This is a genomic window from Helicobacter sp. T3_23-1059 (assembly GCF_053654515.1).
In genome coordinates this window covers 1-86,471 of sequence record NZ_JBSIUV010000006.1, presented here as the reverse complement: position 1 = coordinate 86,471, position 86,471 = coordinate 1, and the positions used below count along the sequence as shown (strand labels likewise).

Here is an 86,471-nt window from a genome sequence, read left to right as displayed (position 1 = left end):
TTTGTTTTTACAGCAAAAATAAGAAAAATATAGCAGGATAATTGGTAATGATTTTTGGGGTTTTTAAGTTTTTTAAGAATCTATGAGCGTGTTGAAGTGTTTAGATTTTGTATTTAGCAAATTTAGATTTTAGAAGTTTAGATTTTAGAAATGAAGTCTTTTGTCAAAGCGCAAAACGCGCAAAAAACAACCAACATAACAAAAATCAATAAAAGCGCAAAATCAAATGAAAAAGTGGCGCAGCGGACGGGGCTCGAACCCGCGACCTCCGCCGTGACAGGGCGGCATTCTAACCAGCTGAACTACCGCTGCAACCATTATGATAGGTGTGTATCTGCCAAAGACAAAGATAAAACACACTAAGAAAATAAAAGAGTCGCTAAATCGTGGTGGTCGCTATAAGGCTCGAACTTATGACATCCACCTTGTAAGGGTGGCGCTCTACCAACTGAGCTAAGCGACCAGCGATTTATAAAGAAAAAAGGAGGAAATGAAAAAGTGGTGACCCCTAGGGGATTTGAACCCCTGTAGCCACCGTGAAAGGGTGGTATCCTAACCACTAGATGAAGGGGCCACAACTTAATCAAATGGTGACCCGCGTTGGATTCGAACCAACGGCCCATTCCTTAAAAGGGAATTGCTCTACCAACTGAGCTAGCGGGTCAGCATAAAATCACTAAAATCTAAAATAAATCAAAGAAACATTTTCCTAAAACAACCCTTACAAACGCTTTCTCGCTTTATGCGCTTTTTTTTGCAAATACCGCAAAAACGCTTGCAAAATCACATTAGAAAAGTTTTTGCTATTTTTTATTGCTACATTTTATTATGATTTATTATGATTGAGATTTTGCAAAAATAGCTAAAAAATCTAAGCAAAACTTAAACCAACTTCAAACAAAACCTCAAAACAAAATAAAAAAATAAAGCAAAATCCAAAAAAGCAAAACGCGATTATATTGTTTTTTGTCTTATTTTGTCAAGGGGTTAGATGATTTTTAGTAGCATTTCTAGGGCTTTTTGACAGGATTGTTCTTGGATTTGGATTCTAGTGCCTACAAAAAAATGTTGCTCTATCAGCGGTTTTTCCCCCATTTTTTGCGCTCCTAAAAACACCGTTCCTACGGGCTTTTGGGCATTGCCACCGCTAGGACCTGCTATGCCAGAGCTAGCTAGTGCGACTTGTGCGCCAAATCGCTCCAATGCCCCGCATAGCATTTGACTTACTACTTGCTCGCTTACTGCGCCAAAATCCTCCAAACTAGATTCTTTGACATCTAAAAAGCGTTGTTTTATCGCATTATCATAGCTTACTACGCCTCCCAAAAAAACTTGAGAAGCCCCTGCATTGCGCGTAAAATGATATGCCAAAAGTCCGCCCGTGCAGCTCTCTGCTGTGGCACACAAAAGCCCTTTTGATTGTAGTCTAGCAATGGCGATAGATTCTAGCGAATCGCCAAAAACGACATTTGCACCAAAAAATCCCTTGCACCACGCGACAAATTTGCCAAAATCTCTCTCATCGCCAAAAATGCTAGCACATATCTCACTATCATACTTAGCGATAAGATTGTTTTTGTTTAGCATATCGCCACATAGCGTCATCGCACTTGCTATATCCATATTTAGAAAATAGATTTTGCCAAGATTTTTTTGATAAATATTGCTGTTATGGGTAGAGTCTTTGTCGTTTTTAGAAGTATTAAAATGTGTTGAGTCTTGCATTATTTTGCTCTTTATTGTTGGATTTTCCATAAAAATACTAGCATTCTCTAAAATCAGCTACAAAATCAAACAAAGCGCATTCAAAAAAGCGTGTGATTTTGTTTATTTTGGTAAAAAACGCGATATTTTAACGAAAAATTTAAAAATTTAAAGTCTATTTTAAGTTATTTTTTTTATCATTTGTTTTGTATCTTAAATTTCACTTCGTGAGGAGAATGCTATGTCTGAAAAAAAAGAGACAAAAAAGGCGATTACCATTCGCCCAGAGACCATAAAGGGGAACGCCAAAGATATTTTTAAGAAAAAAACAGGGCGTCTAAAAAGGGAGTTTTATGAAAACGAAATCCAAAAACTCCAAGTTGAGCTACTTAAACTTCAAAATTGGGTAAAGAAAAACAACAAAAAAATTGTCATTATCCTAGAAGGGCGCGATGCAGCGGGAAAAGGTGGGACGATAAAAGCTCTCACAGAGCATCTAAATCAGCGCGGATTTCGCATTGTCGCGCTTGCTAAGCCCACAGAGGTAGAAAAAACCCAATGGTATTTTACGCGCTACATAGGCTCTCTGCCAAGCGGTGGGGAAATCGTGTTTTTTGATAGGAGCTGGTATAACCGCGCAGGTGTAGAGAGAGTGATGGGATTTTGCACACCTGAAGAATATCGCCAATTTATCTACCAAGTCTCAAGCCTAGAGCAAATGCTTATCGCAAGCGGGACGATGATATTTAAGTATTTCTTAGATGTTTCACGCGATGAGCAAAAATTCCGCATCAAACGGCGCAAAACTGATCCGCTTAGAATGTGGAAACTAAGCCCGATAGATTCTAAATCGCTGGATTTGTGGAATGAATACACTGCCGTGTTTGAAAAGATGTTTTCACGCACTCATACGCCTTATGCGCCGTGGATTATTGTGGATTCTAATGACAAAAAGGCAGCTAGAATCAATCTAGCTCGCGACTTGCTAAGCAAAATCGACTATGAGGGCAAAGACCCATCGGCTGTGTGCTTGCTCCCTGATCCTGCGATACTCCACCCATACTCTCAAGCCCCACAACAAGTATAAAAAATGCTATATCAAAAGCCACATTAAAAGGCTTTTGGTGTGCCACTAGAGTTTTTCTAGTGGCTGTTGTTTTATCATTATTTTTTCTTTGGTTTAATTCCCACTTTAATTTTCTTACATAAAGGAGTCAAAATGACACAAGAAACTTACTTTACCTCGTTTTTCACCTCGCTAGAATCTAGCTCAAACACACTAAAATCTAGCAAAACCAAAATGCAAAAGCCACAGGATTTTGCACAAACTCTCTCTCTCTCTCTCGTAAAAGCCTAGCTTTTTATAGCACCTCTCTAATTTTTTGGCTAGTTTTTTCACTAGCATTATTTCCTCCACTCTACGCTCAAAACACCGATGAGCAAATCAAAGCACTAGAAAAAGAATTGCGACTCTTAGAGCTACAAAAGCAAGTCGAGCAGGCAAAAAAGAATGATTCTACAAATTCTAGCGAAGCAAACAATATAACGACAAATCCTCCCGCACAATCCACAACGCAAAATCAGCAAATCCAATCAACCAAACCCGCTACAACCCCTCCCAAAAAGCATTCATACTATGAGCCTCCTTATGAGCGCAGTGGCTCATTTATAGGCATAGAGCTAGGGGCTGGCGAGATAAAAGCTATTGCCAACATATATCAAGGAAGTGGCGAAGATAAGACAAAAGGATTTAAGTATGGGATATTATGGGGATATAACAAATTTTTTGTCAAATACTTTGGTATCCGCGCTTATCTTAATGCAAGCGTTACACAGCCAAAAGATAAAACAACAGGCGAATACCTCTATCGGCTAAATTATGGTGCAAATGTGGATTTGCTAGCAAATTTTCTCGCTACAAATTATGTTGATTTGGGTGCGTTTGTAGGGCTTGGAGCAGGTGGGCAGACTTGGCTTTTTACAGGGCAGGTCAAAGAATTGTATGACAAACTAGAATCTAATGGCGTAGAAATGAATTACACAGGGTTTGATGTGGGGCTAAATGTAGGATTGCGCTCAAATATCGCACAGCATTTAGGGCTAGAAGTAGCTGCTAGAATCCCGTTTGTAAAAACAAGCATATTTGATGTAAGCTATGGTGGCGCATACTTAAAACTACAAATGCAAGAGACTTACAGCATTACTGCTAGATTGCTGTGGAATTTCTAATGCGCTAAGATTTTGGCATTTTATGGCTTTTTGGTGCGTCTTGCAAGGGTGATTTAGAATGTGCTTAGAAAGATTAAAATGTGTTTAGATAATGTTAGATAAAGATTTTGTGATGATTTTTTACTAGATTTTGCTAGAAAATCTTTTTTAGCAAGACTAGTTAAAATCACTTTGCAAACAAACTAGCAGTTTTTTGAAAGCAAACTAGCAATTTTTAGCGCATTTATCCAAGCACCACGCCATAGCTTTTTAATATCGTTTTTGCCTCTTGCATTGCTTCATTTGTGGGCGTGGGGAGATGTGCTAGCTTGTAGTGCAAGCCTAGTTGCTCGTATTTGTGCGCGCCTAGCTGGTGAAATGGCAGGAGTTGCACTTTTTGCACGCATTGTAGTGGTCGCAGTATCTCGCCTAATGCGTGGATTTTATGCGTTTGCAAAGTGTGCTCTGGCACGCAAACGAAGCGCACCCACACGGGCTTGCCCACCTCCTCGCAGTAGTGAAGCGTCTTTAGCGTATTGTTGCCACTCGCCCCTGTTAATCCCACACAATCGCGCTCATCTACTTCCTTAATATCGAGCAGAAGCATACTTGCCTCATCTATGCACTTTTTGGATTTTTCGATAGCGACACTCCCGCTCGTATCAATCGCAGTGTGAAATCCTAGCCATTTTAGCGCGACTAAAAAATCATATAAAAACTCGCTTTGTAGCAGTGGCTCACCCCCAGAAATGCTAACCCCGCCGTTTTGATAAAACTTTTTATGAGGCAAAATCTTTTTTAAAATATCTTTTAGATTCATCTCAACTCCGCTGTGTAAATCCCAAGTATCAGGGTTATGGCAGTATAAACAGCGCAAGCGACAGCCCTGCAAAAATAGCACGAAGCGCACACCCGGACCATCGCTCCCCCCAAAGCTCTCAAATGAATGCACGCGGGCTTTTATGTCTTTATAACGATTCAAAAAATCCTGCAAAATGATTGTTTTCAACGCTAAAAACCCTAAAGTGTAAAATTTAGACACGATTTTAGCATATCTTTGCATTATGTAAAAACTCAAGGCATTTAGATTCTAGCAAAGGTGCTTGAAGTTTTTTAGCTTAATTTTTGTGTGGATTTTAGAGTGCATTTTATACCAAAAAATCCTCTAAAACTGCCAAAGGGCTACTAGAGAGCCTTTGAGATTTAGCTCGTAATAATTTAGCGCGTAGTTTATGCTAAACCTCCCTTGTAATGCAAAATGGCGATTGTTTAATATATTTAGCCCTATATCGCCTAGTATGCCATTTGAGATTCCATCTTTGTCATACACGATAGAGTTATCCCCTAGCACGCCTATGCCATTGCCAGAGGCATTAAAATCGCTTAAAATCCCAAGATTTACCCACCAATCAAACGCCCTAAAATCTCCGATAAATTTTATGCCTAGTATGCCATTTAGCCCATAATCAAACCTATCTTTGCTAGCTTTTGTATGTGGCAAAAATATATACTGCTCTAGCCGTAAATAAGGATATATCAGCAAGTTTGAAAGCCATAAGTTATTCGCGCTAGCTAGATTTTGTTTGTCAAAAGAATCATTACGCACGCGAGCTACTCTAAATGCGCCTAGTTTTAAAATGTAGCCTATGTCGGCATTTAGTAGCAAAGAGCTTTCATCAAATCCATTATTTGCCTCTTTTGCTATGCCGCTGCCTACTCCCCCCTCTAGCCCTAGCAAAATCCCGCCTTTTTCACTATTTGCAAACCCTATATCAAATGCGCTAAAAAGCCCGATATGCAGGGCTTCTTCAGTGGCATTGTCTGTGTTTTTTGGATTTAATGATGAATAGGCTAGATTTAGGCTATGGATTCCACGATATTTGGGGGTGGAGTGCGTGTATTGTAGCTGTGTGCCGATAGTTTGGATTCTAAGAGACTTTGTTTGCAAAAAACTATGTGCATAGCCAATCCCAAGCGAGCTAGGATATGGCTCTAAATCTGTCCCAAACGAAGTGGCTAGACTTGTGTTTTTGGTGGAGTTGCTATCAAGTGGTATGTTTTGAAATATCGTGGTGGTAGATTTTGGGCTATTTACTTGCGTGCTATGTTGGCTAGATATGGCTAAGTGTGGCGCATTTATCACTAGCATACATAGCCACAAAAAAGTTTTTATATAGCGCATTTATGTCCTTGATATTTGTATAAAATAGAGCAAAAAGCATAACAATCATTTAAAAAGGTGGATTATATCAAAGTTGCATTTAAGTTTTTGAAGTTTTGTGCGTAATTATTGCTTTTAGGCTATAATCACGGGAGTTTATGTGGCTTTTAGTTAGGATACTTGGATAAAAATCTTAGTCGCAAGATTTTTACAAGATTTTGGAAAATTGTTGGCAAGTTGTTGAAAAGTCGTTGGCAAGATTTTTTTACAAGATTTTAAGGAGGCATTGTGGCAAACGATATTGAGGGCAAATACTTGATTTTTGGTAGCTTTGTGTGGATTAAGAATATATTTAACGCTAGATTTGTCCGCTTTGTAGTCAAAATATTTTTTTGTGCTTGCGTGCTACTTGGCATAATTATTTTGCCACTTTTGGGGGAAAATCCTAACGCCACACAAAAAAAGCAAAATCCACTCTCTTTGCAAACTTCACCAAATCCACAAAACTTGCAAAATCCACAAAATAGCCCAAAACCTAGCACCACAAAAGACATAAAAGCAAAACTTGAAGAGATAGAATCTGCTTTAGCAAAAAATGATAGCATTTGGCTAAAAAGATATGCGGATTATGCGGATTATATGCGAATCGCTAGGGAGATAGATTCTCTATCAAGCGAAGTGCTATCTCTCCAAAAAACAAACACAGACAAAGAATCTATAAACCAAAAAAAGCACACCATAGAGACATTGCAAAGGCAACTAGAGCTACTAAAAGATAAAAGCGACCCTTTTGCAGATATTATCCAAAAGCCAGAAATCCCTGAAATCCCAAGCATCACAAACCCCTTTGCAATCATTAGCGGAATCTCTTTTGTCAAATCGCTAAATGCCTCCAAAGCATCACTAGAATCTAGCAAAAAATCCCTTGATGAGCTAATCTTACTCATTTCACAAAAGTATGATTTATTGCTTGAATTGCAAGCAAAATCCCCAGAAAAAAACAAAGCAAAAGAGCTAAACAAAAATATCTACTCTACCCAAATCCAACTTTTAGAATTTCAAAGCGCGCAAAATGTGCTAAAAACAAGCGTAGAAGTCTATGGCAAAAAATACGATGAAATCCACAATGAAATCTATGGCGCAATCAAAAAACAAGTCCTAAAGCTAGGCTATATCGCTTTGGCGATTTTTATTAGTATTTGTATCGCCCTTGTGCTAAAAATCATTGTTCGCAGGTATATCGCGCACAATGAGAGGGCATACACCGCTAGCAAAATCATCAACTTTTTTAATTTCACAATCATCATTTTTATCCTGCTTTTTGGGTATTTAGAAAATGTAACTTATCTTGTAGCGGTGCTAGGTTTTGCATCAGCTGGGCTTGCTATTGCGATGAAAGATTTGTTTATGAGTTTGCTTGGGTGGTTTGTGATTGTGCTTAGCGGGAGCGTGCATGTGGGCGATAGGATAAGAATCCAAAAAGATGGTAGCACCTATGTGGGAGATGTGCTAGATATTTCGGCATTGCGCATCACGATTTATGAAGATGTAACGCTGACATCATACCGAGAAAATCGCAGGGCGGGCAGAATCGTATTTATCCCAAATAATTATGTTTTCACAAATATGATAGCAAACTACACGCACAGCGGTATGCAAACGGTGTGGGATGGGATAGATTTTTGTATCACTTTTGATTCAAATCTGCCAAAAGCTACGCACATAGCGAGCGATATTGTGGTAAAATACTCGCGTGGCTACACTCAAATCAGCAAAAAGAGTGTCAATCAAATGCGTGATAGATATTCATTGCGAAATGCAAATCTTGATGTGCGTGTGTATAGTTTCATCGAGCCAAATGGCGTAAAAATCTCTGTGTGGTATCAGACAAATTCTTATGCCACACTTGCTTTGCGCTCAACGATTTCGCTAGAGATTATCCGCGCACTTTTAGCAGAGCCAGATATTTTTATCGCCTATGATACGACAAAGTTTGTCCAAACAGGAAATGATGGCTTTGGGGATAAGAAAAAAAGTGATTGCGTAGAATCTAAAGAGATTCCAAAAGAGAAAAAATAAAATGGAGTAAAAAAGGAGCTAGATTATGTATGAATTTGGGTTAATTACGACTTTTTCAAAAACACCCGGTGTGGCGATGGATTATCAAGAGTTTAAAACCGCGCTTATAGAGAAATATCCAAATGCGGATTATTGCGAGATTTTAGACAAAATCGTAATCGAATATGATAATAAAAAGATTAAATTTACAGGTGGCTCTAAGGGGAAGTTTAAATACGACCAAAAAATGTGCAAAAGCGGTGCTGCTAGCAAAAATAAAAATGTAGGCGACATAAAAGCAAAGACGAGTGATAAATACAATGACTTGGCAATCGATAAGGGGACAAAGCAAAATCTAAGTGGCGAAAACAAAGCCACCACAGGCGATAAGTATAAAGATTTTGCCATAGACAAAGACACAAAGCAAAATCTAAGAGGAGATACCAAAGCAAAGACTAGCGATAAGTATGATAATTTAAGTATAGATAAAGATACCAAAGCACAGCTAAAAGGCGAAAATCAAGCAAAAATACATAGCAAGTATAATGACATTAGCGTAGCGGATAAAACCAATCTAGGTGGGGATACAAAAGCTAAAATAAATAGCAAATATAACGAGCCTAGCATAGTGGATAAAACCAATCTAAAAGGCGATACGCAAGCAAAAACAAACACCAAGTATAATGACGCACAGCTTGACGCAGAGATGAAAAAAAATCTTAAAAACAATGCCCAAGAAGAGCTAGACTATGATTATTATAAATATCAAAAAGTAGGCGACCCCGGGTATAAAAAACGCAAAGATTATGATTTAGATAAGTTTAATGCTAGCTCGCAAAGATACATACAAGAAGAAAGCAAAAAAGACAAAAAGAAAAGGGAAAAAGAGGAAAAACAAGAAGTAAGCGACAAAGCCACGACTAAAAAATCCAAAAAAGATAAATCATAAATAATAAAGGCTAGGGTATGGATTTTGTTTTTGGCTTGATTGTTGGCGACATAGATTCTCAAATGCCACAAAATCTAGCCCAAAAACTATCAAAATCTAACCACCAAATTTTAGAATTTCACAAAAACGCACAAACACCAAAAACCACAAAAAAATTTAATGCAACGCTAAAGCGATATAGATGATAGTCCAACAACGCCAATGTAAGGGATTGCAAAATATGTATGAATTTGGGCTTATTACGACATTTTCTAAAGCAAAAGGCGCGATAGATATGGACTATCAAGAGTTCAAAACCGCGCTTATGGAAAAATACCCAAAATCTGATTATTGCGATATATTAGACAAAATCGTAATCGAATATGAAAATAAAAAAATCACTTTTTCTAAAGGCTCTAAGGGGAAATTTGACTATGACAAAAAAATGTGTGCAAGCGGGGCTATGAATAAGCAAAAAAATATAGGCGATAATAAAGCAAAAACTAGCGATAAATATAATGATTTACGAATGGATAAAGATACAAAAACACAGCTAAGAGGGGACAATAAAGCAAAAACGAGTGATAAATACAACGACTTGCGAATGGATAAGGACACAAAGCAAAATCTAAAAGGCAATAATCAAGCAAATACCGATAGCAAGTATAATGATTTGCGAATGGATAGCGATACCAAAGCGCAACTAAAAGGCGACAATAAAGCAAAGACTAGCGATAAATATAACGAACTAGGCGTAGCGGATAAAACCCACCTAAAAGGCGATACGCAAGCAAAAAGCAATAGCAAGTATAATGATTTTGGTGTGGCAGATAAAACTCATCTAGGTGGCGATACACAGGCAAAAACTTCAGGCAAGTATAATGAGCTAGGCGTAGCGGATAAAACCTACCTAAAAGGCGACACAAAGGCAAAAACAAGTGATAAATACACCGACTTAAGTATGGATAAAGACACACGCAAAAAACTAAAAGGCGACAATAAAGCAAAGACTAGCGATAAATATAATGATTTAAGTATGGATAAAGACACTAAGAAAAAACTAAAAGGCAATACCAAAGCAAAAACAAGTGATAAGTATAATGATTTAACGATGGATAAGGATACGAGGAAAAAATTGCGTGGCGATAATAAGGCAAAAACAAGCGATAAATACAATGATTTAAGTATGGACAAAGACACAAGAAAACGACTAAAAGGGGATAACAAATCTAAAACAAGTGGCAAGTATAATGATGGGCGATTAGATGAAAACACCAAAAAGAATCTAAAAAACAAAGGCTCTATGAGCGAAGCAACAAAAAACGCAGACAAAAAGACAAAATCTAGCACAAAAAAATCAAAAAAAGAGGGCAAGGCAAAAACCACAAAAAGTCAAAAAAGCAAAAATAAAAAAACACAAAAATCTAGCAAGACAAGCAAAAAATCAAAAAAATCTAAGAAAAAATAGCGTAAAGGAAAAAATATAAATGGATTTTATGGATTCTTTGAGAGATAATCATCAAACAAACAAGCAACATATAAAGATAGATTCTCGCCCAAAAGTGTATTTTAAAACCTTTGGTTGCAGGACAAATCTCTACGACACGCAAGTAATGAGAGAAAATCTAAGCGACTTTGAGGCGACTTTAGAAGAGAGCGAGGCAAGTATCATCGTGGTAAATTCTTGCACCGTTACAAATGGCGCAGATAGTGGCGTGCGCTCATATATCCGCAAAATCCAATCTCAAGGCAAAAAAGTGCTTTTTGCAGGCTGTGGCGTAGGCACGCAGGGAGCGACACTTTTTCATCAAAATCTAGTAAGCGCGGTTTTGGGACATAGCCATAAGGAGCATATAAACCACGCGCTAAAAGAAATCAGCCAAAATAAGCGGTTTTTTTATGCTGATGAGTTGGATAAAAAACATTTAGATTCTACGATGATAGCGGAGTTTGTCGGCAAATCCCGCGCATTTATCAAAATCCAAGAGGGCTGTGATTTTGCGTGTAGTTATTGTGTGATACCGCTTGTGCGTGGCAAAGCTCGTAGCTATGAGATAAGCGCAATCATAAATCAAGTCCAAAATCTACTAGATTCTGGCATTAGCGAAGTGGTGCTTACAGGGACAAATGTAGGGAGCTATGGCAAAGATAAAGGCACAAATATTTCTGCCTTGCTAAAAGATCTTTTTAGGCTAAATGGGCTAAAGCGCATACGAATCGGCTCTTTAGAGCCTAGTCAAATCAATGATGAGTTTTTAGAGATTTTAAGCGAGGATAAATTCTCTAGACATTTACACATCGCCTTGCAGCACACGCACAACACGATGCTAGACATAATGAATCGCATAAATCGCTTTGAGACAGACGCGCTATTGCTAGAAAAAATCGCCTCTTTGGGCTATGCTATTGGCACGGATTTTATCATCGCACACCCCGGGGAGAGTGAAGCGATATGGCAAGAAGCGATGGAAAATCTAAAAATCTTGCCCCTTACGCATATCCACCCTTTTATCTACTCGGTGCGAGATGGCACGGCTTCTGCAAACCTCATCAAAAAATACCCCCTTATTCGTGGCGATGTGGCAAAGGAGCGATTGCACGAGCTAAAATCTACTATCGCTACAAAAAATCGCCTTTTTAGAGAATCCAAAAAAAGAGAGAAAACCCCGCTAAAGATTCTAATTGAAAAACAATTAGGAGGGCATTATTATGGGCTTGATGAATTTTTTAATAAAATCATCATTAAGCACGAAAATATAAAATCTAGCATAGATAAAACCCCGCCTAAAATCTATACCCCAATCAATACTCAAACCCCGCCTACAAACAACAAAAATCAGCATATTTCACAATGGCTAGCAATCAGCGAATATGACATTAAAGAGGAGCATAATTATGCGATTATCTAAACATTTTTATATGGCACTTAGCGCGATATTTGTAGCCCTTATTTGCGTGCTAGTTTTAATCCTAAGGGACAATGCCGAAACGCTATCAGCAAATGCGTTTGAGGGGGCATTGCAGCAAAATCAGTTTGAAAGATTATGGATAGAAGATGACTATCTTTATGGCAGGACAAATAATGCTCTTTATAAAACACTTTTTATGCAAATCCAACCCCAAGTGCTAAAATCTATCCCCTTGCAAAAAGGGCAAAGCAAAATGCTATTTTTTATCGTGCTAGGCATAATCTTTGTTGTTGTGGTTAGTTTTGTCATTTTTTGGCGAAATCTTGGAGGTGGATTTTTGGGGCTTTTTGGAAATGGGCTTAGTAGCAATAATGCAGGGCAAAATAGATTTAATGATTCTAAACTTGTCGGCACAAAGCCTGCAAGTAGCACAAATCCACAAAAGGGCGGTTTTGGAGGTGGTTTTGGCAATGCAAAAAATAATAGGGGATTTGGCAAAGAATCTTTTAGGGATTCTTTGGGGGATTCTTTTTTAGATTCTAGCATTGAGCCTTTGCATTCAAATATCAAATTTAGCGATGTCGCAGGCATTAGCGAAGCAAAAGAAGAGTTATTAGAGATTTTAGATTTTCTAAAACACCCTGCCAAATACAGCTCATTAGGCATTAGCCTACCAAAAGGCGTGCTTTTATCAGGTGCGCCGGGCGTGGGAAAAACTTTGATTGCTAAAGCCCTAGCGGGCGAATCTGGCGTGCCATTTTTTTATCAAAGTGGTGCGAGTTTTGTAGAAATGTATGTAGGAGTTGGTGCAAAGCGCGTGAGAGAGCTTTTTAGCGCGGCAAAAAAAAGTGCGCCCTGCATTGTTTTTATCGATGAGATTGATGCCATTGGCAAAAAGCGCACGAGCGATTCTCACAACTCCGAGCGAGAATCCACGCTAAACCAACTTCTAGTAGAAATGGACGGATTTTCAGATAGTAGCGGAGTAATCGTGCTAGGGGCTACAAACCATATCGAAGCGTTAGATTCTGCTCTGCTTAGAAGTGGGCGATTTGATAGAAAAGTATTTATTGAGTTGCCAAATTTTGCCGAGAGAGCTGAAATCCTAAAAATGTATCTAAAATCCAAAAAATCCCACATAGACCCCGTGCTAATCGCAAAAAAAACCTCTAGCTTTAGCGGGGCAATGCTTGCTACACTTGTCAATGAAGCCGCGCTAAATACGGCACGCAGGGGAGGTAATGAAATAGAAGAGAGGGATTTTGAAGCGGTGTATGGCAAGATAAGCAGTGGCAAAAGACGCCTGCCCCTGCTAGATGAAAAAGCTCAAAAAATCTACGCCCTCTATCAAGCAAGCAAGATTATTTTCGCGCTAAAAACCTCCCTGCCATTGCAAAAAGCAACCCTTTTTGAAGCAAGTTTGCTAGAGCTAAATTCTCACACCATTAGCACAAATGAGTTGCTAAATAGAATCTATTTTTCACTCATTGGCTCTGTGGCGTTGTGGGAATACACTAAAGAGGGGTTTGGAGTGGGAGGGGAGGATTTTAAAAAAGCGGGCGAATTATTGGATTTTGGCAAAAAAAATGGACTTTTTGCTCTGCAAAATCAACATTTAGGTGGGCTTTTTGGTGATTTTAAGTCAAATGAAGCGATACAAAATGTGCAAAATCTGCAAAATTTATCCGCGCAAAATCTGCTAAAAGATAAAATCTTACTAGAATTTTTGCAAAAAAATATGACAGAGATTTTGCTAGCAGGAGGGGCGTTGCTAGCGTATGAAAGGCTTGATTGGCACGGGGTAGAATCTAACAAAAATAAACCAAATAAAAAAGAGTCAAACAATAAAGATAGCAACATAAATCATAGCAAAGATAGCACAAACAAAGAGCAAGAAAGTCCTGCTAAGGATTCTAGTAATGGCGCAGAATTTGTCCTATCAGCGTTTGCACCAACGGTGCTTACGCCATTTAACGCGCTAAGCAAGGATTATTTCAACGAATCAAAACAATCTAATAAGCCACAAGATAGTCAAAATGACGCTAAATCAAATGACAAAGATTCCTTGCAAATATCACAAAATAATCAGCAAGATTCTAGCTTGCAAACAGGGCTAGATTTGCAAAATCCACAAAGTAAAGACGCTAAAAACAAAGAATTGCAAAATCAGGGCTTGCAAAATCCAAATGTCCAAAATCCACAAAACCAAAATAACGAGCACTCAACGCAAGCAGGTGAACACTTCATCGTGCAAAATGCCGAGATTTTGGCAGATTTTATTGGGTTTAAGTTTTAGGATTTTGGCTGTGGTAAATATGGATTGTAAGCAATGTTTGCAAAGATTATTTGCACGCATAAACCCCCTCAAAGCAAAGGATTTGTAATGATGATAGATAAGCGCATTATCACGCATTTTGACTTTTTGTTGCCCTTACTTTTGTTGCCTTTGATTGGGATTTCATATATCCTCATAGGCGAGGTTAGCCCTAGTCAAAATATTCGACAAACTATTTATGTGCTTTTTGGTTTGGCAGCGTTTTGTTTTGTGTTTTTTTTGCCATTTCGGCAGGCAAACAAAATGATAATCGTGTTTTATTGGATTTGCATTATTTTGCTAATCCTCGTGCTTGTTGCAGGGACAAAACAGCTAGGAGCGCAACGATGGCTTACGATTGGGGCTTTTTCTTTGCAGCCTAGCGAGCCTGTCAAAGTGGCTATTATCCTGCTACTAGGGCTACATATATCGACAAATCCTCCCCCGCCAAATGGCTATGGAATCCGTCAATTTTGTATTTTAAGCTTTTATATTTTGCTTCCATTTGTGCTAATTTTATTGCAACCTGATTTGGGGACGGCATTAGTGGTGCTATTTATGGGATTTGGCACGCTGTTTTTAATCGGTGTAAATCCTAGAATTTGGATAAGCCTTGTAATGTCGGTGCTAATCGCCTCGCCTTTTATTTATGGCTCGCTAAAAGATTATCAAAAAAAGAGAATCCACGATTTTATCAGCGAAAAGCCAAGCTACCATGTCCAACAATCTATCATCACCATAGGTTCTGGCGGAGTTTTGGGCAAGAAAAAAGAGGAATCCACCCAAACACAGCTAAAGTTTTTGCCCATTGCTACGAGTGATTTTATATTTGCGTATTTTGTGGAGCGGTGGGGATTTGTAGGGGCGTTGTTTCTTATGGGGCTTTATGGAGTGCTGACTTTGCATATTTTGTCATTTTGCTTTATGGATACCAAAGACTATCGATTGCGCACCACTGCTGCTGCGGTGGCTATGCTATTGTTTTTTTATGTGTCGGTAAATATCGGTATGACGATAGATTTTGCCCCTGTGGTTGGGATACCGCTACCACTTATGAGCTATGGAGGGAGTAGCTTTATCACATTTATGGTGCTTTTTGGGATATTAGAAAATCTACTTGCATTTCGCTTTAGCTATGGCTCAAATCCAAATCCATTCAAAGCATTGCTACATAAACGAAAATGGAATAAAAGGTAGAAAATTTTGCGCTTGCTTTGACATAAATACTAGATTTTATGTCAAATTTTTGGTAAAATCCACATTTTGCTTTTAAGCTAATGATTTTTCTAACTTTTTGTAGTTTAAATACGATTTTGGCTTAATGTTTTAGGCTAAAATCTTAACAAATAATTTGACAAATGGATCTTTAGCTCAGCTGGTCAGAGCACTCGGCTCATAACCGATTGGTCGTAGGTTCAAATCCTACAAGATCCACCATTTTTAGATTTTTCACTCCGCAAATCCCAAAACTACAATACCCCCTAAATCCTCCACCTAAAATCAAATATCTACAAAAAACAAAACTTCTATCCAAAACTACCACAAAAATCCACTTGCAAAAGCCCGTTTGCAAAAAACTACTGCTTGCAAAAACTCGCTTTAAAAAAACCACAAAAACGCGCTTAAAAAACCCACAAAACCTATCCGCAAAACGCATAAAAAGATTCTATGATTTTTTCTTTGTCTAGTCCTTTTATGATAAACACGATTTCGCTTTTGTGCTTGGTATTTGAAGTTTTTGGGATATGTCTTGGCGTATGTAGTATGTGCATCGCCCCATCGATTGCCACTAAATACTGATTTTTTTCATCTTTTGTATCGATAAGCCCTTTTATCCGCAAAATCTGCTCACCATATCGATATAGCAAAAAACTTAACCACACGCCAAATACATTCCACTCCACAGCATTTTCTAGCCTCAAAACAAAGCTAGAAATGCCATCTAGCCCATTTTTTATAGAATCCATATCATAGCTATTTTGTGGGATTTTGGGCAAATTTTTTGACGGGATTTTGGGCGTTTTTTGGTGGCAAAATATATCATTTGGCAAATCCTTTTTGTTGTAGATTTGTAGATACGGATTTATGCTTAGCAAAGTATGTTTTATGGATTTTATATCGCTAGGATTTTCGCACATATCAAGTTTTGTTAATACCGCTATATCGCTAAAAGCGATTTGGTTTTTGCAAATTTCTTCTTGCAAGTGAGATGTGGCATTTGCGCTATCTATACACGATAGGATAGATTCTGCATAAAAATGATTAGACAAAAACACATCACTTTGGATACTAAATAAAATCGGTGTCAAATTTGCAAGCCCTGTGGTTTCTACCACCACCCGCTCCAAATTCTCCCCCCTTGCTTCAAAATCGTGCAAAATCTCTTTTAATCGCCCTATTAAATCCTCTCTTTTATTGCAGCAAATACAGCCAGATTTTAATAGCACCATATTTTCAGCCACAAAAGACACTTGCGAAGCCAAAATCCTATCATCTAGCCCCACTTCGCCCATCTCATTGATGATAATCGCGCTATTTTTATACGCTTCATCTTTTAAGATTTGGGCAAGCAATGTTGTCTTGCCACTGCCTAAAAACCCGCTTACAATCGATATAGGAATCTTAGGCATTGTTTTTTAAATATTGCAGTAGTTTAGAATCTAGCGGATTTAGGCATATATTTGTTAGGTTTTGTGCTTTTTGCCATAAATCTGCTAGATTATTTACAATGGCGGTGTTGCCTTTTTTGTCTCGCACGATAAATTTACTCCCCTGCCAATCATCAATGCTTAGCCCATAAAATCCTAAAATCTTTTGTAAGATTTTCACTCGCTTTATCCGTGCTTTTGCCCTTTTGCCCGCTTCCTGCCCTACTATCATTTCGCTTTTTTTGCTAGATTTTGTTTCAAAGGCTTCTTCGCTCCAATGCAGTGTTTGAGTGAGTTCGCCACATAAGATACACATTTAACTTATCTCCAAATTTGTTTATGTTTTTGCGTTAGATTTTTACTAAACCTATCGCTACACTTTTGATACTTTTTAAAACCCTCTCTCTTGTGGAATGGGTTAAAGTATCTCTTTTATTGTCATATTGAGCGCAAGCGAAATATCTCTATTTGTATTTGTAAATTTAGAGATACTTCGCTCGCTTGCGCCCCATAAGTATGACAAGTTTTTGTCGTGGATAGATTGCCACGCAAAAAGCTTTTCTTAACGCTCGTTTTTACAATGACTTACGATATTTCGCTATTTCTTGCGCGGATTTCGTTTCAAAAAATCATCAGCGATTTGGTTAAAAGTTACCCATTTCACGCCATCGTGCTTGTTGATATGCTCGATTATGCGCTCGTGCATTAGCAGCACTTGCGGACGCCCGCTTACATCAGGGTGAATCGTCATTCCAAACACTGCATAATCCATTTCTCTATAAACCCAATCAAATTGGTCTATCCACATTTGCCCTATATCGTGCGGACTCACAAAACCAAAGCTATTTGGGGATTTTTTGATAAACATCATCGGTGGCAAATCATCTAAATACCAATTTGCAGGGATTTCTACCAAATCCGTTTCAACCCCGCGCACCAAAGGTTTCATCCAATCTTTTGCCTCCCCACTATAATCAATCTTGCTCCATTTATCCCCCACACGCACATAATAGGGCGTAAAATCATTGTGCATAAGTGAGTGGTCATATTTGATTCCGTGCTTTAAAAGTAGCTCGTTGGTAATATTTGAAAACTCCCACCACGGCGCGACATAGCCAGTAGGTGCTTTGCCTGTAAGATTTTTGATTAGCTCGATGCTTTTTAGCAAGACATCTTCTTCTTGCTTTGCAGTCATTGCGATAGGATTTTCGTGCGAATATCCGTGCGCGCCCACTTCGTGCCCAGCATCAACTATCATTTTTAGTTGCTCAGGGAATGTCTCAATGGAGTGCCCCGGCGCAAACCAAGTCGCAGGCAAGTTGTATTTTTTAAATAGCTTTAAAAGGCGTGGGATTCCCACTTCCCCTGCAAAAAGCCCCCGTGATATATCATCGGGCGAATCCTCCCCGCCATAGCTTCCTAGCCACCCAGCCACCGCGTCAATATCTACGCCATAAGCTACTAAAATCTCTTTTGCCATTTTTGCTCCTTTTTTAAGTGAATTTTCCAAACCCCCTTTTGGTGAGTTTGGTATCAAAATCTTTTAAATACGGGATTTTTTCTCTCTGTGCTTTGACTTCGTCTAAATCAATGCGTGCGATTATGACTTCATTTTGCTTTGTTGCTTGTGTGATGATTTTGCCATTTGGAGCGATTATGCGCGAATCGCCTGCAAAATCTAGTCTTTGCTTTAATGTGGGGTTTGATTCTGCTCCGCTATGGTTGCACGCGCACACAAACACGCCATTTTCTAACGCCCTAGCCCTGCTTAGCAAATCCCAATTATAAGCCCTAGCCTTGCCAAACGCGCTAGGATAGATGAGAATCTCTGCGCCTTGCAACGACAAGATATTTGCGCCCACGCCAAAGCCTACTTCATAGCAGATTTGCAAACCCACTTTTGCTTTGAAATTCCCAAAATCTAAGCTAAAAACTTCGTATTTTTTGCCATTGCTAAAACGCGATTTTTCTTCCCCCCAAAGGTAGATTTTGCGGTGCTTGCCGATAAGTTTGCCCTGTGGCGAGATGATATAAGCTGTGTCAAAAAGTTTTTTGCTAGATTTTTCTTTGCTAGATTTCTCAATGCTACACGCGACAATATACGCCCCACTAGATTTTGCAAAATCGCTTAATGCCCTAAATGTCGCATTTTGTTGCGCTTTTTTGTCCCGCTTTATCGCGCTAAAATCTATCCCAAATTCTGCGTCCCTATCGCCCACACAATACCCGCTATCAAATAATTCAGGCAAAATTATAAGATTTGCACCTTTTTTACGCGCTTCTTTTGCTAGATTTAACGCTAGGGCTAGATTTTCACTCAACGCATAAGGTTTAGCACACATTTGGATTAGCGCGACATTTATGTTTCTGCCTTTATTTTGCATTTGCTTCCTTAAAATATTTGTTCTTTTTTTTAGCGATTTTGCTATTTTGTTATTTTGTTATTTTTATCCTAACCACAATTTTTAACAATATCTAAAAGCCGTTATTATAAAATCTTTATTTTTGATACCAAATACCTAAAAAGTAACATTTGATATATTCACAAACGCATACGGAAATTTTATGACAAAAATTTTGTATTTTATAACCAAAGTTTTGTATTATTATCGCTATGACAATGAGAATCTAATAAGCAAAATCAAGCCAAAATTTGCGACAATGACTTAGTCCAATCAAGGCAAAACAAAGGAGATAAAATGCCACAAAATCCCCCAAACACCTCAAATCGTGTGTATTTTTTTGCGACTTGTATCGGCACGGCGGCATATAGCGATACTTGTGTCAATGCCATAAAGCTACTCCAAAACGCAGGCGCGCAAGTGGTGTTTAAAAAAGACCAGACTTGCTGCGGACAGCCTAGCTTTAATTCGGGCTATTATGATGAGACGCGCAAAGTCGCCCTGCATAATATGGAGCTTTTTGCTGAAGAGATTCCTATCATCGTGCCTAGTGGCTCTTGCGCAGGAATGATGAGGGTGGATTATTTGGAGCTTTTTGAGGGGAGCGAGCATTATGAGCGGGCAAAAGGCTTTTGCGCGAGAATCTATGAGCTCAGCGAATACTTGCTAGCAAGAGGCGTAACTTACGAGGATAAGGGCGAGCGCACAAATATCACTTGGCATAGCAACTGCCACGCGCTCCGCACCGCAAAGTGCATAGAATCTGCGAAAAAAATCCTAAAAGGGCTAAAAAATGTCAATCTCATCGAGCTAGAGCGCGAGGAGGAGTGTTGCGGGTTTGGCGGGACATTTAGCGTAAAAGAGCCAGAGGTTAGCAACGCAATGGTTACGCGCAAAGTCCAAGACATACAATCGCGGGGCGTGGAGTATATGATTTCAGGTGATGCGGGTTGTTTGCTTAATATCGCAGGGGCTATGGCAAAGCAGGGCGTGAGTGTGAAGCCCGTGCATCTGTATGATTTTTTGGCACAGCGAATCGGCATAGCCTAAGCGCAAAATATCACGCAAAAGCGAAATAAAGTCGAGATTCTAGAATTTAAATGCTTGTATCAAGCAAACAACAAATGCCACAAACACAACAAAGGGAGGCACAATGAGTAGCACAAACCAAAATCTAAGCACACCACAGCTAAAAGCAAAATACCACAGCGCAGTGGCAAAAGGGCTAAGCAATAAACAACTGCAAGAAAATTTGCTCCGCGCGATGGATACGCTAAGGGGCAATCGCAAAAAACTCGTTACTACGAGGTTTATTGATTGGGAAGGCTTGCGACAAAAGGGCAAGGAACTCAAGCAAAAAAATCTAAAAAACTTAGAAAAAAATCTCTTAACATTTGAGGCAAACGCCACCAAAAATGGTATGAAAGTGCATTGGGCGCGGGACGCAGAGGAAGCAAATGAGATTATTTATGGCATTATGAAGCAAGAAGGCGCGGTAAAAATCCTCAAAGGCAAATCAATGGCGAGTGAGGAAATCGGGCTAAATCACTTCTTAGAATCTAAAGGCATAGAGGCGTTTGAAACGGATTTGGGTGAAGTGATTATCCAGCTTATCGGCGAATCGCCCGTGCATATTGTCGTCCCAGCGATTCATAAAAACCGCTATGAAGTGGGGCAGATTTTCCACGAGAAATTAGGCGCACCGCTAGAAAATGAGATTCCAAAGCTAAACGCCATTGCGCGAAACTTTATGCGCAAAGAGTTTCAAACCTTTACTATGGGAATGAGCGGGGTAAATTTCGCTATCGCAAATGAGGGCGCGATATGGCTAATTGAGAATGAGGGCAACGGGCGTATGAGCACCACCGCGCCAGATGTGCATATCGCAATTTGTGGAATCGAAAAGGTGGTAGAGAGCTTTGAAGATGCGGCGATTTTAGATTCTATGCTTGCTCCTAGTGCGGTGGGGAGCGTCATCACTTGCTACAATAATATCATCACTTCCCCGCGCAAAGAGGGCGAAAAAGACGGACCAAAAGAAGTGCATATCATTTTGCTTGATAATAACCGCTCAAATATGCTAAAAGATAGCCACTACTACCGCTCGATGAGCTGTATCCGCTGTGGGAGCTGTCTAAACCACTGCCCCGTGTATGATAAAATCGGCGGACACGCCTATCTAAGCACTTATCCCGGACCCATTGGCGAAGTGATTAGCCCGCAGATTTTTGGGCTAAATTCCTGCTCGCCGATGCTTGATTTGTGCTCGCTGTGTGGGCGATGTAGCGAAGTGTGTCCTGTGGAGATTCCCTTAGCTGAACTCATACGCGATTTGCGAAGTGAGCGCGTGGGACAGGGGCGCAAGGTAGTCAAGGCAAATGGGGAGTATGGCGCATTTGGAAAGGGTAATTCTAATGCGCGTGAGGGCGGTGCAAAAGGCGCATTGCATACGCAAAATCCAACCGAACAAAGCGCGATGAGAGGCTTTGCAAATCTTGCTACTAGCCCTGCAAAATGGCGATTTGTGATGGGCTTAACAGGGCTAGCCCCGCTTGGCAAGCCTTTTGCTAGTTTTGTGCCATTGCTGAATAAATGGGTAAAATATCGGGCGTTTCCAAAGGTAAGCAGTGGGCTTCATAGCAAGGTGCAAAAAATGCAAGGAGTGATATATGAGTAATGCAAGTTTGAATGGGCAAGGCGGGCAAAATGGCACAAATGGCGGGGCGCAAAATCTAAACGCACAAGCCTTGAATGCAAAGGAGGAGATTTTAGCTCGCATAAAAGAGGCGATTGCGAGCAATACGCATATCCCACATATCGCGGATGGCGAGCCAAAATTCCCCCAGCCATTGCACTTAAGCGGAAGCACAAAAGAGGCACTGCTTAGTGATTTTAAGGAAAATCATACGAATAATAAATCACTTATTATCGAATCTAGCAAGGCTGATTTGCCCACCACAATCGCAACAATCATCGCAGAAAATGACGGCGAAATAAGCCCAAATGAAGCGAGTATCAAAGAGATTTTATGCAACTGTGATTTGGACTGCGAGACAAATGCGCTAGGTGGTGCGCTAAAGAGCGCAGGATTAGAATCTTACGCGCTTTTGCCTTATGCGCAAAGTGTGGATTGTATGCGTGATAGGCTTTTTGGCATTAGTGTGAGCGTGGTGCAGGCGCGCTGTGGTATAGCGGATTTGGGTGTCATCGCGCTTAGCTCAAATGAAAATGCCCCGCGCCTAAGCTCGCTGATTACCAATATTTGTATTTACTTGCTCCCAAAAGAATCTATCGTGCCAAATATGCTTAGTGGCGTGGAGTTTGTCAAAGGATATGAGCGCAAACGAAGTGGCACAGAGATTTTGCCTAGCAATATTATCTTTGTGGCGGGACCATCGCGCACCGCAGACATAGAGCTACAAACCGTCTTTGGCGTGCACGGACCACGAAAGACTTATACGATTTTGTATTAAGATTTTACAAGCATTAGGTTTGTTAGATTTTTGGCTATGTTTTTGAATACATTTAGCAAATGCTAAAATGATATTGAAAGCTGTGCTAGCGTGTTGCTTTTTGCATTTTTTGTGTCGCTTTGTGTGATAGGAAATAGCACCACTGCGCTAGCTAGCAAAAAATCCCACATAGCACAAGCCAAACAAAACTATACACAAACACAACGCTAGCGATAAAACGCAACATAATCAAAGCATTTGACAAAAAAAGTCATCACAAAACAAGAAATAATGCGGGGCATAGCAAGTCCTAGATTTTGCAAATTTTTATGCGTGATTGTAGCAAAAACGCTAGAATATCGGCTTGATAGATTTTGTGGGGCATATTTTTAGGGGCATTGCTTACAAAACGCGTAAAAAATCAAAAAGGCTATCAATGTCATCTATCCACACGCACGATATAAACCCAACTATGCCATATTCTAAGCCATTTCTCAAATGGGCTGGGGGCAAGGCTGGGCTTTTAGAAAATCTTTTGCCTTTTGTGCCAAAAGATTTTAGCGCGTATTTTGAGCCCTTTGTGGGAGGTGGTGCGCTCTTTTTTGCTTTGCAAAATCAAAGGTTTTTTAGCGCAAATGCCCCACATTTAAAACCCATAAAAAAGGTAGTTTTAAGCGATAAAAATACCGAGCTAATAAACGCGTATAAGGCGATTCAAGCAAGTCCTAGCGAAGTTTTGCGCGAATTAAAAACATTGCAAGAAAATCACAACAAAGAATCTTTTTATACAATCCGTAACCTTGATAGAAGCGCGGATTTTGAGCATTTAAGCGCGGATTTTCGCGCCGCTAGGTTTATCTACCTTAATAAAACCTGCTTTAATGGACTATGTCGCTACAACGCCAAAGGGCAGTTTAACACGCCTATGGGGAGTTATAAAAATCCTAAAATCTATGATGAGGACTTGATTTTAAACGCGCATAATGCCTTGCAGGGAGTGGAGATTCTCAATACAGATTTTGCTAGCGCGTGTGCGGATGCACAAAGCGGGGATTTTGTGTATTTTGACCCGCCATATTTTCCGCTAAATAAAACTTCGAGTTTTGTTAGTTATACGGATAATTTTTTGGAAAGCGAACAAATAAGGCTTTGTGAAACATTTAAGATTTTAGAATCTAGGGGCGTGAAAGTCTTGCAAAGCAATTCAAACACAGAATTTATCCGCGAACTCTATAAAGATTTTGAACTCATCGAAATCAAAGCAAGACGCGCAATCAACTGCAAAGGCGACAAAAGGGGCGAAGTAAGTGAGTTGCTAATAAGAAGTGATTACTAAAGCGATAAAACATTTTTATGTTTCTTTTAGCATAAATACGATACACTATTCCTTTTATTTTATAATAAAGGAGATATTATGCTCTGCAATAAGCAACATAGACATTATCCACAATTTTTAGATTTAGCACCAGCCCAAAACAATCAAGCGGGTGGCAGACATAAATGCGCAGGTTGTGCGTATGTTGATGGCTTACTAGATGCCCTAAACAATCAACCGACAAAAACTGATTTAAGCCATTTGCCAGAAAGTCAGGCAGGGGCGGTTAGACATAAAGATGCTATGCAAGCATATTTGGAAGGTTATACCTATGGTATATATCTAACAAACTGAATATGTGTGGCGACTTATTGAATTTTTGTATTGATTTTTCCTAACATTTTTTCTTTTCGTCAGCTTTACTACCCGATGAGGCAGTGGAGCATTCACACAGACAAACAAGTCATCACGCTATTTTTTGAGAGGCGTGGAAGCGAATTTTTATTATGGGAATTTGGATTTAGCGATATTTTGAACTACAATAGCATTTTTTGTAAAAATAGCGCGAAATTTAGGATTGTGTGAAAATTAGGATTGTAGAAATTTAGTATCGCGTATGTATGATTTATAAAAAAATATAAATTAACAAATCGCAAATAAAATGTGGCGCACCAAAAAGCACGAAGCTAGAATCTTACGCGTTGTTGCCTTGCGCACAAAGCGTGGATTTATACGCGGATAAATCATCAAATTAAGCTTTTTATTTCATCATTTTGTAAAAAACAGCTAAAGATATGCTTTCGTCTTGGCATATTTCCCATTTTGATTAACATATCGCCTTTGCCTAGTAGTTTTTCTGCGCCCACTTCATCAAGTATGATTTTAGATTCTGTTTCTTTGCCTACGCGCAGGGCGATTTTGCCATCGATATTATTGCGCAATCCCATTAGAAGTTTGCCATCGGGGCGTTGCGTTCCTAGCACGAGGTGGATTCCCGCCTGCCTAGCCATTTCAGCAAGTCTTGCGATTCTATCTTTTATGCCCTTGTTGTTTTCGACTAAATTATTTAGCTCATCGATGATTAGCACGCGAAATTTTAGCCCTAAATCTTGTATGTTACTTACGCCTGTTTCGCTCATTTTAGCGTTTCGCTCATTCATCTCATCGATGAGATTTTCGATTACATCCCCCGCTTCTTGCATATCCACAATAAGATTGATTTTAGAGCCAAATACCCTAAAATCAATCCCGCCTTTTGGGTCTAGGACGATGATTTGTGTGTTTGGATTTTGGGCTAAACACACTATCATTGTTTGGATAAATTTTGTCTTGCCACTGTTTGTCGTCCCCGCGACAAAGCAATGTGGCGCATCTGCCAAATCAAAACAAAATGGACTTTTATCCACCTCATTCCCCGCATAAATGCCTAGCTTAAAATCGCGCATTTTTAGCTTTGCCAAACCCTCTTTAAATTCTACTAAGCCTAAATTTTGCCATTGCGATTCTGGTTTTGCGATTTGGATATTATATGCCCTTTGCATTCCTTCGCACGATTCTACTAGCACGGGGAATCCAAACTCATCATCAAGGTATTTTGCCTTTGTTTTAAAAGCTGATATTTTATCTGAATCTTCAAGCTCAATCTTGCAAATATGGTAGCGATAAGAATCTGTTTCATTGACAAGCTGTATGTTAATGGCAAATTGTCTAAAATATTTTTGTAAGTGCGTAAAATGGCTATTATCGCTAGATATATTTGTAGATTTAGCTTCGTTTGTAGCATTTTGTGCTGAATGTAGATTTAGATTATCCAAGCACCATTGATAAAAGCAGTCATTGTTTTTCCACGAGTGTCGCAGCTCATACAATCCACGCCGAATGTATTTGCCCAAAATATCTGTATATTTTTTCTCATCGCTAAAAATATCGATATTATCTCTATCTAGCTCCTCTTTGTGCTTGATATATAGCAAAGCGCGAGTGAGGACATCAAAATCATCCTTGTTTTTGCTATCTTTGCCTGTGAGTTGCTCTAAGTGATATTCCTTGCCTTTTTCTCCACCTAGTTTTTTATCATCCCATTGTGGTGATTCTAATGGTATTCTTGGCAGTTGCAATGCCCTAGCCAACGCCACCCTTATCACAAAATATTTAGGAAACTCTCCCTCGCTAAATCCTAGCGATTCGCTATACCCAAACCCCTCTTTACGCACTCCATCTATACACAATTCCTCTTTATCTGTGCTATGAAAATCTGCCATTTTGCGCTCCTTTATGTAAATATAACATCCTCTTTGTTAGCTAGCTTGACAACCGCGTGGCTCCTATCATTATCGTTATGGATTTTATACAATCCTGCTAAGTTTGGTATCACATAGTCGTATTCTCTTACGCCCATTTCTCCACTATGTGGGAGGATTATGACTTGTGTGCCTTTGGCGTAATAATGCTTAATGATACGAGCGCGATTATGCTCATCGATGCGACTTAATGGCGTGTCAATAATTAGCGGAATTTTAGAATTTGATAGCTCGCTTAATGCCCAAAATATGCTAATAGCTAAAATCTGCTTTTGTCCGCTACTTTGGGATTCTACGATGATTGGCTCGCCATATTTATCTTTCAAAACAATCTCAAATTCTTCGCTAATTTCTAGCTCTGCTATATTGTCATTTGGGATAATTTGCTTGTATTTTTCCAAAATCTTATCGTGGAGTTCATCTCGCAACTTGCCTATAAGTTTGTCTTTGTAGATACTCATACTTTCACATAATACCTTAAGCAAATGGAGCTTATGCTCTATGCGCTCGGTGTTGATGCTTTGCTCTAGTGAATCTATTTCTTTTTGCAAGTTTGCTTTTTGGATTTTTAGCTGCTCTAGTTCGCGTTTATTTTCCTCTAGCTTTGGCTGTAATTCATTGTCTTTTTCCTTGCATTTTTGTATTTCGTCGTTAATTTCATCTTGTTTTGTTTTTGCTCTCTCATCGGCGTTTAGTTCATCGATTTGGGCTTTTATGTGATTTAGGGTGGTTTTATTTTTTTTGATTTGTTGAATATTTTGTTGTAGGCTACTAGATTCAGTCCTTATGATATTTTCGTTAATGGTTTTTATACATTCAAGTGGGATTTTTGAGCTTTCTTTGGCGATTTTAGATTCTAGATTTTTTGGCATTTGGCGCATAATATCGCTAAATAAATCTTTAAATTTTAAAATCATATTAGATTCTTGCGTGTCGCCCTCTTGGATAAAATCTTGGATTTTTTCCTCTGCGATTATTTGCATACTTGGGGTAAGTCGCTTTAATGCTTCTATGTCGCTTTTATTGGCGTTAGATTCTATGCTGTCTATTTCCTCTTGCAATCTTTTGATAAGCGTGGCATTACTTGCAAAAACTACGGATTTTATACTGCTAATAAGAGATTGCTTAATATCAAACAAATCTTTATCAACTTGGTTTTTCTCTGTTGTTAATTCTTGTAATTCTGCACTACTATCAGCGATAATTTTTTCTAACTTGCGCTCTAAATTTTTGATTTTTTGTGCATTTTCTTGTAATTGTGTTTGCTCATTGTTTATTGCATTGCTTTTAGCTTGAATCTCGGTTTCTTTTGTGTCTTGTTGCTTTTTTCTAATATCTAGGCTATCTCTTAATTCTTGATTTTTTGATTCGTTTGCGATTAGCTCATCTTTTAATCTTTGAGTTTGTTTTATGATAATTTCAAGCGGGCTAATCTGCAAAATCTCTACGATTTTTTCGCGCAATTTTGTGCGGAGATTATCGCTAATGTTTTCTATTTCCTCGCCATCAAAAAAGAAAAATTCCACGAAATTTTCGGGCAAAATGTTATTTAACCTATGTTGTGCTTCATCATTTTCATAAGTTTGCCCATCTATTTGCAAAAATAATGTTTCTTTGATTTGTGTTTCTTGCACATTTTCCCAAAATCGCTCTATGCAGAATTTATTGCCATCTATTTCGCCATTAAATCGCACAAAAAATTCTCTTTTTCCCTCATTTAGCGCGTTTTTGTTTAAGATTCCATTCCAATTTGTGCTATTTCCCTTGATAAATTTTTTGTAATTTTTTTCATTTGGTGCAAATCGCCCAATTACGCTAGGCAGATTTTCACTCACCCCGCCCGTGCCTAGAAATAACAACTTCGCACAGCGGATAAAGCTCGTCTTGCCAAAGCCATTATCCCCATAAATGCAATAAAGATTTTTGTCCTCTTTGCGCTCAAATTCTACACTTTGCTCCCCATAGTAAGCAAAAAGATTGCATATTGTGATTTTGCTAATAAACATTTATGCCTCCTGCTTTTGTGGCATATATTGTGATTTCGCGCTTTTGTCATTTAGCAATTTTTCTATTTCATCTTTAATCTGTGCGGGCGCGCTATGTCTGCCACGAGAGCCTGCATTGTTACAAATACTCATTGATTGCTTGATGAGATTTTCAATCGTTGTGCTATCAAGCGTATCTTGCCCGTATTTGCCGTTTATATCCCTTATGACTTCATCTAAAATCTCTTTATGCAAAATGTTGCTTTTTTCCATTTTTACTCCTTTTAGTCGGTTAAATTTTTGTGCGATTGTTATGGCGGTGTGGGATAAATCAAAATCCTTGCTCCACTGGGCTTGAATTTCTAGAATCTGCTCATCGCTTATGAGTTTTTGCCTCGCATTTGTCGCATTTTCTGCACCCTTTTTAGAATCCAAAAACTCCCTCTCCGCACTCAAAAGTCGCTCTAGCATCTCTATGCGAATGTGGCTAAGAAATGGTCCTAGCCCACCCACCTTATACACCGCCCGTCCATCGCGCTTATAGTCCGCCCTCGCGTTTGGATTCTCACGCTTTTCTTTAATGTAGTTGCGAAACTCATTTAATGGCTTTAAGTGTGTCTCGCCCGTGCTGATAAAGCCCTGCATTGATTTGTCTTCATTTACCACCGTGCATACCCAGCACCCAAAGCGCGAGCCACCGCAACTACTCTGTGCTAAATCCGTGATAAATTGACACTCTTCCCCACTTGCTTTTGAATAGAGTGCGAAAAGCTCGCTATGGTCTTTGTCCCACAATGGCTTATGGCTAAGCAAGTATCCCCACACAGAGTCCGTGTCCCACTCTGCAATGGGCGAGTATGTCAGCGTGTCGGGGAAATCGTGGTGTTGAGAGTAGCCGTCCTCATTTAAGATTCTCTTTTCAATGGATTTTTTGCGATTGGTTGATTCGGATTTGCGCGAACCTAGCAACAAAATGCACGAGCCAAATTTTTGCGTGATTTTTGCGACTTGCGCTTTGGCTGGGTTGATTTTTAGTCGCTCGGTGCACCAGCGAAATGTGCGCGTGGGGCTTGGGTAGCCTTTGCCGATGAGATTTACCCAAAAGTTATCTTTCAAACTTGGCTCTACGATAATCACTTCAAAAGGGATATTATGCGCTTTAGCGTGGGCGTTTATCGAATCAATCACAGCGCGTAAAAATTTATCAATATGCGGGGCTTCTACAAGCGTATTTGACGCGATAGCAAAGGTAGGACGGCGCAAATGCGCGGGCAGAGAAAAAAGCATTTCATACACTAATTGCAACACGCAAGTAGAATCTTTGCCCCCGCTAAAAGTAACTACCCACGCTTTTTTGCTTGCAAGGTATTTTTCTTCTAGCGTGGCGATAGTTTGGGCGATTAGGGGATTTGATTCTTGGGATTTTTTTGCTGTTTGTTTTGTTTGGGGTGGTAGGCGTTGTGCTATATTATTTTGTGAGGTGTGTTGTGCTAAAGCATTATCATTTCCCTGCAATATCTCTAGCCCCGCATCATAAGCTTCCATAATCCCGCATTCAAGGTAATACAAACGATTATGCCCATAGAGGGCTAAAAAATCGCTATTTTTTGCAAGGCTTTGGGCAAAAGATTTTGCCCTCACACTGCTAAAGCATAGGACTAAAAGCGGTTTATGGAGGTTGTTTTTAGAGGGATTATCGGGGGGCAGATAGTCGGGGGGGGGGGGGGAATAAATATTAGATTCTAATAAGCTAATTACTTGTGATATATCGCTTGCGTTGTGAGAATCTCGCAAATGCGCACCCAAAAACGCCTGCTTACCACGAATATCAATAATGCAAAAATCTTGTGGATTTTGCTTGAAGTCATATATAGATTTTGCAGAAATGATAGACATATAGATTGTCCTTAAAATTTTTAGTAGCGAGCATTATATAATATTTTTAATTTTTTGCACCAAATCTTACAAAACTATCTACAAATCGCACAAAATAGCAATGGTTTTCTTAAAATTTATCAAATTTTAAGGATAAAAAGCCTACGATTGCAAGGTTTAATGTTGCATTAAAGGCTTAGAGGCAATTTCTAAAATTAAGATTCTTGTGTTTATGAAGTTTTGGCAAGTTTGGCATAAGTAAGATTTGACAAAAAGTTTTAGCAAGATTTTGTAATTTTGTGAGTTTGATTTAGGATTTTTAATGAGGCATTTGAATCTTACTTTTGGAGCATTGTGATGAAAAGCATTTATGTAGGGAATCTCCCGTATTCTACGACAAATGAAGAAATGAACGCGTTGTTTTCGCAGTATGGCAAAGTCCATAGCGTAAAGCTGATAAATGATAGGGAAAGCGGCAGACCAAAGGGATTTGGATTTGTAGAAATGGACGATGAGCAAGCCCAAGCTGCAATGAGTGCGCTTGATAATACAAACTTTAATGGCAGGACTATCCGCGTAAATGAAGCAAATGCTAGAAAACAATAACGCGTGCTAAATACTACAAAACTACAAACAATAGGCAAGGGTTTGTGATGTCTAGGCTTGTAAAGCCACCGCAGGTAGAATTGCTACATTATACGCCACTTCCTATCTGCTCAAATGCGATTCGGGCTTGTTGGCAGAGCTTTGATAAAAGCGATAATGGTGGCGAGATAGACAAAAAGCTAATCTATCGCGTAGGTAATATCAACAAACATAAATCCACCCTAGAGCATCTCTACTACAACTTTTACATAAAAGGCATTTCAAGGGCTTGCTTGCAAGAGCTAACAAGACACCGCATCGCCTCTTATAGTGTCAAATCCTCCCGCTACACGCTAAAAGAACTCAAAAAAGCTGATATTAGCTCGCTAGAGAGCGCGAGTAAGTTTATCAAACTAACGGGCAATGAGCTAGTGGATAATGCTAGTCTAAACGCGCTAAAAGCATTGCAAAACCTACTAAATGAACCCGATATGAAAATGGATTTTGCAAAGTTTGCTATGCCAGAATGCTATCTAACCGAGCTAGCGTGGAGTATCAATGCTAGGAGTTTGCAAAATTTTTTGGAGCTTCGTAGCTCGCATTACGCGCTATGGGAGATACAAGATCTTGCAGAATCCATTTTCCAAGCATTGCCAAAAGAGCATAAATATTTGTTTATAGATTCTATGCAAAAAGAATCTAATCAATAACGCAAAAATGCAAAAAGCGCAAGAACCCCATTTTTACTTTTTTTATTTTTTCACTTTTATCCTTTATTACTTGCCTGCTTCTCTGCTTCCACAACCCACATATAAATCGCATAAATACTTTGGCTTCTTGCAAAAACCTAAGCCCCGACAATGGATTTGTCATCATTGCAAGAATCTAGGCTTTTATAAAATTGTAGTCTCATTTAGATATTTTGGATTCTAGCGATGCCAAATATATGACAAAAAGTGGCTTTAGTGGCTATTTTGAGAATTTAGCTTTTTGTAATTATCACAAGCCTTTTGACTTCCCAAATCACAAGCCTTGCCATAATATTGTTTTGCTAATGAAAAATCCTGTTTTACGCCCTGTCCAAAATCATAAGCCACGCCCAAATTATTACACCCTGCAGGCGATTTAAATTCGCAAGATTTTTTGTAATATTCAAATGCTTTAGAATAATCTTGTCTTACGCCCTCGCCATTTACATACATTGTCCCTAACAACGCACAAGAATCGCCCTTGAAACTACTATTTGATTTATCGCATAAAATTTCAAAATTTTTCTTTGCATTGAAAAAATCTCGCTCCTCTATTAAAAAATACGCTAGCCCATAACACGCTTCATATATGCCTTTATCACAGGCGGGCTGGTAATATTTCTTTGCCTTTTCCTTATCATTGTTTTGTTGATACAAAAGCCCTAGATTAAAATATGCCTTATCATATCCTAAAGAAATAGCTCTCTCATAGTATGAGATTGCTTGCTTTGGATACCCTGCTAAATTGTAAATTATTCCTATGTCATTGCAGTTTTGCTTATCATCGCATTTATCCGCACTTGGAAAACCACTATCAATGATTGTTTTGCATACGCTAGCGTTTTTATATTTTGTGCAATCCTCCCATTTTTGCTTTGATTCTTGCAAGGTTGTTTTTAATAAGTTGAAAGATTTGCAAATTTCGCTACCCAAATCACACGCCTTTTTATGGTAATAAGTAGCTTTTTGTGTATCTTGTGGAATACCCTCATTTTTTTCATACATTAGAGCCAACAAGAAACAAGATTCTTTTTCCTTATATTTATCACAAGCGATTTCGTAATTTTTCTTTGCATTAGTAAAATCTTTTTTGAAAGAACCATATAAAATCCCTAAAAAACGATACCCCTCATAATCCCCCAAACTAATCGCCCGCTTATAATACTCCATTGCCTCATCTATTCGCCCAATATTACGCAAAATAGTCCCTATTTTATTGCACGAGTATTTTTCGCATTGCAAAACGCTTGCTAAGCCATTATCTACCAATCTTTGGCACGCGCTAAAATCCTCGTTTAAGCATTTTTCATACGCCTTTTCCCACTCGTTATTGCTCATTGTTGCTTTTGGAGCATTTAGCGATATGGCGATAGATTCTTGTTTTTTAGATTCTTGCAGATATGTTTGCGCTACATTTTTAGGCAGGATTTTAGTGGATTTTGCGATATTGCTCCATACTTCTATGCCTGTGGCTAAATCTGTAAGCCTTAGCAAAATCTCATATTCTAGTCGCACTTCTTTGCCTATGGTTTTTACCCTCTTGCTTACTTTGCCAGATAGTGAATAATCAGGTGCTAGTAAGCCTCCCTCCTCTTTGGTGGTGTATTGATTATATTCGGCACTATTGCGCAATGTGCGAGAATCTTTTATGAGATTATCAGCCGTATTGGCATTGCTAGCAATCGCATTTGTAAAAACAAATTTTTCCGCAACGCTTTGTTTAAAACCAACCATTATAGATTCTATGTCGATAGGTTCTTGTGTGGTGTTTTTTATGTGTGAAATGGCGATGATTTTTTTGGATTGTAGTTTTTGGACAAATTTTTTTGACAAAAGTGAAGTAGCGTGCGCACTCATCATAGAATCTATATCAGCTATATCTTGCATTGCTAGATTTTGGCTATGTGTCAATGTGTGATAAGTCAAATCAATATTAGTAGGTTGTGTGTCTATACTTGTTGATTTAGCACAAAGTAAAGCAGGATAAAAAATAAGCAAGAAAAAGCATAAAAAGCTAAAAAACATACTTGAAAAAAACTTAAAGCAACTAGACATAAAAACCCCCTTATCTATCTCACTTTAAGGCGATTTTGTAAAATTATTCTAAACCCCCTCTGTTAAGCCCTCTAAAATTTTTCATCAAGCATTTAAACCAAAATCCCCCTCCAAATGCAATTTATAATGCGATTTTTTGCTATCGCAAAAAACTTACAAATCCTCTTATAAAGAAATTTGCACTTTTGCTTTTGCGCGGAGAGAATCTATCTTTTTTTGCATTTCTTCAAGCAGTTTTTGCTGTCCTATTTCTTGTTTTAGCCCCTCTTTGATTTTGTCAAAATCATATTTATCAGCCTTGTCGATGACATAGATGATATGGTAGCCAAAATCCGTTTTCACAGGGCTTTTTGAGTAGTTGCCCACACTCATAGCAAACGCCGCATCTGAAAAAGGTTTTACCATTTGCTCTTTAGTAAAGCTACCTAAAAGCCCGCCGTTTTGGACTTGCTTATTTCCCGCATCAATACTTTGCTTATTTGCGATTTCGCTAAATTTTTGCTCTACTTTATTTTTAGGAGTTTTGTTTAGCTCATCGATGACTTTTTTTGCCTCTGATTCGGTTTTTACAAGGATATGTCGCGCAGTTACATTTGGCTTAGAAAATTGCGCGCTATTTTTGTCAAAAAACGCCTTTGCTTCTTGGTCGGTTACAGTGATTTTGCTAGCGATATTTTGCGCTTCTTTTTGTTGCCATATATCTACCAAAAGCCCGTCTTTTATGTTTTTGGTGATTTTGTTGTAGGCTTGGGTAAATTCTGGGGTAGAATCTAGCTTATTTTTTTGCGCTTCTTTAGCTATCAAAATACGAATCACCGCGCTATTTACTAGCTCTTGTTTTTGCTCTTTTGTGAGCTTGTCAAACTCAAAGTTTGGATTTTGCGCTTTTATCTCATCAAAATCCGCATCAGTTATCTGCACTCCTTCGACTGTGGCTAGCACTTTCGCCACTGCGAAATTTACCCCCCCAAATCCCAAAAAGCTAGCCATTAGCACGCCTGCTAGCTTTGCTTTTTTTGTCCTAAAGGCTGTGTTTGTCGCGTTTATCGCGCTATTTTGTTGGTTCATTTAGATACTCCAAAATGTAGATTTTTGTGTAAAACACAAATGTGAAAACACAATTCGCAAGATTTTATCCACTTTTTGTAAATTTTAAGTTTTTGCAATGATAGTTGTGTGGCAATGCTACGCGTAGGCGATTTTTGAGAATATCGCAACTTTAGTAAAAATTTTGGTAAAAATTTGGGCAAGATTTTGTGCTTAGGCTTTGAAAAAACTTTAGAGAATATTGCCTATCAAAATCCAAATAGCATTAGCATAAATATTTATCCCAAAAATCTATGAGCTATGTCGCTAGCGGATTTTCCTAGCTCTAGTTTTGCTAGATTTTGGCTTATTTTTGCACGCTTTTTTTGGCTAAGGCGTGATAATGCTTTGGCTAGATTTTGGTGGAAAATCTTATGATTTTTTGCGTTAGTATGAGTTTTTAGCAAAAACGCCCCTGTTTTTTTGGCAAACGCGCTAGATTGTGCTAGTTGATTACTAGCAGTTGGGATAATGATAAATGGAAGCGCGCTTTGTGCTAGCTCATAGAGGCTCTGCCCCCCAGCACTTATTGCTATGTCGCACTCTCTCATCACTCTAGCAAAATCTTTTGAAGGGATATTTTGGTAGATTTTGTAAGTGATTTTTATGCGTTGGTTTGACACGCTAGATTTTGGATTAGATTTTGCCATACTAGATTTTGGCTTAAAAATATGTGGATAAAACCCGCCCAAAATGATATGTAGGCAAATACTAGAATCTAAAATGCTAGCTAGATTTTTATCTTGCGAGATAATCTTATGTAGCATATTTGATATTTGTTGTGTGTAGTTTTGTTTATCGCACGCACCAAATGTGATTAACATATCTTTGATATGAGGCTTTATAAGTCGCTTTTTTGTTTTATTTTTTGCAAAATCAAAATCTGCATTTTTGATAAAAAACTTTGAGCCATAAAAGACATTATTTGTGAGAAAATCACTCAAAATAGCAAAATCTAAACCAAAATCTAAGCGATTAGGCGTGGCATTTATAGCGCATTTTTTTGTGCGCAAATTATTGATTTTTTTTGCTGTTTTTTTTGCTAGCTTGTTTTCAAAATCCCTCAAAAGATTCTCACTAGATAACCCGCTATTTAGCACAAATATGCCCCTTAGCGCGTTTGTAAAATCTACTATTTTTTGCGGATTTTTTGCACACATTTTTTTTGCAAATCGTTTATATGCAAAATCTAAAAACCTAGCCCTATCATCAAGTATCAAAACTTTATTAGCGTTTTGCCTTTTTAGTAGGGCTTTAAAATGCTTAGATTTTAGCTCATAGCTATCGATGATGATAAATGCGTATTTAGCGATAATAGCGCGAAATTCACTCAAAGAAGTCCATTTTTTTTGTCCTTTTTCCTCGCTATTTAGCATTACAAAATCCACATTTTTATCACAAGAAGCAAGATATTTTTGAAGCATTGTTTTTATTTTTTGCACTCGGTGCAAATGCCCGCCACCTGCTTTCCCCCCAAAGCTAGTTAAGATTGCGCAATGAATTTGTGATGATTGTTTTTTGCTAGTCATTTTTGGTATTTTGTGTATTTTTTGCTTTTGTAGCTTTTTGCAATGCTAAAAATTTCGCCTTTGCTAGATTCCAATCACTAATGGTGTCTATGTCTTGTGCGTGGTTAGAATCTAGCGTGATAGCAAGTGAGTGGCTAGAAAAAATGGGTTTTTGCGCACAAAAAGTGCTAGCCCTACCCCAATAAAGCACGCCCGCATCGACATATACGCGTGGCAAATCCTGCGAGCGCACGCCCTCATATTGCTTAAAAAGCATTTTTGGCTTCCCAATTTTTGTGCTAAAATCCGCAGTCAAATCTTGCCCAAAATCCTCTTCAAACTCCCCCAAAAAATCCTTATCAAAATCATCGCAAAAATCCGCCCTAAAACCCCTCATAAAATCCGCTCCAAAATTATCGCCTAAACCCCCTGCTAAATCCATTTTAGATTCTAGCACAAAGCCACGCAGAGGATTTTTTGCTAGCTCATTTGCAAAAAACACATATTCACACCCCGTTTTCTTGCTAGCATTCAAAAATATCTCAAAACTTCTCACAATATGCCTAAAATCAATAAGCGGCGCGGTAGGATATAGCACGCACACAGGCGTTTGCTCGCAAATCTCCACCCCCAAATCCCCTCCAAAATCGCGCAAAAAATCTAGCGCGTGTGCCACCACAGGAAGTGTCGCGGTGGTGTCGTTTGCTAGATTGCTAGGGCGCATAAAAGGCACGGACGCCCCGTATTGTTTAGCGATTTTAGCGATTTTTTTATCATCGGTGCTAACGATTATAAATGGATTTTGGCTTTGATTTTGGGGGGGATTTTGCGCAAAAGTGGCTTTTTGCAAGGCTTGCAAAGATATGTTTTTGTGTGGTGGATTTTGGTGTGAAAAATGTGGTAAGTGTGAGAAATGCGAACAATGCGAAGAATGTTGGCTAGAAAATAGATTAGATTTTAGAGCATTTTGTATCGAATAAGCGATGATAGGTTTGCCACAAAAGTTTTTGATATTTTTGTGCGGGATTCGCTTGCTACCGCCTCTAGCAGGGATAATGCAAATAGGTTTATGATTTTTAAAAGTATTTTCCAAAATCTTATCCAAAATCTCGCACCATAAACCGCAAAATAAAATCCACAAACCAAAATCTACAAAATAAAACCCCAAAACTACCTAAAAAGGAAACTCATTTTCTACCGCTTGTGAGCCGTCTTTTTTGTGGTTTGTCTGCCCGATAGAGCCCACGCTTAGATATGAGATTTTAGAGTCTGAAATATATTTTGATGAAATCGTATTGTCCCTAGCTATATCATAGGGGCGGATTACGCCACTTATGGTTACTAGCCGTTTTTCGCCATCGATTAGGACTTCATTATGCCCATAGACAAAGTAGTTGCCATTTTCTAGGACTTTTAGGATTCTAGCAGTGATAAAAAATTTTAGCGCGTCATTGCGACTTTGTGCGCCACTGCCGTTAAATGTCGAATTATCCGTAGTTTTTTGCAGTGAATAGTTTGTGGTGTTGTTTAGCTCTTGGGTATCTTTAGCGACTTCCTCATCTGTGCCGTTATAGTTTAGCACGGGGGCGTTTGTTTGTCCATTGCTAGTGGAAGTGTAGTTTTTGGAGCTAGAGAGTGAGGCGGTGGAGTTTTCATCGATATTTATGGTGATTAAATCATTTGGACGCATAGCCCGTCTATCCGCAAACAACGGACGCTCGCCCTGCCCAAAAAGACTTCCTGCTTGAGCAGGAGCGGGCAAAAACTCCTTGCTAGGCATTTCTTCGACATAATCAGGTGGGTTAAAATCAATCTGCGGAGCGTAAGCCACACATAAACTTAGCAAACTACATAGCCCAAAAAATCCCAAAAAAGCAGGGATAAACGCAACAAAAATACCCCATTTTGTGTATGCTTTTGTGCGTAGTTTTTGTTGCGTGTATTTTGTGTATTTTGGATTTGATATGTTTGGGCTTTTTTTCATTGTGAATGCTCCTTTGGGGGATTTTTGGATTTTTTCAAACGACATATTTTTATCACTTATGCTCGCTATACGCTATCGCAAAATTTAGCAAAATTTATTCCTTTTTTACTTGTTTTGTTGCTTATTTTATTTTGTGTTTGGTTTAGATTTTGGCAAATCTATTGTATTTTGCATATTTTTGTATAATGCGTTTTTTTAAGTTTTTTTGATTTTACTTTGACGGAGGACAAATGAATAACCCCGCTAAAATCTCAGTCTGCATTATCGTAAAAAATGCCCAAGCCACGCTAAAAGAGTGCTTAGAATCGCTAAAAGAATTTGATGAAATCATCTTGCTCGATAATGGAAGCACGGACGCTACACTGCAAATCGCGCAGGATTTTAACGCGACTTATGGGCGTTTGCAAATCAAACAAAGCGAGTTTATCGGCTTTGGTGCGCTAAAAAATCTCTGTGTGAGCTATGCCAAAAACGAGTGGATTTTAAGTCTAGATTCTGATGAAGTGCTAGAATCTAGCGCGTTAAACGCAATCAAAGCCCTAAATTTGCAGCCCCAAAATATCTACGCCATCTCGCGCAAAAATCTCTATAAAGGCGAGTGGATAAAGGCGTGCGGGTGGAGTCCGGACTTTGTATGGCGAATCTTTAATAAAAACTTCACGCGCTTTAATGAAAACATTGTGCATGAGAGTGTGATAATCCCGCCAAACGCACAAAAGATTCGCTTGCAAGGGCATATCAAACATTATGCGTGCAGTGGAATCGCGCAAATCTTTGAAAAAGTGCAAAAATACTCCACACTATACGCCAAAGAACACGCAAGCAAGCACTCAACCCCGCTAAAAGCATTTATTCACGGGTTTTTTTGCTTTGTGCGCGATTACTTTTTTCGCAAAGGCATATTTTATGGCTACAAAGGCTTTGTGATAAGCCTATGCAATGCGCTTGGGACTTTTTCTAAATACATAAAAATCTATGAAAATCGCCAAAATGACAAATCTCACCAAAATGCAAAAAACTAAAGAAAAATAAAGTATAATCCATTATGAAAATCATAGAAAGCGCGGAATTTAGCCATTGGTTTGAATCTTTGGCAGATAATGCCACAAAAAAGCAAATCTACCAAAGACTTGCTAGGATACGACTTTATGGACATTTTGGCGATTTTAAAGTGATTGATAATGAGCTAAAAGAATTGCGCTTTTTTAATCGCAGTGGCACAAGAATCTATTACGCTTTACTTGATGGCGTGGTGCTACTGCTAGGTGGCGACAAAGACACGCAAAAGCGCGATATTACCAAAGCAAAGGTGATTTTAGAGGAGTATAAAGATGAAAAAATTTAGAGATTTTGAGGAATGCAATTATTTAAAAAGCGATGAAGAGAGAGTGCTTTTTTTAAGCGCGTTAATCGAAGAAAATGACGCCAAAAGCCTAGAATACGCGCTTATGCAGGTGGCAAAAAGTCAGCTTTTAGAACTATTAAATGCAAACAAAAAAACCCTTGCCCCCGCACTAAAAAGCTTTGAGAAATTAGAATTTTTGCCCCACATATCTGCAAACTAATCCTTTGGCTTTTTACACTTCAAATGAAAATCCTAATCACACTAAAAGACATTACAGAGGGCGGTGGTGGGGAGCGCGTGGGCGCAAATCTCGCAAATGCCTTTGCGCAAAATCTGGGTTATGAAGTGCAAATCATTAGCTTTTTTCGCACACACAAAACGCCCATTTATCCGCTTGATTCGCGCATTTCTTGCGTCTATCTTTGCGACACAAAAGCAAAATCCAAAAATCCGCTTATCACCCTTTTTCACAAAAGCATTTTGCGCGTCCTTTTTTGCCTAAAAACGCACAAAATCGCAAGGCAAACAAACGCCGACATTGTGCTAGCAAATGATGGGTGGTTTATCCCGCTTTTTGCGCCTAAAAAGCGGGATTTTAAGCCGTTATTTGTGCGCCTGTGGCATTTGAGTGCCCCTAAAAAGGCAAGGCGCAAACTGCACTATTTTGACACGCTTGTCGTGCTATCATCGCGTGAGTTGCCCACTTGGCAACGCTATCATAAAAATGTGCGTGTAATCCCAAACTTTATCCCACAAATCCCGCAAAAAAGCACAAACTACGCGCAAAACGCGGTGCTAAGCGTGGGACGAATGGATAATGGCGACCAAAAAGGCTTTTTGCGATTGATTGATATTTGGAAAATAGTGCAAGAGAGGATTGCAAATTCTAATGCGAATCGTGAATCTTCTGATTTGTCATTGCGAGGCGCACGAAGCGAAGCGAGTGCAACGAAGCAATCCAAATCAAGCAACTTAAAAAGACAAAGTGAATCAATGATAGAAAAGCAAATCAATGCAGATTCGTTGCAGGTAAGTGATTCAGCAAAAGTGCAGAGCCTCCCTAATAGATTGTCACGATTCGGCGTTGCCGAATCTCGCAATGACGGCGTAATATCCCCCTCCCTTGCGGAGGGGGATACAGGGGGTGGGTTTGATTCCGCAAACATAGATTGCCACGATTTTACTGCCGTAAAATCTCGCAATGACAAAGAAAATCTAGCCGAGTGGAAACTCGCAATCGTAGGCGATGGCGTCCTAAAAAGCGAAATAGAATCCAAAATCAAATCCCTAAACTTGCAAGATTCTATAATCATAAAGCCATTTACCAAAGAAATCGAGCGCGAATATTTGGGGGCGAGTATCTATGCGATGAGTTCGCACTTTGAGGGATTCCCTATGGTGCTTGTGGAGGCTTCTAGCTACGGCTTGCCTTGTATCGCCTTTGACATCGCCACAGGACCTAACGATATTATCGCGCATAATAAAAGTGGCTATTTGGTGAGCGATAATGACTTGGAGGGTTATGCAAAGCATTTAATTGCGCTAATGAGTGATGAAAATTTGCGCTCTAACTTTGGCGCAGAATCTAAACAGCTTGTAAGTGAAAAATTCTCACAATCTGTGGTAATCCAAAAATGGCAAGAATTGCTTGAAAATAAAGGGTGAGATTTGTAGTAGATTTTACGAAATGAGATTCTGCGAGTTTTGCGCCAAATCACAGAATCTGCGTTTATGTTGTCATTGCGAGATTCTAGGCTTTTGTCAAAAAGGCTAGAATCGTGGCGATATATCGCTACAAAATGTCAAAACACGCTTTTGACAAACACTAATAAAAAGATTACCACGCAAATGCTACTTTTGACAAAGTCGCTTTTGCTAGCAATGACGACAACGCTTGTCATACTAAGCGAGTGAAACGAGCGAAGTATCTAAAAATACGCAATAAATAGAGATATTTCGGTTTTGGCAAAACCTCAATGTAAAATATGACAAATTTTTGCAATTTTTACCGCTCTAATATCTAAAATTCTTGCAAAGCTACGAGCGTAAGCGAAGTAGAAAATAATTTAAGAATCGCTCACAAATTTCGTCTCTAACATTCTTGAACGAATAATATACTTGTTTTTCATCGTGTGCATCATACTCTAAGCCACATTTTAATTACTTAATGTGGATTTGAGTATTGTTTAATATATCATCTTCCTTTGCGTTTATATTATTAAGTAATCTATAAATTTCCTCAAAAACCTTTGTCATTTCGCTTAATTTTTCTCCGCATTATTGCCACAATAAGTGTAAATATGAGTTATTGAAAAATTGCTCTATGTGGTCTTGTTTTGGTGTCATTTCAAACTCCTTAGTTTTCTGCCAAAATCAAAAATTCTAGCATTATACCAACGCCACACAAATCCAATATTATATTAACCCAATCCGCATTCAATGCAAAGCGCGCCACAAAATCGCCCTGCATAGTTCGCGTTTATTGCCATTTTTTGCGTATGGATTCGCATTTGCTAAACCTTAACCGTGCGTAGCACTAAAATCCACAATCCTATCTAGCTCCGCTCCAAAATCACTGCTAAATGGCTCATCTCCGCGCGCTTCCTCCACTATCTCGCCATTTTGCATTATGTAGATTCGCTCACACCACCTCCGCGCTAGCTCCACGCTATGCGTGATAAGCAAAATCCCCAAACCCATTTTACTTTGCCATTCTTGCAAAATCCCCAAAATCTCGCGCTCAAGCGCAAAATCTAGCCCAGAGGTTACCTCATCTAAAAGCACATATTTTGGGCGCACGAGCAACGCCCTAGCAAGGCAAAATCTGCTCGCCTGCCCACCAGAGAGCATAGCGGGGTAATAATCTAGCAGGCGAGATTCTAGACGCAATCGCGCTAGCAGGGGCAAAATCCTCTCTTCTTGCTCGCGCGCTTCATACACGCCTAGCAAGTTTTGCAATGGCTCGCTTAAGCTCTCCCGCAGTGTTAATCGCGGATTTAGCGAGCTTATAGGGTCTTGAAACAAAATTTGGACTTGCTTATAAAACTTCTTTTGCGCGCTAGGATTTGCTAAGACTTTAGATTCTACGCGCTCGCCATTGAGGTAGATTCCCGCGTGCAAATGCGTAGTTGCGTGTGTGTGTGAATCCATATTTCCCCCCTCCCTTGCGGAGGGGGCTAGGGGGTGGGTATATTTTTGATTTATTTTTTTTGCAGTGCTTTGTGTTTCATTTTTTGTGCGAGATTTCGCGCCATATTGCCCCTCGCTATCTTTGCACATTCTAGAATCTACATTATCCACACTCTCTAACACACTTAGCACCCGCGCTAGCGTGGATTTGCCAGAGCCACTAGCTCCAAGCAATGCCACACACTCGCCCGCTCCCACGCGTAACGACACATTGCTAAGCACGCGTTTTTGTCGCTTACCAAAGAGCGTATAGCGGGCGTAAGATTTGCTTACATTATGCGCGATGAGGGCATTTTGTGAGATTTTGGATTTTGTTGTCATTGCGAGATTTTGCGTAGCAAAATCGTGGCAATCTATTTTCTTGTTGTCATATTGAGCGAAGCGAAATATCTCTTTATTGCGAGAAGTTGTCTTGGATACTTCGGCTAAAGCCTCAGTATGACAAAAATCCTTGCCATTTTCGCTAAAATCCTTCGAGTAAGAATCTACAATTCTAGTATTTTTGCTTCGCTCCGCTCGCAACCCGTTGGGTGCGGTGTGGCTGTGTAAGTTTTTTGGATTTTTTGGAATGTTAGCGGACTGCTCGTCCGTGCATTCCGAAAAATCCAAAATCTTATCGCATTGCATACCCAAAGACGAATTGCCTATTTCATAGACTTTATCTGCCATCATCTCCACCACCCGCCTATCGTGGCTTATCAGCAAAATCCCAAGCCCCCTGCTCGCCTGCAAATCCCTCAAAAGTCGCAAAATCTTATCCTCCACCACCATATCCAAATCCGTAGTCGCCTCATCAGCGATGAAGAATCTTGCCCCGCTAAGCAGTGCTATGGCTATCATCACGCGCTGGAGCATTCCCCCGCTTAGCTCAAAGCCGTAGTTGTCTAGCACGCTAGATTGTAGCCCCACTTCGCGCAGTGTCGCCTCTACTTTGTCTTGCAAAAATGGCTTATGAAACGCGCATAGCGACTCAGCAATATGGCTTTTCATCGATAGTAGCGGGTTAAAGCAGGTGCGCGGATTTTGCAAGATAGTGGCGATGAGTTTGCCTCGATTTGCGCGGATTTCGCTTTTGTCTAAGATTTTGCCATTTAGCACCACTTCGCCACTTAAGCGCGTGAGATTGCTAGGGAGCGCGTCTTGGAGGGCAAGCGCGGACAAACTTTTGCCACTGCCACTTTTCCCCATAAGCGCGGTCGTGCGCCCTGCGATGATTTCAAAGCCCACATTTTCAAGCAAAATCTTATCGCCATTGGCAATGGTAAGATTGCGCAACTCAAGTGTGCTTGCGTTAGTCGTGCTTTGTGTCAAATCCTGTATAGCGTAAGATTTTACAGATTCTCTCATTTTTTGCCTTTAAATTTTAAAACTGCTTCACTTGCCACAATACTCAAAATGATTTTGAAAAATCCTAAATAATTTTGCGTAAAGAGGCTTTATGATTGCCGAGCTTTTCCTCTATCACGGATTTATAATGCGGATAGATTTCATAGCCCACAAAGTTGCGTTTTAGCTCTTTTGCGACTTTCAAAGTCGTCCCGCTCCCTGCAAACATTGCATTTATCTTTTCTCTACGCTAATATCATTTGACACATTTTTAGATTCGATAAAGTGCTGATACGAATCTAGTGGCATTATGTCAATGCGATAGACTTTTTCGCCCCGTAAGCTCTCTTGCTTCTCAACCACCACGCTATCAAAGCCTAAATTTTCTAGCTTTTCTAGCGTGGCTAACTCACCTTGTTTTAGTTTCAATCTCATACTGCCAAACTCCCCACCAAATGATATTCTTTGATTGTTTTTTGGTGCAAAATCTTTTCAGTAAATTCTAGCGATTCAAGCGGATTTAGAATGCTTTTAAATTGTGGAGAGTTTTGCAGATTCATAACCGCCACAAGCAAATAGCAATCACTAAATTCTTTTGCCTTTTCAAATTCATTTTGCGTTAGTCTTATACCACCGCTAGATTCTCGTATTCCCTTTACCTCGCACAAAAACTCATTTTTGCTAGTCTCCACAAAAAAGTCATAGCCATCGCCATAGAGCCTAGCGTCTGTGATTTTGCCATTTTGTAAAATCTCAATTTCATTAAAATTATGCAAAAAATATAGCTCCGCTTCAAGCCCTGTGCTTTGCATTTTTTTAAATTTAGATTCAAGCAACGGGCTTACTTTGTGGGCTAATTCAATGCGATATTCCTTTTTTAACATAAGTTTTATGATATTTGCAAATCCAGCGACATTTTCATCGCCAAAAAGAGAATCAATCAAATGTTTGCGGTGGATATAGGCATCACCCTTTTGCCACCAGCCTTTGCGCGGATTTTGCGGGAAAAAATAATCAAACAAATCCATTCGATTTTTTACCACACTTGCGGTTTTTACAATGCCATTATCCACGAAAAAATTAAAAAATTCTGTCTTTGTTTTGCACCCAAATTCTTTGATAAAATCATTATCAAACTTTGCAAGTCCATAGCCTAGCAAGTTTAGCAATTCATAATTTTCGTGCTTTTGGCTCATAATTTGTCTCTCTTTGCTTTTTTATTAAAATCAATGCGCTTCACCAAAGGCAAGGTAATCGAATTTCCTGCTTGAATGTAGAGCTTTGAATCTGACAAATTGGGGAGTTTGAAAGATTTTGGGTAGCCTTGAAAATTAAAACATTCGCGCGGGGTTAGTTTGCGAATCCCAAAATCATCTTTAATGATTGGCACATTATGCCCACCTGTGCCCATATTTGCAGTCAGCGTGGGGCAAAGATTTGATTTGTTTTCACGCACATAGATTCGGCGGAGCTGATAAATCGTATCTTTTTTTACCACCGCTTCTTTAAGCCACGCGTAATACTGACTTTTTGGCGTATAGTAAAATTTGTCATCTTGTTTTTTGCAATCAATGCAATTATGAATGGTTTTTGTGAGTTTGATAGGCTTTGGAAAAGCAAATTTAGCATACTTTGGCACTTGGGCTTTATCAAACGCCACGATAAAGATTCGCTCTCTGTTTTGTGGGATATTTGCGTGAGTAGCGGAGTTTAGCACTTCATCATAGATTGCATAGCCCAAATTTTGCAACGCTGTTTTGATAGTGGCAAAAGTCTGCCCTTTGTCGTGGTTTTTTAGGTTTTTGACATTTTCTAAAAAGATTACTTTTGGCTTGTGCTTTTTAGCGATTTTTTCAACTTCAAAAAACAGCGTCCCACGCGAATCAGCAAAGCCTTTTTGATACCCAGCCACGCTAAATGCTTGACAAGGAAACCCAGCGCACAACATATCAAAATCTTGTGGAATCGCGCGTTGTGTGCAATCTTGCGTAATGTCGCCAAAAAGCGGCGTAGTGGGGAAATTTAGCGCGTAAGTTTGTTGCGCGTTTTTGTCAATCTCACTTGCAAACACACATTGCGTTTTATCACTTTGTGCTAATGCAAAATGAAATCCACCCACACCTGCAAATAAATCGATATATTGTTTCAATACTTCGCCTTTGCTATTAAAATCAAACTGTGATTATAGCAAAGTTTGACTTTGGGTTGTTTGGTAATTTTTATCGTCTAACGCTACTTCCAATCCACAATCCAAATACTCCCCGTTTGCCTCACAGCCGATAAACTCTCGCCCTAATTCCTGCGCTACAAGGCTAGTAATGCCCGTGCCACTAAATAAATCTAACACCAAATCGCCCTCTTTGCTTGAAGCCTTTATCATTCGCTCTATCATTTCGCGGGGCTTTGGGGTTGGGTGATTTTGTTTGACTACTTTGCCATTGATTTTGTTTTTGTGCCGTGTGCTTACGATTTCCCACACATCAGGGCAGAGCTTGCCATTTGGATTTGGATACCACCTTTTGCCGTTTTTTAGGATTCCCTTTTTGCTTGCGTGCTCTATGCGTTGCGTAGAATGATATGGCACACGAATACTCTCGCAATCAAAATAGTAATTTTTCGCGCTCATCGTATAAAATAAAATGCTCTCTTGATTGCTATTATATCGCCTCTTACTCGCACTTAGCCCGTCTTTTTTATGCCAGCAGATGAAGTTTTGAAAATGTGCCTTGCCCCGCAAATAATGCAAAAATAGCGCGCAATTATAAGGTGTGTTAAAAATATAAAAACTGCCTGTGGGCTTTAGCTTTGGCAAAAGCGCGTCTATCCACGCATAGCTAAAATCTAAAAACGCACTTTGACTTGCGAAAGTATCCCAGCTAGCGACTTTCAAATTATAAGGTGGGTCGATGATAGCCAAATCCACGCAAGATTTTGGCAAAGAATCTAAAAAGTCAAACACATCGCCCAAAAATATCTTTCTCAAAGGCAAATTTTTGTCGTGTTTGATTGATTTAGAGATAGTTTTTGTCATTTCCTGCCTTGCTACACTGCACTTTATAAAGTTGATTTTCTCGCAAAATGTAGATTATACCAAAGTAAAATCTATATGCCAAGAATGTGGATTGCCACAAATCTGCTTCGCTACTCTTTGTAGATTCTCGCAATGACAAATCAAGGGTATTTTAAGCAAAATCATCGCCCTAGATTCTACACTGTGTAATTACAATCGAAGAAGTTGCGGTATGGCTGTGTAAGTTTTTTGGACTTTTTGGAATGCACGGACACCAAGTCTGCTAACATTCCGAAAAATCCAAAATCTTATCGCATTGCATATCCAAATACAAATTGCCTCAACCAACAATAAGCACAACGCCTAATGCCCATACACATTCACATCAAGATAGTCTCTCAAACTATCCCCCACGACATTGCATACTGCCACGCACACAAAAAGTGCTAGCCCGGGGTAAAGTAGCAACTCAGGGTTGCTCCACATATACTCCTTTGCCTCGCTTAGCATTACGCCCCATTCTGCCTGTGGGGCTTGCACGCCTAAGCCCAAAAACGAAAGCCCCGCAATGTGAAGCATAAAATGCCCTATATCCATTGTGGCGAGGACTAGGCATTGGCTAAATATGGGGGTTAGCATATTGCGCTTGTAGCTTTGAGTCGCGCTCGCGCCATACACGCGAGAGAGCAGGACATATTCTTTGGATTTTAGGCTTAGCACCAGAGCGCGGACGATTCGCGCATACCACGCCCAATGCGTAAGCGCGATGGCGATGATGACATTTGCTAGCCCCGCGCCCAAAATAGTGATAAAGAGTAGCGATAAAATCGCCGTTGGCATACTGAGGAATATATCGCAGATGCGCATTATGGCGTTATCTATGCGCCCGCCTACAAAGCCCGCTAGAGAGCCTATGCCTATGCCAAGTGCCAACACAAGCGCGAGGATAAGCGCGACAGAGCAGAGCGAGAGCCTCGCGCCATAAATAAGCCTCGTGTAAATATCGCGCCCCAAATAATCCGTGCCTAAAATATGCGCGCTTGAAGCGGGGGCTAAAATCGCGTCTAAATCCATAGCCTCAGGGGCATAAGGCGTAAAAAATGGCAAGATAAGCGCGCACGCGATAATGACTATAAGCGCGAAGAGGGCGCATCTGCCAAGTAGGGATAATCTTTTTATGGATTTTGGGTGCGTGGGGTTTGGGGTTTTTTTGTGGAGGTTTGTGGGGGTTTTGTAGGGGCGTGAAACTACGGTAGATTTTGTGGTGGGTTGGTGGGTTGCCATATTATTTCACCCTATCCTTTGAAAAGATTGTTAGGATTTTCTTGCTTGGGACATTTGAAATTGAGACAAGTTTATTTATGAGCGCGATAGGCACAAATGCCATAGGTGTAGCGTTTTGATATAAATCACATTTTAGTCTAAAAAGAATTTCAAGGATACTTTTTAGTGAGAGAAAATCTGTAATTTTTGGATTGTTTATGTAGTCTTTGTATAAAGTATCTAGCCCAAAAGGCACAGCAACATCAAGCACAAAAGAGAGATTTTCATCGCCTCTTATTAGCATTTTTATCCCAAAGTAAGTATTTTCGCCAAATACAGATTGATTATCGCCTGTGATAAATCGTTTGATATAGGCAAGATTTGGTAGCACGATACTATTTTTAGTGATTTTAGATTCGGTGTTTTTTAGGTGCTCGACAAACATTCCGCTTTTATCTAACCCAACAAAGTTTATATAGCTTACTTTTTCGCTTAACGATTTTTCATACATAAACTGCATAAATGGGCGAATCACCTTAAAGGCAAAATCATCTAATTTGCTAAAAAGGGCTAAAGGTCCATCTTTAATAAATAAAATCTCGCTTAAAATCTTTTGGCTATTGTTTTCCATAAAAAAGCGAAACATACCAAGCAATAGCACCATTTCAAAAGCACTCATTATATATGAGGCGATTCCACCAGCACCATTTATCTCATCTACCACATCGTGAAGTTGAAAGCAATCTGTGATATAAGCGGTATGTCCGCAACTACATTGAATAAAATCATTTTTCTCATCTAAATAATTATCCGTTTGTCTTTTAAAGTGCAACATTTCGCCACAACGATTCGGGCAAACTATATTCATTACACCATTTTTATCGCTATATTCTCTAAAAACAAGCCATTTCATTGTATTAAGGAGTGAATTTTTGGAGTCCCCGTCTTTATCGCCAAGCTGATTGTCCCTAAAAATCTCAAAAATAGCTTTTCGCACACTTGTTTTAAAATCATAGCCTTTGAGTTTGATATTTTGCATAGGCACGACAAAAGAAAACATTCTAGGTTCTTTTAGTTTGCCCAAATCATCAGGGTTTATGGTTTGTTGATTTTCTAGTTTGAATAAATCTTCTGTTTTAAACGACAGAATGCCGACATTATAAAAACAAAGCGTATGTGAGGGAAAATTTTTATTGATATTGACTTCTTGGTAGCCACCATCAGCAGTTACAATCCATTTTATATCAACATTAACCTTGTCTTTAATGTCATCTAATGGCGTTATTTTGCCCTCATAGTCTGCTTCTATCGTATCATCATAGCCCACTTTTTCACATTTTTGCAAAAAATCTTGCACGAGTTCATTTTGAATAATGTGTTGATGTCCGCTTTTTGAGGCTTTTTCTTTACTATATCCCATACTTAAAGCCTTTAAATTTTAAACTCATCAATTTGCACAGGGATAATGAAATTATTAGAAAAAAGTTTCACTCGCGCAAAGCCCACATCGCTATTGCGGATAATGCTTTGTGCAAAGTCAGCAAAATCATAATATTTTTCTAGCGTTTTTACCTCATCTTTGTTGTTTAAGTGTGAGATAAACCAATTTTGGGTGTTTTTAAGGATACTTGGAGCGATAGAGCTAACTTCTTGTGTAGAGTAGCTAATGCCAATTTTTAGTTTCGCCCCCTCTTTGGCAAGGCGGTTATAGATATTTTTTAAATCCTTGTCATCTTTGGGAAAAATATTGTGCGCTTCCTCAAAATACATTTGGATAAAATCAGGGGTTTCCTCATTAGTAAATTTTTCCATAGAATTGCCAAAGATATAGCGACACAGTCGCTCAATGTATTTTTCTTGTGTTTCACTTGAGGCGGTGGATAAGTCTACAAGCACGATTTTGCCATTTCTTAGTGCTTTATCAATTTCTTGTTTGTAGTCATTACCGCCCTGCAAAGAATGCAAAGTCCTTAAATCTATTAACGCCCTATATCCACTCACGCTTTTAGCTTTAAATACCTTTAATAAAGCCTCGTATTGTTTATCCTGTTTGTATTTATCACTTACCTCATTAAAATCTAGATTCTCAAAATACGCACAAGCCTCTTTTATGCTTATGCCATCGTGAGGTTTATGTTCTTCTTTGTCTTGCTTATCTCTAGCAGAATCTTGCAAAGTAAATCTATAAAACCTTATCTTATAATCAGCGTTTTGCTCAAATCTTGCCATATATAAGATACATTTATATATCGCTCTTTTTCTATCTCTAGCACTTTTTGCCTCTCTATCATCGCTATCATCAAACATATCAATACTTCTAAAATCCTTAAAATAATCTGCTGTTTTGATTAGCGCAAGTTCATCACACAGCAAATTAAACGATTCCTCCAAAGTCTCATCTTTGTAGAAATTATATTGCACGGCTTTGACATCGCTATGTTGTTGTGCTTTTTTGAGCGAAGTGCTAAAACGCACAACATTGTCCTTAAATTTCTCATAAATCGAACCTTTATCCTGCTCATTGCTAAAAGTGTATTCGCCGTTTATGTCAAAGACAATTTGTCCTATTTTATCATCAGCACTTTTGTTTTGATTTAGAGATTCTATGGCTGAAATGATGATTTTAATAGTATTAGATTTTCCCATTCTAGTCATTCCAAAAAATGCGCTACGCCTTGCAATTATATCATTTGTCCTAAGATAGACTTGTGGGGCGTATTTGCCCTCCTCATCATAAGACTTGCTAGATGAGTAGCGCAGTTTGCCAAATTGTTCTCGTGGCTCATTTTCTTTTATCTCAATATTTTCGTTGATGATAATATTTAGCTCGTTTTTCTGTGGTTTATAGACTTTGTAATTATGCGCTCCTATGAAATTTTCCATATCTGTGCCAAAACAAAGTTTTTTATCGCTATCAAAGAAAAATGTCCCAAGCACACGACAACTAAGCCCATTCCACTGATAAAAAACCTTTGTGTAAGCATCTGGTTCAATGTCTCTTTTGGATTCTTTTTTAGAGATATGTGCATCAGTAATGCTCTCGATAATTTCCTTTTTTTGTGGAATGTCTGCTACGCCTATCACGCGGAGCAAAATCCCCTCTGTTTTACCACCAGCGACTTCATTAGTATAAATTGCCACCAAAAAACAGCCGTGCGGGACACCACTAACATCATTTTTAAAATAGTCATTGACTAAAACATTTGTCGTGTCGTAGTTTAAATCATACAAATACCCCACGAAATTTTCATCATTTTTGATTGCTTCAAAAAATTGCTCTTTTGTCTTGGCAATTTCTTTTTTATGCGCTTCATCAAATAAATTTTGCATTTTTACTCCTTTTGTAGCCACAAGATTCTATCGATTTTGGTGGCTTTACCCTTTTTTTGTCCCCATATTCGCGTAACTTTCCTTGCACCATTGCATTCTATATCATCATCTATAATTTGCCTTAGTTTCAGCTTACAACCACCATTTTGCACTATATATTCCCAAGTATCACGCGCAAGGTTTTGCTCCTCAACATCGCCAATCACTACAAACGCGCTAGATTTTGGCTTTAAGATTGTGTCCCAACTATTAAAGAGGTTTTGCATATATGTGGCATATTTTTCAAAGGGCAAATTATCCTTTATACCTTTGATTTTTTGTGTTTTGTGATAAATGCTGACATTGCTATCAACTTGCTTTGTATCCTCATCAAGTAACCAAAGCCTAATCCAATTATACTTGCCATAATGGATATTTTTCAAATATGGTGGCGAAGTAATGATAAGCGAGATAGAATCTGCACCATATTTTTTGGCAATTTTAGCACTGCTATCAAGCGCGTCAGATTTTAAACAATGCCCCTTTGTGTAGTGTGATAAATCTTTTAATGCTGTTTCTTGCTCTTGCAAAATATCTTTGATTCGTTGCGCTAAAAGTGCAAAAACATTTTGCTTTGGTTTTGTAAGTTTGTGAGATTTGATAAAATTTCGCACATAATTTGGCGACATACTAAAAGTATTTGGCATATCAATACTGCAATAAATCGAAGTCCCATCTTTTCTATGTTTGCCGTGCATAAGTCCTGTTAAGATTCCTAAAATAAAATTATCCACTTTGTGCTTTTTGCTAAGATTTTGCTTTAAAAACACAAGCTGAGGTAAAGTCGTTTTTTCATCATAGAGCATTTTAATATCGCTTGAAATGCCCTTAATGCTTATATTTGATTGCTTATATTGTGTTTCAAGTTCTTGTAGTCTTTTAAAAATGTTTTGCTTTTTTGCAGGGATATTCACTTTGCTTTTTGTAAGGCATACGGCAAGCGGGTTTAAATCATTGCCGATTCCCACTCTACCCATTCTGCACGCTTCAAAAGCCGTAGTCCCTCGCCCAGAAAATGGGTCAAACACCAAATCCCCCGCTTTTGAAAATCTCTTTATGAAATAATGTGGCAAATTTGGTGGAAACATTGCCAAATACGCAGTCATTTGATGAATCTTAGAAAATTCCCTATACGAATGCTGTTTGTAGTCTTGTGAATCTAGGGTTACCACGCAAATATCCCCTTGTCCTTAGGTTTGAAGGTTGATTGTGGATTATATCATAAAGTTTAACGATATGACTGCCTTTCATAATTTATATCCATATTGCTTTTTACCTGCATTCACGCCCTGCTTAGCCTCCTATCCACCGCCATATACACAATGTCTATCACCGCGTTGCACACGACAAATACCGCGCTCATCACCACGAAAAAGCACTCGATTACGGGATAGTCGTTGCTAGCGATTGCCTGTATGGCGTATAGCCCTATTCCGGGTAGGGCATAGATATTTTCTACCACCAACGCCGCGCCCAAAAGCTCGCCTAAGTGCATTCCCATAGCCGTGATGATGGGCAATGAAGCGTTATAAAATATATGCTTTACCGTGATTTCGCGCTCGGGGATTCCACGCAAGCGCGCATAGAGGATATGTCGCTCCTTAGCCACTTCGAGCATATTTGCACGCACTAGGCGCGTGTTTATGGCAAGCGACATTAGCGAGATACTTATCGCAGGCAGGATAAAGCCTTTTGCCCCCTCCTCTAGCCCAAGCGGTGCTAGCCAGCCCAAATGCAAGCTAAAAAAGAGCATTAGCAAAAACGCAAGCCAAAAATTTGGCATAGAAACCCCGATAAAGCAAAAAAACCGCACCACAAAATCTAGCGGCGTATCGGCAAATCTCGCGCTCAAAATCCCCAACACCACCGAGCCTAGCACCACGAGGGCGAGCCCTAAGCCCACAAGGACGAGCGTAACGGGCAAAAACTGCGCAAAATCGCTAGCCACGCTCCGCCCGCTCATATAGCTCGTGCCAAAATCTAGGCTAATCGCGCCTTTTAGCCACGCAATATATTGCACCAAAATGGGCTTATCTAGCCCAAAATCCGCGCGCAACTGCGCGGTAATCTCCGGCGTGGGCGGGAGCTGTGAAGCTAGCAAGTAGCTTGCCACAGGGTCGCTCCCGCAAGTCCGCAGTAGCACAAACACCACAAACGAGGTAACAAGCACGATAAGCGGGATAGATAAAAGTCGCAGGGCGATGAGTTTTTTCATTTGCAGTCGTCCTTATTAAATTATGTTGCGTTGATTTTATGTGATTTCGTGCTTTTGTAGGCATAATCTTATTATCACAAAATAAACATTGTGTTTGTCTCGCATTTTTTTAGTGCGCATTATGGTATAATCCCCGCTTACAAATCACGCATACAAATGCGCGTAATTTGCCGTTTTTGCTGTAATTTTCAATGTTTAAGGATTACTTTTGAGTGCGACAGATAATTTCTACTTTCTAAAAAACAACCTTTTTACGCAATACGCCTTGCGCGTGGATTTTGTGCGCGATTTCCCCGCGCTAAAAGATGATGCGCTACAATCTTTCACACAAATCACAGAACTCTATGACGCGCAAAAATTTGCCAACCAAAACGAACATCAATTTGAAGATAGCTTTATCGCCAAAGTCGCGCAGATTTTGGGTTATCATTTTATCCGCCAAGAAGAGAAAATCATTCAAGGCAAGTTAGAAAAGCCAGATTTTTTGCTCTTTGCCACGAGCGCGGACAAAAAAGCGTATGAGTCTCTCCCAAAAGACTCGCGCAAAGCCACAAACGCTCATATCGCGCTCATCTTAGAATCAAAAGCCTACAATATCCCCATAGACACGGGCAAAATCAAAGACAATCCGCATTTCCAAATCCTGCGCTATCTCAACACTCTTAAATTAGATTTTGGTTTGCTTACCAACGGCAAATTATGGCGATTTTATGATAATTCCACGCTTTCAAGCCAAAATTTTTATAAAAATTAGAAAGTCTTACAAACACCATAAAATAGACGAAATTTACCCAAAAATCTCCCTTAATTGCCACTCAAAATCCTCCAATGGCTCTAAATCTTTGAGGCTTAATGTGAGTTTGAAATTTGCAAGATTGTGCGGATTCATCGCTACGATTTGCTTTTGTTTGTCGCCCACATTGAGATAAAATTTGCGTGTTTTGTGATTGTAGATTTTTTCACCACTCACGATTTTAAAAAACGCCGCTTTCGCGCTTAGCCCTATGCAAATGATATACTTGCAGTTGTAGTTTGGATTTATGCCGTTAAATTGAAATGTGTCGTTTTTGAGCCCTTTTCGTGCGGTTTTGATTTCGATTTTTGTGCCATCCATTAGGCAAATGTCAAACTCATCGTGTATCACTTCACCAAAATCTTGCATTTCTATGCCTAGATTTTCAAACACCATTTTGACAAATTTTTCGCCCACTTGCCCCACTGCGTTTGCTTCAAAATCATTGATTTTTTCAAAAATCCCGTTTTGTTTAAAATGCGCAATTTCGTTATATTTTTCCTCAATCAAATTTTTTAAAATCTCATTTAAATTCATCTCATAAACCCCTTATCTGCCAAAAGCTGAAAAATATGCGACTTGCCAATATGGTAGCAACCATTTGTCGCCTTTGTGGAGTAGCGCAACCAATCAGCGTTTTTAAAAAGTCTATCTAACTCATTTTTGCGAGATAAATCATTATAAATAATGGCTATTCCGCTTTTATATTTGACTTTTTCAAAGCTATCTACCACCGCATTTTCTTTGAAAAAAGTCGAGCTAAGATAAAAATCTGCTTTTTTATTAAAAATCCACTCTTTGCCACATTCTCGGTTCTTTGCTAGGCTTACCGTTACCACGCGCAGAATCTCGCTAAATGGCTCTTTGCCACTATCTTTATACCAGCTAAATTCACGCTTTTGTGTTTTGTGATTTTTGCTATAAATTTGAAAGCAACAATGCACATCAGCGTCTTTGCCCTGCGGGGTATAAAAGCTATTTTTTGGCAAGGTTTCTTCATAAAGTAAATGCAGATTTTGTGGCACGCGGTAGCGAATCGAGCCTTTACCCAAACTTTGAAAAAACATAGGCAAAATAAACGCCACAAAATCCGCATTTTGCGCGTGTTTGATAAATTCTAACGCTAGCACTCCGCGATGCCCAAAAGGTGGATTACCGATAACGATAAAAGGCGTATTTGGATTATTTGGCAAATTGTATGCTAAAAAATCGCTTTGTATCGTGTCAAAATCAGTAGGCTTTATGTCAATGCCGATTTTATTGTGTGGGAGTAGTGTGAAAAACGCGCCATTACCCACACTTGGCTCAATGAAAGTAAATTTAGACAAATCCTCTTTTGTCCCCACGATTTCGCAAAATTTTTCAAACAGCTTTTTGGCAATTTCAGGTTTTGTGAAATATTCATCAAATTTATTTTTGACATTATTTTTCATCAAATTGCCGTTGGTGTATTTGAAAATTTTTGTCATTTATGAAAGCCTTTTTTAAATATGTTCAAAACATAGCGCAATAAAATTTGTTGATAAAAATCCGCAAATTATACGATAAATTTACAAATTTTATGCTTAAAGCACAATCCTATTTAGATTTCGCCAAATTTGACAAAATAAGCTCCGAGCTCGACAAACTTTATAACGAGATTGATTCGCTCAAAGACACTTCTGAATCTGAAGTCGCCGAGTCTAAACGCATTTATCATAATGAGATTTTGCCTACACTTAATAAGCTCAATCTCTACCTCAACTTTTTCACCGCACAAAAATTCGCCACGCACTCCCAAGCCAAAGCATTCTCCACGCTAGATTCGCTAGAAAATCTTGTAAGCGAGGCGCAGGGCGACTACAAAGACGCCGCAGATTTCACCCGCGCAAAGGCAAAAGAATTTGCCTTTTTCAACTACGAAATCGAGTTCCCCGAGATTCGCAATGGTAAATTTAATGGCTTTCAAGCCATCGTAGGCAATCCGCCGTGGGACAAAACAAAATTTAGCGATAATGACTTTTTCCCGCAATTCAAAAGCGACTATCGCACTTTAATTTTAAGTAAAAAGCGGGAGTTTAAAACAAATCAACTTGATAAAAATTATATTGCCAGAGAATATGAACAAAAAGAACTTTTTTCGCAAACAATCAACGAATATTATAAGGATAATTATCCATTAAGTAGAGGTTGTAGCGATTTGAATCTCTTTCGTTTCTTTGTCGAGCGCAATTTAGCCCTTTTAGCACCAAAGGCTTCTCTAAACTATGTCCTACCAAGTGCGCTTATGCTAGAAGATAACAGTTATAACTTGCGCAAAGAGATTTTGACAAACTACACACTAAACCTTTTTTATACCTTTGAAAATAGAGAGGGGATTTTTAATGATGTGGATTCACGCTACAAATTCGCGCTTATGCAGGTGGCTAACGCTCCCACGCCCAAAAATCACACCATACAAACAATGTTTTATAAAACAAATATTGATGAGATTTATAAACGCGAAAATGTGATAAGGCTAGATTTAGCGCAGATTCGCGCATTAAGCCCCGCGCATTTGGCATTGCAAGAAGTGCGAAGTAAGAGAGATTTAGAGATTTTAGGCAAGGCTTACGGCAAATTTGCTCCGCTTGATTCGCGTTATTTGGATTTTCGCAATGAGTTGCATATGACGGCGGATAAGGATTTATTTATCGAAGCGGATTGCTTACCCCCGCATTATCGCATATTTTCTCATACTCACAAATTGTCTTATCATACCGACTCCCCACTTTGTCATACTGAGGGTGAAGCCCGAAGTATCTCAAACACAAAACAACAAGAGAGATATTTCGCTAACGCTCAATATGACAAAGAAAATTCCCCCTCCCTTGCGAATTTTATACCCCACCCTAAATCCCTCCCGCAAGGGGAGGGACTTGCCTTGTCTTCCCCCTCCCTTGCGCGTGGCGATTCCAAACATTCCCACTCCCTTGCGGAGTTGTCGCCCTTTGATTCCCCCTCCCTTGCGGAGGGGGCTAGGGGGTGGGTGTCATTGCGAGAATCGCAACGCGATTCGTGGCAATCTGCACAATATTTGCCCCTTTTTGAAGGCAAAATGATTCACCAATTTAACGCAGAATTTAGTCCGCCAAACTACTTTTTAGACAAAGACGCCTTTGATAATCGCCTAAAAAGCAAAGAAATCTACCGCTTAAAGCAAGATTTAGGCATTGATAATAAAGAATACACGCGACTTGTAGAATCGCTTTATAAGTCCGCTTGTCATTCTGAGCGAAGCGAAGAATCTCAAATGTCGCACAAAAATAGAGATATTTTGGCTTTTTTCAAAGCCTCAATATGACAAAGAAAATTCCCCCTCCCTTGCGAATTTTATACCCCACCCTAAGTCCCTCCCGCAAGGGGAGGGACTTGCCTTTTCTTCCCCCTCCCTTGCGGAGGGGGACAAAGGGGGTGGGTATAAATCCGCCAAAGATTCCAAAAATACCAAATTTTCAAATAACAAATCTACCCACCCTCTGCACCACCCTAACGCAATGGAGGGGGCTAATATTGCCACCTTTGAATCTACATTGATACAATTTGACAGAGCCTACTTTCGGCTAGGATTTAGAGACATTGCTAGGGATACAGATGAGCGAACGAGCATTTTTAGCCTTTTGCCCAAAAATATAGGCGGTGGAAACACGCTTTCGACGCATATTCCAAAAACTTACATTCTAGATTCAGGACAGATTCGCACAAACAATATAAGCCACACACGAATTTGTTTTATGTTAGGAATCTTAAATTCTCTCATTGTAGATTTTATATTTAGGGGAATGGTGCAAATTCATTTAAATAAAACTTATATCAAGCGAATCCCACTGCCACAGCCAAGCGATGAGCAAATCAAAAACGATGAAACCTACGCCTTTATCGCAAGAAGCGCGCTAATATTGCAACTCTACAACGACAGCGCGGGGCATTTCGCAGAGTTAGCAAACGAATTTGGCGTCCAAAAAAGTGAAATCCCACAAACGCAAAAACTCTATGACACGCTAAAAGCACGGCTAGACATAAAGGTAGCCAAACTCTACGGGCTAGATTTGAGCGACTTTTGCCACATACTAGAATCTTTCAAAGTTTTGCACTCCAAACAACCCGCCTATATCGCCTTGCTAAAATCCATATGGGAGTAAAATGCGTATCATTGCAAGCATTGCTAAAACTTGCTAAGAATTGCAAAATTTTTGCCAAAGAAATTACCACGCGCAAAATTCACACAAAATCTACTTAAAATATTTATAAAATCTATGCGCTTCATCGCTTGCAAGCCCTAGCATTTCTTTGTCCCCTCTGCTATCGCCATAGACATAGATTTCGCCATATTTGCTTAAATCATATTTTTGCCTTATGCGCTCCACTTTTTGCGCTCCATAGCAGTTTTTGCTTGCAAATCTCCCGCTTAAAAATCCGCTTTTTACCTCTAGCTTTGTAGCGATACACCCTACCCCTAGCTTCTCACATAGCACCCCTAGATACTCCTCAAAGCTCGCACTCACCACCACGACTATATCTCCGCGCTTTTTATGCCACTCTATGCGAGCTAGCGCAGAATCTTTGCAGATAGATTCTAGCTTAGGGAGGAAGTCTAAGCAATGCTGTCTAAAATCACTCGCAGAGATTTTTGCGAAAAATTTCGCGCTCAAAGCCTGTTTTGCCTGCGTGTTTGAGATAAGCCCTAGCGCGTAGCCTAGCAAAATATGCACTCGACTAGCCACACCCAAAAATAGCCTTTTTCGCCCGACAATATGCGCGACAAAGAGCCATAGGCTATCGCCACTGCTTATCGTCCCATCAAAATCAAAAAACGCAATATTTTGCCCTGACATTTTGTCCTCTATTTGTTTTGGTTTTTTTGGTTTTTATTGTGCTATGTTTTTTGTATTTTGCTTTTTTAGTCGCGCATTATGAGCATTATCACGCTATTTTTTGTCATCATTTGGATTATCTGGGTCATAGATTTTGTGTGTTTTACTCGGGCGGATTTTATTGTCTAGCTCGCGCATATCAAATGTCTTGCCATCATTGCTCACACTTAAAATCTGCTTTTTGAAGTCATAAGCGTTATTTGCTTCATTATAAGTGCCGCCCGTGATTTTAGCTAGATTTTGCAAAAATTCTGTATTTGCCTTTTGGGTTTTTAGCGAAGCAAATGGTTTTAGCGCGAAAATGTGAATCTTCACGCGATTAGGCGCATTTGTCTTGGAATTTTTGACAATATTTGCGTTGAGATTTTTTGTCATAGCGAGCATTTTTTCCTCTTTATGCGGGTCGTCCGCTCCGCCATTTGTGATGAGATAAACTTCCTTTTTTAGCCCATTGTCTTTGGTAAAATTTTTCATCGCCTCTATAAGCGCGACATTTACTATGTTGTCTTTAGAGTCTATGCTTTTTGCGCTATATAGCGCGTTTGTAAGGCTAGGTGCGTCATAAAATGTCCCCAAATCCGCCACACGAATATACGAAAAAGTGATAAGCGAAATCTTTGCAAATCCCCTATCATTGCTTGGGTTATTTTGGCTATTTTGATCGCTATTGTTTTCGCTACTCTCGCCGAAAATATGCTTTGAGAAAAATGGCGCGATGTCGATAAGCGCGTCTATGTAGCGCGACATAGATTTATTTACATTTAGGGCGATGGCGACTTCTTTGCGTGGGTGCTTGCTTAGATTTATACCAAAATCACCATTTGTGAAATTTATAAGCGTAAAACTCTGCTTCTCACAAATAGCTTTGACTTCAAGTGTGCCTTTTATTTCGTTGCTTTTGCCCTGCGTATGAGGCGTGTCAAAATCCCCGCCTTTTATCGCGTAAGAGATTTTCCTATCAGGGCTTAAGTAGAGATTTTGCGCATTATTATTTTGCTTATTATCAAATGGTGTGTTATCAAAAATCCCGCCGTGTAGCACAACGCCATTAAAAGCAATCGTGCGAGATTTTGTATTTGCATATTGCGAAGCATCAATAACGCTTTTATCACTCGCATTTATAATGCCTTTTGGCAATGCTTTTTGCAAAGCGATTTCGCCACCGCTACAATCCGCACCCAAAATCAACGCACGCAAGGCTTTGTCAATATATGCGTCATTTATTGTGCTATCATCGATTGGTGCGGGTGGTTGCGCCCACATAATAGAAACAAAAGCGCATATAAGCGCGATTTTTGCTAAAAGATTCATTTTGAGAAGCCTCCATATTGTTTTGTGTGAAATTATACTAGAGGATTTTTATAATCTTTGATTTGTGTGATGCTATAAATCATTACTTTTTATACGCAATAACTAGATATTCCATCTCATTTTCCTCGACAAATTTTTTCACGCCATAATCGATATTTTCACAGCTCGTTACAAACACACGGCGAATAGTTTTGTTGGCAAACACGCGTTGATTTTTTTCGATATAGCTCGTGCAATCCCCTAAAAAAATCCGCAACTGCTCTTGTTTTACTTGTGTGCGTTCCCAATTTTTGCACTGAATCAGCACCGCCTCATCGCCCTTGTATGCGACTAAATCAATGCCATTATCACTTTTGCCCTCTTTTAGCCCCTTAAAATACACTTTGTAGCCGTTGTTTTGGTATTCTTTGCCGATTTGGAGCTCGTATTTATCGCCTTTTTGTTTGTTTTCAAAATCTCGCTTATTGTGCCACTTAAACGCTTTTTTGTAATCGCCATTTTTATATCGTTTATGACGCCTTTTGCAAGATTTAAAGAAAAATCGCCACGACAAATATCCTACCACCGCCAAAAAGACTGATATTTCTAGCATTGTTTTTCCTTATTTTCTCCCGTCCTCTAGCACTTTTGTTTTGCCATTTGAGTCAAACTCCACCACGACATAGGGCAGTCCTTGCGTATTTAGTTCGCGCATAAAAAAGTCGGGGTCGTTTTGCTCCATATTCCATACCCCCGCGCCTTGAAATTCAGCTTTTAGCGAAAAATCGTGGAGTGCTTCGCCTCGCTTCCTCGATGGACTATTTGTCCTATCTTCGTTGCTCGACTCGCACAACCCCGATTTTTCATCTAAAATCTTAGAATTTCTCTTTTTTGATTGCAATTCCACTGCATTATCAATGCCTTGCCATTCCCCGCCTTTTGGCATATCGGCGTTAAACACAGGGGTAGAATCTACCCTAGCCCACTCCGCAAGAGAGATGGGATTAGAATCTAGATTGCCACGCTTAGCTTTCGCCTCGCTCGCAATGACGGGAGTAGATTCCGCGCTAGAATCCAAAATTCTAGCATTTGTGGTATTGCTTTGCGCAATCGCTTCGCCCTGCGAATGAGGCGCACTAGGGCGTGCGCCGCAGTGAAGCGGGGCGGAGGGATTGTGTAAATGATTACCCAAAGGCGAATTTTTCTCACACCCTATGCCCCATTTACCCTCACAGATTAGCTTCGCCCCTATCATCGCAGGCACGCCTGTGGTATAGCTCACGCCCTGTGCACCGACTTCCTCGTAGCATTTTTCGTGCTCGCAAATGTTGTAAATGTAGATTGTCCGCTCTTTGCCCTCTTTTATGCCCTTTATGTAGCAGCCGATATGCGTTTGCCCTTTGGTGCGTGGGGCGAGACTCGCTGGGTCTGGCAGGAGCGTTTTTAGCACTTCGATAGGCACGATTTTACCCCCCTTGTGCGCTACTTCATCGATGCGCAAAAGCCCGACATTCTCCAAGCATTTCATATGCGTGAGATAGGATTCGCCAAATGTCATAAAAAAGCGGATTTTGCGTAGCCCCTTGATATTACGGATTAGCGATTCTAGCTCCTCGTGGTAGAGCAAGTAGCTGTTTTTCACGCCCACGCCTAGATAATCCCACTCTTTCATAAGTGATAATGGGGCAATATCGCGCCATTGCCCGCCAAAGTAGCTTTGATTTTGCAAATCTTGCGTGTTTGATTCTAATGCGAAATGCTTTTCACTTCGCTCAAATTTGCGATAAATTTTATCCTCTTGTAAATCGGTGTTTAAAGCAAGATTCGCCTCCAAACTTGCCGAATCCACGCCATTTTTCACCCAAAATCTCCCCTTGCTACTCACCTCACGCAAGTTAATTTCAGGGTTAAAGTTTGTCGCAAACGCATATCCGTGGTCGCCTGCATTGCAGTCCAAAATATCAATGCTGTGAATCTCATCAAAATAATGCTTTTGCGCATACGCACAGAAAACATTGGTTACCCCAGGGTCAAAGCCACTGCCAAGCAACGCGAAAATCCCCGCTTCCTTGTAGCGCGTATCATAAGCCCACTGCTCTTTATACTCAAAATGCGCGCTATCTGGGTGCTCATAATTTGCCGTGTCTAAATAATGCGTGCGAGTGCGCAAGCACGCCTCCATAATCGCCAAATCTTGATAGGGCAACGCCACATTTACCACGAGTTTTGGGCGGTATTTTTCTATCAAAGCCACCACCGATTCCACGCTATCGGCATTTACCTCATCGATTTGTATCTCGCCAAAGCCCTTTGCGCGGATAGAATCCGCAATCGCTTGGCATTTGCTCAAAGTGCGCGAAGCTAATATGATTTTTGAAAAAACGCCACGATTCATCGCCATTTTATGCGCGACTACGCCACCTACGCCACCTGCTCCGATTTGCAACACACACGCCATTTTGACTCCTTTTTTATAGATTTTCCTAAAAGTTGCTTTAAGGTTTTATACAAAACGATTTTAGCAAAACTTCTTAAAGCCCTAGCAATGTGCTATCGCGCCAAAATCCACACCAAAATCCACTTAAAGATTTAAGAAATTTTGCAATATTTGCAAGCCATTTGAATGGCTTTTTTCAGGGTGAGGCTGCACGCCTAGCACATTATCTTTTGCGACAATGGAGGGAAACTTCACAGCAAGTGCCTTTTTGTCCTCATCTAGCGTGCTTTTTTCGCTCTCACCGCTACACGCGTTGTGAAACCTTTTGCTAGCCTCGCTATATTTGCACCACGCCAAAACCTCGCTTTGCTCTACATTGCTAGCGTAGTAAGAATGCACAAAATAAAGATACGCACCATTTGGTATATCTGCCAAAAGCGCGTGCTTAGAATCCTCACTTTTTGCGACATCAGCACAAAAAGCACTTCCCAAATCCTCATCACAAGAATGAGAAAAAAAGTTTTGATTCCACCCTATGTGAGGGACGCGCAAAGACTCGCCAAACCTCACTATCTCGCCACGCAAAAGCCCTAGCCCGCTATGCTCGCCAAACTCATAGCTTTTTTCAAATAACAACTGCATACCTAGACAAATCCCAAGCAAATATTTCCCACTCCTAGCAAAATCCACTATCGCGCTATCAAATCCACTTTTTTTCACTAGCTCTGCCACATCGCCAAACGCCCCAACGCCGGGCAAAATCACTTTGTCATATTCGCGCAATTTGTGCGGATTAGATTCTAGTTTGATACTTGTGCTAAGGTATGCAAACGCATTTTTCACACTGCCAAGATTCCCCGCTCCATAATCAATAAGGGCGATTTTTTGTGTTTTCATTGTTGTTGATTTTGTTTTTTGGTTTTTAGAAATGGTGATTTGTGCTAGATTTTGCCAAAAGAGCGTTTTGATAAAATCTAGCTTATGACGCTCTCACACCGCGCACATAGCCCGCCACTAGAGCTTGCCATATATCGCCAGCACCGCTCGCATTTACACTCCGCGCTTTTATGTATGGCATAAGATTTGCCATCTATTTCTAGCGAAGCGATTTTTTCTCCCTTTACTTTACATTCGCTCACTATTAGCCATTTTGCCCCCTCTTTGAAATCTCCAAAATCCCCCTCCACGCAAAGCTCTAGCCCAGATTTTACTACGGCATCTTTTTTTAGGCTATCAAGGATTTCGTTAAATTTATTACGCAATTCAAGCAATGGCGCAAAATCTATCTCCGCATTTTTATCGCTAAAAGCCTTAGCATACGCATTCAAAGGCTTTAGGCTAAAGACATCATTCACACCCAAAATCTTAGGCGCGTAAGATAATGCCTCATCTATCGTATAAGTAAGAATAGGTGCTAATATATGACATAAATGACTTAAAATCACTGCCATCACGCTCTGACTTGCCCTGCGCTCTTTAGATTCTTTGCTATCACAATACAAACTATCTTTGCACAAATCCAAGTAGATTCCGCTTAGCTCATTGCTAATAAAAAATGACAAAATCTGCATAGCAGCGATAAAATCATACTCCCTAAAATGCGCTCTAACCTCGCTAAATGTGCTAAAAGCCCTGCTTAAAATAAACCTATCTATCTGCCCTAAATCCCCCTCATCGCTAAGAGAATCCAAATCATTTACATTTGCCATAAGGAAGCGAATCGTATTGCGGATTTTTTTATACTGCTCGCTTACTTGTTTTAATATTTCAGGCGAAATCTTTTGATCATTTTGATAATCGCTTAACGCCACCCAAAGCCTTAAAATCTCGCTTCCATACTGCTTTAGCACCTCTTGAGGAAGCACCACATTTCCTAGCGATTTGCTCATTTTGCGTCCTTGCGCATCCATCGTAAATCCGTGTGTAAGCACTGCTTTATAAGGTGCATATCCATTTAGCGCACAGCTTAGCAAAAGCGAGCTTTGAAACCACCCTCTATGCTGGTCGCTCCCCTCCAAATACATATCGCTAGGATACTCCCCTGCGTCATAGATTCCGCTTTTTAGCACGGCATTCCAAGTGCTACCGCTATCAAACCACACATCTAAAATATGCTCGCATTTTTCATACTTGTGCGCGCTTGCTTTGTAGCTAGGTGGCAGTAGCTCTTCTATCTGTCGCTCCCACCACGCATCACAGCCCTCTTTTTCAAAGATTTGCGCGATAGATTCTAGCACCGCGCTATCAAGCAATGGCTCTTTGCTCTCTTTTTCGATAAAAAACGCGATAGGCACGCCCCAATCTCTTTGCCTAGAGATACACCAATCAGGGCGATTTTCTATCATCGCCTTTATGCGATTGCGCCCGCTTTCAGGGTAAAATTTTGTCTTGCTTATCGCATCTAGCGCGACTTCTCTTAATGACTTGCCATTTAAAAATGGCTTATCCATTAAGATAAACCATTGCTTTGTCGCCCGATATATCACAGGCTCGTGCGTGCGCCAGCAGTGCGGATATGAGTGGATAAATTTCGAGCTAGATATTAGATTTTCCCCTAGCAAAGAGAGTAACTTATCATTTGCCTTAAATATATGTAGTCCTATAAATTCATCTACCACTTCGCTAGGCAAAAGCCCAAACTCCCGCAAAGATTCATCATAGCAGCCTCTATCATCAACAGGCATTAAAATCTGCTCGGGATTGTATGCTTCTAGCGCGGATTCTCTCCCATATCTTAGCCACAAAAAATAGTCATCTTCGCCGTGCCCAGGTGCAGTATGCACTAGCCCACTTCCCCCCTCCATAAGCACATGCTCACCTAGCAAAAGCACGGATTTTCGCGCATTTAGCGGGTTTATCGCTTCGCAATATTCAATCTCTTTTGCAGGGATTTCGCGCAAAATCTCGCCCTTTGTCAAGCCTTTTTCCACAAGCGATTCTAGCAGAGGTTTTGCCAAAATAAACCCCTCATTTGTGATGACATAGATTTCGTTTGGGTTTAGGGCGATTGCTTGATTTGCCACAAGCGTCCAAGGCGTAGTAGTCCATATCACCGCTTTTATCACGCCTTTTTGCCCGCTTTTAGATTCTATGCTAGATTCTAGCGATTCTAGCCCTAGTTTGCGTTTAGATTCTGCGCTCAAAGCAAATCCTACAAAAATACTAAAATCCTCTTTGTCTTTATATTCCACCTCCGCTTCTGCTAGTGCGCTTCTAGCTGCCCAGCTCCAAAATATCGGCTTAGAGCGGGTGGAGAGTAGCCCCTTTTTTGCCACCTCACAAAGCGTGCGATAGATATTTGCCTCAAATGCAAAATCCATAGTCTTGTATGGATTTTCAAAATCCCCTATTACGCCCATTTGCCGAAATTCGCTTGATTGAATCGCTAGATATTTAGCTGCGTGCTCTCTACAAAGAGAGCGGATTTTAGATTTTGGCAAGCTATCTTTTTTTGCCCTCCCTTGCTCATCTTTGCCTAGTGATTTTTCTACTTGCTGCTCGATAGGCAGTCCGTGGCAGTCCCAGCCCGGTGTGTAGCGCACACTTTGCCCATCAAAAAAATGCGTCTTTATGACAATGTCTTTTAGGATTTTATTTAGGGCGTGTCCTATGTGGAGATTGCCATTTGCATAAGGCGGACCATCGTGCAGGGTAAAGGGTTTTTTAGTAGGATTTTGGTTGCTAGATATTTTTTTGTAAGCGGTGGAGTTTTTTTGCCATTTTTCATAGATTTTTGGCTCATTTTGTGGGAGATTCCCTCTCATAGGAAAATCACTCTTTGGAAGCAATAAAGTGTCTTTATAGTCCATTTTTGTCCTTTGTTAAGTCCTTTTTGTCGCGCTAAATCACAACGCAGAGAAAAAAATCAAAAACGCTATTGTAACCAAAAAATGCTTTTTTAGCCCCCATAAAAACAGCAAATCTTATTTTGCCACCCTTTTTTGCGCCTATCATAAATCCATAAATTTTGTAAGATTTTTTACAAATTCAAAATATTTACTTTAAAGTTAAGCAAATTTTAAAAAAGGGGGGGGGTAAAATAATGCGTTTTATTTCACAAAAAAGGATACAAAATGGCAAACAAACTTTTAGCAAGACTATTCTTAGGCATTGGGTTATGCTTTAGCACAAACGCATTTGCAGAAAAAAGTGGTGCTTTTGTCGGGGTAGAAGCGGCTAATATCGGCATAGCAATCCTAACAACAAAAGATTTGCAAACAAAACCTAAAGAGGAAAGTAAGGTTGGAGTTGGGTATGATTGGGGGATTGTCATCGGATATAAGCAGTTTTTTAATGATTATATTGGATTGCGATATTATGCTAGATTAAACAACGCATACTTTTACTTCAGCGATGATAAACAATCCGAAACAAGTGCGTTTAACTACAATGCAAATATCGATTTTCTTTTTAATTTTATCGCTAAGGAAAATGTAGATTTTGGTGGATTTTTGGGTGTGGGTATTGGCGGGGTTAGCTACATTGGCAAACCTATCACTATCAGCACAGACACAATCCAAACACATTACACAGATGACACTTCGTTTAATGCGGCATTAAATATTGGCTTGCGTGTAAATTTTGCCACAATCCATACCATAGAGATTGTAGAGACTTTGCGACTAGAATCGCATAATCTCTTTGGCACAACGCTAAAATCTAGCAATGGAAGTGCAAGTATTTATTATCCATATACCACAAGCTTTCGCTACACGATAAGTTTTTAGAGTTTTTAAAATTTTTTTGATAGATTCTAGCTTTTTATTTCAACTAGCACGCGCCGTATTTATAATACGCCGCGCAAGCCCCTTCAGAGCTTACCATACAGCTACCTAGCGGGTGGCTTGGCACGCAGGCTTTGCCAAACACTTTGCAATCTAGCGGTTTTGCCACACCTCGCAATATATCCCCACAGCGACAGGCTTTATTATCCGCTATGGGAGTAAAATCTAGCACACTCTCAAACTCATTTAGCGCATCATACGCCCGATATTTATCACGCAATCTTAAGCTAGAATGTGCCACTTCCCCTAACCCTCGCCATTCAAAGCTAGGGGCGATTTCAAAATAAGTCTCTACTAACTCTTGGGCTTTTAGATTGCCCTGCATATTGACTGCGCGGGCGTATTGCACTTCTAGTTTTGCTTTGCCACCTTTTTGCATATCTATGGCTTGAGTGGCTAGCATAGCGATACTTTGCATCATATCCACAGGCTCAAACCCGCTCACAACGATTGGGATTTGATATTTTTCTAACAATGGCGTATAGATTTTTGCCCCTGTGATGACGCTGACATGGGAGGGTGCGATAAGCGCGTTTATCGCGCAATCTTTAGAATCTAATATCGCCTCTAGCGGTGGTGGGACAAGAATATGGTTGATATGAAAAAATAGATTTTGACATTTTGCCTCTATGGTGCGCGCTAACAATGCCGCGCTCATAGGCGTAGTCGTCTCAAAACCTATGGCAAAAAATACGACTTTTTTGCTTGGATTTTCTAGCGCGATTTGCAGGGCTTGGGCTGGCGAGTAGAGGAAGCGCACATCAGCCCCTTTTGCGCGTGCATCTTGGAGAGAGCCATTGCTCCCCGGGACTTTTAGCATATCGCCTAAGGTAAGCAAAATCACATTTGGCTGCATAGCAATGGTGTAGGCTTGGTTAATACGAGATTTTGGCATCACGCACACAGGACAGCCCGGTCCGTGTATGCACTCGATATTTGTAGGCAAAAGCCCTTTTAGCCCATATCGCATAAGCGTATGAGTATGCCCTCCGCACACTTCCATCATTTTTAGCGGGGCTTTTAGCTCTTTTGCCTTTTTACAGATTTGCTTTGCTAGGGCGAGTATTATATCTCTTTGGCGAAATCCATCTAGCAAAAGAGCAGTGCTTAAGCCTTTGCTAGATATCGCGCTTGTTGTGGTGGCAAAATCATTGTGCGACATTTTGCGTTTTCTTTGGTAGATTTTTTTGATAGATTTTATGGCGTTATGGCTTCATATTTTTAGGCAATCCATTATACGAACTCTCAACCACGCTAAAATCTGGCTTTTCGCCATTGTATTTAGCAATATCGCTTTCACTTAATGGCGTCCAAGTGAGTGTCTCGCCTAGCCAACCATTTTTATCTAGGCTAGCGCGGAGGGTTAGATTGCCATTAGATTCTATGGTGATTTTTAGGTGGTAAGTCTTGCCATCATCATAGTTATACACTTCTCCACCCTCATAGACGCATTTGTCATTATCTGTTTTTGAAAGCCCATAGACAAATACCGCTCCTTTATCCACGCGCTCTCTTAGTTTGGGATTTGGGTTTTTTATGTCTTTTTTTGGTCCGCTTCCATCGACATTTGCATAGCCATAGGCATAGATTTTGGTTTTGGATTCAGCATTTTTAGTAAAAAACTCCACGATACTTTGTCGCCCGCTTTTGCCTATGTGGGTTTTATAATGCTTAGATTTTACCCCTAGCTCACATTCTTTTGTGTGGGCAATGCTTGGCAAATGCACGCTTAAAAACACGCTAGATAGAATCCATAACGCCTGTTTGCTTATTTTGTTGCTTGCCATATTTTTGGGTGTATTTGTTTTCATTTGCGCTCCTTCTAATTTGTGTGGTTTGCATTTTGCACAATGTCGTATTCCTCATCTACATACTCTTCCTCATCGTCCATATTTTCTATGATTTGTTCATATAGCTTTATAGATTCTAGGGCAGAATCTGTGTCGATTTTGCTCATCACATAGCCGATATGTAGCAAGACATATTCGCCGATTTTTACTTCCTCTTGCATCAAATCTAGGCTTGCTTCCCTGCTAACGCCTAGTGTCTCTATGGTAGCGGTGTTGGTAGATTTGTCTATGGCTATGACTTTTGAGGGAATGGCTAGGCACATTTACACTCCTTTTGATTGGACTTGTTTAGGCTTTGATTTTGGGCTTAATGTAAGTTTAGTGTTGTGTTTGATTTTGGGTTTAGTTTTAGGTTTGTGCTAAGCCCAAAAAAACCTAAAATCCCTAAAATCTATGTTTAGAATGATACCCTCTCATTTTACAATCAATAATAAATTCGCGCACTTTTTGGATAGATTCTGCGTTGTATTTGCTGAGAAGAAATATCGGCACGCCTTTTTTTAGCTGTGATAAATCGCTACGCACGCGCTCCAAATCAAAGCTAAAATGCTCTAATAAATCGATTTTAGAGATGATAATCGCATCTGCACATAAAAACATTGTAGGGTATTTTAGCACCTTATCATCGCCCTCTGGCGTGGATAAAAGCACGATATTTATATCCGCTCCTAAGTTGTAGCTAGCTGGGCAGACAAGATTCCCTACATTTTCGATAAAAAGATAATTTGTATTTTCTAGGGCATTGCTAGATTTTAGGCTATTATAAGCATTTTCTATCATAGTGGCATCTAGGTGGCAAGCCTCTCCTGTAAGGATTTGATAGGCTTGCACGCCTTTAGCTTGCAGTCTTTTAGCATCGCGATTTGTCTGCAAATCCCCCTCTATCACGGCAAAGTGAAAATCTTGCTCAACATCAAAACTAGATTTTGCATTGTTTGCATTGTTGTTAAAATCTGCTAGGGATTCTAAAAATGTCGTCTTGCCACTGCCAGCTGAACTCATAAGGTTTATCACATATAGCCCATCTTGTGCGTATCGCTCTTTCATTTGCAGGGCTTTTTTGTCATTTTGACTTAGCACTTTTTTGAGGACTTCTACGGACTTGGTGCTTAGGTTTGGATTTTGTGTGGATTTCATTTGCGGATTTTCCTTTTTAAATAGTATTTTTGGGTTGGCTAGAATGCTTAAAATAGCTACGATGCCTTTGGGTTAGCCCCTTATGGCGAAGTAGCGATTTTGATAGGTTTATCAAAAAAAACTAAATCTATGCAACGACTGCAAAAAGCCCTACTGCAAAAAAACATAGATTTTGCTACAAAAACAACTTTAGAGGGTAGTTTTCTTTGCTCATCTTTTTTAGCTCCATATACGCCACCACCCCTCTCATATCCTCGCTATTTCGGCTAGATTGTATCTCACGCGTAGCCCTATCTATCATTTCTAGCTCTAGCAGGACAAATACAAACGCCTTATGCAATCTCTCGCTTTTATCGCTCAAATCACTAAAAACCCTTAGCCATTTATCAGGGCTTAGCCTGCTATGCGTGGATTTTGCTAGCTCCAAATAATCATCGCTATCAAACCCCACTCCATCGCCTAGCGCGATGATTTGAGCGCAATCTATCGGGCAAGATTCTAGCGTTAAGCAAGTTTGCAAGGCGTTATGAAGAGATGGTTTGTCTAAATAATCTTGCACTTCAAGGGCTTTTTTTATCTCTTTTGGCACGCCACCCTCGCAGATGACTTTGAGCGCAAATCGCCTAGCTAGCGTGGGTTTATGCGGGTCTTTTATGACTTCAAGCGCGTTTTTAGCAGATTTTAGCGCGTAGTTTTGCCAATTTTTTATCACAAATGGAGAATCTACCGACAAACGATATTTGTGTATTTCCTCATACTTGCCATTTTTTATGCTAATAAAACGCGAAAAAAGTTTATCTATGCGGGAGTTGCCACATTCGCTAGAATCCAAATTTGGCACTAAATCAAAGCGAGAAATAATGAGTGAAAGCGTGCGAAGGTGAGGGTTTTTTATCGTATTTGGGGAGGGTTTAGCATATTTGCTAGAAAATCTATCGATAAACTTAGAAACAAAATTTGGGGTAACATTTATCGCATTTGCCACCAAAGATGCAGTATCTAGCAGTTGGTTTTGTAGCTTATTTTGAGGAGGATTTTGGCTTAGCGTGGGCAATGTAGTTTTTAGATTTTGGTTTTTAGCAGTTGGGCTTTGCGTGCTAGCAATGCTTGCAAAAGCGTTTTGCGTAGGCATTGTGCTATCGCTCAAAATCGATTCTTGCAAATCTTGCAAAGATAGCGTTTTTGGCTCATTTTGCGTAGCTTGGTATAAAATTTGAGAGATTAGAGAATCCAAATCCTCATAGTTATTTCTACGAATGATAAGCGAGCGCACCCAACTATACGCAAAAAACAGCGAGCTAGAGACAAAAAACACACCCAAAATCAGCACTATCCATACAGCAAAAGGCAGGCTAATCCCAAATGCACTATGCTCCTCCCCACCCATACTCATATATGCCGTTATATACACAGCGATGATAAAAAACAACGAAAACAACGCGTAGTATTTAAATTTCAATTTCACTCCTTGATTTTGCTTTTTTATGGTTGATTTTTGCACATATTTTAATGTAGATTTTACATTTTTATTGCCATTACTCGCCTATTTGTTCGCTAGATTTTATATCACCTGCTTTTTGAGATTTTTCATACACTTCGCGACAATCGATACAATACCTAGCGTGAGGCTTTGCCCTAAGCCTATCTGTGCCTATCTCATCATCACACATTTCACAAATCCCATAAGTCCCCTCCGCAATCTTTTGCAAAGAATTTTCAACTTCTTGCAATTCTAAAGCATATTTTTCAATGATTAAACAATCAAGCTGTCCTTGAATATGCGCTACTGCTAGATCGCTACTATCTTTTAGCGCACTTGAGTGCAAATCTTTGATATTTCCATTGCGAGAATGCAAAATCTCTAATAGGCTTTTATGCCTACTTTGTAATATTTCTCTAAGTTCCATAATATCCTTAGGTTTTGGCATTTTTGCTCCTTATTTGTGATATGGGTGGTGGTGGATAATGCTAAGAGCGCGATAAATCTGCTCTAGCAAGACAAGTCGGACGATTTTATGTGAGAAAGTCAAATCACTTAGGCTTATAGCCGTAGTCTTTGAGAGAAACTCATCATCAAATCCATAAGCCCCTGCGATAAAAAAACTTAAACCTCCTTTTTGGCTTTGATTTTGCGTGCTTTGCTCGATAAGTTTGGCAAATTTGATACTATCTAGCTTTATGCCTAATGGGTGAAGCGCGATAGAATTTAGCTTGGTATCCACAAGGGGTGCTAGGGCTTTTGTGTAGGCGGATTTTACTTGTGAAAAACTTTGATTGCTGTGTAGATTTTGGGCTTTTTGTAGTTTTTTGTTATCCCACGATTTTCTGTTGTGTTTGTAGGCATTTTTTTGGGCATTGTCTATGTCGGTATTAAAGATAGATTCTACGCATATATCAGCACTAAAGCTCTTGCATAGCTTTTGATAATGCCACTCTAGCGGAGTCATAGGCATCGACTTAGATATGGTGTAAAGCGATATTTTCATAGCCATAAGGATTTAGATAAAGACTTAAATCTTTTAGGGTTTTTTTTAGCTCACCCCTTGCCACCACCATATCGATTAGCCCGTGCTCTAGCAAAAATTCCGCCGTTTGAAACCCCTCTGGCAAATCCGCTCCAATGGTTTGCTTTATCACCCTCGCCCCTGCAAATCCTATCATCGCACCGGGTTCTGCGATGATAATATCCCCCAAAAATGCAAAACTAGCACTAACCCCCCCAAATGTCGGGTCTGTAAGCACAGAGAAAAACGGCAATGAATGCTCTTTTAAGCGATTTAGCGCGGCAGAAGTTTTTGCCATTTGCATAAGAGAATAAGTGGATTCTTGCATTCTTGCCCCACCGCTTGTAGAAACGATAAGCAAAGAATGCTTTTTTTCACACGCTCTATTGATGGCGCGGACGATTTTTTCCCCCTCTACTGAACCTAGAGAACCACCCATAAACGCAAAATCAAACACCACGATTTGAAAAGGCACTTTTTCTATCAGCCCTTCGCCTGCGATAACAGAGCTAGGACGCCCTGTTTTTTGGGTGTATTTTTTTACCCGCGCTTTATAGCTCTCTTTATCCACAAAATTAAGCGGGTCAATGGGGGCTAGCCCCTTATCATACTCGATAAAACTATCACTATCACAAAGCAGGGCGATTCTCTCATTTGCCGAGATTCTAAAATGATGATTGCATTTAGGGCAGACTTGCCCGTGCTCATAGACTTCTTTATAATACATTAGCGAGCCGCATTTATCGCACTTCACCCAATGGCTTGAAGTGTCTTTGCTACTTCGCTCTTCATCGCGTTTGAGGTTTTTTAGAAAATCTACAAAACCCATTGCTATCTCCTTAAATTCGCGTTATATTATGCTGTGTTATGTATTTTTTAGCAAAATCTTGAAATCTTAGCCCAAACCTTAGAGAAGCCCTATTTCAAAATCTTAATCCCAAAAGCCTTAATCACAAAATCTTGGCAAATATAAAGGGCTATTCCAAAATCGCATTTGAAACTATATCAAAAACTTCTTTATACTTGCTAACAAGCAAAAAGAATGAGCCGTTTTTATCCACTATCTCTTTTGTATGCAAATCCCGAGCCAAAAACTGCCCAGCCATAGCATCATATCGCCTACTTTTGCCACCTAGCAATAAAAACCTAGCCTCTAGGGCATACACCCACGATAGCGCACCAGCACCCAAAGAGCGAAACTTGATATGATGAGTATGTAGCCTTGCTACGATGCTAGGATTGCAATAAGCCCGCTCAAAGATTCCACATTTTGGGATTAGATTTTGTAGATTTTGCTCTCCATCTTGTCCTTCTTGCGACACTGCCTTTTTATCCAATCCACTATCCACAAAACTACGCAAAATCTCTTCTCGAAAAAGATGAAATTTGACATAGCTAAGTTGTTTGCTAGATTTTGTGTGGCTAGCGTGGATAGACTGCGCACTAGATTTTGTGCTATGCGTGTTATCACTACTTGCACTTGCGCTATTTTTTAACCCAAAATCCCCCCACAAAAGCCTATCATAAAACACCTCGCCACTGCAAAAATTGATAATACACGCTTCTTTTACCTCGCCATTTTTATCGCATAATGCCAAACTAGCACCATAATATGGGATATTTGATTTGTAGTTATCACTGCCATCAAGCGGATCTAGCACGATAATATCGCTAGATTGCCCACTGCATTTGATAAGCCCGCTCTCTTCAGAATCTATACTTGCAATCGTTAGTAGCTCATTGCAAAACTCCCCCTCGCATAGCAAATCCGCTCCTATGCTTATATCCCCTCCAGCTCCTCTACTATGTCGCACAAACATTTCTTGCCCTCTTTTAGCAAGGATTTTGGCTAGTCTCCCCCCTGCCCTTACACAGCCATTCAAAAATTCACTTTGTGCTAGCAAGCTAGAATATGTCATTTTTGTTCCTTACAAATCCCTTAAAAAGCGATTCACGCCACGCATTTAGCACCATTTTAGCACCACAAATAAGCCCAAAATCTAAGCACTACGAGCGATAATCCGCATTTATATTCACATAGCTAGGTGTCAAATCACAGCCATACGCCTTAGCAGATTTTGCCTTTTTGCTAGCCCCCTTGCTTTTTAAATCAGCAATTATTGTAATTTCGCTATTTTTTAGAATCTTTGTTGCCCTTTTTTCATCAATGCTTAAAGCCTCGCCATTTTGCATTATAGCGATGTTGCCAGCTTTGCTAGATATGCTTAAATCTAACTTCTCTTTTGCAAAATCCACTCCCACATAGCCCATAGCACAAAGGATTCTACCCCAATTTGCGTCATTGCCATACATTGCGCATTTCACAAGGTTTGAGCTAATGATAGATTTTGCTAGTTTTCTAGCTACACGCTTAGATTCTGCATTTTGGATGATAGCAGTGATTAGCTTGCTAGCTCCCTCGCCATCTTTTGCGATTTGTCGTGCCAAATCATCACACACCATTTCTAGCCCTTTTAGAAATACTTTATAATCCACACTTCTTTCATCTATGATAAGCTCATTTTTCGCGCTTTTATTGCTTAGGGCTAGCACCATATCATTGGTAGAAGTATCCCTATCTACGCTTATCATATTAAAGGTATTTTTGGTTACTTTTTTTAATGCCTGCTGAAGTAGCTTTTGAGAAATATTTATATCTGTGATGATAAATCCAAGCAATGTCGCCATATTTGGGTGTATCATACCGCTACCTTTGGCTATGCCTGCTATGCGGACTTTTGCGCCATTTTTGCTTCTAAATTCTAGCGCGCATTGTTTTTCTTGCGTATCTGTTGTCATTATCGCTTTTGCGGTGTTTTGTGCGTTTAGTTTGGTGTTAGATTTTGCTTTGGCTAGATTTAGGATTCCTTTTTTTATCTTTGGCATAGGCAGAGGCACGCCTATCACACCTGTGGAAGCTAAAAGCGTAGAGTGAAAATCTATATCTAGCGCGATAGACGCGCTTAGGGCGGATTCTAAGCAGTCTTTTTTGCCCCTCTCCCCCGTGCAAGCATTTGCATTGCCTGCATTGATGATTACGGCGTGAAAATAGGGCGTATCTTTTAGCCTAGCGATATTATGCTCTACGCACGCAGCGCGGACTTTATTGCGCGTAAAAACGCCCGCCGCTACGCAAGGAATCGCGCTATAAATCAACGCCATATCAAGCCTATCTTTGTATTTTATCCCAGCTTTGATTCCAGCATATTCAAAACTACTTAGGGCTTCAAGCCCATTTTTTAGGATTTTAAAACGATTTTGTGGGGCACTTTGTAAATCTTTGGATTTGGTTGAGGGGTTTTTTTTAGCAGAATGTGTTGCGTTTGCATTAAGTGGCGTTAGATGAAGTGTAGTGGATTTGTTTGTAGAAGTTTTTTGTTTGGTAGCAGGAGTTTTGGGGGATTTTGTAGATTTTTTGTTGCGTAGATTTTGGATTATTTGGCTTGGGGTTAGCGGTGTGGATTTTGTGGTTTGACTTGGCTTTAGAGTATTATTCATCGCATATCCTTAATAAATAAAATTTTTCAAAATGCTGAAAAATCTCTGCATAAAAAGTCTTTTAAAAAAACTTTTGGGATTTTACAACATAATGTTTAATTTGGCAATTTTTAGATTTTGCCTAGATTTTCTTTAGCGTATTTTTGGTATTTAGACTTAGCTCATAACGATTTGCATTAGCCCTCAAATCCCAGCCCTGCGTTTTCCAAAACGCATTGCCGATTAGATTTTCACTAAAAGCGATTAGGGCTATGGAGCTAATCTTTTCCCTCCTAAATCCCTCTAGCGCATACGCCACCATAGCCTTGCCTATCCCACGCAATCGATAGTCTTTATGCACGCAGGCATGGTAAATACTGCCATAGCGTCCATCGTGTCCGCATAGAATGCTGCCTACGATTTTTTTATGTGCGTTTTTTTTATTTGCAATTTTTTTATGCGAAATTTTAGAGTGTGTGTTTTTTTTATGCGCGATTTTAGAGTGTGCTTGTCCTAGTTTATCTTGTTTATGCAAGTCTAATGCTTGCTCGCTAAAATCGCTAGAATCATCACATTGTGCGACAAAATCTACATTTTCTCCAAAAATTTCTGCTCCAAAAATTTCGCCACTAGATTTTGCACTAGATTCGCTCACTTCAGCTACCACACTTAGATTTGGATTTCTCTGCAAAAACCGCTCTACTCCCTCATAAGAATCATCTACACTGCGGATATAAAATCCCTCGATATGCTCCCACAAATTTGCCACACTCTCATAGTCATCAATTTTCATCGGGCGGATATGTATGTTTGGGATATGTATGTTTGTGGGGGTTTGTGAAAATGGCATTTTAGATTCTTTGATAAAAATTATGGAAAAATCGGCGTAGATTCTAGCCCGCTTGTTTCATCGATACCAAAGGCTATATTCATATTTTGCACCGCTTGCCCAGCTGCGCCTTTGATAAGATTATCTAGGGCGGCGGTGATGATTATGCGATTGGTTCGAACATCAAAATATGGCGCAATATCTACAAAGTTGCTCCCCTCCACCCAGCGCGTTTGCACACTCATACCCTCCTCCAAAATCCGCACAAATTTTTCCCCCGCATAAAAATCCTTATAAACTTGTGTTAGCAAGTTTTTAGCAGAATCTTTTTTGCTAGATTTTGCGTTTTGTAACTCACGCCCAAAATCCGCACTTGGAGTGGCATAAATACTAGCAAATATCCCTCGATTCATCGGCACAAGATGAGGGGTAAAACTAAGTGTGATATTTTGCCCTGCTAGCGTTGAGATAGCTTGCTCTATCTCGGGCGTGTGGCGATGAGAGGCGACACCATAAGCTTTAAAATTTTCCACCACTTCGCAAAAAAGATTGTCCATTTTCGCGCTTCTGCCCGCACCTGAAACGCCAGATTTTGCATCAATGATGATGCTAGAAATGTCTATTTTTGGACTAGATTTTGAGCTTTTTTTCTCGCTTAGCAATGGTGCAAGGGCTAAGATAGAGCAAGTAGGATAACAACCCGGATTTGCGATAATCCTAGCAGATTTGATACTATCTCTATTTAGCTCACAAAGCCCATAGATAGCTTCTTTTAGTAGTTTTTGGTTGCTATGGGCGGAGTGATACCATTGCTGAAAGACACTTGGATTTTTTAGTCGAAAATCCGCGCTTAAATCAACTACCTTTGTAGAATCTAAAATCCCATCATCTAAAATCTTTGCGCAAAAATTATGCGGTGTCGCACAAAAAAGCACATCTATTTGCTTTGCTAGCTTAGCTAGATTTTCGCCATTTACGCATTTAGTAGGCAAAATCTCAAAAAAGTTTTGATACGCTTTGAAATAAGACTGCCCTTCAAAACTTTGAGAGCCAAGCCAAATAATATCTGCATTTGGGTGAGAGATAAGCAAGCGCACTAGCTCATTTGCCGTGTAGCCACTTGCACCTAAAATCCCTACTTTAATTGTTGTGCTTTTTGGTATTTTTGCATTTTTTGATGAATGTGTATGTTGTGTATTTGTATGTGCCATATTTTGCCTTGCTGTGCGATTATCTAGGCTGTGCCACTTAGATTTGTAAATCAAAATTATATATCAAAAATATGCTTTTTAGGTTTTTTCGTGCGAAGTATTAAACAATGCCTAAAATATCGACTAAGCCACATCGTATCACGCAAAAATCTGCACTACACAAAATCATATTTTCTAAATCAAAAATTTTTAAAATCCAAGCCCGATTTCTAGCATTGTGCTAATGTTTTGCGTGCGCGGATAATACACATCGCTAGCACCACCAAAAGCGACTTTGCGCGAAGAATCTACATAGTAGTAAATCACACTTAGCCTACCATACCAAGATTGTTTTTTGATACCTAGATTATTTCCAAAAAGTCCGATAAATGCCTTTACTTCGTGGCTGTTTTGATTTATAAGCGAGGTAGTATCATTTGTTTTATGCACTTTTGTGGGGAATTGCGGATTTGGACGATCAGAGCTAAAATCTCTAAAAATATGCGCTCCATAGACAATATAGCCATAAGAAATGCCATACTCTAGCCCGATAATATCATTTAAGTGTCGCATACTTAGTAGGCTTGTGCCAAGTGAGAGTAAAGTCGTATATGGAAAGTTAGATTCCACTTCATAAAGATTTGCACGAAATGAAGTAAAAATATCAATAAAAATAGGCGTTTCTAGCGGATAAACATTTATACCTGTGTGCGCACTAACACTAAAATTAAAATTTGTAGAATAGTTTGCTAGATTTGGTATGGTGGTGTTTTGATTAGATTTTATACTCGCTGCACCTGCGCCAAAATCCGCATCCACTCCAAAGCTAAACCACTCTTTCCACCTGCGAAAATGCACTGCTAAATATGCCCCGCCCTGTGTTAGATTTGGATTTGATTGCGCTGTGCTATGATGGGCGACATAGCCACCTATGCCCACTTTGTAGTCATTGCACCATAAGTCATTGCAAGAATAGCTTATCGCTAAAGTGCCAAAGCAAAAATACAGCAAAACGAAGTAGCCCAAAATTTTATAAAAACTATTGCTTTTTATTTGTGGATTCCTTTGACTTTTGTGATTTTTGGTGTGGATTTTGATATACGCCATATTCTAGCCTTAATCGACTTTTAGTAAATGCCTAAAAATGAACTTCTAAAACACACTTAATGTCAAAATGTTTTCATTCATCTCAAATGCTTTGCTATTAACAAAGAGGGGGTATCTGTCATTGCGAACAAGTCGCAAAACTTGTGTGGCAATCTATCATCTTGTCATACTGAGCGAAGCGAAGTATCTCACGATATAAATAAAATAGAGATATTTCGCGCTTACGCGCTCAATATGACAAAAAACAATAGGAATACTTCTGTTGCTTCGCTAAATCAGTATGACAAATGGATTTTGGATTGCCATGCTTTTTTCACTCGCTAGCAATGATGAGAGTAAAATCCTCTTTGCAATGGGAAATTTTTCCATTGTCATACTCAAGTTTTTGCAAAAAACAAAAATATCTCGTCATAGAAAATAACAGCAGAGATATTTCGCTAACGCTCAATATGACAATATATTCTTTCATCATTGCGAGCGGATTTTATACAATGTATGAAATCCGCGTGGCAATCTATGATAAACCCACCCCGCAAAGGATAGAGGACAAGAGGTTTGCAAATCTGCAAGGGAGGTGGAAATTCTGTCCTTTGCGAGATTCTAGGCTTTTGTAAAAAACTAGAATCGTGGCAATCTATGTAATAAAAATCACAAAATACAACAAATGTCTTTATCCCAAAATCCCAAATATGCCCCACAGATTTTGCTATTCAAAAAACACGCAAAAAAACTAAATGCGGTTTTTTAGTATCGCCACGGTTAGCCCATCTTCTATGAAATATTTATTTGCAACCGCTTGTATATCCTCCAAAGTAAGATTTGCAAACCTCTCCTCATACTCAAGCAATGGCTTAAGATTGCCCATCACCAAATATCGCCCAAAGATTCCCGCCACCGAGCTAGCTTTGTTGAGCCCAAATACAAAACTTGCACGCATATTTACTTTGACTTTGTCTAGCTCTTTTTGCGTGATTTTGCCTTTTTTTACCCGCTCCAAAATCGCTAAAATCTCTTTTTGTAGTTTTTTTGCCTCCACGCCTGCATTGCCCGCCGCCATAAAAAGAAATATCCCGCTATCTTTTAACGCCATAGCCGAAGCAGAGACTTCACTAGCGATATTTTTTTTATCCACTAGCTCTGCATCTAGGAGGGCTGATTTGCCACCGCTTAGGATTTCAGATAGCGCGGATAATGCCACTTGGTCTTTGTCCTCAAAATTTGGGATTTTATACCCCATAAGTAGCCATTCTATCTCGCTTTCTTTTTTGACTATGACTTCGCGGTAGCCATCTTGGGCAGGCTCTATGATTGTGGGGCGAGGGACTTTGTTTTGGGCTTTTTGTGTGAGATTTTGGCTATGTTCTTTTTGGTTATTTTGGGTGTTTTTGATTTTGCTAAAATGCTTTTTTGCGCTATCAAATACGACTTTTGGCTCTATATCGCCTGCGACTACGACTATGGCGTTATTTGGCTGATAATATTGCCGATAAAACTCCCTTATATCGCCTATATCCCAGCCTAAAATATCTCCCATAAACCCGATGGGCGTCCAATGGTATGAATGGTGCAAAAATGCGGTATTAAAAAACCGAAAATATAGATACCCCACAGGCGAATTATCCGTCCTCCATCTACGCTCTTCAGCCACTACTTGTCGCTCAGGCTCAAATTCCTTGTCATTTAGGCTTAGATTTTCCATAAGCTCTGAAAAAAGCTCCAAAGATTTATCCACATTTGCCGCGCTTGATTTAATGTAGTATTGCGTGTAGTCAAAGCTCGTAGCGGCATTATTTGTGCCACCAAAACCTTTTACTATTTCATCAAATTGCCCAGCTTTTAGATTTTTGGTTGATTTAAAGCTTAAATGCTCTAGCATATGGGCTATGCCACTTTTGCCCATCACCTCATCTCTAGAGCCGACTTTATAAAATACATTTGTCTGTATCACACCACTTTTGTTATCAAGCGGGATTACGACTACTTCTAGCCCATTTTCAAGCCTTATTTGCTTAAAATCAGGCAACGCGCTTTTTGCTTTTATTGCGTTATTTTGCGGATTTGCACCTGCGATACTCATACATACTCCTATCATTAGCATTATTTTTTTTACGCATTTATTCACTAGGATTCTCCTTCAAAGTTATGACTAGATAAAATCGCTATTCTAGCCAAAATGAGAAAACGCATTAGAATCTTAATATGATAAGTTTGGGAAATATCGTGCATAAAATTGATAGTTTTGATGAAAAGCAAGATTTTTGCAAGATTTTGTCATATTTAGATTTTGAATCAAAAAATAGACTATCTTTTATAAACTCTTATAAACCTTAGCACATACCCATAAAATCATAATGACTAAAATCTAATCACTAATGCAAATAACAGCGGACAAAAGCAAAAATCAAAATGCCTTTGCCCGCGTAAATCTACGCATTTTATGATTTTGTGCTAGGGCGTCTTGTGCGCGTAGAGTTTGTTTTAGTAGAATTGCTTTTATTCGCACTAGAAGTGTTGCGTTTTGTAGTAGATTTTGCGCTAGATTTTGCCACATTAGCAGGGCTTTTTTTTGCACTCTTTTTGTCGTTTGCCTCATCGGCAAAAAGAGAATCTATATCGATTTTATGTTTGTGGGATTTTTTATCCCCCTTATCATCTTTGCTTGCTTTTTTGTCTTTTTTATGTTTGGCTTCATCGTGGCTTTGCTTTTGTAGTCGTTTTTTGCCTTTTTTGCCTAGCTCTACGCCTATCGCCTCGCCTATATTGCTAAATCCATCGGCTTTCAAAAATATCTCTAGCTCCTTATTGATAGTGCTACAAAGAGTAGGTCCCTCATAAATAAACGCCGTATAAACTTGCACAAGACTAGCTCCTAAGCGCATTCGCTCATACACATCTCTAGCACTTGATATGCCACCTACGGACATTATCACCCCTTTGCCAAAAAACGCATTTGCAAGTTCGCGCAACACTTCCAAACTTTTTTCTTTTAGCACTTTGCCACTTATGCCACCATTTTTTGGACTAGCTAGCAGGGTAGAATCTGTCGTAGTGTTTGTCGATATGATACCGCTAGCACCGCTTGATAGCGCACTATCGCAGACTTTTAGCATTTTGTCTATGTCTAAATCTGGGGAAATTTTTAAAAACACAGGTTTTTTGGTGTGTTTTTGCGCCATTTCAAATAGTTCTTTGACAAATTTTTCATTTTGTAAATCGCGTAGTTTAGGGGTGTTTGGCGAAGAGAGATTGAAAACATAATAATCCCCCACCTTTAGCACATCTTTTAGGGCATCCTGATAGTTATAAAGAGAATCTTTGATTTCGACATCTTTATTTTTGCCTATATTTACGCCGATAGGTATGCTAAATGGGTGGTATTTTTGTATGTTTTTGGCAAACTCTTGGCTACCGCAGTTGTTAAAACCCATTTCATTTTGGAGGCTTTCCTCATCGATATGGCGAAAAAGTCTAGGCTTTGGGTTGCCTGCTTGAGGGATTTTGGTAATCGTGCCTAGCTCTAAAAATCCAAATCCTAGCGCACCTAGTGCTTTTACCATTTCTCCATCTTTGTCAAACCCCGCAGCAAGCCCCACAGGGTTATAAAAATCAAGTCCGCAAACTTTGGTTTTTAGCATTTGGGATTTGTATCCACCGCTGATTTTTAGTAGCAAATCATCAGCAAAGGGAATATCAGGCAGTTTGTGAAGCACTGCTTTGACTAGGCTATGCGCTCTCTCTGGATCTAGCTTAAAAAGCACGGGACGGATTTTTTGGTATAGGCTCATTTTGTTTCCTTATGTTTGGGATTAAAAAATCTAAGGCATATAAACTAAGGCATTTTAAAGCGCGTTGTTGCAACGATTTAGGCAAAATCTTTGCTCACAAAAATTTTATTTGCAACAAAATCTTTTGCTTCCGCCAAAATCTTTTGCTTCCGCCAAAATCTTTTGCTTCCGCCAAAATTTTTGTTTTACGATGCAAATTTACAAAATCTATTTTGCTTTTTTGTCGTTTTTTTAGCCCAAAATCTTAGCAAAATCTTTATGCAAAATCTACCAAATCGCTTCAAAGTCTAATAAAAACTTTTAAGATTCTCCCACCATTCGTTGCAATAATTTCTTTGCTTTGGTGTTTTGGGCTGATTCTTTTTTGACAGATTTGCTCGCCTCATTGACAAACCTTTCATACACCACTTGCGAAGAGATAGGATTTTCTTTTGGTGTTGGGATTTTTTTATACTCGCCATCGCTTTGTAGCTGGTGGATTTGGACATTATCACTTAGCTGAATATTTACGATTTCTATTAGCTTATCAGCGATAGTTTTATTTGTCGCGGGCGTAAGTAGCTCTACTCTGCGCTCCAAATTTCTAGGCATCAAATCCGCGCTTGCAAAAAATACCTTTTCTTTTGAATGCGCAAAATAGTAGATTCTAGCGTGCTCTAAATATTTGCCGATAATCGAAAACACGCGGATATTTTCGCTTAGCCCCTTTACATTTGGGCGCAAACAGCATACCCCGCGAATGATTAAATCTATCTGCACGCCCGCTTTTGAGGCTACATACAGCGCGTCTATGACATCAGTATCGACTAGGGCATTTGCTTTTAGGATTATCCGTCCTTCTTTGCCAAAGCTAGATTCTGCTTTGATAAGCTCTAAAATCTTTGGTTTTATCTGCGTGGGCGCGGTAAATAGCGTTTGAAGTTTGCTTTTGTAAGAACTACCTGTGGATAGAGAATGGAAAAACTTAATGGCGTCATTTCCAATATCTTTGTTTATGGTTAGCAAACTAATATCTGTGTAGATTTTTGCCGAAGCGGTGTTGTAGTTGCCCGTGCTAAGATGGACATATTCGGTTAGTTTGTCTCCTACTTTTTTGATGACAAGGGCGATTTTTGCGTGCACCTTTAGCCCGGGGACTCCATAGATGACATGCGCTCCTGCGGATTCTAGCGCACGAGCCCAATGCAAGTTATTTTCCTCATCAAACCTAGCTTTTAGCTCGACAAGCACCGTTACTTGCTTATCCTCTGCTGCTTGAATCAATGCTTTGACAATGGGAGAGTTTTTGCCCACACGATAAAGCGTCATACGAATAGATAGCACATTTGGGTCTTTTGCTGCGGTTTTGATAAAATCCACCACAGGATCAAAACTCTCATAGGGGTGAAACATCACAATATCTTGGGATTCTATCGTACCTAGGATATTTGACTCGCTATCAATAGGTGGCAAAGACTTTGGCACAAAAGGCGCAGAACCTAGATGAGCAAAATCTTTTGCTCCCACTAGCTCCCATAGCGTGCCTAGATTTAGCAAAATATTATACGAATAAATGTCTTCTAGCGGAATATCCACTTGCTTTTGGACAAAATCTTTTAGCTCTTTTTTGCCCTCGCCTACTTCAAGTCTAGTGATTTCCCCTCGCTTCCTCGCTCTCAAAGATTCACTCATAAGCTGCATAAAATCATCAGCTTCATCTTCCTCGATTTCAAAATCTGCATTGCGCGTAACGCGAAAAGGAATATAATGCTCCACACTATGCCCCAAAAATAGCTCTGAAGCAAACTCCCCTACGATACTTTCCACAGGGACAAACACGCCTTTATCAATCTCTACAAATCGCTTTAGCACGCGTGGGATTCGTATGATTCCGTATTTGATTTCTTTGGTTTCGTTGTTTTTTAGCTCGATAACGATACCAAAGCTAAGGTTGTTTAGATGAGGGAAGGGGTGAGTAGAATCCACCACGATAGGAACGATGATAGGATAAAGATAGTTGATAAAATAATCGTGCAGAGCGATTTTTTGGGTTTTGTTTAGCTCATCTAGGTTTTTTATTTTTAGCCCCTGCTTATCAAGTGCGGTTTTTATCTCGCCAAAAAGTTTTGCTACTTCTGTTTTTTCGCTGTGGATATACTCCCTTATGGCGTTTAGTTGCTCTAAGGCAGTGAGTTTATCTGCGCCCACTTTTGTGATTCCGCTTGCATAGAGCCTTTTTAGTCCCGCTACGCGAATCATATAAAACTCATCAAGATTTGTGCCATAAATCGCTAAAAACTTTAGCTTATCAAGCAATGGCAATTCTGCCCTACGCGCTTCATTTAACACACGCGAATTAAACCTTAGCCACGATAACTCTCTGTTGAAATATTTTGTATCGACTATTTCCACGCTTAAACTCCTTATATGTGATTTTGTATTGTCGCGTTTATGGCGATTTTTGATATTTTATT

Annotated in this window: 78 protein-coding genes, 5 tRNA genes and 4 pseudogenes; 31 read left to right on the top strand and 56 right to left on the bottom strand. The window is 39.6% G+C overall.

The window, feature by feature from the left end; translation table 11 throughout:
• Positions 1-235: 235 nt before the first annotated feature.
• The 5 genes from ACWIX0_RS03205 to ACWIX0_RS03185 all read right to left on the bottom strand — a co-directional run bounded on the left by ACWIX0_RS03205 (position 236) and on the right by ACWIX0_RS03185 (position 1,725).
• A tRNA-Asp gene (locus ACWIX0_RS03205) sits at positions 236-312 on the bottom strand.
• Between the two features lie 75 nt (positions 313-387).
• Positions 388-463 (bottom strand) — tRNA-Val (locus ACWIX0_RS03200).
• Positions 464-499: 36 nt separating this feature from the next.
• A tRNA-Glu gene (locus ACWIX0_RS03195) sits at positions 500-574 on the bottom strand.
• A gap of 14 nt (positions 575-588) precedes the next feature.
• A tRNA-Lys gene (locus tag ACWIX0_RS03190) sits at positions 589-664 on the bottom strand.
• A gap of 323 nt (positions 665-987) precedes the next feature.
• Positions 988-1,725: a CinA family protein gene (locus ACWIX0_RS03185; protein ID WP_454171883.1), complete on the bottom strand. Its 738-nt coding sequence runs from the start codon at positions 1,723-1,725 to the stop codon at positions 988-990.
• A 220-nt stretch (positions 1,726-1,945) separates the two neighbouring features.
• Between ACWIX0_RS03185 and ppk2 the strand changes: the two genes are divergently transcribed.
• The 3 genes from ppk2 (at position 1,946) to ACWIX0_RS03170 (ending at position 3,933) form a co-directional block, all read left to right on the top strand.
• Complete coding sequence (gene ppk2 / locus ACWIX0_RS03180; protein WP_454171881.1) at positions 1,946-2,791, top strand: polyphosphate kinase 2; 846 nt, start codon at positions 1,946-1,948, stop codon at positions 2,789-2,791.
• A 132-nt stretch (positions 2,792-2,923) separates the two neighbouring features.
• Positions 2,924-3,061, top strand: coding sequence for a hypothetical protein (locus tag ACWIX0_RS03175; protein WP_454171880.1), 138 nt, complete (start codon positions 2,924-2,926; stop codon positions 3,059-3,061).
• A gap of 107 nt (positions 3,062-3,168) precedes the next feature.
• Positions 3,169-3,933, top strand: a complete 765-nt coding sequence (locus ACWIX0_RS03170; RefSeq protein ID WP_454171878.1) for an outer membrane beta-barrel protein — start codon at positions 3,169-3,171, stop codon at positions 3,931-3,933.
• A gap of 223 nt (positions 3,934-4,156) precedes the next feature.
• Here ACWIX0_RS03170 and pflA read toward each other — a convergent pair whose 3' ends face one another.
• Together pflA and ACWIX0_RS03160 are read right to left on the bottom strand one after the other, a co-directional pair.
• Positions 4,157-4,921 carry a pyruvate formate-lyase-activating protein gene (gene pflA / locus ACWIX0_RS03165; protein ID WP_454171876.1) on the bottom strand — a complete coding sequence of 255 codons (765 nt, stop codon included), beginning with the start codon at positions 4,919-4,921 and terminating at the stop codon, positions 4,157-4,159.
• Positions 4,922-5,077: 156 nt separating this feature from the next.
• Positions 5,078-6,094 (bottom strand): hypothetical protein, encoded by a 1,017-nt coding sequence (locus ACWIX0_RS03160; RefSeq protein WP_454171875.1) that lies wholly within the window; start codon positions 6,092-6,094, stop codon positions 5,078-5,080.
• Between the two features lie 267 nt (positions 6,095-6,361).
• Between ACWIX0_RS03160 and ACWIX0_RS03155 the strand changes: the two genes are divergently transcribed.
• The 8 genes from ACWIX0_RS03155 to ACWIX0_RS03120 all read left to right on the top strand — a co-directional run bounded on the left by ACWIX0_RS03155 (position 6,362) and on the right by ACWIX0_RS03120 (position 15,719).
• Positions 6,362-8,152, top strand: coding sequence for a mechanosensitive ion channel domain-containing protein (locus tag ACWIX0_RS03155; protein ID WP_454171874.1), 1,791 nt, complete (start codon positions 6,362-6,364; stop codon positions 8,150-8,152).
• 25 nt (positions 8,153-8,177) lie between these two features.
• Entirely contained in the window at positions 8,178-9,080 is a 903-nt protein-coding gene (locus ACWIX0_RS03150; RefSeq protein ID WP_454171873.1) for a hypothetical protein, read from the top strand.
• Positions 9,081-9,097: 17 nt separating this feature from the next.
• Positions 9,098-9,265 carry a hypothetical protein gene (locus ACWIX0_RS03145; protein WP_454171871.1) on the top strand — a complete coding sequence of 56 codons (168 nt, stop codon included), beginning with the start codon at positions 9,098-9,100 and terminating at the stop codon, positions 9,263-9,265.
• On the top strand, positions 9,262-10,527 hold the full coding sequence (locus ACWIX0_RS03140; protein ID WP_454171870.1) for a hypothetical protein: 1,266 nt from the start codon (positions 9,262-9,264) through the stop codon (positions 10,525-10,527). Before ACWIX0_RS03145 ends, ACWIX0_RS03140 begins: the two co-directional genes overlap by 4 nt.
• A 28-nt stretch (positions 10,528-10,555) precedes the next feature.
• The gene (gene mtaB / locus ACWIX0_RS03135; RefSeq protein ID WP_454171892.1) at positions 10,556-11,968 is read left to right on the top strand and encodes a tRNA (N(6)-L-threonylcarbamoyladenosine(37)-C(2))-methylthiotransferase MtaB; all 1,413 of its coding nucleotides are present in this window, start codon (positions 10,556-10,558) and stop codon (positions 11,966-11,968) included.
• Positions 11,955-14,264 carry an AAA family ATPase gene (locus ACWIX0_RS03130; protein WP_454171868.1) on the top strand — a complete coding sequence of 770 codons (2,310 nt, stop codon included), beginning with the start codon at positions 11,955-11,957 and terminating at the stop codon, positions 14,262-14,264. Before mtaB ends, ACWIX0_RS03130 begins: the two co-directional genes overlap by 14 nt.
• An 87-nt stretch (positions 14,265-14,351) precedes the next feature.
• A complete protein-coding gene (locus tag ACWIX0_RS03125) occupies positions 14,352-15,479 on the top strand; it encodes an FtsW/RodA/SpoVE family cell cycle protein (protein WP_454171867.1) in 1,128 nt (375 codons plus the stop codon).
• Positions 15,480-15,642: 163 nt separating this feature from the next.
• Positions 15,643-15,719 (top strand) — tRNA-Ile (locus ACWIX0_RS03120).
• Between the two features lie 203 nt (positions 15,720-15,922).
• Here the strand turns inward: ACWIX0_RS03120 and ACWIX0_RS03115 are convergent.
• The 4 genes from ACWIX0_RS03115 to ACWIX0_RS03100 all read right to left on the bottom strand — a co-directional run bounded on the left by ACWIX0_RS03115 (position 15,923) and on the right by ACWIX0_RS03100 (position 19,314).
• On the bottom strand, positions 15,923-16,912 hold the full coding sequence (locus ACWIX0_RS03115; protein WP_454171865.1) for a CobW family GTP-binding protein: 990 nt from the start codon (positions 16,910-16,912) through the stop codon (positions 15,923-15,925).
• Positions 16,905-17,246, bottom strand: coding sequence for a hypothetical protein (locus tag ACWIX0_RS03110; RefSeq protein WP_454171863.1), 342 nt, complete (start codon positions 17,244-17,246; stop codon positions 16,905-16,907). Before ACWIX0_RS03110 ends, ACWIX0_RS03115 begins: the two co-directional genes overlap by 8 nt.
• Positions 17,247-17,528: 282 nt before the next feature.
• Complete coding sequence (locus tag ACWIX0_RS03105; protein ID WP_454171861.1) at positions 17,529-18,410, bottom strand: polysaccharide deacetylase family protein; 882 nt, start codon at positions 18,408-18,410, stop codon at positions 17,529-17,531.
• A 13-nt stretch (positions 18,411-18,423) separates the two neighbouring features.
• Positions 18,424-19,314 (bottom strand): carbon-nitrogen hydrolase family protein, encoded by an 891-nt coding sequence (locus ACWIX0_RS03100; RefSeq protein WP_454171859.1) that lies wholly within the window; start codon positions 19,312-19,314, stop codon positions 18,424-18,426.
• Between the two features lie 315 nt (positions 19,315-19,629).
• Between ACWIX0_RS03100 and ACWIX0_RS03095 the strand changes: the two genes are divergently transcribed.
• The 7 genes from ACWIX0_RS03095 (at position 19,630) to ACWIX0_RS03065 (ending at position 24,684) form a co-directional block, all read left to right on the top strand.
• Positions 19,630-20,382 (top strand): (Fe-S)-binding protein, encoded by a 753-nt coding sequence (locus ACWIX0_RS03095; protein ID WP_454171857.1) that lies wholly within the window; start codon positions 19,630-19,632, stop codon positions 20,380-20,382.
• A gap of 103 nt (positions 20,383-20,485) precedes the next feature.
• Positions 20,486-22,009, top strand: a complete 1,524-nt coding sequence (locus ACWIX0_RS03090) for a LutB/LldF family L-lactate oxidation iron-sulfur protein (protein WP_454171855.1) — start codon at positions 20,486-20,488, stop codon at positions 22,007-22,009.
• On the top strand, positions 22,002-22,805 hold the full coding sequence (locus ACWIX0_RS03085; protein WP_454171853.1) for a LutC/YkgG family protein: 804 nt from the start codon (positions 22,002-22,004) through the stop codon (positions 22,803-22,805). Before ACWIX0_RS03090 ends, ACWIX0_RS03085 begins: the two co-directional genes overlap by 8 nt.
• A gap of 237 nt (positions 22,806-23,042) precedes the next feature.
• Positions 23,043-23,177 (top strand): hypothetical protein, encoded by a 135-nt coding sequence (locus ACWIX0_RS03080; RefSeq protein ID WP_454171852.1) that lies wholly within the window; start codon positions 23,043-23,045, stop codon positions 23,175-23,177.
• 43 nt (positions 23,178-23,220) lie between these two features.
• Positions 23,221-24,120, top strand: a complete 900-nt coding sequence (locus ACWIX0_RS03075) for a DNA adenine methylase (protein ID WP_454171851.1) — start codon at positions 23,221-23,223, stop codon at positions 24,118-24,120.
• Between the two features lie 78 nt (positions 24,121-24,198).
• Positions 24,199-24,453: a hypothetical protein gene (locus ACWIX0_RS03070; protein ID WP_454171849.1), complete on the top strand. Its 255-nt coding sequence runs from the start codon at positions 24,199-24,201 to the stop codon at positions 24,451-24,453.
• Positions 24,454-24,483: 30 nt separating this feature from the next.
• Positions 24,484-24,684: a DUF6997 domain-containing protein gene (locus ACWIX0_RS03065; protein ID WP_454171847.1), complete on the top strand. Its 201-nt coding sequence runs from the start codon at positions 24,484-24,486 to the stop codon at positions 24,682-24,684.
• Between the two features lie 161 nt (positions 24,685-24,845).
• Here the strand turns inward: ACWIX0_RS03065 and ACWIX0_RS03060 are convergent, their stop codons facing one another.
• Genes ACWIX0_RS03060 through dndC form a run of 3 tightly spaced genes read right to left on the bottom strand, consistent with a single transcriptional unit; the run spans position 24,846 to position 30,280 of the window.
• Positions 24,846-26,360 carry an FtsK/SpoIIIE domain-containing protein gene (locus tag ACWIX0_RS03060; protein ID WP_454171845.1) on the bottom strand — a complete coding sequence of 505 codons (1,515 nt, stop codon included), beginning with the start codon at positions 26,358-26,360 and terminating at the stop codon, positions 24,846-24,848.
• Between the two features lie 11 nt (positions 26,361-26,371).
• On the bottom strand, positions 26,372-28,405 hold the full coding sequence (locus tag ACWIX0_RS03055; RefSeq protein ID WP_454171843.1) for an AAA family ATPase: 2,034 nt from the start codon (positions 28,403-28,405) through the stop codon (positions 26,372-26,374).
• Complete coding sequence (gene dndC / locus ACWIX0_RS03050) at positions 28,406-30,280, bottom strand: DNA phosphorothioation system sulfurtransferase DndC (protein WP_454171841.1); 1,875 nt, start codon at positions 30,278-30,280, stop codon at positions 28,406-28,408.
• A 336-nt stretch (positions 30,281-30,616) separates the two neighbouring features.
• Here dndC and ACWIX0_RS03045 point away from each other — a divergent pair, with 336 nt between their 5' ends.
• Positions 30,617-30,865: an RNA recognition motif domain-containing protein gene (locus tag ACWIX0_RS03045; RefSeq protein WP_454171839.1), complete on the top strand. Its 249-nt coding sequence runs from the start codon at positions 30,617-30,619 to the stop codon at positions 30,863-30,865.
• A gap of 47 nt (positions 30,866-30,912) precedes the next feature.
• Complete coding sequence (thyX, locus tag ACWIX0_RS03040; RefSeq protein WP_454171837.1) at positions 30,913-31,554, top strand: FAD-dependent thymidylate synthase; 642 nt, start codon at positions 30,913-30,915, stop codon at positions 31,552-31,554.
• A 252-nt stretch (positions 31,555-31,806) separates the two neighbouring features.
• Here the strand turns inward: thyX and ACWIX0_RS03035 are convergent, their stop codons facing one another.
• The 5 genes from ACWIX0_RS03035 to flgH all read right to left on the bottom strand — a co-directional run bounded on the left by ACWIX0_RS03035 (position 31,807) and on the right by flgH (position 38,226).
• Positions 31,807-33,648 (bottom strand): tetratricopeptide repeat protein, encoded by a 1,842-nt coding sequence (locus ACWIX0_RS03035; protein ID WP_454171835.1) that lies wholly within the window; start codon positions 33,646-33,648, stop codon positions 31,807-31,809.
• Positions 33,649-33,813: 165 nt separating this feature from the next.
• Positions 33,814-34,716 (bottom strand): peptidylprolyl isomerase, encoded by a 903-nt coding sequence (locus ACWIX0_RS03030; RefSeq protein ID WP_454171833.1) that lies wholly within the window; start codon positions 34,714-34,716, stop codon positions 33,814-33,816.
• A 257-nt stretch (positions 34,717-34,973) separates the two neighbouring features.
• Positions 34,974-36,263, bottom strand: a complete 1,290-nt coding sequence (locus ACWIX0_RS03025; RefSeq protein WP_454171831.1) for a glycosyltransferase — start codon at positions 36,261-36,263, stop codon at positions 34,974-34,976.
• Complete coding sequence (locus tag ACWIX0_RS03020; RefSeq protein ID WP_454171890.1) at positions 36,256-37,305, bottom strand: cytidylyltransferase domain-containing protein; 1,050 nt, start codon at positions 37,303-37,305, stop codon at positions 36,256-36,258. Before ACWIX0_RS03020 ends, ACWIX0_RS03025 begins: the two co-directional genes overlap by 8 nt.
• A 111-nt stretch (positions 37,306-37,416) precedes the next feature.
• Positions 37,417-38,226, bottom strand: a complete 810-nt coding sequence (gene flgH / locus ACWIX0_RS03015) for a flagellar basal body L-ring protein FlgH (RefSeq protein ID WP_454171830.1) — start codon at positions 38,224-38,226, stop codon at positions 37,417-37,419.
• Positions 38,227-38,456: 230 nt separating this feature from the next.
• Here flgH and ACWIX0_RS03010 point away from each other — a divergent pair.
• The 5 genes and pseudogenes from ACWIX0_RS03010 to ACWIX0_RS02990 all read left to right on the top strand — a co-directional run.
• A pseudogene (locus ACWIX0_RS03010) lies at positions 38,457-39,206 on the top strand (glycosyltransferase family 2 protein); the annotation flags it as partial.
• 65 nt (positions 39,207-39,271) lie between these two features.
• Entirely contained in the window at positions 39,272-39,571 is a 300-nt protein-coding gene (locus ACWIX0_RS03005) for a type II toxin-antitoxin system RelE/ParE family toxin (RefSeq protein WP_454171828.1), read from the top strand.
• Positions 39,558-39,791, top strand: a complete 234-nt coding sequence (locus ACWIX0_RS03000; RefSeq protein WP_454171827.1) for a hypothetical protein — start codon at positions 39,558-39,560, stop codon at positions 39,789-39,791. Before ACWIX0_RS03005 ends, ACWIX0_RS03000 begins: the two co-directional genes overlap by 14 nt.
• A gap of 23 nt (positions 39,792-39,814) precedes the next feature.
• On the top strand, positions 39,815-41,236 hold the full coding sequence (locus tag ACWIX0_RS02995) for a glycosyltransferase family 4 protein (RefSeq protein WP_454171826.1): 1,422 nt from the start codon (positions 39,815-39,817) through the stop codon (positions 41,234-41,236).
• Between the two features lie 39 nt (positions 41,237-41,275).
• Entirely contained in the window at positions 41,276-41,485 is a 210-nt protein-coding gene (locus tag ACWIX0_RS02990) for a hypothetical protein (protein ID WP_454171824.1), read from the top strand.
• 606 nt (positions 41,486-42,091) lie between these two features.
• Here the strand turns inward: ACWIX0_RS02990 and ACWIX0_RS02985 are convergent.
• From ACWIX0_RS02985 to ACWIX0_RS02935, 11 genes and pseudogenes are all read right to left on the bottom strand, one after another.
• Positions 42,092-44,107 (bottom strand): ABC transporter ATP-binding protein, encoded by a 2,016-nt coding sequence (locus ACWIX0_RS02985; protein ID WP_454171822.1) that lies wholly within the window; start codon positions 44,105-44,107, stop codon positions 42,092-42,094.
• Between the two features lie 64 nt (positions 44,108-44,171).
• Positions 44,172-44,312: pseudogene (locus ACWIX0_RS02980) on the bottom strand (DNA methyltransferase); the annotation flags it as partial.
• An 8-nt stretch (positions 44,313-44,320) separates the two neighbouring features.
• Complete coding sequence (locus ACWIX0_RS02975; RefSeq protein ID WP_454171820.1) at positions 44,321-44,521, bottom strand: hypothetical protein; 201 nt, start codon at positions 44,519-44,521, stop codon at positions 44,321-44,323.
• Entirely contained in the window at positions 44,518-45,282 is a 765-nt protein-coding gene (locus ACWIX0_RS02970; protein ID WP_454171818.1) for a DUF3883 domain-containing protein, read from the bottom strand. Before ACWIX0_RS02970 ends, ACWIX0_RS02975 begins: the two co-directional genes overlap by 4 nt.
• Entirely contained in the window at positions 45,279-46,235 is a 957-nt protein-coding gene (gene dcm, locus ACWIX0_RS02965) for a DNA (cytosine-5-)-methyltransferase (protein ID WP_454171816.1), read from the bottom strand. Before dcm ends, ACWIX0_RS02970 begins: the two co-directional genes overlap by 4 nt.
• A 33-nt stretch (positions 46,236-46,268) precedes the next feature.
• Positions 46,269-47,075 (bottom strand): DNA-methyltransferase, encoded by an 807-nt coding sequence (locus ACWIX0_RS02960; RefSeq protein ID WP_454171888.1) that lies wholly within the window; start codon positions 47,073-47,075, stop codon positions 46,269-46,271.
• A 384-nt stretch (positions 47,076-47,459) separates the two neighbouring features.
• A complete protein-coding gene (nikC, locus tag ACWIX0_RS02955; protein ID WP_454171814.1) occupies positions 47,460-48,380 on the bottom strand; it encodes a nickel ABC transporter permease subunit NikC in 921 nt (306 codons plus the stop codon).
• A 1-nt stretch (position 48,381) separates the two neighbouring features.
• Complete coding sequence (locus tag ACWIX0_RS02950) at positions 48,382-49,779, bottom strand: DNA double-strand break repair nuclease NurA (RefSeq protein WP_454170245.1); 1,398 nt, start codon at positions 49,777-49,779, stop codon at positions 48,382-48,384.
• 11 nt (positions 49,780-49,790) lie between these two features.
• Positions 49,791-51,689 (bottom strand): ATP-binding protein, encoded by a 1,899-nt coding sequence (locus ACWIX0_RS02945; protein WP_454170247.1) that lies wholly within the window; start codon positions 51,687-51,689, stop codon positions 49,791-49,793.
• A 2-nt stretch (positions 51,690-51,691) separates the two neighbouring features.
• The gene (locus tag ACWIX0_RS02940; RefSeq protein WP_454170249.1) at positions 51,692-52,900 is read right to left on the bottom strand and encodes a DNA methyltransferase; all 1,209 of its coding nucleotides are present in this window, start codon (positions 52,898-52,900) and stop codon (positions 51,692-51,694) included.
• Between the two features lie 110 nt (positions 52,901-53,010).
• Positions 53,011-53,943, bottom strand: a complete 933-nt coding sequence (locus tag ACWIX0_RS02935; protein ID WP_454171813.1) for an ABC transporter permease subunit — start codon at positions 53,941-53,943, stop codon at positions 53,011-53,013.
• Positions 53,944-54,151: 208 nt separating this feature from the next.
• Here ACWIX0_RS02935 and ACWIX0_RS02930 point away from each other — a divergent pair, with 208 nt between their 5' ends.
• Entirely contained in the window at positions 54,152-54,697 is a 546-nt protein-coding gene (locus tag ACWIX0_RS02930; protein ID WP_454171811.1) for a hypothetical protein, read from the top strand.
• Between the two features lie 33 nt (positions 54,698-54,730).
• Here the strand turns inward: ACWIX0_RS02930 and ACWIX0_RS02925 are convergent, their stop codons facing one another.
• Both ACWIX0_RS02925 and ACWIX0_RS02920 read right to left on the bottom strand, forming a co-directional pair.
• A complete protein-coding gene (locus ACWIX0_RS02925; protein ID WP_454171809.1) occupies positions 54,731-55,273 on the bottom strand; it encodes a restriction endonuclease in 543 nt (180 codons plus the stop codon).
• The gene (locus tag ACWIX0_RS02920; RefSeq protein ID WP_454171808.1) at positions 55,270-56,205 is read right to left on the bottom strand and encodes an SAM-dependent methyltransferase; all 936 of its coding nucleotides are present in this window, start codon (positions 56,203-56,205) and stop codon (positions 55,270-55,272) included. Before ACWIX0_RS02920 ends, ACWIX0_RS02925 begins: the two co-directional genes overlap by 4 nt.
• 92 nt (positions 56,206-56,297) lie before the next feature.
• Between ACWIX0_RS02920 and ACWIX0_RS02915 the strand changes: the two genes are divergently transcribed.
• The gene (locus tag ACWIX0_RS02915; protein ID WP_454171806.1) at positions 56,298-58,058 is read left to right on the top strand and encodes an Eco57I restriction-modification methylase domain-containing protein; all 1,761 of its coding nucleotides are present in this window, start codon (positions 56,298-56,300) and stop codon (positions 58,056-58,058) included.
• Here ACWIX0_RS02915 and ACWIX0_RS02910 read toward each other — a convergent pair.
• Entirely contained in the window at positions 58,050-58,274 is a 225-nt protein-coding gene (locus tag ACWIX0_RS02910; protein ID WP_454171804.1) for a hypothetical protein, read from the bottom strand. The genes ACWIX0_RS02915 and ACWIX0_RS02910 overlap by 9 nt on opposite strands.
• On the opposite strand from ACWIX0_RS02910, the gene ACWIX0_RS02905 reads away from it, so the two are divergent.
• The gene (locus ACWIX0_RS02905; protein ID WP_454171803.1) at positions 58,252-58,896 is read left to right on the top strand and encodes a hypothetical protein; all 645 of its coding nucleotides are present in this window, start codon (positions 58,252-58,254) and stop codon (positions 58,894-58,896) included. The genes ACWIX0_RS02910 and ACWIX0_RS02905 overlap by 23 nt on opposite strands.
• A 90-nt stretch (positions 58,897-58,986) precedes the next feature.
• Here the strand turns inward: ACWIX0_RS02905 and ACWIX0_RS02900 are convergent, their stop codons facing one another.
• From ACWIX0_RS02900 to ileS, 6 genes are all read right to left on the bottom strand, one after another.
• On the bottom strand, positions 58,987-59,589 hold the full coding sequence (locus ACWIX0_RS02900; RefSeq protein ID WP_454171801.1) for an HAD-IB family hydrolase: 603 nt from the start codon (positions 59,587-59,589) through the stop codon (positions 58,987-58,989).
• Positions 59,590-59,682: 93 nt separating this feature from the next.
• Positions 59,683-60,939 (bottom strand): hypothetical protein, encoded by a 1,257-nt coding sequence (locus ACWIX0_RS02895; RefSeq protein WP_454171800.1) that lies wholly within the window; start codon positions 60,937-60,939, stop codon positions 59,683-59,685.
• Between the two features lie 82 nt (positions 60,940-61,021).
• A complete protein-coding gene (locus ACWIX0_RS02890) occupies positions 61,022-61,531 on the bottom strand; it encodes a restriction endonuclease (RefSeq protein WP_454171798.1) in 510 nt (169 codons plus the stop codon).
• A gap of 9 nt (positions 61,532-61,540) precedes the next feature.
• Complete coding sequence (locus ACWIX0_RS02885; protein WP_454171797.1) at positions 61,541-63,376, bottom strand: saccharopine dehydrogenase family protein; 1,836 nt, start codon at positions 63,374-63,376, stop codon at positions 61,541-61,543.
• A 123-nt stretch (positions 63,377-63,499) separates the two neighbouring features.
• Complete coding sequence (gene hisH / locus ACWIX0_RS02880) at positions 63,500-64,252, bottom strand: imidazole glycerol phosphate synthase subunit HisH (protein WP_454171795.1); 753 nt, start codon at positions 64,250-64,252, stop codon at positions 63,500-63,502.
• Positions 64,253-64,329: 77 nt separating this feature from the next.
• Positions 64,330-67,164: an isoleucine--tRNA ligase gene (gene ileS, locus ACWIX0_RS02875; RefSeq protein WP_454171793.1), complete on the bottom strand. Its 2,835-nt coding sequence runs from the start codon at positions 67,162-67,164 to the stop codon at positions 64,330-64,332.
• A 264-nt stretch (positions 67,165-67,428) separates the two neighbouring features.
• Here ileS and ACWIX0_RS02870 point away from each other — a divergent pair, with 264 nt between their 5' ends.
• Positions 67,429-68,082 (top strand): outer membrane beta-barrel protein, encoded by a 654-nt coding sequence (locus tag ACWIX0_RS02870; protein WP_454171791.1) that lies wholly within the window; start codon positions 67,429-67,431, stop codon positions 68,080-68,082.
• A 43-nt stretch (positions 68,083-68,125) separates the two neighbouring features.
• Here the strand turns inward: ACWIX0_RS02870 and hypD are convergent, their stop codons facing one another.
• The 14 genes and pseudogenes from hypD to ACWIX0_RS02800 form a co-directional block, all read right to left on the bottom strand.
• Positions 68,126-69,301, bottom strand: a complete 1,176-nt coding sequence (hypD, locus tag ACWIX0_RS02865; protein WP_454171789.1) for a hydrogenase formation protein HypD — start codon at positions 69,299-69,301, stop codon at positions 68,126-68,128.
• Between the two features lie 43 nt (positions 69,302-69,344).
• A complete protein-coding gene (locus ACWIX0_RS02860; protein WP_454171787.1) occupies positions 69,345-69,950 on the bottom strand; it encodes a DUF2147 domain-containing protein in 606 nt (201 codons plus the stop codon).
• 11 nt (positions 69,951-69,961) lie between these two features.
• Complete coding sequence (locus ACWIX0_RS02855; protein ID WP_454171785.1) at positions 69,962-70,252, bottom strand: HypC/HybG/HupF family hydrogenase formation chaperone; 291 nt, start codon at positions 70,250-70,252, stop codon at positions 69,962-69,964.
• A gap of 121 nt (positions 70,253-70,373) precedes the next feature.
• Positions 70,374-71,126: a hydrogenase nickel incorporation protein HypB gene (hypB, locus tag ACWIX0_RS02850; RefSeq protein WP_454171784.1), complete on the bottom strand. Its 753-nt coding sequence runs from the start codon at positions 71,124-71,126 to the stop codon at positions 70,374-70,376.
• 175 nt (positions 71,127-71,301) lie between these two features.
• Positions 71,302-72,585, bottom strand: coding sequence for a hypothetical protein (locus tag ACWIX0_RS02845; protein ID WP_454171782.1), 1,284 nt, complete (start codon positions 72,583-72,585; stop codon positions 71,302-71,304).
• Between the two features lie 76 nt (positions 72,586-72,661).
• Entirely contained in the window at positions 72,662-73,054 is a 393-nt protein-coding gene (gene dksA / locus ACWIX0_RS02840; protein ID WP_454171781.1) for an RNA polymerase-binding protein DksA, read from the bottom strand.
• A gap of 9 nt (positions 73,055-73,063) precedes the next feature.
• A complete protein-coding gene (locus ACWIX0_RS02835; RefSeq protein WP_454171780.1) occupies positions 73,064-73,612 on the bottom strand; it encodes a 23S rRNA (pseudouridine(1915)-N(3))-methyltransferase RlmH in 549 nt (182 codons plus the stop codon).
• Positions 73,584-74,459, bottom strand: a complete 876-nt coding sequence (accD, locus tag ACWIX0_RS02830) for an acetyl-CoA carboxylase, carboxyltransferase subunit beta (RefSeq protein WP_454171778.1) — start codon at positions 74,457-74,459, stop codon at positions 73,584-73,586. Before accD ends, ACWIX0_RS02835 begins: the two co-directional genes overlap by 29 nt.
• A 148-nt stretch (positions 74,460-74,607) precedes the next feature.
• Positions 74,608-75,549 (bottom strand): inositol monophosphatase family protein, encoded by a 942-nt coding sequence (locus ACWIX0_RS02825; RefSeq protein ID WP_454171776.1) that lies wholly within the window; start codon positions 75,547-75,549, stop codon positions 74,608-74,610.
• Between the two features lie 88 nt (positions 75,550-75,637).
• Complete coding sequence (gene argJ / locus ACWIX0_RS02820; protein ID WP_454171775.1) at positions 75,638-77,128, bottom strand: bifunctional glutamate N-acetyltransferase/amino-acid acetyltransferase ArgJ; 1,491 nt, start codon at positions 77,126-77,128, stop codon at positions 75,638-75,640.
• Positions 77,129-77,249: 121 nt separating this feature from the next.
• Positions 77,250-77,762 (bottom strand): GNAT family N-acetyltransferase, encoded by a 513-nt coding sequence (locus ACWIX0_RS02815; RefSeq protein ID WP_454171887.1) that lies wholly within the window; start codon positions 77,760-77,762, stop codon positions 77,250-77,252.
• A pseudogene (locus tag ACWIX0_RS02810) lies at positions 77,754-77,915 on the bottom strand (GNAT family N-acetyltransferase); the annotation flags it as partial. The pseudogene ACWIX0_RS02810 and the gene ACWIX0_RS02815, both read right to left, overlap by 9 nt.
• Before the next feature lie 62 nt (positions 77,916-77,977).
• A complete protein-coding gene (argC, locus tag ACWIX0_RS02805) occupies positions 77,978-79,147 on the bottom strand; it encodes an N-acetyl-gamma-glutamyl-phosphate reductase (protein WP_454171773.1) in 1,170 nt (389 codons plus the stop codon).
• A gap of 189 nt (positions 79,148-79,336) precedes the next feature.
• Positions 79,337-80,233, bottom strand: coding sequence for a hypothetical protein (locus ACWIX0_RS02800; RefSeq protein WP_454171771.1), 897 nt, complete (start codon positions 80,231-80,233; stop codon positions 79,337-79,339).
• 141 nt (positions 80,234-80,374) lie between these two features.
• Between ACWIX0_RS02800 and ACWIX0_RS02795 the strand changes: the two genes are divergently transcribed.
• Both ACWIX0_RS02795 and ACWIX0_RS02790 read left to right on the top strand, forming a co-directional pair.
• Positions 80,375-80,557, top strand: coding sequence for a hypothetical protein (locus ACWIX0_RS02795; RefSeq protein WP_454171769.1), 183 nt, complete (start codon positions 80,375-80,377; stop codon positions 80,555-80,557).
• Positions 80,533-80,847 (top strand): hypothetical protein, encoded by a 315-nt coding sequence (locus ACWIX0_RS02790; protein WP_454171768.1) that lies wholly within the window; start codon positions 80,533-80,535, stop codon positions 80,845-80,847. Before ACWIX0_RS02795 ends, ACWIX0_RS02790 begins: the two co-directional genes overlap by 25 nt.
• Before the next feature lie 116 nt (positions 80,848-80,963).
• On the opposite strand, the gene ACWIX0_RS02785 is transcribed toward ACWIX0_RS02790, so the two are convergent.
• The 3 genes and pseudogenes from ACWIX0_RS02785 to ACWIX0_RS02775 all read right to left on the bottom strand — a co-directional run bounded on the left by ACWIX0_RS02785 (position 80,964) and on the right by ACWIX0_RS02775 (position 86,409).
• Positions 80,964-82,310, bottom strand: coding sequence for a M16 family metallopeptidase (locus ACWIX0_RS02785; protein WP_454171885.1), 1,347 nt, complete (start codon positions 82,308-82,310; stop codon positions 80,964-80,966).
• A gap of 655 nt (positions 82,311-82,965) precedes the next feature.
• Positions 82,966-84,018, bottom strand: a pseudogene (gene pyrD / locus ACWIX0_RS02780) (dihydroorotate dehydrogenase (quinone)); the annotation flags it as partial.
• A gap of 300 nt (positions 84,019-84,318) precedes the next feature.
• The gene (locus ACWIX0_RS02775) at positions 84,319-86,409 is read right to left on the bottom strand and encodes an RNA degradosome polyphosphate kinase (protein WP_454171766.1); all 2,091 of its coding nucleotides are present in this window, start codon (positions 86,407-86,409) and stop codon (positions 84,319-84,321) included.
• Positions 86,410-86,471: the final 62 nt, after the last annotated feature.

Excerpts from the sequence above, each read along its gene's own strand:
- ACWIX0_RS03095 (WP_454171857.1), top strand. The coding sequence starts at position 19,630 with ATGCCACAAAATCCCCCAAACACCTCAAATCGTGTGTATTTTTTTGCG.
- argJ (WP_454171775.1), bottom strand. The coding sequence starts at position 77,128 with ATGAATAATACTCTAAAGCCAAGTCAAACCACAAAATCCACACCGCTA.
- ppk2 (WP_454171881.1), top strand. The coding sequence starts at position 1,946 with ATGTCTGAAAAAAAAGAGACAAAAAAGGCGATTACCATTCGCCCAGAG.
- ACWIX0_RS02825 (WP_454171776.1), bottom strand. The coding sequence starts at position 75,549 with ATGACATATTCTAGCTTGCTAGCACAAAGTGAATTTTTGAATGGCTGT.
- ileS (WP_454171793.1), bottom strand. The coding sequence starts at position 67,164 with ATGGACTATAAAGACACTTTATTGCTTCCAAAGAGTGATTTTCCTATG.
- mtaB (WP_454171892.1), top strand. The coding sequence starts at position 10,556 with ATGGATTCTTTGAGAGATAATCATCAAACAAACAAGCAACATATAAAG.
- ACWIX0_RS02905 (WP_454171803.1), top strand. The coding sequence starts at position 58,252 with ATGGAGGGGGCTAATATTGCCACCTTTGAATCTACATTGATACAATTT.
- hisH (WP_454171795.1), bottom strand. The coding sequence starts at position 64,252 with ATGAAAACACAAAAAATCGCCCTTATTGATTATGGAGCGGGGAATCTT.
- ACWIX0_RS02950 (WP_454170245.1), bottom strand. The coding sequence starts at position 49,779 with ATGGGATATAGTAAAGAAAAAGCCTCAAAAAGCGGACATCAACACATT.
- ACWIX0_RS03175 (WP_454171880.1), top strand. The coding sequence starts at position 2,924 with ATGACACAAGAAACTTACTTTACCTCGTTTTTCACCTCGCTAGAATCT.
- ACWIX0_RS03000 (WP_454171827.1), top strand. The coding sequence starts at position 39,558 with ATGAAAAAATTTAGAGATTTTGAGGAATGCAATTATTTAAAAAGCGAT.
- ACWIX0_RS02915 (WP_454171806.1), top strand. The coding sequence starts at position 56,298 with ATGCTTAAAGCACAATCCTATTTAGATTTCGCCAAATTTGACAAAATA.
- ACWIX0_RS02855 (WP_454171785.1), bottom strand. The coding sequence starts at position 70,252 with ATGTGCCTAGCCATTCCCTCAAAAGTCATAGCCATAGACAAATCTACC.
- ACWIX0_RS02985 (WP_454171822.1), bottom strand. The coding sequence starts at position 44,107 with ATGAGAGAATCTGTAAAATCTTACGCTATACAGGATTTGACACAAAGC.
- ACWIX0_RS03150 (WP_454171873.1), top strand. The coding sequence starts at position 8,178 with ATGTATGAATTTGGGTTAATTACGACTTTTTCAAAAACACCCGGTGTG.
- ACWIX0_RS02785 (WP_454171885.1), bottom strand. The coding sequence starts at position 82,310 with ATGAGTATCGCAGGTGCAAATCCGCAAAATAACGCAATAAAAGCAAAA.
- ACWIX0_RS02895 (WP_454171800.1), bottom strand. The coding sequence starts at position 60,939 with ATGAATCTTTTAGCAAAAATCGCGCTTATATGCGCTTTTGTTTCTATT.
- ACWIX0_RS03090 (WP_454171855.1), top strand. The coding sequence starts at position 20,486 with ATGAGTAGCACAAACCAAAATCTAAGCACACCACAGCTAAAAGCAAAA.
- ACWIX0_RS03110 (WP_454171863.1), bottom strand. The coding sequence starts at position 17,246 with ATGTGTATCTTATGTGGCGAACTCACTCAAACACTGCATTGGAGCGAA.
- ACWIX0_RS02970 (WP_454171818.1), bottom strand. The coding sequence starts at position 45,282 with ATGAGCCAAAAGCACGAAAATTATGAATTGCTAAACTTGCTAGGCTAT.
- ACWIX0_RS03035 (WP_454171835.1), bottom strand. The coding sequence starts at position 33,648 with ATGTCTAGTTGCTTTAAGTTTTTTTCAAGTATGTTTTTTAGCTTTTTA.
- dksA (WP_454171781.1), bottom strand. The coding sequence starts at position 73,054 with ATGCCAAAACCTAAGGATATTATGGAACTTAGAGAAATATTACAAAGT.
- ACWIX0_RS02925 (WP_454171809.1), bottom strand. The coding sequence starts at position 55,273 with ATGAATTTAAATGAGATTTTAAAAAATTTGATTGAGGAAAAATATAAC.
- ACWIX0_RS02975 (WP_454171820.1), bottom strand. The coding sequence starts at position 44,521 with ATGAGATTGAAACTAAAACAAGGTGAGTTAGCCACGCTAGAAAAGCTA.
- ACWIX0_RS03005 (WP_454171828.1), top strand. The coding sequence starts at position 39,272 with ATGAAAATCATAGAAAGCGCGGAATTTAGCCATTGGTTTGAATCTTTG.
- ACWIX0_RS02870 (WP_454171791.1), top strand. The coding sequence starts at position 67,429 with ATGGCAAACAAACTTTTAGCAAGACTATTCTTAGGCATTGGGTTATGC.
- ACWIX0_RS03060 (WP_454171845.1), bottom strand. The coding sequence starts at position 26,360 with ATGGCAGATTTTCATAGCACAGATAAAGAGGAATTGTGTATAGATGGA.
- ACWIX0_RS03185 (WP_454171883.1), bottom strand. The coding sequence starts at position 1,725 with ATGCAAGACTCAACACATTTTAATACTTCTAAAAACGACAAAGACTCT.
- ACWIX0_RS03105 (WP_454171861.1), bottom strand. The coding sequence starts at position 18,410 with ATGGCAAAAGAGATTTTAGTAGCTTATGGCGTAGATATTGACGCGGTG.
- ACWIX0_RS02995 (WP_454171826.1), top strand. The coding sequence starts at position 39,815 with ATGAAAATCCTAATCACACTAAAAGACATTACAGAGGGCGGTGGTGGG.
- ACWIX0_RS02835 (WP_454171780.1), bottom strand. The coding sequence starts at position 73,612 with ATGAAAATATCGCTTTACACCATATCTAAGTCGATGCCTATGACTCCG.
- hypB (WP_454171784.1), bottom strand. The coding sequence starts at position 71,126 with ATGAAATCCACACAAAATCCAAACCTAAGCACCAAGTCCGTAGAAGTC.
- thyX (WP_454171837.1), top strand. The coding sequence starts at position 30,913 with ATGTCTAGGCTTGTAAAGCCACCGCAGGTAGAATTGCTACATTATACG.
- ACWIX0_RS03055 (WP_454171843.1), bottom strand. The coding sequence starts at position 28,405 with ATGTTTATTAGCAAAATCACAATATGCAATCTTTTTGCTTACTATGGG.
- hypD (WP_454171789.1), bottom strand. The coding sequence starts at position 69,301 with ATGTCGCACAATGATTTTGCCACCACAACAAGCGCGATATCTAGCAAA.
- ACWIX0_RS02800 (WP_454171771.1), bottom strand. The coding sequence starts at position 80,233 with ATGGCGTATATCAAAATCCACACCAAAAATCACAAAAGTCAAAGGAAT.
- ACWIX0_RS03085 (WP_454171853.1), top strand. The coding sequence starts at position 22,002 with ATGAGTAATGCAAGTTTGAATGGGCAAGGCGGGCAAAATGGCACAAAT.
- ACWIX0_RS03125 (WP_454171867.1), top strand. The coding sequence starts at position 14,352 with ATGATGATAGATAAGCGCATTATCACGCATTTTGACTTTTTGTTGCCC.
- ACWIX0_RS03070 (WP_454171849.1), top strand. The coding sequence starts at position 24,199 with ATGCTCTGCAATAAGCAACATAGACATTATCCACAATTTTTAGATTTA.
- ACWIX0_RS02860 (WP_454171787.1), bottom strand. The coding sequence starts at position 69,950 with ATGAAAACAAATACACCCAAAAATATGGCAAGCAACAAAATAAGCAAA.
- flgH (WP_454171830.1), bottom strand. The coding sequence starts at position 38,226 with ATGAAAAAAAGCCCAAACATATCAAATCCAAAATACACAAAATACACG.
- ACWIX0_RS02920 (WP_454171808.1), bottom strand. The coding sequence starts at position 56,205 with ATGACAAAAATTTTCAAATACACCAACGGCAATTTGATGAAAAATAAT.
- accD (WP_454171778.1), bottom strand. The coding sequence starts at position 74,459 with ATGGGTTTTGTAGATTTTCTAAAAAACCTCAAACGCGATGAAGAGCGA.
- ACWIX0_RS02935 (WP_454171813.1), bottom strand. The coding sequence starts at position 53,943 with ATGAAAAAACTCATCGCCCTGCGACTTTTATCTATCCCGCTTATCGTG.
- ACWIX0_RS03025 (WP_454171831.1), bottom strand. The coding sequence starts at position 36,263 with ATGACTAGCAAAAAACAATCATCACAAATTCATTGCGCAATCTTAACT.
- dndC (WP_454171841.1), bottom strand. The coding sequence starts at position 30,280 with ATGTCTATCATTTCTGCAAAATCTATATATGACTTCAAGCAAAATCCA.
- ACWIX0_RS02885 (WP_454171797.1), bottom strand. The coding sequence starts at position 63,376 with ATGGCGTGTGTGTTGCAAATCGGAGCAGGTGGCGTAGGTGGCGTAGTC.
- ACWIX0_RS02890 (WP_454171798.1), bottom strand. The coding sequence starts at position 61,531 with ATGCTAGAAATATCAGTCTTTTTGGCGGTGGTAGGATATTTGTCGTGG.
- ACWIX0_RS03160 (WP_454171875.1), bottom strand. The coding sequence starts at position 6,094 with ATGCGCTATATAAAAACTTTTTTGTGGCTATGTATGCTAGTGATAAAT.
- ACWIX0_RS03140 (WP_454171870.1), top strand. The coding sequence starts at position 9,262 with ATGATAGTCCAACAACGCCAATGTAAGGGATTGCAAAATATGTATGAA.
- ACWIX0_RS03100 (WP_454171859.1), bottom strand. The coding sequence starts at position 19,314 with ATGCAAAATAAAGGCAGAAACATAAATGTCGCGCTAATCCAAATGTGT.
- ACWIX0_RS03115 (WP_454171865.1), bottom strand. The coding sequence starts at position 16,912 with ATGCCTAAGATTCCTATATCGATTGTAAGCGGGTTTTTAGGCAGTGGC.
- ACWIX0_RS03030 (WP_454171833.1), bottom strand. The coding sequence starts at position 34,716 with ATGAACCAACAAAATAGCGCGATAAACGCGACAAACACAGCCTTTAGG.
- nikC (WP_454171814.1), bottom strand. The coding sequence starts at position 48,380 with ATGGCAACCCACCAACCCACCACAAAATCTACCGTAGTTTCACGCCCC.
- ACWIX0_RS02900 (WP_454171801.1), bottom strand. The coding sequence starts at position 59,589 with ATGTCAGGGCAAAATATTGCGTTTTTTGATTTTGATGGGACGATAAGC.
- argC (WP_454171773.1), bottom strand. The coding sequence starts at position 79,147 with ATGGCACATACAAATACACAACATACACATTCATCAAAAAATGCAAAA.
- ACWIX0_RS03075 (WP_454171851.1), top strand. The coding sequence starts at position 23,221 with ATGTCATCTATCCACACGCACGATATAAACCCAACTATGCCATATTCT.
- ACWIX0_RS03145 (WP_454171871.1), top strand. The coding sequence starts at position 9,098 with ATGGATTTTGTTTTTGGCTTGATTGTTGGCGACATAGATTCTCAAATG.
- ACWIX0_RS02945 (WP_454170247.1), bottom strand. The coding sequence starts at position 51,689 with ATGCAAAATTTATTTGATGAAGCGCATAAAAAAGAAATTGCCAAGACA.
- ACWIX0_RS03045 (WP_454171839.1), top strand. The coding sequence starts at position 30,617 with ATGAAAAGCATTTATGTAGGGAATCTCCCGTATTCTACGACAAATGAA.
- ACWIX0_RS03130 (WP_454171868.1), top strand. The coding sequence starts at position 11,955 with ATGCGATTATCTAAACATTTTTATATGGCACTTAGCGCGATATTTGTA.